Source organism: Enterobacter cloacae complex sp. P24RS (assembly GCF_014982165.1).
GTDB classification, from domain to species: Bacteria; Pseudomonadota; Gammaproteobacteria; order Enterobacterales; family Enterobacteriaceae; genus Enterobacter; species Enterobacter quasihormaechei.
Genome location: NZ_JADCKU010000010.1, coordinates 57672 through 173014 on the forward strand (window position 1 = coordinate 57672; position 115343 = coordinate 173014).

Genomic DNA, 115343 nt, shown 5'->3' on the forward strand with positions numbered 1-115343 from the left:
ATTTTGCCCTGAACGTCGCGTAGCGTCAGGTCAAGCGCAACACCGTAACCCGCAATCGCTTTCTCTACGTGCTCTTCGGTGGCCCGACGCAGCGTGGCGCCGATCAGCACCGCCAGCTCCACTTCATGATGCACCGAGCCCAGTCCCTGCGGCAGAGCCAGCGGCTGGCGAATATCGCACAGTGCAGTTTCTGGCTTAATAAACAGAACCGGCTCTTCCGGCACGGCGCTCCCCATCTCCTGAATGTGTTTTGCATAGTTGCTGCCTACGCAGACCACTTTGCTGACGGGATAATCCAGTAATGCACCTTGCCAGTTATGATGTTGATACATGCTCGACCCCTAATCGGTTGATGGGTTGTTCCCGGCGTGACCCGGGCTTATTTCTTTCCGCTCATCTCAAGATGCTGTTTTAATAAATTCTCCGGCGGTGGCGGAAGCTGTAAATAATAGCCTTGTTCGGTCAACGCCTTTTTGACTTTTTCCAGATCGGCGTTCACCAGCTTCTTGCGGCCGTCCAGCGGCAGCAGCATCGCCAGCTGGGGTCGGCCAAAACTTTTCATTAATTCCTCAGGCACGCGGGAAAAATCGTCTTTCTTTTCGACATAAAGGTAGGTCTGGTCGCGGCTCGTACTTCTGTAGATCACACAAAACATGTTTTTACTCTGAATTAACGGGTGGTTGCTTGCCTCAATATACTCCTGACTATAACATGCCTGATACTCTTCGGAATATCGCGGCGATGTGTTGCGGTTAATAGCAAATTGAGTAAGGCCAGGATGTCAAATACGCCCATCGAGCTTAAAGGCAGTAGCTTCACCTTATCAGTGGTTCATTTGCATGATGCAAAACCCGAGGTTATTCGTCAGGCGTTAGAAGACAAAATCGCGCAGGCTCCCGCTTTTCTTAAGCATGCTCCTGTCGTCGTCAACGTAAGCGACCTTGAGGGTCCGGTTAACTGGAAGCGACTCCAGCAGGCCGTCACCTCTACGGGCTTACGCATCGTGGGTATTAGCGGCTGCAAAGACGCTGAACTGAAAGCCGAAATTGACCGCGCAGGTTTGCCTTTGCTGAACGAAGGCAAAGAAAAGGCCCCACGTGCAGCGCCTGCACCCGTTCCCGCTCCCCCGCCTCCGGCGCAAAATGTAACCCCAGTCACAAAAACGCGATTGATTGATCTGCCGGTTCGTTCCGGTCAGCGCATTTATGCGCCAAACTGTGATCTGATTGTTACAAGCCACGTCAGCGCGGGCGCGGAACTGATTGCGGATGGCAATATTCACGTTTACGGTATGATGCGAGGGCGTGCGCTTGCGGGCGCCAGCGGCGATCGAGAAGCACAAATTTTTTGTACTCACCTGACGGCAGAACTGGTGTCTATCGCAGGTGAATATTGGCTGAGCGACAAAATCCCAGCCGAATTTTATGGCAAAGCGGCCCGTCTGCAACTGGCAGACAACGCTTTGACCGTTCAACCGTTAAATTGATCCCTTTTAACAAGGAATTTCTATGGCACGCATTATTGTTGTGACTTCGGGTAAAGGAGGCGTTGGCAAGACCACCTCCAGCGCGGCCATCGCTACTGGTTTGGCCCAGAAGGGAAAGAAAACCGTCGTAATCGACTTTGATATCGGTCTGCGTAACCTGGACCTGATCATGGGCTGCGAGCGTCGCGTGGTGTATGACTTCGTCAACGTCATTCAGGGCGATGCCACGCTTAACCAGGCGCTGATTAAAGACAAGCGCACCGAGAACCTCTACATCCTCCCGGCGTCCCAGACCCGTGACAAAGACGCGCTGACCCGTGAAGGCGTGGAAAAGGTGCTCGACGAACTGAAAAAGATGGAGTTCGACTTCGTGGTCTGCGACTCCCCTGCCGGTATCGAAACCGGCGCGCTGATGGCGCTCTACTTCGCGGATGAAGCCATCATCACCACCAACCCGGAAGTCTCGTCAGTACGCGACTCCGACCGTATTCTCGGCATTCTGGCGTCGAAATCTCGTCGTGCGGAAAATGGCCAGGAGCCGATCAAAGAGCACCTTCTGCTGACCCGCTACAACCCGGGCCGCGTAAATAAAGGTGACATGCTGAGCATGGAAGACGTGCTGGAGATCCTGCGCATCAAACTGGTTGGCGTGATCCCGGAAGATCAGTCCGTACTGCGCGCCTCTAACCAGGGCGAGCCGGTGATTCTGGATACACAGGCAGACGCGGGTAAAGCGTATGCGGATACCGTTGACCGTCTGCTGGGAGAAGAACGTCCTTTCCGCTTCATTGAAGAAGAGAAGAAAGGTTTCCTCAAACGCCTGTTCGGAGGATAAGTTATGGCATTACTGGACTTTTTTCTCTCGCGGAAAAAAAGCACCGCCAACATCGCAAAAGAACGTCTGCAAATTATCGTTGCGGAGCGTCGTCGTAGCGACGCCGAACCGCACTACCTGCCGCAGCTGCGCAAAGACATTCTGGAAGTGATCTGCAAGTACGTGCAGATTGACCCGGAAATGGTCACCGTTCAGCTGGAGCAAAAAGACGGGGATATTTCGATTCTGGAGCTGAACGTGACGCTTCCGGAAGCGGAAGAGTCGCGTTAAACCGTTTGCGGTTCGTCGTATCGTAGGCCGGGCAAGCATCGCGCCGCCCGGCAATTTCCCCGGTGGCGCTGCGCTTACCGGGGCTACACTTCTTTAGCGCGGATACCCTTCCAGCAAGGTGTTCAGGCGTTCTGCCATCAGTTCCCCCCGCCATCCTGCGACCAGTTCCGGTAAACCATTTTGCGGTTTCAACTTCCAGTGCCAGTTCAGCAGCTGGTTAATCTGACGACGTGAAGCCAGCAGCTCCGCGCTCAGCTTGCTTTCGCTCGCCACCGTCTGCACCAGCGCTTTGATATCTTTGAATGCCTTGCGGTAGCCCGGCATATCCATCAGGTTAAGCAGCGGCTCTGGCAGCGCGTCGTCCGGCACCTGCTGGGCTTTTTCCACCAGCGCCAGCAGCGTTTTACCGTGGAAGCGGATCTCGCTCCCGGAAAGGCCAATGCTGTCCAGCTCGCCAAGGCTGCCCGGCATATAGCGCGCTACCGCCCACAGGTGCTCTTCGCGCACCACAAAGTTAACCGCCAGGTCGCGCTCACGCGCTTTACGCAGGCGCCAGTCCGCCAGCAGTTGCAGGCAGGCCAGCTGACGCGTGCGCAGCTGCCAGGCGTTGGTGATATCACGCCAGGCGTCTTTCGGGTCAACCACTTCCTGGCGACGCTGCTGCGTCATGCGACACTCGTCCAGCGCGGCAGACAGCCAGCCGGACGCCTCTGCCTCTTTCATCAGCTGGCCGGCAATCGGCAGCAGGTAGAAGACGTCCGCCGCGGCATATTCAAGCTGACGCGCGGTCAGCGGACGTGCGAGCCAGTCCGTGCGCGATTCGCTCTTATCCAGCGTCAGGCCGGTGTACTCTTCCACCATCGCGGCGAAACCCCAGGAGAGCGGACGACCGCTGAACGCCGCGAGGATCTGGGTATCAATCAGCGGTTCCGGCATGATGCCAAAGGTATTGAGGAACACTTCCAGATCTTCACTGCCGGCGTGCAGATATTTGGTTACGGCGGTATCGAGCAACAGCGCGCGCATCGGCGCCCAGTCGGTGATGCCAAGGGGGTCAATCAACGACACGTGCTTGCCGTCATACATCTGGATCAGGCCCAGCTGCGGGTAGTACGTGCGGGTGCGGACAAATTCCGTATCCAGGGCGATAGCGGGAAAATCACGCGTCACCTCGCACAGCGAAGCCAGCTCGTCGTTGGTAGTGATCATCTGGTAATTCAAATCGGACTCTCTTTTGTTTGCGCCCATAAAAAACGCCGGCTTAACCGGCGTCTGGGCGATTAACGTGAAGCTCAGGCCTTATTGTCCACTTTGGCACGGGCTTCGTCACGTAATTCTCGTCGTAATATCTTCCCGACGTTGGATTTCGGCAGCTCATCGCGGAATTCCACCAGCTTCGGCACTTTATAGCCCGTCAGCTGCCGGCGACAAAACGTTATCAGCGCTTCCTCGGTAAGAGAAGGATCTTTCCTGACCACAAATATCTTCACCGCTTCCCCGCTGCTGCCGGAGGGAACGCCCACCGCGGCCACTTCCAGCACGCCGCTGTGCTGCATCACCACGTCTTCGATTTCGTTCGGATAGACGTTGAAACCGGAAACGAGGATCATGTCTTTCTTGCGATCGACGATGCGCAGGAAGCCTTCGTCGTCCATCACCGCGATGTCGCCGGTGTACAGCCAGCTGTCTTTGATGATCTCGTCCGTGGCATCCGGGCGCTGCCAGTAGCCCAGCATCACCTGCGGCCCTCTTACGCACAGCTCGCCCGGCTCGCCGTGAGGCACTTCGTTACCCTCATCGTCCACGAGTTTGGCTTCCGTTGACGGCACCGGCAGGCCGATACTGCCGCTGTGGTAGTCGATGTCATGCGGGTTAACGCTGACCAGCGGGGCGCACTCCGTCAGGCCATAGCCTTCCAGCAGATACTGCCCGGTGAGTTTGACCCAACGCTCGGCAACCGCCTGCTGAACCGGCATCCCGCCGCCCGCAGAGAGGTGCAGCGTGGAGAAATCCAGCTGCTGAAACTCTTTATTGTTGAGCAGAGCGTTAAACAGCGTGTTCACGCCGGTCATGGCGGTGAACGGGTATTTCGCCAGCTCTTTGACCAGCCCCGGAATGTCGCGCGGGTTAGTAATCAGAACGTTCTGGCCGCCCAGCTCGATGAACAGCAGGCAGTTCATGGTCAGCGCAAAAATGTGATACAGCGGAAGCGCGGTGATCACCAGTTCTTTGCCCGGGTGCAGCAGCGGCCCGTAAGTGGCGTTAACCTGTTCCAGGTTCGCCAGCATGTTACGATGGGTCAGCATCGCCCCTTTCGCCACGCCGGTGGTGCCGCCCGTGTATTGCAGGAAGGCCAGGTCCTCTGAGACCACTTCAGGCTTGACGTACTGCATGCGATAGCCCGCATGCAGCGCGCGGCGGAAGGAGATGGCATCCGGCAGATGGTATTTCGGCACCAGGCGCTTAACGTATTTAACGACAAAGTTGACCAGCGTACCTTTCGCGGTAGAGAGCTGGTCGCCCATGCGCGTCAGAATGACGTGCTTAACCTGGGTTCTTTCAACGACTTTTTCCAGCGTGTGGGCAAAGTTAGAGACAATCACAATCGCCGCCGCACCGCTGTCATTCAGCTGATGTTCCAGCTCGCGCGGGGTATAAAGCGGGTTGACGTTAACAACGATCATCCCTGCCCTGAGGATCCCGAACAGCGCCACCGGATATTGCAGCAGGTTTGGCATCATCAGCGCGACGCGATCCCCTTTCTGCAACCCCAGCCCCTCCTGTAAATAGGCCGCAAACGCCCGGCTGCGCTCCTCCAGCTTACGGAAGGTCATCACTTCGCCCATATTCACAAATGCGGGCTGGTCGGCGTAGCGCCGTACCGAGTGTTCAAATAATTCAATCAGGGATTGATAACGGTCAGGATTGATCTCCGCAGGAACATCCGCGGGATAACGGTTAAGCCAAACCTTTTTCAATGCATCACCTCTGAAATGAGTATTCGTCGTCATCACAGCCCCGATAATAAACAGTTTGTTAACATTATATTAACTCAGCGTACCAGTTTATTAATTGTTCAGATTACAGGTTGCGAAGCGCGTCACTCTTTTTTTTCGTTTTAAGCGTAAAAAAACAGAGACAGCGGCTGAGCCGCTGTCTCTTTACTATAAATAACAGGAAGTTACTCAGTTACGATGGTTTGTACCTGTGCAGGACCGGGGTTATACCAGCCCCAGCCACCGTAGCCGTAACGGTACGGATGAGGGCCCCACATCCACGGATCGATAGGCTGTGGCGGCATCACCACCTGCTGGGCGATACGCCAGCGCTTGTAGCCGTTGACCTGCATGGTCATAAATTTGTACGGCGTATTGCCGATTTTACCTGCTACCGAACCGGTAATCGGCCCGACGACGGTCACCAGCTGTCCGCGGAAATCAACCGGATCGAGGAAGCCGCTGACGTCAGCGTAGATCCGCCCGCGCGAGGCTTCACCCAGAATCGGCCGCGCGCCGTCGTCCAGCGGAACGGTGGCGATTTCCAGACGGGTTTTACCCTGCTGGTTAACGACCTCAACCACCTTGCCGCCAAATCGTGCTTCCTGCCCGACATAGAGCTCCGGGGCGTTCATCACGCGTACCAGATCCTGCTGTGGCGTCGGGCTGGTGCCCTTGATCGCATCAGGAACGGTGACGCAACCGCTCAGTGCTATGGCAACAACGCCTGCCATAAGAAGGCGTACAACTTTAGTCTGAACCGCCATGATGCGACTCCTTTTTCTCAGTTCCTGTTACTGAGATTCATTCGCGGCCTGGAAGTTTCTTCCACGCGACGGTGTTTCGTAAATAAACGGGTTCAGCGTGCTCAACTGCCACGGTTTTGCCTGCGTCAAGCAGCTGACGGGCAATCGGCAGCATATCTTCTGCGGCGGGCAGGAGCATGTTGCCGTCCACCAGCGTAATACCGGTTTCCTTCGCCATCTCAGGCCATGCCGGCCAGCCGGTTCCCACCGTCGCCCACTCGCCGGAGAGCTGCTTCAGGCGCTCAGTCACGGCTTCGGGCTTGAGCACCGCCTCGGTCTCTTCGCCGTGCCAGACGCCGTTTTCATTACGGGTATATTCCGCCCAGTACACTTCTCCCATACGGGCGTCGATGGCAGCCAGCACGCGGGTAGCGCCGGTCATACGCCAGGCGCCCTGCGCCATCGTGGCAAGCGTGGAGACGCCGATCATCGGCAGGTCAGCGCCCAGCGCCAGCCCCTGCGCAATGCCAATCCCGATACGCACGCCCGTAAAGCTGCCCGGGCCACGGCCATAGGCCAGCGCGTCGAGGTCGGTCAGGGCGGCGTTGCCCTCGGTCAAAATGGTTTTTACCAGGGGAAGAATACGCTGGGTATGCTCCCGGGGGCACTCTTCGAAATGGGCAAAGGTCTTACCGTCGTTCCACAGGGCAACGGAACACGCCTCTGTTGCGGTATCAATAGCCAGAATTCGCATTGGTCGTCGCGCTCTCGCAAGGGTCAGTCACAAAATGGCGCGCATCTTAACACACTCCGGCAAGAATTACTCCGCCGTTGGGTTCGCCAGGAAGCGGACCGCGCGTTTAATATCCCGCGTGCGCGGCGCGGGCGGCAGGCTGGCGAGGAAGGTTGCGCCGTAGGGGCGCATCACCAGGCGATTATCGCAGATCACCAGCACGCCGCGGTCGGTGACGTCGCGGATCAGTCGCCCTACTCCCTGCTTAAGCGTAATGACCGCATCCGGCAGCTGGACGTCGTCGAACGGATCGCCCCCACGCAGACGGCAATCCTCCATGCGCGCTTTCAGGAGCGGATCGTCCGGGGATGTGAACGGCAGCTTATCGATAATCACCAGCGAGAGCGTATCGCCGCGCACGTCCACCCCTTCCCAGAAGCTGCTGGTCGCCACCAGCAGGGCATTACCGGCGCTGACAAACTGCTGGAGCAGCTGGCCTTTACTGGTTTCTCCCTGTAACAGCACCGGCAGCGTCATGGTGGCGCGGAACTGCTCGGCCAAATCGCGCATCATGGCGTGGGATGTACACAGCATGAAACAACGCCCGTTGTTGGCCTCAATCATCGGCTTCAGCATGGCCGCCAGATGGCGCGCGGCCCCCGGCTGGTTAGGCAGCGGCAGATTGCGCGGCACGCACAGCAGCGCCTGTTTTTCGTAGTCAAACGGGCTCGGCAGAAGCAGAGATTCAGCCTGCTCAATGCCGAGGCGCTCGGTAAAGTGATGCAGATCGTCATTCACCGACAGCGTGGCCGAGGTAAAGACCCAGGTGCCGGGCTTTTGCGCCATCACCTCTTTGAATTTATCGGCAACGGTCAGCGGCGTCAGCGCCAGGGTGAAGTGGCGGGAGGTGCATTCGTACCAGTAGCTGTACCCCGGCTGGTTGATCTCTTTCAGCCGTTTCAGCCGCCCGCGATAGAGCGTGGCGCGTTCAAAGGCAGCGTCTAACAGGGCGGAACGGCCCAGTGACAGCTTCGCCACGTCGTAGCAGAGCTCAAGGGCATCGTCGAGCAGCAGCAGCGCGCGCTGGATATTTTTGTCTGCCAGCAGTTCACGCAGGTTGCCGCGATAGCCCGGCTCGCCAAGCTGTAAGCGGAAATCCTGCGCGCATTGTGCCAGGCGGTCCGCGCACTTCTGCAACTGCTGGGTATCTTTGAGTTCGGTGCGATAGGCAATGGTGATATCTTTCGCCAGATCCTGAAGCTGACGGCTGGAGAGCGACTGGCCAAAATACTGGCTGGCGATGTCCGGAAGCTGATGGGCTTCATCGAAGATCATCACCTCTGCCTCCGGGATCAGCTCGCCAAATCCACTGTCCTTGACCACCATATCCGCAAGAAACAGGTGATGGTTCACCACCACCACGTCGGCATCCATCGCCGTTTTACGCGCTTTCACCACAAAACAGTCTTTGTACAGCGGGCAGTCGCTGCCGAGGCAGTTGTCGTTGGTGCTGGTCACCAGCGGCCAGGCCGGGGAGTCTTCCGGCACGCTCGCGCAGGTGCTGATGTCCCCCTCCTCCGTCTGGTTGGCCCAGGCGCGCAGGACGATCACATCACTCAGGGTTTGTACCGGCAGATCTCCGCCGGCCAGCGCCTGCTGTTCAAGACGCTCCAGGCACAGGTAGTTTGAGCGCCCTTTCAGCAGGGCCAGACGCCCTTTGTATTTCAGCGCTTTCGCCACCGTGGGCAAGTCGCGGCTGTAGAGCTGGTCCTGAAGCGCTTTCGACCCCGTAGAGATGATCACCTTCTTTTTCGCCCGCAGCGCAGGGGCGAGGTAAGCGTAGGTTTTCCCCGTACCGGTTCCGGCCTCCACGACCAGCGGCTGCGCCTTGTCGATAGCGTGCGCGACGGCATGCGCCATCTGACGCTGGGGTTCACGCGGTTTAAAACCGGGAATAGCCTGTGCTAACTGACCTTCTGGGGAAAAATCGTCTGCCACGGTGTTCTCTCACTGTATTTTTGCACAGGGATTATGTCAGCCCCTTCTCTCCGGTGCCACCCCAAATAGTGACGACGGCGGAACATTATGGCAGTCTTGCCGCCTGACGACGAAAGATTACGAGGATACGTTTATGACAATTACGCGCATTGATGCCGAAGCCCGCTGGTCTGATGTGGTGATCCATAACCAGACGCTTTACTACACCGGTGTCCCTGCCAATCTGGACGCTGACGCCTTCGAGCAGACGGCGAACACCCTGGCGCAAATTGATGCTGTGCTGGAAAAACAGGGCAGCGATAAATCCCGCATTCTGGATGCGACCATTTTTCTGGCGAATAAAGACGATTTCGCGGCGATGAACAAAGCCTGGGATGCGTGGGTCGTGGCGGGTCACGCGCCTGTACGCTGCACCGTACAGGCCACGCTGATGAAACCGGAATACAAAGTTGAGATCAAGATTATCGCGGCAGTGTAAGCCGGTTATTCTTCATCTTCATCCTCAAAACGCGCCACGATACGCTCACCGGTATGGGTGGCGCGAAGTTCTTCCGCGACCTGGGAAATCGCCTGTCCGCTGCTCATCCCCTGGGACATCAGCTCCTGAATACGTTCAACGGCTTTCTGCTGTTGGTCCTGGCTGAGAGAAGGTAAACCTGCAAACATCGTTAACTCCTGCTAAATTATTCGCGCTAATTATTTCACGCTGCCCGGTAGTATGCCATACATGAACATGCGCTTCCCCACTGTTATTACCTTGCCCTGGCGTACGGACGCCGCCGAGTTCTGGTTTGCCCGTCTGAGCCATCTTCCTTTTGCCATGCTGCTGCACTCAGGCCATGCGGATCACCCTTACAGCCGTTTTGATATTCTGGTGGCCGATCCGGTGAAAACGCTGACGACCGATGAGCTGTCGCCAACGGACGATCCGCTGCTGCGGCTTCAGCAGGAGATTAACGCGCTGGGCTTATCCGCCACGCCGAACCCGGACCTTCCTTTCCAGGGAGGCGCGCTGGGGCTGTTTGGTTACGATCTGGGTCGTCGATTCGAAAAGCTGCCCGAGTTAGCGCAGGCGGATATTGCCCTGCCGGATATGGCGGTGGGGCTGTATGACTGGGCGCTGATCGTGGATCACCGTAAGCAGACGGTCTCCCTGCTGAGCCATCGTGACGTGCAGGCGCGTCGGGCCTGGCTTGAGGCGCAACGGCCCGCCGTAACGGAGCAGTTTATGCTGACCTCCGGCTGGCGCTCAAACATGAGCGCGATGGAATACGCGGAAAAATTCTCCCGCGTGCAGGCGTATCTGCAAAGCGGCGACTGCTATCAGGTGAACCTGGCCCAGCGCTTCCAGGCAGCATACCGGGGGGATGAATGGCAGGCGTTTATCCGCCTCAATGCCAGCAACAAGGCGCCGTTCAGCGCGTTTATACGCCTGGAGCGCGGCGCGATCCTCAGCCTTTCGCCCGAGCGTTTTATCCATCTGGCGGAAGGGACGATTCAGACCCGCCCGATCAAGGGCACCCTGCCGCGCCTTGACGATCCGGATGCAGACCGTCAGCAGGCGCAGAAGCTGGCTGCCTCGCCCAAAGACCGTGCCGAAAACCTGATGATTGTCGATCTGATGCGCAATGACATTGGCCGCGTCGCCGAGCCGGGCAGCTTGCGCGTACCGGAGCTGTTTATCGTGGAGCCTTTCCCGGCGGTGCATCATCTTGTCAGCACCATTACCGCCCGTCTGCCGTCCTCGCGCACCGCCTGCGATCTGCTCCGCGCCGCGTTTCCGGGAGGCTCCATCACCGGCGCGCCAAAGGTGCGCGCGATGGAGATTATCGACGAACTGGAACCCCATCGCCGCAACGCCTGGTGCGGCAGCATCGGCTATGTGAGCCTGTGCGGAACCATGGACACCAGCATCACCATTCGCACGCTCACCGCCTGCGGCGGGAATCTGTACTGCTCCGCAGGCGGTGGCATTGTGGCCGACAGCCAGGCCGGAGCGGAATATCAGGAAACGTTTGATAAAGTGAATCGTATCCTGAAACAACTGGAGAACTCACGGTGAAGAAAGAAAACCTGACGCTGGATGATTTTTTGTCGCGCTTTCAGCTTCTGCGGCCCCAGGTCAACCGCGCCACGTTGAATCAACGTCAGGCGGCGGTGCTGATCCCGGTTGTGCGTCGTGAACAGCCGGGTCTGTTGCTTACCCAGCGCGCACCGCATATGCGAAAACACGCCGGTCAGGTTGCGTTTCCCGGCGGCGCGGTGGACAGCACCGATGCTTCCCTGATTGCCGCCGCGCTGCGCGAGGCGCATGAGGAAGTGGCGATCCCCCCGGAAGCGGTGGAGGTGATCGGCGTGCTGCCGCCGGTCGACAGCGTCACCGGTTTTCAGGTCACGCCGGTGGTCGGCATTATTCCGCCCGATCTTCAATATCACGCCAGCGTCGATGAAGTTTCAGCTGTGTTCGAAATGCCGCTTGAAGAGGCCCTTCGTCTGGGTCGCTATCACCCGCTGGATATTCACCGTCGCGGGCACGATCATCGGGTCTGGCTGTCGTGGTATCAGCATTATTTTGTCTGGGGCATGACGGCAGGCATTATTCGTGAACTGGCGCTGCAAATCGGCCTGAAGCCTTGACTATACTTTACATTCCACCCTTTTCTGGCAGGTTTGCGATCGGCGTCGCGCTATTAGCAAAACCATCGTTAACCATTAGTTTAATTCATGTGAATAGTTAAGCCGAGGTTGGTGTTCCCTCTTACACTATGCGCAGTTATAACATCGTTACTGGAACCCCAGTAACCCTGTCAGGAGTGTGAAAGTGATTAGTATATTCGACATGTTCAAAGTGGGGATTGGCCCGTCCTCTTCCCACACTGTAGGGCCGATGAAGGCCGGTAAACAGTTCGTCGATGATCTGGTCGAAAAAGGATTACTGGAAAGCGTTACCCGTGTTGCCGTAGACGTTTACGGTTCACTGTCATTAACGGGTAAAGGCCACCACACCGATATCGCCATTATTATGGGTCTGGCGGGCAACATGCCGGACACTGTTGATATTGATGCCATTCCGGCATTTATCCGCGACGTGGAAACGCGCGGACGCCTGCTGCTGGCTAACGGTCAGCATGAAGTGGACTTCCCGCAGGATGACGGGATGCGTTTTCGCAGCGACAACCTGCCGCTGCACGAAAACGGCATGACCATCCACGCCTGGAGCGGCGAAAAAGAGATCTACAGCAAAACCTACTACTCCATCGGCGGTGGCTTCATCGTTGACGAAGAACACTTTGGTAAAGAGAGCGCGGGCGACGTCAATGTGCCCTATCCGTTCAAATCCGCCACCGAAATGCTGGGCTACTGCAAAGAGACCGGTCTGTCCCTCTCCGGCATGGTGATGAAGAACGAGCTGGCGCTGCACAGCAAAAAAGAGATCGAAGACTATTTTGCTAACGTATGGCAAACCATGCGCGCCTGTATCGATCGCGGTATGAACACCGAAGGCGTTCTGCCGGGCCCGTTGCGCGTGCCGCGTCGTGCATCCGCGCTGCGCCGTATGCTGGTCACCACGGACAAATTCTCCAACGACCCGATGAACGTGGTTGACTGGGTGAACATGTTTGCTCTGGCGGTGAACGAAGAGAACGCCGCAGGGGGCCGCGTGGTGACCGCGCCGACCAACGGCGCGTGCGGTATCGTTCCGGCGGTGCTGGCCTACTACGATCACTTTATCGAGCCCGTCACGCCGGACATTTACATCCGTTATTTCCTCGCGGCAGGCGCCATCGGCGCACTGTACAAAATGAACGCCTCTATCTCCGGTGCGGAAGTGGGCTGTCAGGGTGAAGTGGGCGTTGCCTGCTCCATGGCGGCAGCGGGACTGGCGGAGCTGCTGGGCGCAAGCCCTGAGCAGGTTTGCGTGGCGGCGGAAATCGGCATGGAGCATAACCTCGGTCTGACCTGTGACCCGGTTGCCGGCCAGGTGCAGGTGCCGTGCATTGAGCGTAACGCCATCGCCTCCGTTAAGGCCATCAACGCCTCGCGCATGGCGATGCGTCGCACCAGCGAGCCACGCGTGTCGCTGGATAAGGTTATCGAAACCATGTACGAAACCGGCAAGGACATGAATGCGAAGTACCGCGAGACCTCCCGCGGTGGTCTGGCCATTAAGGTGCAGTGCGACTAAGCCTTCCTTTCGCCCATCCACAACGGATGGGCGAATTTTCTTCTCTCGTCTCGTCGCTTCACGTAATCCCCACTACACTGTCACTGTTGCGTCTGGCTCTTCCGGCCGGTGCTTAACAGGCGACCGTTCATGCAAACTGCACAAACGATCATTAAAGACTATCGCCGAAAACGCGTTATCGTCTGCGTCACGGTTGCGCTCATGACGCTCGTCCTGACGTTGGGCATTCGCTTTATTTCACAGCGCAACATAAATCAGGATCGGATCCAGGACTTTGCTCAGAGCACCGTCCGCGCGCTGGACAAGGTGCTGATGTCCCTGGAAACCCACCGTGAAACCCTCATCGCGCTGGTGGGTGAACCCTGTTCCGGGGTGAATCTTGTCCTGCGAAAACAGGCGGCGATTCTGCAAACCGTACGCTCAATCGCCCTTGTAAAAGACGGCACGCTGTATTGCTCAAGCGTGTTCGGCATTCGTAATGTGCCCGTCAGCGAATTTCACCCGATCCTGCCGGCGAGCGATCCCAGGCTGCTGTTATTGACCGACCGGTGGCTGTTAAAGGGCAGCCCGGTGCTGATCCAGTGGTCCCCCGTGGCGGGCCGGAGCAAGGATGGGGTGATGGAGGTGGTGAATATCGATCTCATAACCAAAATGATCCTTGAGCCGCAGCGGCCGCTGATTACCGACGTTGTCCTCAAGGTGGGCGATAATTTTCTCCGCGACGGGCAACAGGTCACGAATACGCTGACCTTCGATGAACACGCCTCCCTGCTGGAACAGTCGTCACAGCGGTACCCCTTCAGCGTCACTGTCAGCGGCCCGGGGCCAGGCGAAATGGCGTTGAGGAATCTGCCCACTCAGCTTCCGCTGGCGCTGATGCTCAGCTTACTGATGGGCTATATCGTCTGGCTCGCCACGGCGCGGCGCATCAGTTTCACCTGGGAAATCAATATGGGGATTGCCGCCCGGGAGTTTGAACTCTTCTGCCAGCCGCTGATGAATGCCCGCACGCGGGAGTGCGTCGGCGTCGAGATCCTTCTGCGCTGGAATAACCCGCGTCAGGGATGGATCTCACCCGATGTCTTTATCCCTCTGGCCGAAGAACATAACCTGATTGTTCCGCTTACCCGCTACGTCATCAGCGAAACGGTGCGGCAGATAGGCTATTTCCCGGCCTCGCGCGATTTCCATATCGGCATTAACGTGGCCGCCAGCCATTTTCGCCGCGCTGCGCTGATCCGGGATCTCAACCGCATCTGGTTTAACGCCAATCCGGTTCAGCAGCTGATTGTGGAGTTAACTGAACGCGATGCGTTGCTTGATGTGGATTACCGCATCGTGCGCGAGCTGCACCGTAAAGGGGTGAAACTTGCGATTGATGATTTTGGTACCGGCAATAGCTCACTTTCGTGGCTTGAAAAGCTGCGTCCGGACGTGCTGAAAATTGATAAATCCTTCACCACCGCGATCGGCACCGACGCCGTGAACTCAACGGTCACGGATATCATTATTGCGTTGGGCCAGCGGCTGAATATAGAACTGGTTGCGGAAGGGGTTGAAACCGAGGAGCAGTCGCGCTATTTGCGCCGTCACAGCGTACACATTTTGCAGGGGTTCTTGTATGCGCGACCAATGCCGCTGCGGGAGTTTCCGACATGGCTGGCGGAAAGTGCCTCTCCGCCAGCCCGTCACAATGGACACATCGTGCCGTTATTGCCGTTACGCTAGCAAGCGTTACTCTTCTTCGTCGTGTGCGGACTGCTCTTTAACAATACGCACCATATCAACGCGATAGTCGTTGGCTTCAACGATGGTAATTTGCAGCGGCGGCAGCTCCAGCACATCACCGACACGCGGGATCTGTCCGTTAACGGCAATCACCAGCCCTGCCACGGTGGCGATGTCTTCATCGTCATTGACTACGTTTTCAACGCCCAGCGTGTGCGAGAGCGCGTGCAGATCGGTGGTACCTTTCACCAGCCAGCCGTCACCGTCGGCAACGATTTCCGGCGTTTCATCCGCATCGGGGAATTCACCCGCGATCGCTTCCAGCACGTCAAGCGGCGTGACCAGCCCCTGTACCACACCAAATTCGTTGGTGACGATAACAAAACTGCCGCGGGCACGACGCAGCACGCCCAGCAGGTTAATCGGATCCAGCGTCTCCGGCACCACGATGGCAGGCGACGCGGCTGCAACGGCCTCGACGTTGACGCCCTCTTCCAGCGCCACGAGCATCTCTTTCGCGCGCACCACGCCGATGATCTCATCCAGCTCGCCCCGACAGACCGGGAACAGGCTGTGCGGCGAGGAGAGCAGCTGCTGACGAATTTCGTCGACGCTCAGGTTGGCATCCACCCAGCTGATTTCTCCGCGCGGCGTCATAATGCCGCGCAGAGAGCGGGAGGCCAGCGAAAGCACGCCGTTGATCATATAGCGTTCTTCTTCCACAAACGCGCCTTCCGGCACCGGAACCGGGTTGCGGTTCTCGCTGTCCGCCTGCACGTTCACCTGGCGACGGCCGCCCATCAGGCGCAGGATCGCATCGGCGGTACGGGCGCGCAGCGGCTGATTCGACTGCTGCTTAATAAAGTTACGGCGCGCAATCTGGTTAAACAGCTCGATTAAGATCGAGAAGCCAATCGCGGCGTACAGGTAGCCTTTCGGAATATGGAAGCCAAAACCTTCTGCCACCAGGCTCAGACCAATCATCAGCAGGAAGCTCAGACACAGCACCACTACCGTCGGGTGCTGGTTGACGAAACGCGTCAGCGGCTTCGAGGCCAGCAGCATTACCGCCATCGCAATCACAACCGCCGCCATCATCACCGGCAGATGGTTCACCATGCCGACCGCCGTAATCACCGCATCCAGCGAGAAGACCGCATCAAGCACCACGATCTGAAGAACAACGACCCAGAAGCTGGCATAGCCTTTACCGTGTCCACCGTCGTGCTGCCGGTTTTCCAGCCGTTCATGCAGCTCCGTTGTGGCTTTGAACAGCAGGAAAAGCCCCCCCACCAGCATGATCAAATCGCGACCGGAGAAGGTGAAATCCATCACGGTGAACAGCGGCTTCGTCAGCGTAACCATCCACGAGATCACGGACAGCAGGCCCAGTCGCATGATCAGCGCCAGCGAGAGGCCGATCAGACGGGCTTTGTCACGCTGTTTCGGCGGCAGCTTGTCCGCCAGGATGGCGATAAACACCAGGTTATCAATACCGAGAACGATCTCCAGCACGACCAGCGTAAGCAGTCCTACCCAGATTGACGGGTCCATTAAGAATTCCATGACACGCTCCTGCTAAAGGAATGACAAAACGGTGCCCCGCTGATTTCGGGCAGTTCAAAGGAAATGAGAGTCGATGCGTGGCGAAGATCGCCGGTGAATAAGGCGCGGGATGGCCTGGAAGATGACTGACGTCGGTGACGGTCCATATAGTGGGCTGTAGCCCTATACTCCTGAATAATTAAACGGACGCTAAACATATCAGAGACAATTGGTATTTAGCAAAGATTTACGTTCCTTTGCAAACTTCTGTAACACACGCGGTTTATCTTTTAGAAAAATCTGTAATGCGTAGCTAAATTACGGATCTTCATCACATAAATTATTTTTTCACTATCTAAAATAATTCGCGGAAGTCTTGGTTTTTTAGAACTCTAACCCTTATCTGAATCGATTCGGTTCGCCAATACGATTCTCAGTACGCCTGCCTGGCAGACGTATAAATGATAATAATAGGAGGTAGCAAGTGACCATTGCTATTGTCATAGGCACACATGGTTGGGCTGCGGAGCAGTTACTCAAAACGGCAGAGATGCTGTTGGGCGAGCAGGAAAACGTCGGCTGGATCGATTTCGTTCCCGGTGAAAACGCCGAGACGCTGATTGAAAAATATACTGCTCAGCTTGAGAAGCTGGATACCAGCAAAGGCGTGCTGTTTCTCGTGGATACATGGGGCGGCAGCCCGTTCAACGCTGCCAGCCGCATTGTCGTCGATAAAGAGCATTATGAAGTCGTCGCCGGGGTGAATATCCCGATGCTGGTGGAAACCTTGATGGCGCGTGACGACAACCCAGGCTTTGACGAGCTGGTGGCGCTGGCGGTGGAAACCGGTCGCGAAGGCGTTAAGGCGCTGAAAGCACAGCCGGTTGAAAAAGCCGCCCCTGCCCCTGCTGCACCAAAGGCCGCTGCACCGGCGAAGCCAATGGGTCCGAACGATTACATGGTTATCGGCCTTGCGCGTATTGATGACCGTCTGATCCACGGCCAGGTGGCGACACGCTGGACCAAAGAGACAAACGTACAACGCATTATCGTGGTCAGTGACGAAGTGGCCGCTGACACTGTCCGCAAAACACTTCTTACCCAGGTTGCACCGCCGGGCGTTACCGCGCACGTCGTGGATGTCGCCAAAATGATCCGCGTTTACAACAACCCGAAATATGCGGGCGAACGCGTGATGCTTCTCTTCACCAACCCGACAGACGTCGAACGCCTTGTTGAAGGCGGCGTGAAAATCACCTCCGTTAACATTGGCGGTATGGCATTCCGTCAGGGCAAAACGCAGGTCAATAACGCGATTTCAGTGGATGCGAAAGATATCGAGGCCTTCAATAAGCTGAATGCCCGCGGTATCGAACTGGAAGCCCGTAAGGTTTCCACGGATCAGAAACTGAAAATGATGGATTTGATCGGCAAAGTGGGGAAATAAGCCCGGGCCGGTTTTTCATATAAAGCTTATGTAATAGGAGAAGTGCAATGGAGATTACTACTCTTCAAATTGTACTGGTGTTCATCGTCGCATGTATTGCGGGTATGGAATCCGTACTTGATGAATTTCAGTTCCACCGTCCTCTGGTGGCCTGTACGCTGATTGGCGCCGTTCTCGGTGACATGAAAACCGGTATCATTATCGGTGGTACGCTGGAAATGATCGCCCTCGGCTGGATGAACATCGGTGCAGCCGTTGCGCCAGATGCCGCCCTGGCGTCCATTATCTCAACCGTTCTGGTTATCGCCGGTCACCAGAGTATTGGTGCCGGTATCGCGCTGGCTATTCCACTGGCCGCTGCGGGCCAGGTACTGACCATCATCGTTCGTACTATCACCGTGGCCTTCCAGCACGCGGCGGATAAGGCAGCCGAAAACGGCAACCTTACGGCGCTCTCCTGGATCCACGTTTCCTCCCTGTTCCTGCAAGCGATGCGTATCGCGATCCCGGCGGTTATCGTGGCGATCTCCGTGGGGACCAGCGAAGTTCAGAGCATGCTGAACGCCATCCCTGAAGTGGTCACCAGCGGTCTGAACATCGCCGGCGGCATGATTGTGGTGGTCGGTTATGCGATGGTCATCAACATGATGCGTGCGGGCTACCTGATGCCATTCTTCTACCTCGGCTTCGTTACCGCTGCGTTCACCAACTTCAACCTGGTTGCGCTCGGCGTGATTGGCGCGGTGATGGCAATTCTTTATATCCAGCTCAGCCCGAAATACAACCGCGTCGCGGGTGCCCCTGCGCAGGCCGCTGGTAACAACGATCTCGATAACGAACTGGACTAACAGGTGAGCGAAATGGTTGATATGACAAAAACTACCACTGAGAAAAAACTCACTCCGGGTGATATTCGTGGCGTGTTCATCCGTTCTAACCTGTTTCAGGGTTCATGGAACTTCGAACGTATGCAGGCGCTCGGCTTCTGCTTCTCCATGGTGCCGGCAATCAAACGCCTGTATCCGGAAAACAACGAAGCGCGCCGTCAGGCAATTAAGCGTCACCTGGAATTCTTCAACACCCATCCCTACGTCGCGGCGCCTGTTCTGGGCGTAACGCTGGCGATGGAAGAGCAGCGTGCGAACGGGGCTGAGATTGACGATGGTGCCATCAACGGGATCAAAGTCGGTCTGATGGGGCCGCTGGCAGGCGTGGGCGACCCTATCTTCTGGGGAACCGTGCGTCCGGTGTTTGCGGCGCTGGGTGCCGGTATTGCCATGAGCGGCAGCCTGCTTGGTCCTCTGCTGTTCTTCATCCTGTTTAACGCGGTGCGTCTGCTGACCCGTTACTACGGCGTGGCGTACGGCTACCGTAAAGGGGTGGATATCGTTAAGGATATGGGCGGCGGCTTCCTGCAAAAACTGACTGAGGGGGCGTCAATCCTCGGCCTGTTTGTGATGGGGGCGCTGGTTAACAAGTGGACGCACGTGAACATCCCGCTGGTGGTATCGACCATCACCGGTCAGGATGGTCAGACGCGCGTTACCACCGTGCAGACCATTCTGGACCAGCTGATGCCGGGCCTGGTACCGCTGCTGTTAACCTTCGCCTGCATGTGGCTGCTGCGTAAGAAAGTGAACCCGCTGTGGATCATCGTTGGCTTCTTCGTCATCGGTATCGCGGGCTACGCCGTCGGCCTGCTGGGTCTGTAATAAAATGCGTTACCGACCGGGGGCTTGCCCCCGGTCTTTTTATCTGGAGGATGAATGACTGTCACGGACACCGTACTGGTTTTGTTTATTGTTGCCCTTCTGGCTTACGCGATCTATGACGAGTTCATTATGCCTCGCCGCCACGGCGAGACGCTGCTGACCCTTCCCCTCTTACGCCGTGGACGCATTGATGCATTCATCTTCGCCGGGCTGGTGGTCATTCTGATTTACAATAACGTGACCAGCCACGGTGCAATATTAACCACATGGTTATTATGTGCGCTGGCATTAATGGCGATTTACCTGTTCTGGATCCGCTCGCCAAAACTCATTTTTAAAAAACAGGGATTCTTCTTCGCCAATGTCTGGATAGAATATAACCGTATTAAAGAGATGAATTTATCCGAGGACGGGGTGCTGGTGATGCAATTAGAACAACGCCGCCTGCTCATTCGGGTTAAAAATATTGATGACCTGGAAAAGATCTACAGATTACTCGTTAAAACTCAATGAGTTACTATTATAGCTTCGGCTATATATTGCGTAATTTTCTTGTTCGTAATATAGCCGATGCTATATCCTCCCCGTTAAATAGCTTATATTTCTTAACGATATTTTCACCCATAAATCTAAATGAAAATCGTTATCAACGCAGTCCCTGAATTAAGCCTTTCTGACTGTTGTTTTATATTCTCAAAATATGTTAAGGTTGCGCCCGTCGTTGGGGAGTAGCCGATTTCCTGCCTTCAGGAAATGTACGTGTCAACATACTCGTTGAAAAACGTGGCGCGTACGGATCGCTTTCAGCACTTACTGTGCCAAAGGGATCAGGCGAGACCATAGATACATCAACTGCTGTTTACTGGGGGCAGTGATGTGTCATATGGATATCCCCGGTCTGGACGCGCTTATGAATATCTCCGCTACGATCCTCCTGGCCTTTGGCATGTCAATGGACGCATTTGCCGCCTCTATCGGTAAAGGTGCTACCCTCCATAAACCTAAATTTTCCGAAGCCCTGCGTACCGGTCTTATCTTTGGCGCTATCGAAACGCTGACGCCGCTTATCGGATGGGGTCTGGGGATGCTCGCCAGCCAGTTTGTGCTGGAGTGGAACCACTGGATTGCCTTCGTGCTGCTGGTCTTTCTCGGCGGCCGGATGTTGATTGAAGGTTTGCGGGGCAACAGCGATGAAGATGACGCGCCGCTGCACCGCCACGGCTTCTGGCTTCTGGTGACCACCGCTATCGCAACCAGCCTGGACGCCATGGCCGTCGGTGTCGGTCTGGCGTTTTTGCAGGTCAATATTATCGCCACCGCGCTGGCGATTGGCTGCGCGACGCTTATCATGTCAACGCTGGGGATGATGGTTGGCCGGTTCATTGGCCCGCTGCTGGGTAAACGAGCCGAAATTTTGGGCGGTATCGTGTTGATCGGGATTGGTGCCCAAATCCTCTGGGCACACTTCGCGGGTTAACCTTCGCGCTGCCAGCAATGGATGCTGAAATCCGTCTGGCAGCGAAATTCTGTCTGCGCTGCCAGCGTTTCCCACACCGCGGGTTTTGCCCGCCACGCAAACGGCGTCATTTGCAGTAACGCCACAGCTTCGCTTCCCTGTAACGTCATTTCATACGCCACCGACAGCTCCTGCTTTAACGCAAAGCCCGCCAGCTGTTCTGAGTGAGGCGCATGCAGGTGCACTTCATCATAGATCAGCCCTTTCAGCTCCAGCAGATGACGGGGCCCTGGCGTAACGGTGATAACCCACCCGCCGGGCTTAACCACGCGCGCCAGCTCCTCTGCCTTGCACGGCGCGTAGATACGCACCACGGCGTCCATGCTCGCCTCCTCAAACGGCAGACGGTGGCTGGAGGCCACGCAGAACGTCACCGCGGAATAGCGTTTTGCTGCCGCACGGATTGCCACTTTCGATACGTCCAGGCCGTACGTTTCGGCGCCCTTCTCAGCCGCCACGTCTGCAAACGTTGCGGTGTAGTAGCCTTCGCCACAGCCGATATCCAGCATGGCGGATGCGCCTTCTGTCAGACAGTTACCGAGTAAGTCGACGACAGAATCCCTGAGCGGTTGATAGTGCCCGGCATCGAGAAACGCCCGGCGGGCCTGCATCATCTCCGCGCTGTCACCCGGGTCCCGGGAGCGCTTGTGCTGTACAGGCAGAAGATTCACATAGCCCTCTTTCGCCCTGTCAAACTGATGTCCCTGTGGACAGATAAACGTTTTCTCCGCGCGCGTCAGCGGCGCGTGGCAAAGGGGACAGCAGAAAGACATGACAACTCCAGGGCGTAAACCAAAAGGCGAAGTGTACCGCTATTCGCCAGGGTTATAAACGGCTGGGTAACGCATCACAATCAGATGCTCAGAATCTGCCGGCAGCCCGTCTGGCTTTACGTTTTCCAGACGCAGTACGTTCCCCATAATTTCGCTGAAAACGGGCGCAGAAACCGCCCCGCCGTAGTAGGCGCCGTTTTTCGGGTCGTTGATCACCACCACCAGCGCAAAACGAGGATCGCTGGCGGGCGCAACGCCCGCTGTGTAGGCGACGTATTTATCCACATACTTACCGTGTTCATCGATTTTTTTGGCCGTCCCGGTTTTAATCGCCACGCGATAGTTACGCACCGCTGCTTTGATCCCACCACCGCCGGGTAACGCGACGCTCTCCATCATGTGTTCCACCTCATGAACAATTTCCTCGGGCATCACCCGTTTGCCAATCACCGGCGGATCGATACGGGTAATGGACAGAGGCCGTTCAATACCATAGCTGCCGATGGTGGCATACACATGCGCCAGCTGGAGGGGGGTGACCATCAGGCCATAGCCGAATGCAAAGGTCGCCCGGTCTAACTGGCTCCAGAATTTTCGCTGTGGCAGTAAGCCAGCGCTTTCCCCCGTTAAGCCAAGCCCGGTACTCTCGCCAAAACCAAAGTGCTTATAGGTATCCAGTAACCGTTGCACGGGCATCGCCAGCGAAAGACGGGATACGCCCGTGTCGCTGGACTTTTGCAGGATCCCGGTCATCGTCAGTTCCGGATAGTAGCCCACGTCGCGAATACGATGCCCATCAATAGTGTAGGGATGCGTGTCTATCACGCTGTCAGGCTGAACCAGCCCCTGCTGTAGCGCCGTCATCAACACCAGAGGCTTAACGGTCGAGCCCGGTTCAAAGGTGTCGCTGATCGCGCGATTGCGAAAATCATCCAGCGTTGCCCCTTCCCGATTGTTGGGGTTGAAGTCCGGGAAGCTGGCCATCGCCAGTATTTCGCCCGTCTGGATATTAATCAGTACCGACGCGCCTGACTCGGCTTTGTTCCACGCCACGGCATTATCCAGCGCGTCTTCGGTGATGGTTTGCAGGCGTTCATCAATACTGAGCTGGATATTGTGGGCAGGAACGGGGGCCACCTCAGTGAGGTTCTCCACCACATGTCCATAGCGATCTTTCCTGACCAGCCGCACGCCTGCCTTCCCGGTGAGCTGCGTGTTGAAACTTTTCTCGACGCCCTCAATACCCTGACCATCAATGTTCGTGAAGCCAATCAGGTTAGCCGCCACGTGTCCGGCGGGATAAAAGCGGCGGGACTCATCGCGAAGGTTAATACCGGGAAGACGCAGCTTATCGATCCACTTTGCCTGGGAGGGATCAACCTGACGGGCAAGATAAATGAATCGCCCGTGCGGGTTGCTGTTAATCCGGGATGCGAGCGTGCTCAGAGAAAGATGTAAGGCATTTGCCAGAGCCTGCCAGCGCGAATCAAACCCGACGCCCCCTTTTTCCAGCACGGTTTTGGGATCGGCCCAGACGGCCTGCACGGGTACGCTTACCGCAAGGGGACGCCCTTCACGGTCAACAATCATCCCACGCGGGGCGTCTATCGCCACTTCGCGCAGGGAGCGCATATCCTCCTGCTTCACCAGATTATCCGGTTTGATAATTTGTAGCCACGCCACGCGGCCCAGCAGAAACGCGAGGCTACAAAAGATAGCGAGACACAGAAGTGCAAAACGTGCCGGCGTAAAGTTTCCGGTGGTCGTTATTGTCTTTTTTTTCACCTTAACCCCAGGGCTGTTGATCAACGCCCTGATTTAACGGGAAAAACGGATAATAAGACGGGAAAAGAATGCTAATAACCTCATGGGTTTGCAACAAGATACTAACAGAGGTGGATTACGTAATATTTTGAAAAATAAGCGAATAAAAAAGCCCCGCATCGGCGAGGCTTATGTCTGAGAGCGAAGCGCCTGGCGCTTCAGTCAGCAGTGATTCGATCAGATAGCAGTTACGTTAACCGCAGCTGGGCCTTTCTGGCCGTCCTGAATTTCGAACTCAACGTTCTGGCCTTCAGCCAGAGTTTTGAAGCCGTTACCCTGGATTGCAGAGAAGTGTACGAACACGTCTTTGCTGCCGTCAGCAGGAGTAATGAAACCAAAACCTTTAGATTCGTTGAACCACTTAACTTGACCTTTAATCTTTGCCATTTGCAAAATTCCTTAGAGTGTTTTCTTAGCCCGCAGGCTTTGACATAGATAAAACTGAGACATTACTGCTTGAGGCACTAATATAAGGTTCGGCAGAGAAGCGGTATTCAACGACAACGTGTTTACTCAGGACTTCTTTACTGAAAATGCCACACATAAACAGAACTGTACCTCGTTTGACCCAAAACGTGTTATCACACACAACGTTTAATATGGCAAGCCATTTTTAAACGTGTCTCGATCCGCCGCACAAATTCAGGTGTTACTCCAGAACAATCTGCACGGTTATGCGTATTGTCAAATGAAGCGCCACCTAATCTAACGGCCTACAGAGTGCCTTGACGCGCCCTGTAATCAAAGACTTTTTAAACATAGCTCAATCATTTCAAAGCGTCCATCCCAAACCCTACTTTTCTTTAAAGGAATGACTGAGTTAGAACTTTTTGTGAAAAGTTATGCTGAAAACAATGCAACGCACCAACGTGTGACAGTGAATATAAAAAGTTAATCAGCTATTGCTAACTGTATTAAAATCCACCATTTAATAAGCGTTATTCTGCACCAAAATAATGAAATTTTTATGACTCTGCCTCAAAAGAAGGCAAGCAAAACGTTTCGATAAAAATAAAACACTTTTGGCGAGTTAAAGCACACTATTTATTCGACGAAACGGTATTTGTTAAATAAGGATAAATATTCGCCAGTTTTCAGTGCGCTGAAACAAAAGTTAACTACTGCTTAATTCTTTGCGGGGATGTTGCGGGAAAAACGTGATAAGGGAGGAGATTTACGCCGTACGCTCAGGCCACCTCCCCGATCCGGGCAGACTATCGTTCGGCTACCAGGCGAATGAAGTCTTCCTCGTCTTGTTGCGGAGCAGTAGCGTCCTTCGGTATCGCTTTCGCTTCCGGTTCGTTGGCTTCGCACAAACGACGCAGCAACGCATTCTGCCTTTTCTGCTGATCCAGCAACGCTTCCAGCAGCTCAATTTGTTCGTTTGTGCGGGAACTGGCGCGGTTAACGAAGAACCACAGTACCAGGCCAACAGCCAGCACAACCAACGCCATTACCAGGGATGCAATGCTCAGCAGCCCCGAATTCAGTAACTCACCCATTTCACCACCTCAGTAAAAACCGCTATTTTACCACTGCCGCCACGTAAGAACATCGCTCAGCGTAAAAATGACGTCTACCAGGGGATAAACTTATTGATTGAACAAATGCCGCTAAAGAACTGTACATCCTGATCGCACATCACATTGATAGTCTGCGTCCACAGCACCACGCATGCTATCAACACTATAACCAGAATTACCCAGCGTATTTTTTTCACTCCACACTCCGTCTTATGACCTGATGTAGCCAGGTTATCACGGCTATCTTAAACAGGGGCTAACTGTACCTTCAACTGACTCTTTTCGGAATCGTGCACTTGTTTCACTGCGTAAACCCGTTACGCTTACTCCATGACAACAAAGAAAAAAGAGGCATCGATGCGTTTACTCGTTCGTACGGTAATTGTACTGGCACTTGTGTGGATCGGCCTGCTGTTAAGTGGGTATGGCGTATTAATGGGAAGCAAAGAAAATGCCGCGGGTTTGGGTATTCAGTGTAAATATCTCACCGCCCAGGGGGTAAGCACGGCGCAGTACATCCATTCAGACAGCGGGATCATCGGGCTAAGCAACTGTCCCGTACTGCGTAAGTCCTCTGTCGTGGTTGATAACGGCTAATCAGCGCTGAACTTAATCTGCAAAAACGCCGCAAAAGTGCGGCGTTTTTTACTGGCGGCATCGATCAGAACGGGTAGTCGTTATAGCCCATCTGCTCTGAAATTTTGCGCGCTGCGGTATGCAGAATTGCCACATACTCATGAAGACGCTCTTCGGAAAAACGCAGCGTTGGGAACGAGATGCTCAGGCCCGCAATGACAACGCCGAAGCGGTCAAACACCGGCACACCGATGCAGCGCAGCCCTTCTTCCTGCTCTTCGTTATCTTCCCCGTAGCCCTGCTCGCGTACGCTATCCAGCACGCTCAGCAGTTCATCCGTACTGGTGATAGTGCGGTCGGTGCTACGCTTGTATTCCACGCTGTCAAGGATTTGCTTCACCTCTTCGCGATCGCGCCAGGCCAGCAGCACTTTACCAATTGCGGTACTGTAGAGCGGGTTACGGCGACCGATGCGTGAATACATGCGCAGGTTGTACATGGAATCAATTTTGTGGATGTAAACAATGCTGTCTTCATCCAGTGCGCCGAGGTGAATTGTCTCTTTCGTCAGCCGTGAAAGTTCACGCATCTGAATGTCCGCGCTGCGGATCAGATCCACGTTTTGCAAGGCACGAGCGCCCAGTTCAAACAGCTTCAGGGTCAGAGAATATTTTTCTGATTCTCCTTCCTGCGCGACATAACCCAATGATTTCATCGTCTGCAAAAAGCGATAAACGGTGCTTTTCGACATCATCACACGCTGAGACAACTCTGTAATACCAATTTCACGCTCTTCTCCGAGCGCCTGCAAGATGCCAAACACCTTCAGCACGGAAGAAACAGAATCTGGCTGCTTATCCAAATCTGCGATTGCCATTTATCACCTCATGGAGAGTGTTTTATAAAAATCAGAACCGGTTTTTATTATAAATTCGTGTGATGCGTGCTGCAATCTATCTGGCTTTACTTCGTTACAAATCTGCGACATAAAACCGAAATAACGGTGCTAAAATAGTTAACCTGAAAATAATTTCACGCTGAGTCATTCTTTTCCCATGCAAAAAAACGTTTCTGATGGCCTGCCCTTACCGCAGCGGTACGGGGCAATTGCCACTGTTGTCATCGGCATTTCGATGGCTGTCCTTGACGGTGCGATTGCCAACGTTGCTCTTCCTACCATTGCAAAAGATCTAAATGCGTCTCCCGCAAGCTCCATCTGGATTGTGAACGCGTACCAGATCGCGATTGTGATTTCCCTCCTGTCACTCTCTTTCCTCGGCGATATGTTTGGCTATCGGCGGGTTTACCAGTGCGGGCTGGTGGTCTTTACCCTCACCTCGCTCTTCTGTGCCCTTTCCGATTCACTGCACACCCTCACCCTGGCGCGTATCGCTCAGGGCTTCGGCGGCGCGGCGCTGATGAGCGTGAATACGGCCCTGATTCGGCTTATCTATCCCCATCGCCACCTTGGACGCGGCATGGGCATTAACTCCTTTATTGTGGCCGTGTCGTCTGCCGCCGGGCCGACGATTGCCGCTGCCATTCTGTCTGTCGCCTCGTGGCAGTGGCTGTTTGCCATCAACGTGCCCCTTGGCATCGTGGCTATCTTCTTCGCCCTGCGCTATCTCCCGGAAAATGGGCCGAAAAGCACCACGCCACGCTTCGACCTGCCCAGCGCCGTGATGAACGCGCTGACCTTTGGCCTGCTGATTACCGCGCTGAGCGGATTTGCGCAGGGGCAGTCGCTAATGCTCATTGCCGCAGAAATCGTTGCCATGCTTGTTATCGGCTTTTTCTTTGTACGACGCCAGCTGGCGCTCCCCGTGCCGTTACTTCCGGTAGATTTGCTGCGTATACCGCTGTTCTCGCTCTCCATTTGCACCTCAATTTGCTCGTTTTGCGCCCAGATGCTGGCGCTGGTTGCGCTGCCTTTCTTTTTACAGAGCGTGATTGGTCGTTCGGAAGTGGAAACGGGCTTGCTGCTCACGCCCTGGCCTCTGGCAACCATGGTGATGGCCCCACTGGCCGGCTATCTTATTGAGCGAGTTCACGCCGGACTGCTGGGGGCTATCGGGCTGGTAGTCATGGCAGTGGGACTGTTTGCGCTGGCGCTACTGCCCTCCTCGCCGGGGGATCTGGATATTATCTGGCGCATGATCCTGTGCGGTGCGGGTTTTGGACTGTTCCAGTCACCGAATAACCACACGATTATCACCTCTGCCCCACGCCATCGCAGCGGTGGCGCCAGCGGAATGCTGGGGACGGCAAGACTATTAGGGCAAAGCACCGGGGCCGCACTGGTGGCGTTGATGTTTAACCTTGCCGGGCAAAATGCGACACACGTTGCGCTGATCACCGCTGGGACGCTGGCAACCCTCGCGGCTGTCGTCAGCGGGCTACGTATCACCCAGCCGAAGGCGCAGGCATAAAAAAACCGGGCGGAGATTTCCTGCCCGGTTTTTATTCATGCGGCTGGTATTACTTCAGGTATTCACCGCTACGCAGCGCTTCGATACGTTTATCCAGCGGCGGGTGAGACATAAACAGCTCGCTCAGCGACTTAGATTTACCGTTGATGCAGAAGGCCATCATGCTGTTCGCTTCCTGCGGCTCGTAGCTGGTTTTCAGACGTTGCAGCGCTGCAATCATCTTCTCACGACCCACCAGTTTCGCTGAACCGGCATCTGCATGGAACTCACGGTGACGGGAGAACCACATGGTAATGATGCTTGCCAGGATACCGAACACCAGTTCCAGCACCATCGAAACAGCAAAATAGATCAGCGGGTTGCCGTTGCTCTCTTCACCCTCATCACGGTTGCCGCCCATAAACCCGGCAGCGATTTGCGCCAGAATACGGGAAATAAAGATAACGAAGGTGTTCACCACGCCCTGGATCAGGGTCATGGTGACCATATCGCCGTTGGCGATGTGGCTGATCTCGTGAGCAATAACCGCTTCCGCTTCGTCACGGCTCATGTTTTGCAGCAGACCGGTACTGACGGCCACCAGGGACGCGTCACGACGCGCACCGGTAGCAAATGCGTTAATATCCGGCGCGTGGTAGATCGCCACCTGCGGCATGGCAATGCCCGCCTGCTTTGACTGCTGAGCAACCGTGCTCACCAGCCACTGTTCCATATCGTTACGCGGCTGCTCGATAACTTCACCGCCCACGGATTTCAGTGCCATCCACTTCGACATCAGCAGTGAAATGAAAGAGCCACCGAAACCAAACAGCAGCGCCATAATCAACAGACCCTGAACGCTGCTCGACTGAATTCCCGTCAGGCTTAGCACCAGCCCGAATACCACCATAACCGCAAGGTTGGTGAGCAGGAAGAGCGCGATTCGCATCATAATATTCTTTTAACCTCAGTTTAACAAAACGCACTATGCGATTACCCACATCGTATGGGTATTGCGGGTATTTTCAAGCATCCAGACGGCGTAAGTCACCAGAAAGACACAACTTTACACAATTGGAAATCTGCCTGACGGAAGGATGCAGAACAAAAAGAAACAGGCACAATCTCTTGTGCCTGTTGGGGAGTTATTTTGCCGGAGCGGGTTGCACGGCAGGTTTATCTTTTTCCAGCTTCGCGAGATCAAGCGCGATATGCACCGTCTCGTCCAGGTACGGATCGGGCTCCTGGTAATCCTTAGGCAGATCGTCCAGTTTTTTGAGCAGAGGCTTACCTTCACGCTTGAAGCGATCGTTGATACGCGCCAGACGCGTCGCGTCATCTTCATTGTTCTCTTTCTCACGCTGGGCGTAGTTCAGAGACACAATGTTCCGTTTCGCTTTCAGTGCGTTGAAACGCGCAATGTCCTTCATGATGTACTGGAATTCAGGATCCTTCCCGATGCGATCGTTGTGATTTTTCAACAGTTCCGGTCCGAACTGCTTCATATCACCCGATTTCACGAATGTCGCGGCATCGATGCTATCCCACGGCAGCGCGTTATCTTCAAACTTCTCGCCGGTTTCCGTCTCTTCAGTACCTGTCGGCATCATGATGTCCGGCGTGACGCCCTTACGCTGCGTACTGCCGCCATTGACGCGGTAAAACTTCTGAATGGTGTACTGTACTGAACCCAACGCCGGCCATTCAGGGCGCAGCATCTGGTCATAAATACGGTTCAGAGAGCGGTACTGCTGTACGGTGCCCTTGCCAAACGTCGGTTCGCCGACAATTAACGCCCGGCCATAATCCTGCATGGCGGCAGCAAAGATTTCCGATGCTGAGGCACTGAAGCGATCGACAAGGACCACCAGCGGCCCCTTATAGTAGACCACGCCATCGGTATCGGCATCTTCACGCACTTTACCGTTGTTATCGCGCACCTGCACCACCGGGCCAGACGGGATAAACAGCCCGGACAGCGAGACGGCTTCGGTCAGTGCCCCGCCGCCGTTGCTGCGCAGGTCAATGATCACGCTGCTGACATTCTGCTTCTCAAGCTTCTGTAGCTGCACTTTCACGTCATCGGTCAGGCCAACGTAGAAGCCCGGGATATCCAGTACGCCAACCTTTTCTTTCCCCACGGTTTTCACCGACATTTTCACCGCGCGATCTTCCAGACGGATACGCTCACGGGTCAGGGTAATGATGCGGGTTTTGGTGCCCTTACCGGCTGGCAGGATCTCCAGGCGCACTTTGCTGCCCTTCGGCCCTTTGATCAGCGCAACAACGTCATCAAGACGCCAGCCAATCACGTCCACCATGCTCTTTCCGGTCTGACCAACACCGACAATGCGGTCGCCTACGCTGATCGCTTTGCTTTTAGAAGCAGGGCCGCCGGCCACCATGGAGTTGATAACGGTGTAGTCATCGTCCATCTGAAGCACTGCACCAATACCTTCCAGAGACAGGCTCATTTCGGTATTGAACTGTTCGGTGTTACGTGGAGAGAGATAGTTGGTGTGCGGGTCAATTTCATGCGCAAACGCGGTCATCGCCAGTGAAAAAACGTCTTCACTGTTGGTCTGCGCCAGACGACGAATAGCGAACTTGTAGCGACGGTTTAACGTCTCACGGATCTCTTTCTCGTCTTTGCCGGTGAGCTTGAGGCTCAGTTCATCATATTTGACTTTTCCGTCCCACAGCGCATTCAGCTCAGCCTCGTCTTTCGGCCATGGCGCTTTGCTGCGGTCCAGATTAAAGGTGTCGTTGCCGGTGAAGTCCATTGGACGTTCCAGCACTTTGAGCGCGTATTGATAACGTTCAAAACGGCGCTTTTGCGATAAGTTGTAGAGATCGTAAAACAGATCCAGCTTTCCGGAGCGCAGCTCATCACCCACTTCGGATTTGCGTTTCGCGAACTGTTCGACATCGCTGGCCAGCAGTACGTTATGGCTGTAATCCAGCAAGTTCAGATAACGGTCAAAGATTTTGGCCGAAAAGGCCTGATCGAGATCGAACTGACGATAGTGCGAACGAGTAAAGCGCGACGTCACGCGCTCACTCACCGTCGCGTGCTGAGTCTCTTCCTTGAGAACCGGAATTTGATCGACACGCGTAATATCGTCCACAGCGAAAGCGTGGCCTGTTATAGCAAACAGGCCAGCCAGCGCGGTGAGCTTAAAAAAAGTGTTCATGCCAGGCTCGGCCTCCGTTTCAGAACAACAAGTGTTCTGCGCGTACAATCATTGACATACCAGAAGTCAGCTGTACACGAACGCCATCTTTGGTGATTTCCAGTACGGTGGCGTCCATCGCGTTGTTACCCGCTTTCACCTTCAGAGACTGACCCACGCTCAGCGCATTGATGTCAGAAACCGGGGTGTGGCGCGGCTCTTCGCGCGGCGCACGTGGGGCTTTAGCTGCTGGTTTGTCAGCACGCGGTTTGCGATCGTTATTTTCTGCACGACGCGGTGCCGGGCGCGGTTTACGCTCGCGACGAGGGGCGTCTTCCTGACCGTTTGCCGCTGCGGCTTCGCGTTTTTTCGCCTGCTGTTCCGCACGCTGTGCCTGCACGCGAGCTTTGGCTTCTTCAAGCTGCTTACGCGCATGTTCTACGTGCTGTTCGTCCAGCTCACCGCACGGGTTGCCGTCAAGGTCGACACGGGTCGCACCCGGCTTGATACCGTACAGGTAACGCCAGCTCGAGGTATAAAGGCGTAATGCAGAGCGAAGCTGCGTTTTGCTGAGGTTCATCTCCCCCTCAACGCGCGCGACCAGATCCTGAAAGATACCGACTTTCAGAGGACGCGCTTCACCTTCAGCGCTGAAGCACTGCGGGAAACGCTCGGCCAGAAATGCGATAACTTCTTTACTGCTATTCAACTTAGGTTGATTTTCCATGAAATTTCCTGATTACAACGGACGTTGCCAACAAGCGCAGGCATGAACAGGCGACATTATAATGACGCTATCAGTAAATGCTACGTTATCCGTTGATTATCCTGCGACGCTCGCAAAGAATTTATGATAATCGGTCTCTGCAAGAACATTTTCCAGGTTCGCCGCAAGCGTGCGCAGCCCCTGTTCGTCCTCGGCAGTGAAGCGGCTGAAGACCGTGCTGTCGATATCCAGAACGCCAATAATCTGGTTTTTTACCACCAGCGGCAGTACGATTTCAGCGTTGCTTGCGGCATCACAGGCAATATGGCCGTCAAACGCGTGGACGTCTTCAACGCGCTGAACCTCACGCGTTGCCACGGCGGTACCGCACACGCCGCGCCCTACCGGAATGCGAACGCAGGCCAGCTTGCCCTGAAACGGCCCAAGCACCAGCGTGTCGTCTTCCAGCAGATAAAAGCCGGCCCAGTTCACGTCAGAGAGGCGCTCGAAGAGTAACGCGCTGGTATTTGCCAGAGTGGCTAAGAAACTGGTTTCCCCTGCCATTAATGCTTTAAAATCGCGGTTCAGATCCGCGTAGAATTCTGTTTTGTTCATTCTTCAATCACTTAGTTAACTTACAAATTTACCGCATAGCCTATTAAAATAAGCATTAAATGCGCTCATGCTCAAGATGAATCCGTACATGAGTTATTATAACTTTCAACAATACTAAACCGTGCGCGACTCATGGCCATAAAAACACCCAAAATTACGCCGACAGGAAAGATCGTTATCCATACGGTAAGCGAAGCTTTGCCTCGTGCACATTATCAGCGTTGCCCCCAGTGCGATACGCTTTTTATGTTGCCGAAGATGAAATCGCACCAAAGCGCCTTTTGTCCTCGCTGCGATGCCAAAATTCGCGATGGACGAGACTGGTCGCTAACGCGTCTGGCCGCAATGGCGGTCACCATGCTGCTGCTGATGCCGTTTGCCTGGACCGAACCGCTGCTGAAGCTCTATCTTCTGGGCGTGCGCATCGACGCCAACGTATTTCAGGGGATCTGGCAGATGACGCGCGAGGGCGATCCGCTCACCGGCGCGATGGTGCTCTTCTGCGTGGTCGGCGCGCCGCTGGTGCTGGTCGCGGCGATTGCCTACCTGTGGTTTGGCAATATTCTGGGGATGAACCTGCGCCCGGTGCTGCTGATGCTGGATAAGCTCAAAGAGTGGGTCATGCTGGATATCTATCTGGTGGGCGTCGGCGTGGCCTCCATCAAGGTGCAGGACTACGCGTTTTTACAGCCCGGCATTGGCCTTTTTGCGTTCATATCGCTGGTCCTGCTGAGCATTTTGACCATGATCCATCTGAACGTTGAACAGCTCTGGGAGCGCTTTTACCCTCAGCGCCCCGCGACACGGCCTGATGAAAACCTGCGCGTCTGCCTGGGATGTCATTACACCGGTTTTCCGGATAAACGCGGCAGGTGCCCGCGCTGCCATATTCCGCTAAGATTGCGGCGCAACAATAGCCTGCAAAAATGCTGGGCGGCGCTGATCGCCTCTCTGGTATTTTTGTTCCCGGCCAACATGCTGCCCATCTCGGTGATTTACGTGAACGGCGCCCGCCAGGAAGATACGATCCTCTCCGGAATTATTTCTCTGGCGCACAGTAACGTGGGGGTCGCCGCGATTGTTTTTATCGCCAGTATTCTGGTGCCCTTTACCAAAGTGGTGGTGATGTTTACGCTACTTATCAGCATTCACTTTAAATGCGAACAAGGACTCCGCACCCGCATCCTGCTTCTGCGATTCGTGACCTGGATCGGTCGCTGGTCGATGTTGGATCTGTTCGTGATTTCGCTGATGATGTCGCTCATCAATCGCGATCAGTTGCTTGCTTTTACCATGGGACCCGCAGCTTTTTATTTCGGCTCTGCGGTGATATTGACTATTCTTGCAGTGGAATGGCTGGACAGCCGCTTACTTTGGGACGCACATGAGTCAGGAAACGCCCGCTTCGCCGACTGAAGCGAGAATTAAAACAAAACGTCGTATTTCGCCATTCTGGCTGCTGCCTGTCATCGCGCTGATGATCGCAGGCTGGCTTATCTGGACGAGCTATGAAGATCGCGGAAGTACCATCACGATTGATTTCCAGTCTGCGGACGGCATTGTCGCCGGACGTACCCCCGTTCGCTTCCAGGGGGTGGAAGTGGGTACCGTGCAGGATATCTCCCTCGGCAAAGGGCTGAACAAAATCCAGGTGCGGGCGAGCATTAAGTCCGATATGCAGGACGCGCTGCGCGCCGAAACGCAGTTCTGGCTGGTAACGCCAAAAGCCTCGCTGGCCGGCGTTTCCGGGCTGGATGCGCTTGTGGGCGGTAACTATATCGGCATGATGCCCGGTAAAGGTGAGCCGCAGGATCACTTCGTTGCGCTGGATACGCAGCCGAAATACCGGCTGAATAACGGCGATTTGATGATCCATCTCCGCGCGCCGGATTTAGGATCGCTGAACAGCGGTTCTCTGGTCTATTTCCGCAAAATTCCGGTTGGCCGCGTGTACGATTACGCCATTAACCCGAACAAAGACGGCGTGACCATCGACGTGCTGATCGAACGGCGCTTTACCAACCTGGTGAAAAAAGGCAGCCGCTTCTGGAACGTCTCCGGCGTCGATGCCGATCTGAGCTTAAGCGGTGCGAAAGTGAAGCTTGAGAGCCTGGCGGCGCTGGTGAATGGCGCTATCGCCTTCGATTCCCCGGAAGGCTCAAGCCCTGCCGCCGCTGAAGATACGTTTGGCCTGTATGCTGACCTGGCGCACAGCCAGCGCGGCGTCATCGTCAAGCTGACCCTGCCGGATGCAAAAGGGCTGAAAGCCGGCTCGACCCCGCTGATGTACCAGGGATTAGAGGTCGGTCAGCTGACGAAATTAACCCTCAATGCGGGCGGCTCCGTCACCGGCGAGATGACCGTGGATCCAAGCGTGGTCGATCTCCTGCGGGAGAAGACGCGTATTGAGCTGCGTAATCCGAAGCTGTCGCTCAGCGACGCCAGCATCAGCTCGCTGCTGACCGGCAGTACTTTCGAGCTGATCCCGGGAGAAGGCCAGCCGAATAAAACCTTTGTTATCGCCCCGGCGGATAAAGCGCTGCTGCAAAAGCCGGGCGTGCAGACGATTACCCTGAACGCACCGGAGAGCTATGGCATCGAAGCCGGACAGCCGCTGATCCTGCACGGTGTGCAGGTAGGCCAGGTTCTCGAGCGTAAGCTGACAGAAAAAGGGGTCTCCTTCTCCGCCGCCATCGATCCGCAGTACAGCAATCTGGTGCACGGCGACAGTAAATTTGTGGTCAACAGCCGGGTCGACGTGAAGGTGGGCCTGGACGGCGTTGAGTTCCTCGGCGCCAGCGCCAGCGAGTGGGTCAACGGCGGGATCCGCATTCTGCCGGGCAGCAAAGGTGCGCTGCGCGAGAGCTATCCGTTGTTTGCCAATCTGGACAAAGCCATTGAAAACAGCATGGGCGATCTGCCGACCACCACGCTGACCTTAAGTGCTGAAACGCTGCCGGATGTCCAGGCGGGCTCCGTGGTGCTCTACCGCAAGTTTGAGGTCGGGGAAGTGATCACCGTTCGCCCTCGCGCGGACGCGTTTGATATCGAACTGCACATCAAGCCGGAGTACCGCAAGCTGCTCACGCCAAACAGCGTGTTCTGGGCGGAAGGCGGCGCGAAGGTGCAGCTTAACGGCAGCGGCCTGACCGTACAGGCGTCTCCCCTCTCCCGTGCCCTGCGCGGTGCGATCAGCTTTGACAACCTGAGCGGCGCGGGCGGCAACATGCGTAAAGGTGACAAGCGGATCCTCTTCCCGTCTGAAACCGCAGCGCGCGCCGTCGGGGGGCAGATTACGCTACATACCTTTGATGCCGGTAAACTGGCGGAGGGGATGCCTATCCGCTATCTCGGCATTGATATCGGGCAGGTCCAGAAGCTGAAGCTCATCACCGCGCGCAATGAAGTCCAGGCCACCGCCGTGCTTTATCCGGAATATGTGCAGACGTTTGCCCGCGCTGGCTCGCGCTTCTCGGTGGTTACGCCGCAAATTTCTGCCGCAGGGGTTGAGCACCTCGACACTATACTTCAGCCGTACATTAACGTTGAACCGGGTCGCGGCAACGCACGTCGTGAGTTTGAGTTGCAGGAGGCGACCATCACCGATTCCCGCTATCTGGACGGTCTGAGCATCGTGGTTGAAGTGCCGGAAGCCGGTTCGCTGGGCATCGGCACGCCGGTGCTGTTCCGCGGCATTGAGGTAGGGACGGTAACCAGCCTGACGCTGGGTAATCTGTCCGATCGCGTGATGGTCGGCCTGCGCATCAGCCAGCGTTATCAGCATCTGGTCCGCAATAACTCGGTGTTCTGGCTGGCTTCAGGTTACTCCCTCGACTTCGGCCTGACCGGCGGTGTGGTGAAAACGGGGACCTTTAACCAGTTCATTCGCGGCGGCATTGCCTTCGCAACGCCGCCTGGCACGCCTCTGGCACCTAAAGCGCAGGCAGGTAAACACTTCCTGCTGCTGGAAAGTGAACCGAAAGAGTGGCGCGAATGGGGAACGGCGCTGCCGCGTTAATCTCGCAGGCTCCGGTGTCAACGCGCCGGAGCCTTTATGTTACACTGCGCGCCTGAATGTTTCCCTGTGGTGTGCCCGTGGCTCAAAACTCCGTATTTCTTCCCAAACAATTCCTCGCGCAGATGCGCGAGGCGCTTCCTGCTCATCTCTCATTCGACGATTTCATCGCCGCCTGCCAGCGCCCTTTGCGCCGGAGTATTCGCGTCAATACGCTAAAAATCAGCGTCGGGGCATTCCTGGATCTCGTCTCCCCCTACGGCTGGCAGCTGACGCCGGTGCCGTGGTGTGAAGAAGGGTTCTGGATCGAGCGGGATGACGAGGAAAGCTTGCCCCTCGGCAGCACCGCCGAGCACCTGAGCGGGCTGTTTTATATTCAGGAAGCCAGCTCCATGCTGCCGGTTGCCGCGCTGTTTGCCGATGATAACCAGCCTGAACGGGTGATGGATGTCGCCGCGGCGCCGGGCTCTAAAACCACGCAGATTGCCGCCCGGATGAACAACCGCGGCGCGATCCTCGCCAATGAATTTTCCGCCAGCCGCGTGAAGGTTCTCCACGCCAATATCAGCCGCTGCGGGATCCACAACGTCGCGTTGACGCACTTTGACGGTCGCGTTTTTGGGGCCGCCCTGCCGGAAGCCTTTGATGCCATCCTGCTTGATGCGCCCTGCTCCGGCGAAGGCGTGGTGCGAAAAGATCCTGATGCATTAAAAAACTGGTCCGTTGAAAGCAACCTTGAGATCGCCGCCACGCAGCGTGAACTGATCGACAGCGCGTTCCATGCCCTGCGCCCCGGCGGCACGCTGGTTTACTCCACCTGCACGCTGAACCGCGATGAAAACGAGGATGTCTGCCTGTGGCTGAAGGCGCGCTATCCGGACGCCGTCGAGTTTTTACCGCTGGATACGCTGTTTGACTCGGCCAGTGAAGCCGCCACGCCTGAAGGCTTCCTCCATGTCTTCCCGCAGATTTACGATTGCGAAGGTTTCTTCGTCGCGCGCCTGCGTAAAACCGGCGCCGTAGAGCCCCTGCCCGCGCCGACGTTTAAGGTCGGTAAATTCCCCTTCACGCCGGTTAAAGGCCGTGAAGCGGCACAGGTGGAGGCGGCTGCAAACAAAGTGGGACTGCGCTGGGATGAGAGCCTGCACCTCTGGATGCGTGACAAAGAGCTGTGGCTGTTCCCGACCCATATCGAACCGCTAATGGGTAAAGTGCGTTTCTCCCGCCTTGGTATTCGCCTGGCGGAGATCCACAACAAAGGCTATCGCTGGCAGCATGAAGCGGTCATTGCGCTGGCTGGTCATGAAAACACGTTCGCCCTGACGCATCAGGAAGCGGAGGAGTGGTATCGCGGTCGTGACGTTTATCCGGAAAACGGTCCGGCGCAGGATGAAACGATCGTGACGTATCAGGGTTTTCCGCTGGGTCTGGCGAAAAAAGTCGGCTCGCGGCTGAAAAACAGTTATCCACGTGAACTGGTTCGCGATGGCCGTCTGTTTACCGGTAACAGCCGCACCGCCTGAAAAAAACGCATTTTTTTACTGGCGATTTCGCTCTCCTTGTCTAGGATCAAAAATGGATGACTTCACTGGTCATACCAGATTTTGGGCAACAAACCGGAGAGCATTATGACGAAAACCAGCGTACGCATTGGCGCTTTTGAAATCGACGACGCTGAATTGCGCGGCGAAGCACAAGGCGATCGAACGTTAAGTATTCCCTGCAAATCCGATCCGGATTTGTGCATGCAACTGGACGCCTGGGATGCAGACACCAGCGTCCCGGCGATCCTTGATGGGGAACATTCCGTTCTGTACCGTGAGCATTACGACAGTAAAACCGATGCCTGGGTCCTGCGTCTTGCCTGACCCAAAGAGAACCCGCCCGAAGGCGGGTTATTTATTACTGAAGCTGCACCAGCGTCAGGAAGCCCCCAAACACCGCCCCCGTATCGATATAGTGCAGATTGTTAAAGTCATACCGCTTGTCTACGGGCGTGTGTCCAAACCAGAAGTGATCCGCCCCGCTAACGCCCTGGCCTTTACCCACCATAAAGCCCATTAAACGATCGCGGTCCCACAGCACGCGCCTGACATCAACCGGCTTTTGCCAGACATATTCGGCTGAGGGATAATCCGCATGAGCCACAACGTTCAGGCCATTTATGCAGGTTATTTCAATGACGTGCGGTAAGGTCCGGCAGGCGTTGAGTAACGTCAGCGCCTGTTTTTGTTGTTCACCCTTAAGCGCGCTAAACCAAATACCGCCATTTACCGACCACAGGCTAAAATCATTATTTTCCAGCGCATCTAACGCCATTTGCTCGTGATTGCCGCGCACCGCATAAAACCAGTTTTCCTGCATCAGCTGTAAACATTTTACGCTGTCAGGCCCGCGATCGATAATATCTCCCACGGAGATCAGCAGATCCGTATCAGGATTAAAATGCCGACGTTTCAGCGCATCTAAAAGCTGCTGATAGCAACCATGAATATCGCTGACAACCCAGACATGACGCCAGTCTTTACCCTCTATTTTCTGATACATAAGCCCTCCATTCTGAAGTATAGCCGCAGCAGAAAATGTCCAGTCAGATATTACAAACCCCAACAAACCCTCAACCAGCCGGAAATAAACCCTGCCGCGCTATTAATCCTTTATTACCGGCCCCCTAAAATAGAGCGCAATAAAACGAGGGATTTTTACGTGTCGAACTTACACCTGCAAAATGATGTTTTTTATCCGCATCGCACAAATATTATTTCGGAACTGATTAAGGGAAAACGCGTTCCAGGGCCTATCTGGCAAAAACGTGAATACCGTCTGAAGTTTCTTTTGCGCTCGCTTTTATTCTGGTCTTCCACCCATCGTATGCTGGAGGCGCTATCCGGACGCGATGATTTTGACAGATTACTGGCGGCACAAATTACGCTGCCGAGCAAAACCCACCGTCAGTACCTGATGCGCGGCCTGAACGCCAATGACAGAGCCGACGCCATCGTCAGCCACTACCACTGGATTGACAGCCTGAAAGATCGGATGCTCGCTCAGGCCCTCGCGAGCCCCAATGAGCTGCCCGTGGCGCAGTTTGAGGCGAAAAACGGGGTGATCTATACCGTTACAGCCTCCTCCGCGGGCAAGGCCGAACGCGAGGGCGAAAGTACGCTGTGGCTGCACGACCATGAAGATACCCTTCTCGCCAGCCTGACGTTTTGCGTTGCGCGCAGCAACGGGCGCTCTGTGCTGGTGATTGGCGGCCTTCAGGGCCCGCGCCGCAGCGTCTCGCGGGACGTTATCAAGCAGGCCACACGTGCCTGCCACGGGCTGTTCCCGAAGCGCGTGCTGATGGAGGTGATCTTCCAGCTCGCCTCACACTCGAACATCAGCGCTATCTTTGCCGTCAGCGATGAGGGGCACGTATTTCGCGCCCTGCGCTACCGGCTGAGCAAAGGCCGACATTTCCACGCCAGCTACGACGAGTTCTGGGAAAGCCTGAACGGAAAACAGCTCTCACCTCTTTGCTGGCAGCTGCCGCTGCGGATAGCGCGCAAATCGCTGGATGAGATCGCCAGCAAGAAACGCGCAGAATACCGCCGCCGCTTTGCGCTTCTCGATAATATTGCGGCTTCCGTCAATGCCCGGATTGAGCCCTTGGCGACATCAGGCGAAAAACAAACAAAAATTTAACAAAACAGCCAAAAAGGACTGGACTTACGCCTGCCGGGTTGTGGTATGTTTTAAGCAGGCGCACAGGAAGTGAACCTTCTGCTGAGACGAAAACCGGATTTTATCGTTTACTATGAAGCAGATAAAAAGAGACCGAATACGATTCCTGTATTCGGTCCAGGGAAATGGCTCTTGGGAGAGAGCCGTGCGCTAAAAGTTGGCATTAATGCAGGCTCAATCGCCTTGCCCTTTAAGAATAGATGACGACGTCAGGTTTTCCAGTCCACAGTAAAAGTGGCCTGAAAAAAAGCGTTAAAACATCACTAAATGTGAAAAACCGCAGAGCTTTTACAAGCACCTGCGGTTTTTTTTATTGGAAACCTGACTGCTAGCAGAGTTTTTCAGCGCGCTCAATAAACGGCGCCAGGCTCTTCTTCTGACCGGGGTTTGCCGGATCGTCGACCTGGATCACGCTGACAGGCTGTCCGTTACTTTTGCCGCTGGCAACCTGCTGCTCCGCAACGTCATTTAACGGATACTGCACGAGCGTACTGGGATTAATGACGTACAGCGCGTGGCCGGGACGGCAGGTGAGCATGACCTCTTCACGGTTGAAAGCCCAGTTGTCCTTGCCCACCTCGAACCGGCTGACGGTGATGACCTGCGGCGCGGCCAGCGCACTGCTGGCACAGGTGAGAAGTAAAAGAGAAAGCAGCGTCTTTTTCATATGTTATTTAACCTTGTCAGAAGGGTTCCCAGGTCGCGAACAGGCTGACGGCCGCCAGTACCAGCGCCCCCAGCACCACTTCTGCCTGTGTCATCCTGATAAAAATCTGTTGTTCCCGCCCGGCATCAGGGCGAAAGCGTGGCACAAGAAAATACCGATTCGCCAGCGCAATTGCCACCATCATGATGACCAGCGCACATTTGAACAACAACAGCCGTACATAAGGCGCCTGCCACGGCACGTCTATGCCCACAATAAAGAGCGTGTTGATGATCCCGGTCAGCAGCACGCCGCCAACGGCGTAATGCCCCACGCGGGAGAAGCGCATCATGGTGAAGATAGCGGCTGGCTGCCAGCGGCCTTTCGCCAGACGCATACAGAACAGCAGCGGCAGTAACCCGCCCACCCAGGTCGCGGCGCACAGCAGATGAAGCGCATGGTTCAGACGATGCAACGCTCCCGGTGCGCCGCCGTTCATTGCGGCATGTCCGACGCCCGCCAGCAGCACAAGTTGCCCCATGGCCAGGAGTAACAGCCGCGAGCCTTTCTGCGGAGTTAGCCATGCCGCGCCCGCGGTCACAGCGGCCAAAACCATTTGCCACAGCCAGACGCCACCAAACTGCGTTCCCAGCACGCCGTGCCAGACCGCCGGGCTAATGACATCGCCCCAGCCGTTACCCATTAACCCACTTTGCAGGCCGAACATCAGCAGAGCAGCCATCAGGCTGATTAAAGCCGCGTTTTTCTGCTGGCGCTGGAAACGCTGCGTCATGAGGCGCTGCAACGAAGACGGTGCAAACCAGACGCTGTAAAGCGCGTTGCCGAAGAGCAGCATCAGCGCAGCAAAATGGATAAAGCGTAACGCTACGTAGCTCAGGGCCAGCATACTATTTCACGCTAAAGTGATAGCTGCCCTTGGTTTTGTGGCCGTCCACGGAGACCACGTGCCAGTCCACCGTGTAGGTGCCGGTCGGCAACGGTTTCTCAAGGGGAACAATCAGCTTTGCGTTATCCTTCTCGTCACGCTTCACCGCACCGGTCTGGATCGTGTGCTTCTGCGCGTCCGTCACCACAACGCCGCTAAAGGCTGGCTCAATGCCTTCCGAGAAATTCAGGGTAATGACGTCGGGTGCCGTCGCGACGGTATTTTCCTGCGGGGATTGTTGCTTAAGGTGCGCATGGGCCAGAGCTGAGGGCGCGGTTGCTGAAGAGAGCAGAAAAACCAGCGCGCACGCGACGCGGGAAGGGGTAAAGTGCATCACAATCATTCCTTTTCGTTATGCCTGAATGCTAAAGAATAACTCTGTATAATTAACGAGTCGAGGAACATCCTTTGCTCCCTTGTCATCGTTGAACAATCGCGGTAACGTTGCCGCCGCAGAAAAAGGAGAAGGAAATGAACGTTAACCTGGCCGCCCTTCCTCAGGACGAGATGGACAAAGTGAATGTCGATCTCGCCGCCGCGGGTGTCGCATTCAAAGAGCGTTACAATATGCCCGTCGTGGCTGAAGTGGTAGAGCGTGAACAGCCTGCACATCTGCGCGACTGGTTTCGCGAACGTCTGATCGCGCATCGCCTCGCTTCCGTCAACCTCTCACGCCTGCCGTACGAACCTAAAGTTAAATAAGCTTAACGTCTCGTTACACTTCCTTACGCGTTATGTGGCAGGATAAGAAAACCCTGATAAATTTAGGTGTAATCTTAAAATCCCAGCGACTTAGTGTATAAGGAAGTCACGATGTCACGATGGAATATAGCCGCGGCCCAGTATGCTCCGCGGCACAACTGTGTTGATGAGCACGTAAAACATCACCTGCACTTCATTGACGAGGCGGCCTGCCAGGGGTGCGATTTAGTGGTCTTTCCCGAGCTTTCCCTTACCGGCCCTGGCGGGGCAACTTTACCCCCACCGCCTGACGATTTGCAGCTCGCTCCCCTCCTTCACGCCGCGCAGTCACGTTTCATCACGGTGATTGCCGGTATTACGCTCCAGCAACACGGCCAGCGTCAGAAAGGACTCGCGCTTTTCACGCCCAGCCTGTCGACCATCCGCCGTTATCCGCAGGGCAACGGTGCAGGTGTGATACCCGGCGATAAACGGCTATTCATCGTTGATAACCAGGCTGACGCCCCGGAACTGGACCTGGAGGCAACCCTGTTCACCAGCAGCCTGGCGGTGGGCGAGCACCGCTGGCGGCAGTCCATCGGTTCGTTACAACGCTTCGCGCATAAATACGCCATCGCGGTGTTGATGGCGAACGCGCACAGCGGCAGCGCGTTATGGGATGAAAAAGGTCAGCTTATCGTCCGTGCCGACAAGGGCGAACTGCTGTTAACCGGTTCTTTGGGCCGACAGGGTTGGCAAGGCGATATCATTCCATTAGGCTAAGCCTTTTAGGATCAGGAGCGATCAATGCTACGCGTTATTGATACCGAAACTTGCGATTTGCAGGGCGGAATTGTGGAAGTCGCTTCTGTCGACGTGATTGACGGAAAGATAGTCAACCCAATGAGCCACCTGGTGCGTCCGGATCGTCCCATCAGTGCGCAGGCGATGGCCATTCATCGCATTACGGAATCGATGGTGGCGGACAAGCCGTGGATTGAAGAGATCATCCCCCTCTACCACGGCAGCCAGTGGTACGTCGCGCATAACGCCAGTTTTGACCGCCGTGTGCTGCCGGAGATGCCCGGCGAATGGATTTGCACCATGAAGCTGGCGCGCCGCCTGTGGCCGGGGATCAAATACAGCAATATGGCGCTGTATAAGTCGCGCAAACTCAGCGTGCGGACGCCGGAAGGACTGCATCATCACCGCGCCCTATATGACTGCTACATCACCGCGGCGCTCCTGATTGATATCATGAATACATCCGGCTGGACGCCAGACGATATGGCGACCATTACCGGCCGCCCCGCACTACTGACCACCTTCACGTTCGGTAAATACCGGGGGAAACCGGTAGCGGAGGTGGCGGACAACGATCCGGGCTACCTGCGCTGGCTGTACAACAACCTCGACAGAATGAGCCCGGAACTGCGCCTGACGCTGAAGCATTATTTAGGCGAAGCCTGAGTTCCCGCACGGCCTGGCAGCGTATCCTGCGCCAGGCCAATCAAAAAGGCATACTCCAGCGCCACCCCTTCATAGGATTTAAATCGCCCTGATTTCCCCCCGTGCCCCGAGTCCATATCGGTACACAGCAGCAGCAGATTATCGTCTGTTTTCAGCTCGCGCAGCTTCGCCACCCATTTCGCTGGCTCCCAGTACTGCACCTGGGAATCGTGCAGGCCGGTGGTCACCAGCATATGCGGATAGGCTTTCGCCTCGACGTTATCGTACGGGCTGTACTCTTTCATGTACCGGTAATAGGTTTCATCCTGCGGGTTCCCCCACTCTTCAAACTCACCGGTGGTCAGCGGAATAGACTCGTCCAGCATGGTCGTCACCACGTCCACAAACGGCACCTGGGCGATAACGCCTTTAAAAAGCTCAGGCCGTTGGTTAATCACAGCGCCCATTAACATGCCTCCGGCGCTGCCCCCCATGCCAAAGCAGAGCTGCGGATCGCCATACCCCTGGGCGAGCAGCGCATCGCAGACGTCCAGGTAATCATTAAAGGTATTTTTCTTTTTGAGAAATTTTCCGTCTTCATACCAGTGCTGACCCAGCTCGCCGCCGCCGCGAATATGGGCAATCGCATAAACAAAGCCACGGTCGAGCAGGCTCAGCCTGCTGCTGCTGAAATCGGCGTCCATGCTGGATCCGTAGGAGCCGTAACCGTAGACGAGGATGGGGTTTTTACCTTTGTTGAAGTGGTCCTTATGGTAGACGAGAGACACGGGGACTTCGACGCCGTCGCGCGCGGTCACCCACAGGTGCTCACTGCGATAATTCTCCGACTCAAATCCCCGGACCTCCGCCTGTTTAATCACCTGACGCTGCCCGGTGTCCATATCCAGTTCAAACAACGTGTCCGGTGTGGTCATCGACGAATAGCCATACCGCAGGCGGGACGATTCCGGTTCCGGGTTAAAGCCAATCCACGTGACGTAAGCCGGGTCATCAAACGCGATACCCACCACCTCGCGGGTTTTGCGGTTGATTTGGCGGATACTGGTCAGCCCGCGCTGACGCTCCTCCACCACCAGCCAGTCTGTAAACAGGGTGAACCCCTCCAGCATCACCTGATCGCGGGCGGGAATTAACACTTCCCACTTCCGTTCATCGCGCACTTTGGTTTTATAAAGGCCAAAGTTTTTGCCCTCGCGATTTGAACGCAGGTAAAAGCTGTGCTGGAAGTGATCCAGGCTGTACTCATGATCTTTACGGCGCGGCAGGAAGCACAGCGGCTGCGCATCCGGCAGTTCGGCATCCAGCAGCAGCACCTCAGAGGTGGTGGCGCTGGAAAGGAAGATAATCACGTAGTGGCGAGACGAGGTTTTATGCAGGCTGACGTAGAACGTCTCGTCTTTTTCCTCGTACACCAGCTCGTCGTCGGCGGAATCGGTCCCCACCGTATGGCGCCAGACCTGATAAGGCAGCAGCGTTGAGGCATGCTTTTTAACGTAGTAGACCGTTTCTGAATCGTTGCCCCAGACAAAATCGGGGGAAACATTATCCAGCATTTCGGGATACCAGTTCCCCGTCTCAAGATTGCGGAAGCGCAAACCGTACTGCCGGCGGGAAAGATAATCCTCCGCCAGCGCCATAATGGCGTTATCAGGGGAAATCGACATGCCGCCCAGCGTGTAAAACTCACTGTGGGCCGCACGTTTGTTGGCATCAAGCAGGATATCCCATTCGTCCCACTCGGCACTCAGCACCGACTGGCGCTGATAGATGGGATATTCGTTTCCCGGCTCGTAAATATGGCGATAGCGATAGCCATTTTTGCACCATGGGGCTGAGACATCGCGCTGGGGAATACGCTGCACCATTTCGCTCAGGAGCCTGTCCTGAAGCGCCTGCTGGCTGGCCATGACCTTTCGGCCATAGTCGTTTTCCTCGTGCAGATAGTCGAGCACCTCTGGCCGGGAACGAGAATCGTCCCGCAGCCAGTAGTAGTTATCTATACGCGTATCGCCATGCGTGACGATCGCATAAGGAGTACGTCGGGCTTTTGGAGGCATGGCATTCTTACTTTTTCGTTTTACATCCTATAAGGTTGGCAAAACGCGCGTATGATGCAAGCGAAACATGCCCTTCTAGCCCGCGAGGGTCTGTTTCTGCTGCTGAATATCCTGCTCGATCCCCTCACGAACGTCCTGCGGGATCTTCAGCGCATCGCCGAGGGCGTTCAGGTAGCTGCGCTCCATAAAGTGATCGACATCAATAGCGGCACAGCTCAGAAAATAGAGTTCCAGCGCCTCTTCTTCGTTTTTCACGCTTTGCGCCAGGCGCTGCGGATCGAGCGGCTGTTCAATGGCCTGCGCCACCAGCGCTCTGCCCTGCTCCTCGACGCCCGCTTCCCGCATTTGCTGTTCGATCGCGGCGCGTTCACTGGCATCGATATGCCCGTCGCTTTTGGCCGCGAACACCAGCGCGAGGATCAGACGCTCGGTGCGTACGTCTAGCGACGTCGCCTGCTTCCCGTACTGCGGTTCATCCTGATGCGCGTTGCGCACTTTGTCCTTGTATTTATTCCATAAAACGCTGCCCGCAATGGCTCCTCCGCCCGCCAGCAGCGCGCCGGTGCCATATTTCGTCAGCAGCTTCCGCGATGATTTATTGGCAACCAGCAAACCGGCCAGCCCGCCGAGCGCTCCCGGCACCAGCAGCTTGCTTAGACCCTGCTCGCCGGACGACGAGCCTTTTTGTCCCAACAGGGATTGCAGTTGATTCATCCAGCCTGACATATTTTTCCTCACGTTACGGTGCGTACTTTCACAGCCTAAGCGAGCAGGTGTCAGGAAATGTCTGTCAGTGCTAAAGAAGCGCAAATTTCTCCCCTGCCCTGGCTATCCCCATACAAGACAGACGCAAACGTTTTCGTTTATACTGCCCGCAACTTTTTCAGGGGGATTTTATGACTCGTTTAGGAACCGCGCTGCGCCCTGCCGCGACGCGCGTAATGCTGTTGGGATCGGGTGAACTGGGTAAAGAAGTGGCCATTGAATGCCAGCGTTTGGGCGTGGAGGTGATTGCGGTGGACCGTTACGCGAACGCCCCAGCGATGCACGTCGCGCATCGCTCGCACGTCATCGATATGCTTGACGGCAATGCCCTGCGGGCGTTGATTGCCGAGGAAAAACCGGATTTCGTGGTGCCTGAAATTGAGGCCATTGCCACTGAGGTGTTGGTGGCCCTTGAGCAGGAAGGCCAGCGCGTAGTGCCTTGCGCCACAGCGGCAAAACTGACCATGAACCGGGAAGGCATTCGTCGCCTGGCCGCAGAAGAATTACAGCTCCCGACGTCAAGCTACCGTTTTGCCGGGGATAAAGCTGCGTTTCTCCAGGCCGTCGAAGAGATTGGCTACCCGTGCATCATTAAGCCGGTAATGAGCTCCTCCGGCAAAGGGCAGAGCTTTATCCGCGACAGCAGTACGCTGGACCAGGCCTGGGACTATGCCCAGCAGGGCGGTCGTGCCGGTGCCGGGCGCGTCATCGTGGAAGGCGTGGTGAAGTTTGATTTCGAAATTACCCTGCTTACCGTCAGCGCCGTGGACGGCGTTTATTTCTGCGACCCGATTGGTCATCGTCAGGAAGACGGCGATTATCGCGAATCCTGGCAGCCGCAGCAGATGAGCGCGCTGGCGCTGGCGCGCGCGCAGGAGATCGCCCGCAAGACGGTGCTGGCGCTGGGCGGCTACGGCCTGTTCGGGGTGGAACTGTTTGTTTGCGGCGACGAGGTGATTTTCAGCGAAGTCTCCCCTCGCCCGCACGATACCGGGATGGTCACGCTGATTTCACAGGATCTCTCCGAGTTTGCGCTGCACGTGCGCGCTTTCCTCGGCCTGCCGGTTGGCGGCATTCGTCAGTACGGCCCGGCTGCCTCCGCGGTGATCCTGCCGCAGCTGACCAGCCAGAATGTCACCTTTGATAACGTCGAAGGTGCGGTTGGCGCAGGCTTGCAGGTCCGACTGTTCGGCAAACCGGAGATCGACGGCACCCGTCGTCTGGGCGTGGCGTTAGCAACCGGGGATAACGTGGACGAAGCCGTTGCAAGAGCGAAAAGAGCGGCTGCGAACGTCAGCGTTGCAGGATAAAAAAAACGGGCCACGTGGCCCGTTTTTCTTACTGCGAATCGCTTACTGTTTCGCGCCTTCTACCGCTTCGCGAGCCAGTTTAGTGATGCGATCCCAGTCGCCCGCTTCCAGCGCATCCGCAGGAACCAGCCAGGAGCCGCCGATGCACAGCACGCTTTTCAGCGCCAGGTAGTCGCGGTAGTTGGCCGGAGAGATACCGCCCGTTGGGCAGAAACGCACCTGCGAGAATGGACCCGCAATCGCCTGCAACGCTTTGGTGCCGCCGTTCGCTTCAGCCGGGAAGAATTTAAACTCTTTCAGGCCGTAATCCATGCCCAGCATCAGTTCAGAAACGGTGCTGATACCCGGGATCAGAGGAATAGTGCCTTCGGTTGCGGCTTTCAGCAGCGGCTCGGTCAGACCCGGGCTGATGGCAAACTGTGCGCCCGCTTCGGTCACTTCCGCCAGCTGCTGCGCATTCAGAACCGTACCTGCACCAACGATCGCGTCCGGCACTTCTTTGGCGATAGCGCGGATCGCATCCATCGCACAGGCAGTACGCAGGGTCACTTCCAGAACGCGAACGCCACCCGCAACCAGCGCCTTCGCCATCGGAACAGCGTGCTCCAGTTTATTTACCACAATAACCGGCACGACAGGGCCAGTGGTCAGGATTGCTTCTGCACTTGTTTTCCAGTTTTTCATCAGAGTTTTCTCTCGCCAGATCGTTAAAATCAAGTCGTATTAAAACGTAATACAGGTTGCGCCCTGCTCCGCACCGGAGAGTTTCTCGCGCAACGCACCAAACATTTCACGTCCGGTACCCACGCGCGACGCGCTCAGGTCAGGAATATGTGGCTGACGTGCCGCCAGCTCTGCTTCATCCACCAGCAGGGTTAACTCGCCTGTCTGACCGTTAACGCGGATCATGTCACCATCACGGACTTTCGCCAGCAGACCACCGTCGTAGGCTTCCGGGGTGACGTGGATAGCTGAAGGCACTTTACCGGATGCCCCGGAGAGGCGTCCATCGGTGACCAGCGCAATTTTGAAACGGCGGTCCAATAATACACCAAGCGGCGGCATAAGTTTATGTAATTCTGGCATCCCGTTCGCTTTTGGTCCCTGATGACGCACAACGACCACGCAGTCTTTATCCAGCAGACCCGCGTCAAAGGCAGGTAAAACGTCGTGCTGGCTTTCAAACACCACGGCCGGGGCTTCAATCACCTGATTCTCTTCCGGCACGGCAGAGGTTTTCATCACCGCACGCCCAAGGTTACCGCTCAGCACTTTGGTGCCGCCGTGAGGAGAGAACGGTTTCTCGAAGGTGGCAATGACCTGCGGATCGAGCGAGTCGCTTGCCCCTTCACGCCAGTCCAGCTCACCGTTGTTCAGCCATGGCTCAAGGGTATAGCGATGCAGGCCAAAGCCCGCCACCGTGTTGACATCCTCATGCAGCAGGCCGCCTTTCAGCAGCTCGCGCATCAGCACCGGCACGCCGCCCGCCGCCTGGAAGTGGTTAATGTCCGCCGGACCGTTCGGGTACAGACGCGCCATCAGCGGCACCACGGAGGAGATATCGGAGAAGTCATCCCAGTTGATCAGAATGCCCGCCGCGCGCGCCATTGCGACCAGGTGCATGGTGTGGTTGGTTGAACCGCCGGTTGCCAGCAGGGCAACGATACCGTTGACGATGACTTTTTCATCCACCATTTTGCCCATCGGCATCCATTCGTTGCCGTTACCGGTCAGGCGGGTGACCTGACGGGCTGCGGCTTCGGTCAGCGCCTTACGCAGCGGCGCGTCCGGCTGAATGAACGAGGAGCCCGGCAGCTGCATTCCCATAAACTCCACCACCATCTGGTTGGTGTTGGCCGTACCGTAGAACGTACAGGTGCCCGGCGCGTGGTAAGACGCAGCTTCCGCTTCCAGCAGCGCCTTACGATCCGCTTTTCCTTCGGCATACAGCTGGCGAATACGTACTTTTTCTTTATTCGGCAGACCGCTTGCCATCGGACCTGACGGCACAAAAATCGCTGGCAGATGGCCAAACGACAGCGCGGCCATCACCAGCCCCGGGACGATTTTGTCGCACACGCCCAGATAGAGCGCACCATCAAACATATTGTGCGAGAGGCCAACCGCCGCAGACATGGCGATCACTTCGCGGCTCAGCAGCGACAGCTCCATGCCGTCCTGCCCCTGGGTGACGCCGTCGCACATGGCCGGCACGCCGCCCGCAACCTGGCCCACCGCGTTTACGCTATGCAGTGCGTTGCGAATGATGTTCGGGTAAACCTCGTACGGCTGGTGGGCAGAGAGCATGTCGTTATAGGAGGTAATAATGGCGATGTTGTTACGCAACATGCTTTTCAGCGCCTCTTTATCGCCAGGCTGACAGGCGGCGAAGCCGTGGGCCAGATTCCCGCAGGCCAGCTGCGAGCGGTGGACCGTTTCGCTCTTCGCCTGTTCGATGCGGGCGAGGTAGGCAGAACGGGTCTCTTTCGAGCGCTCAATTATGCGTTGTGTTACGCGTAACAATGTCGGATTCATAAAAGCTCCTCTAATTTATCTGTCCGGGCTCGGGAGTTTACACAGGTTCTGACGGTTGTTAACAACGCTGAAACGCCTGTTATCCGGAGCGCAGGGGCAAAATGTCTAAGAGGAGTGTAATAAAAAAAGCTCCGCGGGTGAATCCACGCGGAGCTTAAAAAGTAAAAATGATGCCACTTGCTGTGTTAGATCATGTTACCGGTAAAATAACACCTATGGGCTAGAGAGCTTTACTCAAACTCGTTCCAGGAGCGGCCATCGCGGGTGATCATCGCAACGGAGGCAACTGGTCCCCATGTTCCCGCCTGATACGGTTTTGGCGCATCCTGATCGGCAGCCCACGCTTCGGTAATGGAGTCGACCCATTTCCACGCCTCTTCCACTTCATCGCGACGGACGAACAGCGCCTGGATACCGCGCATGGTTTCCAGCAGCAGACGCTCGTAAGCATCGGCCAGATGCGTCTGGTTGAAGGTTTCAGAGTAGCTCAGGTCCAGCTTGGTGGTTTGCAGGTTGTGCTTGTGATCAAGACCCGGCACTTTGTTCAGGATCTGAATATCCACACCCTCGTCCGGTTGCAGACGGATGGTCAGTTTGTTCTGCGGCAGCTCCTGCCAGGATTCTTTGAACAGGTTCAGTTCCGGGTTTTTGAAGTAGACCACCACTTCGGAGCATTTTGCCGGCAGTCGCTTACCGGTACGCAGGTAGAACGGCACGCCGGCCCAGCGCCAGTCGTCGATATCCACGCGGATCGCCACAAACGTCTCGGTATTGCTGGACTTGTTCGCGCCCTCTTCTTCCAGATAGCCAGGGACTTTTTTCCCCTGGGCAAAACCTGCGGTGTACTGACCGCGAACGGTTTTCTCACGCACGTTGGAGCGGTCGATACGGCGCAGTGATTTCAGCACTTTCACTTTGGCGTCACGAATGCTGTCGGCCGTCAGATCCGACGGTGGAGACATGGCAATCATGCACAGAATTTGCAGCAGGTGGTTCTGGATCATGTCGCGCATCTGGCCGGCCTGGTCAAAGTAACCCCAGCGGCCTTCGATACCCACCTCTTCCGCCACGGTAATTTCCACATGGTCAATGGTGCGGTTGTCCCAGTTGTTCACAAACAGGGAGTTAGCAAAGCGCAGCGCCAGCAGGTTCAGAACCGTCTCTTTGCCCAGGTAGTGGTCAATACGGTAAACCTGGCACTCCTCAAAGAACTCGCCCACCTGGTCGTTGATTTCACGAGAGGTTGCCAGCGACGTGCCCAGAGGCTTTTCCATCACAACGCGCGCCGGTTTGGCGTTCAGCTTCGCTTCGCCCAGACCTTTGCAGATGGCGCCGAAGGTGCTTGGCGGCATGGCGAAATAGTTAATGGTGACGCGATTTTCCTGGTCCAGCATTTCACCCAGACGGGTAAAGGCACTGACATCATTGACGTCCAGGTTACAAAAATCGAGGCGCCCGCTCAGCTTATCCCACAGGCTTTCATCGATTTTTTCTTTCATGAACGTTTCGAGCGCCTCGCGCACGACTTTGGTATAAGCTTCTTTATCCCAGTCGGCGCGCCCTACCCCAAGGATTCGGGTGTCGGGATGGATCTGGCCCGCTTTTTCCAGCTGATACAGGGAAGGCAGCAATTTTCGGCGTGCAAGATCGCCTTTCGCGCCGAAAATGACCAGGTCACATGCCTGGGCTGTTTGCGTTACCGCCATGTCATTCTCCTCAGTTAGATCGCCTGGTACTCTGCCAGGTATCGTTGTAATTTTATTACAATGCACTGTACTGCTTTTACGCATTTCCTGAAACCATTAGCGCTTAACGTCACGTGCGATACGGCGATTTTTCATCGTCCAGACCTTTCAGCCCGTCTAATGACGCAACAAACGTCGATTCTTTGCGCAACGGAGTCAGGGCAAAACCCGACGTCGATCAAGTAATGAAAAAAAACAACAACATTTCTTGTCGACGGTTACCCTTTCGGAAGTCCCGGGGGTAATATCGGCTAAATCGAATCAGGGTTTCATCTCTGTATGAAATCGTTTATGCCCTCATGAGCGTCTTGTTAACAATGAACATGCTGGAAAAAATCCAGTTTCACCTGGAACACCTTAGCAAATCCGAGCGCAAAGTGGCTGAAGTTATTCTCGCCGCCCCCGCTCAGGCGATTCATTCAAGCATCGCCGCTCTGGCACAGGAATCGGGCGTCAGCGAACCGACGGTTAATCGATTCTGTCGTAGTCTGGACACGCGCGGCTTTCCTGATTTCAAACTGCATCTGGCCCAAAGTCTGGCAAACGGCACCCCGTATGTTAATCGCAATGTGGATGAAGACGACAGCGTTGATGCTTACACCGCGAAAATATTTGAATCGGCAATGGCGACGCTCGACCACGTGCGCCAGTCTCTGGATATGAGTTCGGTGAACCGCGCGGTTGATTTGCTTACGCAGGCCAAACGGATTGCCTTCTTTGGCCTTGGCTCGTCGGCTGCCGTGGCGCATGACGCCATGAATAAATTCTTTCGCTTCAACGTGCCGGTGATTTATTCCGATGACATTGTGCTGCAACGCATGAGCTGTATGAATTGTAGCGAAGATGATGTCGTAGTCCTCATCTCCCACACGGGCCGCACAAAGAGCCAGGTCGAGCTGGCGCAGCTCGCGCGTGACAACGATGCGATGGTCATCGCCCTGACGACGGCGGGTACGCCGCTGGCCCGGGAAGCGACGCTCGCCATTACCCTGGACGTACCGGAGGACACCGACGTCTACATGCCGATGGTCTCCCGCCTGGCGCAGTTGACGGTCATTGACGTGCTGGCGACCGGTTTTACCTTACGCCGGGGCGCAAAATTCCGGGATAACTTGAAGCGGGTCAAGGAAGCCCTGAAAGAATCGCGTTTTGATAAAGAATTGCTTATAAAGAGCGATGTTCCCTAATAACGACGAAGTACGATTTACGGCATTCGGTCCCCTCGCTACTGCCTTGCAATAGATGAAGTCCGATTCAATGTTCACGCAACACCAAAGTTGTTTCAGTCAACGGAGTATTACATGTCCAGAAGGCTTCGCAGAACCAAGATCGTTACCACCTTAGGCCCGGCCACTGACCGCGATAATAACCTCGAGAAGATTATCGCCGCGGGTGCCAACGTGGTGCGTATGAACTTCTCTCACGGTACGCCAGAAGATCATAAATTACGTGCCGATAAAGTACGTGAAATCGCAGCTAAACTGGGCCGCCATGTTGCTATCCTCGGCGATCTTCAAGGTCCAAAAATTCGCGTATCGACCTTCAAAGAAGGCAAAGTTTTCCTCAACATCGGCGACAAATTCCTGCTGGATGCCAACCTGAGCAAAGGTGAAGGCGATAAAGAGAAAGTGGGTATCGACTACAAAGGTCTGCCTGCTGACGTTGTGCCAGGCGACATCCTGCTGCTGGACGACGGTCGCGTACAGCTGAAAGTGCTGGAAGTTCAGGGTATGAAGGTGTTCACGGAAGTGACCGTCGGCGGCCCGCTCTCCAACAACAAAGGCATCAACAAGCTCGGCGGTGGCCTGTCTGCCGAAGCGCTGACCGATAAAGACAAAGCGGATATCGTGACCGCAGCACAGATCGGCGTAGATTATCTGGCCGTCTCCTTCCCGCGCTGCGGCGAAGATCTGAACTATGCTCGCCGTCTGGCGCGCGACGCGGGCTGCGATGCGAAAATCGTTGCGAAAGTTGAACGCGCGGAAGCAGTCTGCGATCAGGACGCGATGGATGACGTGATCCTGGCGTCTGACGTCGTGATGGTTGCCCGTGGTGACCTGGGTGTAGAAATCGGCGATCCTGAGCTGGTCGGCATCCAGAAAGCGCTGATCCGTCGCGCGCGCCAGCTGAACCGTGCGGTGATCACCGCCACCCAGATGATGGAATCCATGATCACCAACCCAATGCCGACCCGTGCGGAAGTGATGGACGTGGCCAACGCCGTGCTGGACGGTACCGATGCGGTGATGCTGTCAGCCGAAACCGCTGCCGGTCAGTACCCGGCGGAAACCGTGGCCGCCATGGCGCGCGTCTGCCTGGGCGCAGAGAAGATCCCAAGCATTAACGTCTCCAAGCACCGCCTGGATATCCAGTTCGATAATGTGGAAGAAGCGATTGCGATGTCCGCGATGTACGCAGCAAACCACCTGAAAGGGGTCACGGCAATCATCACTATGACCGAATCTGGCCGTACCGCGCTGATGACGTCCCGCATCAGTTCCGGGCTGCCGATCTTCGCCATGTCCCGTCACGAGCGTACGCTGAACCTGACGGCGCTGTATCGCGGCGTGACGCCGGTGCACTTCGACAGCACTAACGACGGCGTGGCCGCTGCGCACGATGCGGTAAATCTGCTGCGCGACAAAGGTTACCTGGTGTCCGGCGATATCGTTATCGTGACGCAGGGTGACGTGATGAGCACCATCGGCTCAACCAACACCACCCGCGTACTGACCGTAGAGTAAGACCCGATCCCCTCTCCCCTAAGGGAGAGGGTTTCCTATTTCTTAGGGAACAGCTCTTTACGCTTGTACGGCTCCGTTTCGCCAGGCTTACGCGTTTTGAGCAGCTTAAGGATCCACGTATATTGCTCCTTATGCGGCCCCACCAGCACTTCCACCTCTTCATTCATACGGCGCGCAATGGTGCGATCGTCTGCGGTCAGCAGATCGTCCATCGGCGGACGTACCTCAATGCTCAGGCGATGCGTTTTGCCGTCATACACCGGGAACAGCGGGATCACGCGGGCGCGACAGACTTTCATCAGGCGTCCAATCGCGGGTAGAGTCGCTTTATAGGTCGCGAAGAAATCAACAAACTCGCTGTGCTCAGGGCCGTGGTCCTGATCGGGCAGATAGTAGCCCCAGTAGCCCTGACGCACGGACTGAATGAAGGGCTTGATGCCATCGTTACGCGCGTGTAAACGTCCGCCAAAGCGACGGCGTACGGTATTCCAGACGAAATCGTAGATTTTGTTTCCCTGGTTATGGAACATCGCCGCCATTTTCTGGCCCTGCGAGGCCATCAGCATCGCCGGAATGTCGACTCCCCAGCCGTGCGGCACCAGAAAAATCACCTTTTCATCATTGCGACGCATCTCGTCGATGATCTCCAGCCCTTTCCAGTCAACGCGGTCAACAATCTTCTCCGGCCCTTTCAGCGCCAGTTCCGCCATCATCGCCATCGCCTGTGGCGCGGTGGTATACATGTCATCAATAATTGCTTCGCGTTCGGCGTCGGTTTTATCCGGGAAGCAGTACAGAAGATTGATTTGCGCACGACGGCGCGCGCTTTTGCCTAAGCGGCCAGCCAGTCGCCCGACCTTGCCGAGCACCGGATCGCGGAGGGAAGCAGGTAGCAACGCCATGCCAGCAAACGCGTATACGCCAAGCCAGGCGCCCCAGTTACGCGGGTGGCGAAAAGATTTTTCAAACTCGGGAATGTACTCAATATTGTTTTTTTTGGTTTCCATGCGGGTTCCAGGGTCTGGTGACGCAAAAATATATTCAGATAGTGTAGCGAGGCAGCCGTCCGCGTACAAAAGAAAAAGCCGGCGCACACTGACGCCGGCTTATTTTTGAGGGTGTTAGCTTAGTCGAAGCGCAGCTGTGGCATCACCTCTTTCACCTGCGCCAGGTAATTTTTGCGATCTTTCCCGGTCAGCCCTTCGGTGCGCGGCAGTTTCGCCGTCAGCGGGTTAACCGCCTGCTGGTTGATCCACACTTCGTAGTGCAGGTGCGGGCCCGTCGAACGGCCGGTGTTCCCGGACAGTGCGATGCGGTCGCCGCGTTTCACTTTCTGGCCCGGTTTGACCAGCAGTTTACGCAGGTGCATGTAGCGGGTGGTGTACGTACGACCGTGACGGATAGCCACGTAATAGCCAGCAGCGCCGCTGCGTTTCGCCATCACCACTTCACCATCCCCTACCGCCAGCACTGGCGTACCCTGCGGCATGGCGAAGTCAACGCCACGGTGCGGCGCTACGCGGCCCGTTACCGGGTTCAGACGACGCGGGTTGAAGTTGGAGGAGACGCGGAACTGTTTAGCCGTTGGGAAACGCAGGAAGCCTTTTGCCAGGCCCGTACCGCTGCGGTCATAGAACTTACCGTCTTCCGCGCGAATGGCGTAGTAGTCTTTGCCATCTGAACGCAGACGCACGCCCACCAGCTGGCTCTGCTCGCGCTTGCCGTCCAGCATTTCGCGGGACATCAGGACAGAGAACTGATCGCCTTTTTTCAGTTTGCGGAAATCCATCTGCCACTGCATGGCTTTGATCACCGAGCTGATTTCAGCGCTGGTCAGGCCGGCATCGCGTGCACTGGAAACAAAGCTGCCGCCAACGGTCCCTTTCATGACGCTATTCACCCAGTCGCCCTGCTGCATTTCACTGGTCATTTTGAAACCGTTTGCCGTGCGATCGTAGGTGCGGGTTTCGCGGCGGGACATTTCCCAGGTCAGACGTTGCAGATCGCCATCGGGGGTTAAGGTCCAGGAAAGCTGCTGACCAATTTTCAGGTTACGCAGTTCTTTATCGGAGGCGGCAAGCTGGCTGATGTTGCCCATGTCGATACCGTACTGGTTCAGCACGCTGCTCAGCGTGTCGCCCGTCGAGACCACATATTCATGAATGCCGGCTTCATTCTGGATTTTGTCATCCAGCTCGTCCTGAGGAATCGCTTCATCTTCCTGAGCGGCCTGATCGATAGGCTCGCTGGCCTCGGGCAGCAGAGAGCGGATTTCGCTCTTCTCCAGTTCGATGGTTTTGATGATAGGGGCAGAACTCGGGTGGTAAACATAGGGCCGCCAGACGGCGACCGCTAAGGTGAGAACTGTAAGCGACCCCAGCATAACGCGGTGGGGTCGAGGCAGATTGTTAAATGCCAGGGCGACAGAGCGGGCTATCTGTTGCACGTATTCACTTCCTCGTTAATCTCCTTTCAGGCAGCTCGCATACTGATTCGCCAGTTGGCTGAGGAACTGCGAATAGCTCGCTTTGCTCAACTGGATGTTCGTACCTAGCGGGTCAAGGGTTCCCATGCGCACGGATGTTCCCCTGGCCACGGCTTCTACGACCGCTGGCCTGAACTGTGGCTCAGCAAAAACGCATGTCGCTTTTTGCTCAACCAACTGTGTTCTGATTTCATGTAAACGCTGCGCACCAGGCTGAATTTCAGGGTTGACGGTAAAATGCCCCAGCGGGGTCAGACCGTAATGTTTTTCGTAATAGCCGTAAGCATCATGAAAAACGAAGTACCCTTTTCCTTTAAGCGGTGCGAGCTCGTTCCCTACCTGTTTATCGGTTGCGGCTAACTGAGCCTCAAAATCCTTCAGGTTGGCGTCGAGTTGGACTCGACTTTGCGGCATAAGTTCCACTAATTTGTCGTGGATTGCAACCGCTGAAAGCCGCGCTATCTCTGGGGAAAGCCAGAGATGCATGTTGTACTCGCCGTGATGGTGATGGTCGTCACCTTTTTCGTCGTGAGCATGACCGTGGTCGTGTTCGTCACCGTCGTCCTCAGATCCTTTCATGAGCAACGGTTTCACGCCGGACAGCTCACCAATCGCCACCTGTTTCGCGGCGGGAACCTGTTTCGCCGTTTTCTGCATGAAGGCTTCCATCTCAGGACCGATCCAGACAACTAAGTCCGCGTTCTGTAAGCGTTTTACGTCGGACGGGCGTAAAGAATAATCATGTTCGGAGGCGCCGTCAGGCAGCAGAACCTGGGTCTCCGTGACCCCATCGGCGATGGCAGCGGCGATAAAGCCTAGCGGTTTAAGCGAAGCGACAACGGCAGCGTTAACATCTTGTGCAGTTGTACCCCAAAGTGCAGCGGATAAAGCAGCGAAAAGAAGCGTATTTTTCTGTAACATAATGCGACTAATCATCGTAATGAATGTGTGGAATGTGATATTATAACATTCGATAACTTCTGCAAGCTTAAATTGACATGACGACTTTAGTTTCTCTTGAAAATGTGTCGGTCTCATTCGGCCAGCGCCGCGTCCTTTCTGACGTGTCACTGGTTCTGAAGCCCGGCAAAATACTGACGCTGCTCGGCCCTAACGGGGCGGGTAAATCAACGCTGGTGCGCGTCGTGCTAGGCCTGGTCACGCCTGATGAAGGGCTGATCGCCCGCGAAGAAAAGCTGCGTATCGGCTATGTGCCGCAAAAACTGCATCTTGACGCCACGCTGCCCCTGACGGTGAGCCGCTTCCTGCGCCTGCGCCCCGGTACGCTAAAAGCGGATATCCTCCCTGCCCTGAAGCGCGTTCAGGCGGGTCACCTCGTCGATGCCCCTCTGCAAAAGCTTTCGGGCGGGGAAACCCAGCGCGTATTGCTTGCCCGCGCCCTGCTCAGCAGCCCTCAGCTGCTGGTGCTGGACGAGCCGACGCAGGGCGTTGACGTTAACGGTCAGGTTGCGCTCTACGACCTCATCGACCAGCTTCGCCGTGAACTGAACTGTGCGGTGCTGATGGTTTCCCATGACCTGCATCTGGTAATGGCGAAAACCGACGAAGTGCTGTGCCTGAACCACCACATCTGCTGTTCCGGTACGCCGGAAGTGGTGTCAATGCATCCTGAATTTATCTCCATGTTTGGCCATCGTGGCGCCGAACAGCTGGGCATTTATCGCCATAATCACAATCACCGCCATGATTTACAGGGACGAATTGTCCTGCGTCGGGGAAATGGACACTCATGATTGAACTGTTACTGCCCGGCTGGCTGGCCGGGATTATGCTTGCCTGCGCCGCGGGTCCACTCGGCTCGTTTGTCGTGTGGCGCAGAATGTCCTATTTCGGCGATACGCTGGCCCATGCTTCCCTGCTGGGCGTCGCGTTTGGTTTGCTGCTGGACGTGAACCCGTTCTATGCGGTGATAGTCGTCACGCTGCTGCTGGCCGCCGGTCTGGTCTGGCTGGAAAAACGCCCTCACCTCGCAATTGATACCCTGCTCGGCATTATGGCGCACAGCGCCCTGTCGCTGGGCCTGGTGGTGGTGAGCCTGATGTCAAACATCCGCGTTGACCTGATGGCCTATCTGTTTGGCGATCTGCTTGCCGTTACGCCAGAGGATCTGGTTTCCATTGCCATTGGCGTAGTGGTGGTGCTGGGCATATTGCTGTGGCAGTGGCGAAATTTGCTGGCGATGACCGTCAGTCCGGATCTGGCCTTTGTCGACGGCGTGAAGCTTCAGCGCGTGAAGCTGCTGCTGATGCTGGTCACGGCATTAACCATTGGCGTGGCGATGAAGTTTGTCGGGGCACTGATTATCACGTCGCTGCTGATTATCCCTGCCGCCACGGCGCGCCGTTTTGCACGTACCCCAGAGCAAATGGCCGGTATCGCGGTGGTTATCGGGATGATCGCCGTCACGGGCGGGTTAACCTTCTCGGCGTTTTATGACACGCCGGCAGGACCGTCGGTGGTATTGAGCGCGGCGGTATTGTTTGTTTTCAGTATGATGAAAAAGACCGCGCAGTAGTCAGCATGTCCCCGGTAGCGCTTCGCTTACCGGGGCTACAAAAACGTTCCGCCACCCGGCATGATTTAAGGCATCGCCGGCGGAGTTATCCCGAAATGATTCCACGCTCGCACCGTCGCCATACGACCGCGCGGGGTACGCTGTAAGAAGCCCTGCTGGATCAGATACGGCTCCAGCACGTCCTCAATGGTTTCACGCTCTTCGCCAATGGCCGCCGCCAGGTTATCCAGCCCTACCGGCCCGCCAAAGAACTTATCCAGCACCGCCAGCAGCAGCTTGCGGTCCATATAGTCAAAGCCTTCGGCATCCACGTTCAGCATGTCCAGCGCCTGGGCGGCAATCTCAGCCGATATGGTGCCGTCGTGCTTCACTTCGGCGAAGTCGCGCACGCGACGCAGCAGGCGGTTGGCAATACGCGGCGTACCGCGGGAACGCTTCGCCACTTCAAACGCCCCCTCTTCGCTCATATCCAGCCCCATGTAGCGCGCGCTGCGGCCCACAATGTGCTGAAGATCGGGCACCTGATAAAATTCCAGACGCTGGACGATGCCAAAGCGGTCGCGCAGCGGAGAGGTCAACGACCCGGCGCGCGTCGTGGCGCCAATCAGGGTAAACGGCGGCAGATCGATTTTAATGGAGCGCGCCGCCGGCCCTTCGCCAATCATGATATCCAGCTGGTAATCTTCCATTGCCGGATAGAGCACTTCCTCCACCACCGGCGACAGACGGTGGATTTCATCGATAAACAGCACGTCGTGCGGTTCGAGGTTGGTCAGCATCGCCGCCAGATCGCCCGCTTTTTCCAGCACCGGGCCGGAAGTGGTACGTAAATTTACGCCCATCTCGTTGGCGACGATGTTTGCCAGGGTGGTTTTACCTAAGCCTGGCGGACCAAAAATCAGCAGGTGATCGAGCGCATCGCCGCGCAGCTTTGCCGCCTGGATGAAAATCTCCATCTGGGAACGAACCTGTGGCTGGCCGATGTACTCATCCAGCAGTTTTGGACGGATCGCGCGATCCACCACGTCATCTGGCTGAATGGTGCCTGCCGATACCAGGCGGTCTGCTTCAATCATCCTTTACCTCACAATGCAGCGCGCAGCGCTTCACGAATCAGGGTTTCACTGCTGGCGTCCGGTTTAGCAATTTTACTCACCATCCGGCTGGCCTCCTGAGGTTTATAGCCCAGCGCTACCAGCGCGGCAACCGCTTCCTGCTCGGCATCGTCATCCGTCGCTGGCCCGCCCGGTGAAGTCAGCACCAGATCGGCGGCCGGGGTGAACAGATCGCCATGCAGGCCTTTAAAGCGGTCTTTCATCTCGACGATAAGACGCTCGGCGGTTTTCTTGCCGATGCCCGGAAGTTTAATCAACGCAGCCGGATCTTCGCGCTCAACGGCGTTCACAAACTGCGGGGCTGACATACCGGACAAAATCGCCAGCGCCAGCTTCGGCCCGACGCCGTTGGTTTTGATTAATTCGCGGAACAGGGTGCGTTCCTGTTTGTTATTGAAGCCGTACAGCAGCTGAGCGTCTTCACGCACGACAAACTGGGTAAAAACAATCGCCTCTTTGCCCGCGTCGGGCAGCTCGTAGAAGCAGGTCATCGGCATATGGACTTCATAGCCCACGCCACCCACTTCCAGCAGCACTAACGGGGGTTGTTTTTCAATGATGATGCCTCTGAGTCTGCCTATCACGTGACGCTCCTGCGTTCTGGAAAAGTGTTAACTGGCGACATAATAAAAAAAGGCTGGATAAACATCCAGCCTGATTTCTTATTATCGTAACCTGCCTCGCGCCAGATTGAGCCGCGACTCGCTCATTTGCATCGCGTTCTGGCTGACGTGGCAGTGGGTAATCGCAATCGCCAGCGCATCCGCGGCGTCGGCCTGCGGGTTCGCGGGAAGCTTCAGCAGGGTGCGCACCATATGCTGCACCTGACTTTTCTCCGCGCTACCGATGCCCACTACCGTCTGTTTAACCTGACGGGCCGCGTACTCAAATACCGGCAGATCCTGGTTCACGGCGGCAACAATCGCCACGCCGCGCGCCTGTCCGAGCTTTAACGCCGAATCCGCGTTCTTCGCCATAAAGACCTGCTCAATGGCGAAATAGTCCGGCTGGAACTGGGTGATAATCTCCGACACGCCCGCATAAATGAGCTTCAGGCGCGACGGCAAATCGTCCACTTTAGTGCGAATACAGCCGCTGCCGAGGTAGGTTAGCTGGCGTCCCACCTGACGGATAACGCCATAGCCGGTGACGCGCGAGCCGGGGTCAATCCCAAGGATAATCGACATCACGCGTCTCCCGTAAACGGTTCAGGCTGGCGCATTACAGCGTCGCAGCCACCTCATCAGAGATTTCACCGTTGTGATACACTTCCTGGACGTCGTCGCAGTCTTCGAGCATGTCGATCAGACGCAGCAGCTTAGGCGCGGTTTCCGCATCCATATCCGCTTTGGTGGACGGGATCATGGACACTTCAGCGTTATCCGCCTTCAGGCCAGCCGCTTCCAGCGCATCGCGCACGGCACCCATCTCTTCCCACGCGGTGTAAACGTCAATCGCACCGTCGTCGTAGGTCACCACGTCTTCCGCGCCCGCTTCCAGCGCCGCTTCCATGATGACGTCTTCGTCGCCTTTCTCGAAGGAGATGACGCCTTTTTTGCTGAACAGGTAAGCTACGGAGCCGTCTGTGCCCAGGTTACCGCCGGTTTTGGTGAACGCGTGGCGCACTTCCGCAACGGTACGGTTACGGTTGTCAGACAGGCATTCAACCATTACCGCCGTACCGCCAGGGCCGTAACCTTCATAAATGATGGTTTCCATGTTCGCGTCTTCGTCACCGCCCACGCCACGTGCGATGGCGCGGTTCAGGGTGTCACGCGTCATGTTGTTGGACAGGGCTTTATCCACCGCCGCACGCAGGCGCGGGTTAGAGGCCGGATCGCCGCCGCCCAGACGCGCCGCTGTTACCAGCTCACGAATGATTTTGGTAAAGATTTTACCGCGCTTGGCATCCTGTGCCGCTTTACGGTGTTTGGTGTTGGCCCACTTACTATGACCTGCCATAAAAAGTTCTCCAAAAATCGCGCCTTCTCAGGCAGCGTTAATTACAAATTCTTCAATCGCCTGCCGGTTGCTCCATGACTTGGTCAGTGCGGCGGCATCCGCCGCATCGACCCAGCGGTAGGTCAGATGTTCAGTGAACACGATCTCCCGCTCATGGGGAAGCGCAAGGCAGAACCACGATTCCGTATTGCGCTCAATGCCCGGCGCATAGCGATGACGTAAATGGCTAAAAATTTCAAACTCCACCGTGCGCTGACAGTCCTTCAGGGTCAGTTGCTCGCGAGCAACGTCAATGGCGACCTCTTCCTTTACTTCACGCGCGGCGGCCTGCGGCGCGGTCTCCCCCTCTTCCAGGCTGCCGGTAACCGACTGCCAGAAATCAGGATCGTCGCGCCGCTGCAACATCAGCACCCGCTTCGTGTCCAGGGCATAAATGACAACTAAGACAGAAACGGGAAGCTTGTATGCCATATCAGTTTTTCTCTTCCTTCTTCACCACCTCAATGCCCAGCTCGGCCAGCGCGGCCGGGTTGGCAAAGCTTGGCGCTTCGGTCATCAGACACGCCGCTGCGGTGGTTTTCGGGAAGGCGATAACATCACGGATGTTGTCGGTGCCGGTCAGCAGCATGGTCAGACGGTCAAGACCGAATGCCAGACCCGCGTGCGGAGGCGTACCGTACTTCAGGGCGTCCAGCAGGAAGCCAAACTTCTCGCGCTGCTCCTGCTCGTTAATGCCCAGAATGCCGAACACGGTCTGCTGCATTTCACCGCTGTGAATACGCACGGAACCGCCGCCCACTTCGTAGCCGTTGATAACCATATCGTAGGCATTCGCTACCGCATCTTCCGGTGCTGCCTTCAGCTCCGCCGCCGTCATGTCTTTTGGCGAGGTGAACGGGTGGTGCATCGCGGTCAGGCCGCCTTCACCGTCGTCTTCAAACATCGGGAAGTCGATAACCCACAGCGGCGCCCATTTGCTTTCGTCGGTCAGATTCAGGTCTTTACCGAGCTTCAGACGCAGCGCGCCCATCGCATCCGCAACAACTTTCTTGTTGTCTGCGCCGAAGAAGATCATGTCGCCGTCCTGGGCGGCGGTGCGCTCAAGGATCGCTTCCACGATGTCCGCGTTCAGGAATTTCGCCACCGGGCTGGTGATGCCTTCCAGACCTTTCGCGCGCTCGGTCACTTTAATATAGGCCAGACCTTTCGCGCCGTAGATCTTGATGAAGTTGCCGTAGTCGTCAATTTGCTTACGGCTTAAGGACGCGCCGCCCGGTACGCGCAGGGCAGCCACGCGGCCTTTCGGATCGTTAGCCGGGCCAGCAAAGACCGCGAACTCCACGTCTTTAACCAGGTCAGCCACGTCCACCAGCTCCATCGGGTTACGCAGATCTGGTTTGTCGGAACCGTAGCGACGCTCGGCTTCCGCGAAGGTCATGATCGGGAAATCGCCCAGCTCAACGCCCTTGACGTCGTTCCACAGGCTACGCACCAGCGCTTCCATCACTTCACGCACCTGCTCGGCGGTCATGAAGGAGGTTTCCACATCGATCTGGGTAAATTCTGGCTGACGGTCAGCGCGCAGGTCTTCATCGCGGAAGCATTTTACAATCTGGTAGTAGCGGTCGAAGCCGGACATCATCAGCAGCTGTTTGAACAGCTGCGGAGACTGCGGCAGCGCATAGAATTTGCCTTTATGGACGCGGGATGGCACCAGGTAATCGCGCGCGCCTTCCGGCGTGGCTTTGGTCAGCATCGGGGTTTCAATATCGAGGAAACCATGATCGTCCATAAAGCGACGCACCAGACTGGTGATTTTCGCACGGGTTTTCAGGCGCTGAGCCATCTCCGGACGACGCAGATCCAGGTAGCGGTATTTCAGACGCGCTTCTTCGGTGTTGACGTGGTTGGAGTCCAGCGGCAGCGCTTCCGCGCGGTTGATAATCACCAGATCGGACGCCAGCACTTCGATAGCGCCGGTCGCCATCTCGGCGTTGATGTTTTTTTCGTCACGCGCACGCACGGTGCCCGTCACCTGAATGCAGAACTCATTACGCAGCTCAGAAGCCAGCTTCAACGCATCAGCGCGATCCGGATCGAAGAACACCTGAACGATACCTTCGCGGTCACGCATATCAATAAAGATAAGGCTACCAAGATCGCGACGACGATTGACCCAACCACACAGGGTAACCTGCTGCCCGACGTGGGACTGACGCAGCTGCCCGCAATATTCTGTACGCATGAGATATCCCTTAATTAGCCGCAGGCTGATTGTTGCCTGTCTTGCAGGCTACGATGTCGCAGCTTTCTGTATGTCACAACTGGATGAAAAAAGGCGGCTATTATACTGGAAATTCTGCCGGACGATAAGAGCGAAGCACGGCCTGACGCGCGTTTGCTGTGCTCTTATTGCCTATTCTCACAAAAATTAACAAAATTATCCGACCGATAACAGGCCATACCGTCGTAAGGTGTAGAAAAGCAACTGATTTGACTGGAGTAACAATGTTGACGCTTGATGCCACCAAAACCGCCCTCGTGGTCATTGATTTACAGGAAGGGATCCTGCCTTTTGCCGGGGGTCCGCACACCGCTGACGATGTCGTAAGCCGCGCTGCGCGTCTGGCGGAAAAATGCCGCGTCAGCGGTGCGCCGGTGGTCATGGTGCGCGTCGGCTGGTCCGCTGATTTTGCCGAAGCGTTAAAACAGCCGGTTGATGCTCAGGCCCCGGCGCAGGCGCTGCCGGACAACTGGTGGACGTATCCGGTCTCGCTCGGTAAACGCGACAGCGATATTGAAGTCACCAAACGCCAGTGGGGCGCCTTCTACGGCACCGATCTGGAGCTTCAGCTGCGCCGTCGCGGAATCGACACGATCATTCTGTGCGGGATCTCCACCAACATCGGTGTGGAATCCACCGCCCGTAACGCCTGGGAGCTGGGCTTTAACCTGGTCATCGCGGAAGACGCGTGCAGCGCAGCCTCTGCGGACCAGCATCAGGGCAGCATGACCCATATCTTCCCGCGTATCGGTCGCGTGCGCAGCACGGATGAGATCCTGAGCGCGCTATGATGTACGTGGGCCTGCCCCAGTGGTCGCACCCGAAATGGGTGCGCCTGGGTATTACCAGCCTTGAAGAGTATGCCCGACACTTTAACTGCGTGGAGGGCAACACCACGCTGTACGCCCTGCCCCGCGCGGAGATCGTCGAACGCTGGCGCGAGCAAACCACCGACGACTTTCGCTTTTGCTTTAAATTCCCGGCAACCATTTCCCACAACGCCGCGCTGCGTAACTGCGATGATTTAACCCACGAGTTTTTCACCCGGATGTCGCCTCTGGCCAACCGGATTGGACAGTACTGGCTCCAGCTTCCCGCCACGTTTGGCCCGCGCGACCTGCCTGCTCTCTGGCAGTTTCTCGACGCGTTGCCGCATGACTTTACCTACGGCGTGGAAGTGAGGCATCCGGAATTCTTTGCTAAAGGCGTGGCGGAAAAAGCGTTGAATCGCGGTCTGTTAGATCGCTCTGTCAACCGGGCGATCCTTGACAGCCGGCCCGTGCACAGCGCAATCCCGCACAGCGAAGCCATTGTTGATGCCCAGCGCAAAAAACCGAAAGTGCCCGTCCACGCGATCGTGACGGCCAAAAACCCGATGGTGCGGTTTATCGGCAGCGATAACATGCAGCAAAACCAGGCGATGTTCGCCGTCTGGCTGCAAACGCTCGCGAAATGGGAGCAGACCACCACCCCGTACCTGTTTTTACATACGCCGGATATTGCCCAGGCGCCTGAACTGGTCGATGCTCTCTGGCAGGCCTTGCAGCGTGCGGTTCCGTCGGTTGGCCCCGCCCCCTCCATCCCACAACAATCTTCTCTTTTCTGACATCACCCCCTATCATAGAGACGTGCCATCTGCCAAAAACAGGGAGTTAGTATGGTCAGCGCGCTGTATGCGGTGTTAGGTGCATTACTGCTGATTAAATTTTCATTTGATGTTGTGCGCCTGAGAATGCAGTACCGTGTCTCCTACGGTGACGGGGGCTTTTCTGAGTTGCAAAGCGCAATCCGCATCCACGGCAACGCGGTCGAGTACATCCCCGTCGCGTTAATTTTACTGCTGTTAATGGAAATGGATGGCGCAGAAACCTGGATGGTGCACGTCTGTGGGCTGCTGCTGATTGCCGGACGCTTAATGCATTATTACGGTTTTCACCAACGCCTGATCCGCTGGCGTCGTTCCGGCATGAGCGCGACCTGGTGCTCGCTTTTGCTGATGGTGCTGGCTAACCTTTGGTATATGCCGTGGGAGTTGGTTTTCTCCTTCCGTTAGCGCACAATATGCCCCTTTATTTTTCCCGGATTTTTACGTTATGTCAGATCGCGACACGCTTTTTTCCGCGCCTATCGCCAGCCTGGGCGACTGGACCTTTGATGAACGGGTAGCCGAAGTCTTCCCGGATATGATCCAGCGCTCTGTTCCCGGTTATTCCAATATTATTTCCATGATCGGCATGCTGGCTGAACGCTTCGTTCAACCCGGCACGCAGGTTTATGACCTGGGCTGCTCGCTGGGTGCGGCAACGTTGTCCATCCGCCGTAACGTTCATCAGGAAGGCTGCAAGATCGTAGCCGTCGATAACTCTCCGGCTATGGTTGAACGCTGCCGTCGACACATTGACGCGTATAAAGCCCCTACGCCAGTGGAGGTAATAGAAGGCGATATTCGCGATATCGACATCCAGAACGCCTCGATGGTGGTACTGAATTTTACCTTGCAGTTCCTGGTGCCGGACGACCGTCAGCGGCTGCTGGATAAAATTTATCAAGGCCTCAACCCGGGCGGCGCGCTGGTGCTTTCCGAGAAATTCAGTTTTGAAGACGCCAGCGTGGGCGAGCTGCTGTTTAACATGCACCACGATTTCAAGCGTGCGAACGGCTACAGCGAGCTGGAGATCAGCCAGAAGCGCAGCATGCTGGAGAACGTGATGCTGACGGACTCCGTGGAAACTCACAAAGCGCGCCTGCACAAAGCCGGATTCGAACACAGCGAACTGTGGTTCCAGTGCTTTAACTTTGGCTCTCTGGTAGCGCTGAAGGCCGGAGACGCAGCATGATCGAGTTCGGTAATTTCTATCAGCTGATTGCCAAAAACCACCTCTCCCACTGGCTGGAGACCCTGCCTGCGCAAATTGCCACCTGGCAGCGCGATCAGCAGCATGGCCTGCTGAAGCAGTGGTCAAACGCCGTGGAGTTTCTGCCTGAACTGACGCCTCATCGTCTGGATTTACTGCACAGCGTGACGGCGGAAAGCGAAGCGCCGCTCCCGGCCGGGCAGATTAACCGTATCGAAACGCTGATGCGTAACCTGATGCCGTGGCGCAAAGGGCCGTTCTCGCTGTACGGCGTGAACATCAACACCGAGTGGCGTTCCGACTGGAAGTGGGATCGCGTTCTGCCTCATCTGTCCGACCTGAGCGGGCGCACCATTCTGGACGTGGGCTGCGGCAGCGGCTATCACATGTGGCGCATGATCGGCGCGGGCGCGCATCTGGCGGTGGGTATCGATCCGATGCAGCTGTTCCTGTGCCAGTTTGAAGCCGTGCGAAAGCTGCTCGGCAACGACCAGCGCGCGCACCTGCTGCCGCTGGGCATCGAGCAACTCCCGGCCCTGAAAGCCTTTGATACCGTATTCTCCATGGGCGTGCTATACCATCGTCGTTCCCCGCTGGAGCATCTGTGGCAGCTGAAAGATCAGCTGGTCAGCGGCGGCGAGCTGGTGCTGGAAACGCTGGTTATCGAAGGCGATGAGCATGCGGTTCTGGTGCCGGGCGACCGCTACGCGCAGATGCGCAACGTTTACTTCATCCCTTCCGCGCTGGCGCTGAAGAACTGGCTGGAGAAATGTGGCTTTGTCGATGTACGCATCGCCGATGTGTGCGTGACGTCGATTGAGGAGCAGCGCCGCACAGACTGGATGATCACCGAATCGCTGGAGCAGTTCCTCGACCCGGACGATCACAGTAAAACCATCGAAGGTTATCCGGCCCCGATGCGTGCGGTGCTGATTGCGACCAAGCCGTAATCTTTTAGCCGGGTGGCGGCTACGCCTTACCCGGCCTGCTCTCGCTTTTGTAGGCCCGGTAAGCGCAGCGCCACCGGGCACAGGACAAAAAAAGGCCCCTGTTGAAATTGCAGGGGCCTGGTACAAGCAAGCATCATATTGGGCGACATGATGCGCGGTAAAAATCGGTACGTTGCTACACGTGATGACGTTCAATCAGCGATTTCATTACCGCAACCGACTCTCCATCCACACCGTAGCGCGAGTACTCATCCGCTTCAGCATCCGTCGACATTGACAACCCTGTATTGCGATAACGCATGGGCGAAGGTATCCATTTACCCGCCGAGCTGTGCAGCTCTTCCACCCCTGCGTTTAAAAACAGTTCCAGATTGCTGGCGCGTACTCCCGCGCCCGCCATGATTATTGGAACACCGGAATGTGCTTTTAGTTCCGTAATTAATTTCAGTCCTTTTTCAGCCGAGGACTGCTGGCCTGACGTCAGAACGCGCGCCACGCCCAGTTCTGCCAGCGTATCAAAGGCTTGCATCGGATCTTTACACATATCGAACGCACGATGAAAAGTGACCGCCATTCCCTGGGCAACGCGCATAACCTGGCGCATGCGCGGAAGATCGACGTTGCCGTCTTCATCCAGCACGCCGGTCACCAGCCCCGGGAAACCTGAATCACGGACGAGGGCAATATCCTCAAGCATGGCGCTAAACTCCCCCGCCGTATAACAAAAATCACCCCCGCGCGGGCGAATAATCGGGTGCACGGGAATGGTGACGGCCTCACGCGCTGATTTCAGCACGCCAGAGGACGGGGTTAATCCACCTTCTTTCGGTGCCGCGCAAAGCTCGATGCGATCGGCCCCTTGCCGTTGCGCAGTGACGGCACACTCCACGCTGTAACAACAAATTTCCAGCAGCGCCATATCTCTCTCCTTAAATGTCGCTCAACGCACCATCGTGGCACGTTGCCTGATTCCTGTCTGGATCAACGCTCACGCTTCGCTGGCGACGATCTGCTCGATAGTCCAGGGATGGAATTTCACCGTCACTTTCCCGTCCGTAACGGCAAGCGTAGGGTTTGGTAAACGTTCGCGCTCGCCTTTTGGTGAGCTGCTTTTCACAAAAATACCCGGCTGGCTTAAGCCCTCGTCAGAGAGCAGCGCCAGCGCACGCGCGTTCAGCGTCTCTGGCTCCCCCGGCAGAACAATTTCGATATGCTCCCAGCCTTCGTGTGGATAGCGTTTTTCTCCCGGCCAGGGCAGTTCAACAACGGTGAATTGCCAGTGGGCCACACTTACCGGCTCGTGAAGTTTGAACAGGCAAATCGGGCGGCCGTTAATGATATTCTCTGAGAGCAGCTCGCCGCACTGCTCAAAGCCACGCCGCCAGCGTTCGGCGGTGGCGTTCTGGTGGCAGCGCAAAGCAATGTGATCGGCGTCAAGCGGCGCGATATCCAGCCCGAGACGGGTGGCAAGTTCTGTGAACGCCTGGGTGAAGCGTGGTAAATCTGCGGAAATATCATGCAGTTCGTCAAGGGTGTGCCAGTTCGCCATAGGTCAGTCTCGTCTCGTGTCGCAAAGCCGCTAATTTACTCTGTTGACCCCATTCGACCAACCGCAGAATCACGGTTTTTTCGACTGCATGTTTATGCATACCGTCTTCGCCTGGATTCTGAACAATCTTCGGCCCCGGCAGGGCTGACGCCCGAAGGCATTTGCAGTATACTCCCGCCCTAAATTCTTAAACTGGCGCGGGCGTTTTTACCCGCATCAAAAATGTAAGGTATCCAGGTGAATATTCAGGCTCTTCTCTCAGAAAAAGTCAGTCAGGCACTGATTGCCGCAGGCGCGCCTGCGGATTGCGAACCACAGGTTCGTCAGTCAGCAAAAGTACAGTTTGGCGACTATCAGGCTAATGGCGTGATGGCAGTGGCTAAAAAACTGGGCATGCCGCCGCGACAGCTCGCTGAGCAGGTACTGACGCATCTGGATCTCACCGGCATCGCCAGCAAAACCGAAATCGCCGGTCCGGGCTTTATCAACATTTTCCTTGAGCCAGCGTTCCTGGCAAGCCACGTTGACGCGGCGCTGAAGTCTGACCGTCTGGGCGTGACTCAGCCAGAGCCGCAGACCGTGGTGGTTGACTACTCTGCGCCAAACGTGGCGAAAGAGATGCACGTCGGCCACCTGCGCTCCACCATCATTGGTGATGCCGCCGTACGAACCCTGGAATTCCTGGGGCACAAGGTGATCCGCGCTAACCACGTAGGCGACTGGGGCACTCAGTTCGGCATGCTGATCGCGTATCTGGAAAAACAGCAGCAGGAAAATGCAGGCGAAATGGCGCTGGCGGACCTGGAAGGGTTCTACCGTGAAGCCAAAAAATATTATGACGAAGACGAAGCCTTCGCCGAGCGCGCGCGCAGCTACGTGGTGAAACTCCAGGGGGGCGACCCGTACTTCCTCGAGATGTGGCGCAAGCTGGTGGACATCACTATGTCCCAGAACCAGCTCACCTATAACCGTCTGAACGTGACCCTGACCCGCGACGACGTGATGGGTGAAAGCCTGTATAACCCGATGCTGCCAGGCATTGTGGCGGACCTGAAAGCCAAACATCTGGCGGTAGAAAGCGAAGGCGCAACGGTGGTATTCCTTGATGAGTACAAAAACAAGGAAGGCGAACCGATGGGCGTCATCATCCAGAAAAAGGATGGCGGCTATCTGTACACCACCACCGATATCGCCTGTGCGAAATACCGTTATGAAACCCTGCATGCGGACCGCGTGCTGTATTACATCGACTCCCGTCAGCACCAGCACCTGATGCAGGCGTGGACGATCGTGCGTAAAGCGGGCTACGTACCGGATTGCGTGCCGCTGGAACACCACATGTTCGGCATGATGCTGGGTAAAGACGGTAAGCCGTTCAAAACCCGTGCGGGCGGCACCGTGAAGCTTTCCGATCTGCTGGATGAAGCGCTGGAACGCGCGCGTCGCCTGGTGGCCGAGAAGAATCCGGATATGCCTGCTGACGAGCTGGAAAAACTGGCTAACGCCGTGGGTATCGGTGCGGTGAAATACGCGGATCTCTCCAAGAACCGTACCACCGACTATATCTTCGACTGGGACAACATGCTGGCATTTGAAGGCAACACGGCGCCTTACATGCAGTATGCCTACACCCGCGTGCTCTCCGTCTTCCGTAAAGCGAATATCGACGAAAGCGTGCTGGCGAACGCCCCGGTGACTATTACCGAAGACCGGGAAGCACAGCTGGCCGCACGTCTGCTTCAGTTCGAAGAGACGCTCTCCGTTGTCGCCCGTGACGGTACGCCGCACGTTATGTGTGCTTACCTGTACGATCTGGCCGGTCTGTTCTCTGGCTTCTACGAACACTGCCCTATCCTCTCTGCCGAGAGCGAAGCGGTGCGTAACAGTCGCCTGAAGCTGGCGCAGTTGACGGCGAAAACCCTGAAGCTGGGTCTGGAGACCCTGGGTATCGAAACCGTAGAACGTATGTAAAAAAGAAACCCGGCAAGCGCCGGGTTTTTTTATGGCTGATTGCGGTTAGTCGTGAACGAGCACCTGGAAGGTATCTAATTCATACTCTCTGCCGTTATAGCCGATGCAGCATCCTCTGCTGAGGTGGCTTCCTGCTTTACCAACAAAGAGGCCATTATCGAATTTTGCACGTGCAACGTAGAGCTTAGCACCATTGGCTTCATGCCCCGCCTCAACCACATTCGGTGGGAAATTTTTCCCCTTAACGTCTACCCATTTTAACGCGCCCACGTAAATTTCAAATTCATTACACAGGTGCTCGCTCCCTCCCCATGGGACCCAGGCCGTATTGCCGAACACCCATTTACCCGGATGAATCCCATTATTCAGTTTTGCGCGAATAATAAACAACGGTGAAGGTCCTTTGATACCTGGCACCCCAATTTCATAACCGGCTACAGGCGCGTCCAACGGAATAAATTCATCTCTTTTCGCTGATTTCCACATAATGATTTCCTTTTCAGTTTAAATAATTATCCGTAAATAAAATGATTAGAATTCTGAGATCGAATGAATAGCCAACTCATTGTTCAGGCTTTGAAAAATAATGACCTTAACCAGTGATTTTTCTTGTCCCTTTGCATGCATGAAACGGCGAAGCGCAATAAAGGTATGCAGCTGGCCAGCCACGAGCTGGCTACCAACAAACAGTAGCGGGGTATAGCCCGCGCCGTCGATATCATTGAAAACCGATTCGAACATTTGAAGATGTTCATCCGACATTTTATCGGCATGCATATTTACAGAAGGGTTAATAACAATACTGCCCATTGCATTTTCCATTGCATTACTCCTTAAATGTGTATTGGAAAAATCTTAATGCAATTAAAAAATAGGATAAATACGGCATGCATTTTGTGAAGAAAATCACATTTTAATAATAGCCTGAATTTATTTTAAGTCTATTATTCACGTCGTAAATATAAGCAGAATATCATATTGATGGCGTATTATATTTACCCGCCGTTATTATAAAAAAAGCCCCTTTAAAGAGGGGCTTTGCAGTAATGAAATTATTAAGCAGCCGTCAGAAATATTTGCGTAAATACTCCGTCAGGCACAGAATCGCCATTGCCTGGCCATACGGCATCGACGTCAGCGGTATTTGACGATAAAAATCGAGATCGCTGCCCATTCCCGTCCCGAACGAGGTTTGCAGCAGCTCCCCTTCCGGCGAGATATTTTGCACAATACCGCGAATCGCTTTCTCCGCCACCTCAGCGTACTCTGCGCCGACATAACGCTTGCGCACGGCCTTCAGGATACCGTAGGCAAACCCTGCCGTGGCCGACGCCTCCAGATAAGAATCAGGATCGTCAAGCAGCGTATGCCACAGCCCGCTCTCGTCCTGACATTTTGCCAGCGCGGCGATCTGCGCATTCAGCACCTGCACCAGATAGCGACGAACGGGGTTGTTTTCCGGCAGATCCACCAGCTCAAGGAAGTCCGGGATCACGATGGTCAGCCAGCTGTTGCCGCGCGCCCAGCGGGCCCGGGCGAAGTTGTGGTTGCCGTCGTAATTCCAGCCGTGGAACCACAGCCCCGTCTCCCGGTCCATCAGGTTCTGCACGTGGAGCAGGAACTGATAGATCGCCTCCTCTACGTACTCCGGCTTGTTCAGCAGCCTGCCGATTTTCGCCAGCGGCAGTACCGTCATCATCAGCGTGTCGTCCCACATCTGTTGATGGTTCTCTTCTGCCAGCGTGATGTGCTGCATGCCCCCATGTTCCGTGCGCGGCATCTCGTTCATCGCCCATTCCGCCCAGCTTTCCAGCCACGGTAGCCATGCCGGGTTTTTGGTCTCTTCGTAGCGGTACGCCAGCGTCAGGAACGGCGACATGGTGTTCACGTTTTTGGTGGTTGCGCCTTCTGCGAAACGGTCAGCAAACCAGCTGTCGATAATCTCGCGCATGCCTTCGTCACCGGTCTGGCAGTAATACTGCCAGATACCGTACAAACCGACGCCGTGCGTCCACTCCCATCCGGCCCAGCCTTTGGTGTCGATCACGCGCCCGTCGTCCAGCCGCAGCAAAAACTCACCCGTTTTGTCGTGGATATTGACCAGGTTATGCGTCACCTTCTGAATGAGCGATTTCAGCTCATCCCTGGCGATAAAGCGCTCAGGCTGACGCAGTAGCGGGCTATGTTTGACAGGCCAAACTTTCATCATCTTAACCTCTGTTGTATGTCGAATTCAGTACCGCACGATCCTTCAGCGAAGGGGCCGCCGGCTTATTGCGATTCAGATAACCGATATTGTTGTTGCCCCACAGGGATTCATACGGCATACCGGCCAGCATCTCCACGGTGGCGCGCGCCTGCGGGGTCGCCGCCTCCGGCATCGCATGGCCGGACTCGCGCATTTTCGCGGTCTCTTCACGAAGGGTGCTGTGGGTTTGTAAATTGAGCCTGAAGCGCAGGGAGACCAGGAAGCCGCAGAACAGCACCAGAATGGTGCCAACGCTCAGGATCATCAGAATGGTATGGCTCACTTCCGCAGGCTGTACTTTCTGACCGCTGACAAAGCCGGACATCTGCATCACGATACCCACCAGCATCACCGCGCCGGCCTGAGATGCTTTACGGGTCAACGTCATAATGCCCGCGAAGATCCCTTCGCGACGCTGACCGGTGATCACTTCGTCCACGTCAGCAATGTAGGTGTAGGTATTCCACGGTACATAGTTGATACCGCCGCGGCCAAGACCGGCAATTGCAGAGATCAGCAACAGCAGAGCGTATACGTCGCTCAGGCCCGCGTAGTAAAGCACCGCGTAAGAGAGCGAAGCCAGGCCAAACAGCACGACCACCATGCGGTAAGACGGTGCAGGTCCGAAGCGAATGCACAGCGGGATCATCCCGATCACGGCGAGGAACTGGAAGATGGCCATCGTGCCCAGCAGGTTGGACGCCATCGACGCTTCCTGCATTAGCACAAACACCACGTAATAGGTGAAGACGGCGTTGAACACGTCCTGAGCAATATAGCCGCCGAGGTACATGCCAAGGTGCTGGCGGAAAATCTTAATACGCAGCGTTGAACTTAATTCGACAAAAAGACGGTTCAGGCTCTGGCCCAGGGTCAGCTTTTTCTTCTCTTCTTCGGCGCGCAGGGCCGCTTCAGACCACTCTTCACGCGGACGTTCCCAGGTAAAGAACCAGACAAAAGTGAGCATCAGGGCGCACAGCACGGAGAAGACCAGGCTGGCATAGAAGAAGGAGATCGCGTTGTCTTTGCCAAATTGCGTGAGCAGGATCCCCGGCAGGAAGGAGGCGAGAATGGCAGACATCTGCGCCATGGAGATACGCGCCCCGGAGAATTTGGTTTTCTGTTTGAAATCGTCCGTCATCTCCGGCACCAGCGTTTCGTACGGCACCAGGATCATGGTGTAGACGATATCGAAGATCAGATAAGTCAGCAGGTAATACCAGAAGCTCATGTCCCCTACCCACATCAGCGAATAGCTGAATACGCAGGGAATACCGAGCAGAATAAAGAACTTACGACGGCCAAAACGCTTACCCAGCCAGGTGGTACCAAAGTTATCGGTTAAAAAGCCCATTAACGGGCTGACAACCGCATCCAGCACCCTTGCGGCGGCGAAGATAAAGGTTGCTTCAATCGGTGTGAGTCCACAGAAGGTGGTATAAAAATACAAAAGCCAGGCGGCCGTCAGGGCGGTAGTCCCCGCCCCGAGGAAGTCCCCTGACCCGTAAGCAAGATAATTTGCGAGTCCAATTTTTCGTGTTTTCATTGCCGTCAACCCTAATCAGTTTTGGGAGACTCCCTGTAAGCAAACCTCGTCCGGGAGTTTTTACACGGCTACAGTAAAAGTATCGACCTGGTGAAACCTTTCTGTTTCTGCCATCACCGGGTGGCAAATGGCAAAAATGCAAAGAGTGTCGTTACGCGTGTCACTGATTTATAAAACAGCGTTTCTTTTGTATCAAAAGGGAAGGTCAATTTTGCGAGCCAGCCTTCAGAAATGCCTGAAGACTGGCGAAAAGGCGGGCAGTTAGCGGTAGTTGACGAGCACCTCGTTGCGCTGAATTTTAAGCGCTGGGATCAGGCGGCCACCGCCCGGCACTTCCCATATAAAGCGTAAAGGTTCCTGAGCAGACACCCCGTTTAAGGCCTGGGTTGTGCCATTTTGCCCCTCGATTTCCGCGCAGCGGGTCAGCGAGCACAGCCGCACCCGTAATCCGGCCGGCGTAGGCCCCGTCAATGTGTAATTCCAGGCCACCAGCGTCATCTGCCCGGAAACGGGCTCAGAGGCCGACAGCGGACGGGAGGAGATCGCCTCCCCCCGATGGTTGAGCGTTAAGCCGATACTGCTGGCCTGCCATGCCCCCTCGCCTGCGGCCTGCGCCGCCAGCGGAAAAAGTAAGATCCACAGCCACTTACGCATTATTTTCCTCCGATGGTCGCCGTCATGCGGATGTTGCGGTTATCGGACAGCTCCATGTTCGACAGTACCACCAGCTGGTTCAGGCTCCGGCGCAGGAAGCGCGACAGCAGCGGACGCAGCGCATGATTCACCAGCAGCACCGGCGGCGCGCCCAGCATCTCCTGACGCGCCAGCGCCTCCTGAGTTTGCGCCAGTAATCTGTCCGCCAGGCCTGGCTCCAGTCCGCCACCGCCCTGTAGGGCCTGAAGCAGCAGACGTTCAAGCGGCGTATCGAGGCCAATTACCTGCACTTCGCCGGTTCCCGGGAACCACTGCTGGGTAATGGCGCGTCCGAGCGCTACGCGCACTACCGCCGTCAGCTCGTGCGGATCGCTTTGCAGCGGCGCATGCTCGGCCAGCGTTTCGAGGATGGTACGCATATCGCGGATAGGCACTTTCTCGTCGAGCAGGTTTTGCAGCACTTTATGCAGCGTGGTTAAGGTCAGCACGCCCGGGACTAAATCTTCGGTCAGCTTCGGCATCTCCTGCGTTACGCGGTCGAGCAGCTGCTGCGCCTCCTGACGTCCGAACAGCTCCGCAGAGAACTGACCAATCAGGTGGTTAAGGTGCGTCGCCACCACGGTACTGGCCTCAACGACCGTGTAACCCTGGATCTGCGCCTGCTCTTTCAGCGCGCTTTCGATCCAGATAGCGGCCAGACCAAAGGCCGGATCGGTCGTCGGCTCGCCCGGCAGCGTGCCTGCGGCGGTGCCGGGGTTAATCGCCAGCCAGCGGCCGGGGTACGCGTCGCCGCTGCCGATTTCCACCCCTTTCATCAGGATGCGGTAGCGTGCGGGGGGCAGATCCATGTTGTCACGGATATGAACCACCGGCGGCAGGAAGCCCATGTCCTGGGCGAATTTTTTACGAATGCTGCGGATACGGCCCAGCAGTTCACCATCCTGCTGGAAATCCACCATTGGGATCAGGCGGTAGCCCACCTCCATCCCCAGAGAATCCTCAAGCTGAACGTCGTTCCAGGTCGCTTCCACCGCCTGGGTGTTCTCAGGCATTTTGACCGGCGCCGGCTCTGCCGCTGGCTGGGTTTCACGGCCACGCATCCACCAGGCAAGCCCCAGCAGTCCAGCGGTAAACAGCAGGAACACCAGGTTTGGCATGCCCGGTACCAGCCCGAGCAGGCCCAGCACCGCCGCGGAGAGCAGCATAACGCGCGGGTTGCTGAACAGCTGTCCCACCATCTGCTCGCCTACGTCCTGGTCGGTGCTGACGCGAGTCACGATCACACCCGCCGCGGTGGAGATCACCAGCGCCGGGATCTGCGCGACCAGACCGTCACCGATGGTCAGCAGCGTATAGCTTTCCGCCGCGTGGCCCATGTCCATTCCGTGTTGCAGCACGCCGACGAGCAGGCCGCCGACGACGTTAATCACCATAATCAGAATGCCCGCGATAGCATCACCGCGCACAAACTTACTCGCACCGTCCATCGAGCCGTAGAAATCAGCCTCCTGGGTCACTTCGGCACGGCGTTTTTTCGCTTCATCTTCCGCGATCAGCCCGGCATTGAGGTCGGCGTCGATGGCCATCTGCTTGCCCGGCATCCCGTCGAGCACGAAGCGCGCGCCCACTTCTGCGATACGCCCTGCACCTTTAGTGATAACCATAAAGTTGATAATCACCAAAATGACGAACACCACGATACCGATGGCGAAGTTGCCGCCCACCAGGAAGTGACCGAAGGCTTCTACCACCTTGCCCGCCGCCGCCGCGCCGGTGTGCCCTTCCATCAGGATGATACGCGTGGAGGCAACGTTCAGCGCGAGGCGCAGCAGCGTAGTGAACAGCAGGATCGTTGGAAACGCGGCGAACTCCAGCGTGCGCTGGGTAAACATCGCCACCAGCAGCACCATGATGGACAACGCAATGTTGAAGGTGAAAAGCAGGTCGAGTATAAATGCCGGTAACGGCAGCACCATCATCGACAAAATTAGCAGGATCAGAATCGGTCCGGCAAGGATCTGCCATTGCGTTGTTTTCAGGTTGCCGGGCAGGCGCAACATTGCCACCAGATTAGCCATCAGTGTCCTTCTCGTTCAAAAAATCCAGTGCTTCAGGCACCGGAAGGTTCTCAGGTTTTACAGGTCGTTGACCGCCAGCTAAACGCCAGCGTTTCAGTTGCCACACCCAGGCCAGCACCTCTGCGACAGCGGCATAGAGCTGGCCCGGGATCTGTTGTCCAATTTCCGCGTGGCGGTACAGCGCACGGGCCAGCGGCGGTGCTTCAAGGATCGGCACGCGGTTTTCCGTGGCGATTTCACGAATGCGCAGCGCAATCAGCCCGGCCCCTTTCGCCACCACTTTCGGCGCGCTCATTTTGTTTTCGTCGTACTGTAGCGCGACGGAGTAGTGGGTCGGGTTAGTGACGATCACATCGGCTTTCGGCACATCTTCCATCATGCGACGACGCGCGGCAGCACGCTGCATCTGCCGGATACGGCCCTTGACGTGCGGGTCGCCTTCCATCTGTTTATATTCATCGCGGATGTCCTGACGCGACATTCGCAGCTTCTTGATATGGGAAAAGATCTGGAAGATAACGTCGAACGCCACCATCGGAATAATGCTGAGCACCACCAGCAGCGAGCATAATCCGACCAGATTCAGGGCATTTTTCATCGCCGTCATGGGGGATTCGCTGATCAGGCGCATCATTTCCGGCCAGTAGTGCCACAGAAAAAAACCGGCTGTCCCGCCCATAAGAAGCGATTTCAGGATGGCTTTGAGCAACTCAGCGCCCGTTTGCGCGGAGAACATTTTTGCAATACCGGGGAGCGGGTTGAGCTTAGAGAATTTCGGTTGCAGCGATTTACCGCTGAACACCAGGCCACCGAGCATGACCGGGGATACAAGCGCCACGATGACCACGCCCACGATCAGCGGCAGCAAGGCGATCATCGCGCTTTTCACTAGATTGATGATTTGAATAAGGATCAGATTGGGGTCATTGACCATGCTGTGATCGAAACGTAAGCCAGCAGAGAGCATGCCCGCCAGTCTGCGGGCGAGCATCTCCCCGCCCCACCAGATGATGCACACGCCGACCACCAGGATCAGCAGGGACGTCAGCTCTCTGGATCGGGGGATCTGCCCATCCTCACGGGCTTTTTCAAGTCGGTGGGGTGTGGGGGCTTCTGTTTTGTCGTCGTTCTCTTCTGCCACTTTCGGTCTCGCAGCCCAATGATTCAGGGGTATCATGCCATCATGTCAATGCGCCAATGGGCTGATAAAACCGCATTAGCGGGGCTTTTTATTCTCTTTGAGAGATAACAGACTGTAAGGGGGATGAAAAAATGGGCTAAAGATTGCTCACTGACATGAAGTCAATCATTTTATGAGATGATTAATAATTGAAAATATTTTAAGTAAAAATAAATTAATAAGTCTAACTGGCTAACTCTCTCTCAAACATCTTCACTTTTTGCTTTTTTTTAGACTTATTTGTTTGCAGAAATGATAACTGTATGTAAATTCAATAAACAATGAATATTGAATAACCGGCTTCCATTAATTTACAAATTAGTAAAAGGGTTTTACTCTTTATAATATTCATCTTGACCAACGCTTACCTGCGAAAAATTACCCGTTATACTTCTGCGCGGCGTCATTTGAATCACAACGTCAGATGAACAGCCCGACATACATTTTAAACTCAGGAAATTTAGCAGATGGACTTCAAAAAGAATATTATCGCAGGCCTGGCGCTTGCCACCCTTTCGATGAGCAGTTTTGCTGCCGAAATGAATGCCGGTACCATTCACTTTACGGGTGAAATTATTGAACCAAGTTGCACCATTCAGGGCGATAACGGTACGGATAGCACCATTCCGCTGGGCACCTATCCAACGTCTTACTTCACCGAAGTCGGCAAGGAAACCTCTCTCACGCCGTTTTCTATTACCCTTGCAAATTGTCCGTTAAGAAGCGACGGTCTGCCAGCTGTGCAGCTCACGTTTGTTGGCCCAACGGATCTTACGGGCACTACAACGCTACTTAATGTCAGCAAAATCACCACCTCAGGCGATACTGCGGCCGCAGGTATTGGTATTGCCGTCAGCCCGGCTGGGCGGAATGAACAACTCATCACCATGGATGGTGCTGAAGAACAGGTTTATATCGAGCTGGCGACAAAATCCTCCGACACTATTAAAGCTGATTTCAACGCTCGCTATAAATCTTTTGCAGCTAACGTTACAGCCGGGCCGGCCGATGCGGATATGACCGTAAATATTCTATATCGCTAATATTCGGCTCTCTGGTATTCAGCAAATAGATATTTACGCCTCATGACGTTTAAGGAGTCATGCTCAGAAAATAGTTCGGATCCTATTCCGGACTATTGTCATTTTATCAACCTCCTTTATTAAAGGTTTGACCATGCGCACATCTATAAAATTTTTATTATGCCTTCCCGTTATTACGAGCATGTATTGTCACGCTACAGGCGTACAAATCAGCCGTACACGCATAATTTACGATGCCGCAAAAAAGGAAGTTGCCCTGCCCTTACAGAATAATGATAAAGCGCTCCCCTGGTTAATTCAGTCATGGACAGACACGGGTGATGGTAAAACGCGCGGGCCGTTTATTGTGACGCCTCCCCTTTTTCGCCTTGATCCGCAAAAAGAGCAAAGTCTGCGTATCGCGTGGAACGGCAAATCTCTGCCCGGCGACAAAGAGACGCTTTTCTATATGAATGTGCGTACCGTTCCTGCCACTGCCGCGGATGAAGAAGATAAAAATGTACTCCGACTAATCTATAAAACTCGCCTGAAACTCTTCTGGCGCCCCACCGGGCTTGCGGGAACATCCACCGAAACGTGTAAAAATCTGCGCTTCGTTCGTCATGGTCAGCAACTCACCGTCATTAACGACGGCGCGTTTTATAGCATCTTCGACTCACTTTCACTTGGATCGCAGAAGCTGAAAGACGCGGACATGGTGGGGCCAAAATCACGCGTCGATATTACGCTTCCCGCCAACGTATCAGGTACGAGTGTTAGCTGGCGTTGTATCACCGATTACGGCAACGCCTCTGAAAAACATATTTCTACCCTGGCGCAGGATTAAAAACTCACAATGATGACAGGACCTAATTCCTTGCGATGCGAAGGTATCTTTCGACTGAATCCACTTCTTCGTTGCCTGGGTGGCCTCTTGATTATGGCGAGCTGCTCCGGACATGCCCGCGAATACCGCTTCTCCCCCTCTTCGCTGGAAGGGGACATGCTGATTCAGCAGGATATCGATCTTTCGCTATTTTCGAAATCCAACGCTCAGCTACCCGGAACCTACTCTTCAAGAGTGATGGTCAACGATCGTCGCCTTGATGACGCTGATATCACGTATGTGAGCACGCCCGACGGCGCATTAGCGCCACAAATGACGCCTGATATGCTGCGAATGTGGGGCATTAATGTCGATCGTTTTCCGAAACTATTGGAACTTCCCGCTGGCGAAACGTTGCCAAAACCCCTGGGAAACTACATTCCCATGGCATCAGCCGCGCTTGATTTCTCGACGATGACCCTAAAGCTGAGTATCCCTCAGGCAGCGATCGGCGGGACCGGCCGGGATTACATCGACCCATCACGCTGGGATGACGGAGTTCCTGTCGTGTTCAGCGACTATGCCTTTTCCGGGTCGCAAAACAAAGACAGCGACGATAATGAAACGTCCAGCCAGTACCTGAATTTGCGCACCGGCGCAAACCTTGAGGGATGGCGCGTGCGAAACTACTCCACGTGGAGCAAATCAGATACTGATAATCACTGGGAAAACATAAATACCTATCTGCAACATGACGTTGATGCGCTTAAGGCTCAGTTTACTGCTGGGGAAAGTAACACCCGCGGTGAGGTGTTTGACAGTCTCCAGTATCGTGGGGTGAACCTCGCCTCAGACGAAGAGATGCTGCCTTACAGCCAGCGCGGTTATGCGCCTGTCATTAGAGGGATAGCCAGCTCAAACGCGGAAGTCTCGGTTCGCCAGAATGGCTACCTCATCTATCAGCAGAACGTCGCGCCGGGCGCGTTTGAGATCAACGATCTTTACTCCACCACAAACAGCGGCGATCTGGAGGTAACGGTAAAAGAAGCCGACGGTACCGAGCATCACTTTACGCAACCCTACTCCAGTATCGCCGTTATGCAACGTCCGGGGCACATGAAGTATGAATTCACGGCGGGACGTTATCGCGCCGATAGCGGCAGCGATCAAAATGAACCCGACTTCGTGCAGGGAAGTTTTATCTACGGATTCAACAATATTCTCACCTGGTTTGGCGGCTTAACGCTTTCAAAAGACTATAACGCCGCCAATACGGGGGCGGGTATAGCGTTAGGCCCGCTGGGCTCACTTTCAGCAGACGTCACCGTAGCCGATACCCGGCTCGACGACGACAGCGAGCACAAAGGCCAGTCCTGGCGTTTGCTGTATACCGGTAAAATTGACAGTACCAATACGAATTTCACCCTCGGCAGCTATCGCTATTCCAGCCGGGGTTATTACAGTTTTGCAGACGCCAACCAAAAGCTTGACGGGCACGAAGATGACCTGCTGTTCCGCTATAACAAACGCAACCGTATTCAGGCCAGCATTAGCCAGACTATTTCCGGCGTGAGTCTGTACCTTAACGGCTATCAGCAGGACTACTGGGGAACCTCGAAAAAAGAACGCAGCCTCTCTGTCGGGTTTAATACCGTTCTCGCAGGCGTTAGCTATCATCTGGCGTATACCTACAGCAAAACGAATGGCGAAGAGTCAGACCGGATGGTGTCTTTTGGCTTTAGCGTTCCACTCGCCAGATGGCTACCGCGTGCGTGGAGCAGCTATAACATTAGCAACACCAAACACGGATACACCCGGCAAAACCTCGGTTTCAACGGCACCCTGCTGGATGATCAGCGTCTGAGCTACTCGCTACAGCAAAGCCATTCTAACCACGATGGAGAAGACACCAGCAGCATATATGGCAGTTACCGTTCGCAATATGCCAACCTGAATGCCGGGTACTACGCCTCTTCCGATCATTCTCAACAGCTTAATTATGGGATCAGCGGCGGTATTGTGGCACACCCGCACGGTGTCACCCTTGCTCAACCGTTGGGCAATCAGTTTGCCATTATTAATGCCAACAACGCAGCGGGTGTTCGTTTCCAGAACCAGCGTGGCATTCAGACTGACTGGCAAGGGAATGCCATCATCCCGTCGCTGACTCCGTATCAGGAGAACCGAATTCGAATCGATACCTCCAGCCTGCCGGAAAACGTAGACAGCAGCGATACCTCGGCCACGGTTATTCCGTCCCGTAATGCTGCGGTAGTGGCCAATTTTGATGCTCACGTTGGCTACCGAATGTTAATCACTCTGACGCGTCCGAACGGGCAGCGCGTTCCGTTTGGTGCCATCGCGACCAGTGCATCTCCCGTCATCAGCGGGATCGTGGATGATACCGGCACCGTTTATCTGGCAGGCATCGGGGATACCGCGCAGCTGACGGTAAAGTGGGGTAACGGCCCCGATCAGCAGTGCAGCACCTCTCTTTCACAGCAGACAGATCGTCAAAATGAAAGCCCTAACGGCATTCGCTCAGTTAGCGTGCTTTGTCAGCAGGAGCACCCGCATGTTGAATAAACTACAGAGACTTACGACAACAGCCTCACTCACAACGGTGCTGGTTATGGCCTATTATCCTTCCAGCAGCGCTGCTGGCGTAACCCTACTCCAGAACTGTTTCGGCGCACCGCAAACCTACAATGTGTCGTACGACCATGAATTTGATTCCAGTGAAAACGTGGCCAATCGCGACTACGATATTCCCGATCACCTGGTGGGTGCCGGCGTAGAGATGGAGGCTAACTGCACCTGTCCAAACAATTTATTTTCCTCCAGCATGGTGTATGAAAAAACGCTGGTGGGCAGCCCGCTCAGCCCAGGCGTAAATGGTTATGGCTATCTGACCGACAAGATTGATGCGGATATTACCGGCTACGCCGATGCAATTAACTCCCCAGACGGCACTTATCTCACGCCGGTGCCAATAAATGAATACCCCACGTCGCGGGGAAATATGCAGAGTGTCCTTGAAAATTCGCTGGCGAAACCCGAGTCCGAAGCCAGCGTTTGCAGCAGCGATACCCAACCCTCAGGAGCCGCAGCAATAAAACGTAAATTTCGCTGGAATGTTGTGGCGGTCATGCTCCACGTTAAAAAGCCGATTCTGGGTGAAGAGGTGATTCCACCCACGCTCATTGCTCAGAACTATGCCTGCCTTTATATCGGCTCCGGTACTACCTGCGACGGTACTCAGGCAGAACAGGTCTCGGATATCTGGTTTGGGGGGACCCTTTCAGCGCCGCTGAGCTGTACGATCAACGCAGGCAGCACCATTGAGGTGGAATTTGGTAGCATTGTCAGCAAGCAGTTCACCCAAAAAGGGCAGCCGCCGCAGGGCTACGCCCTTAAGGGCGTCGATATAGCTTATCACTGTGACGATAACGCCGTTGGTAACACGGATCGAATTAAGCTTACGCTGTCAGCGGACCAGGGCGTGGCGGACAGCCGTACGCCGTACATTGCAAAACTGCTTGAGCGAGATGACCTGGGTGTACGCGTCTATGACGAAAACAGCCAAAACGTTGCGCTGGACGGTACTTATGAATTTCCCGTAGCAATGGACGAACAGGGAAATGGTGTCATTAAAATTCAGGCTGTGCCGGTCAGCCTTAAGGATGCCTCTCCTGCCCCCGGCAGCTTCGAAGGTAACGTGACGGTAAAAATGGATCTACGCTAGCCAGAACACCCTCAGGCTGCTCAAACAACCTGAGGGGAAACGCATTTATCAGAAGCCCAGGCTGTCCAGCAGATCGTCCACCTGATCCTGGCTTGCCACCACGCCCGCCTTGCTGGCGTCGAGCTGTGGCCCATTGAGCAGGCTTTCGTTCTCGCGTTTCGGACGGGCAGCCGGTTCCGGAATGTTCTCCAGCAGCACCATCAGCAACTGACGCTCAATCTCCTGAATCACATCCATCATGCGCTTGATCACCTGGCCGGTAAGATCCTGGAAATCCTGCGCCATCATAATGTCGAGCAGCTGTGCGTTAGTGAAGCTGGTGTGTCCCGGCACGTCCCCCAGGAACTGGCGGGTATCGGTGACCAGCTCGCGCGCGTCGGCCAGCTCGATTGGGTTTTCAAACCACGCGTCCCAGCGTTGGGTCAAGGCTTTTGCGCCCTTCTCCATCGCGTCCTGGTGCGGCTGCGAAGCTTCAACACTGTTCAGCGCGCGCTCGGCTGCCTGCGCGGTCATCTGCACCACGTAGTCCAGACGGTCACGGGCGTCAGGGATGGCTTCCGCCGCTTCGGCGATCGCCTGGTCCAGCCCCAGTTCACGCAGGCTGTCGCGCAGCATGCGCGTCAGGCTACCAATGCGGGCAATAATGTCGCTCGGCGAATGTTCTTCAACGGGTTTCATAGCAGGTTGCATCATCACCACCACCTCACATGCCGAGTTTCTCGAAGATCTTGCCGAGCTTCTCTTCCAGAGTCGCCGCGGTGAAAGGCTTCACCACGTAGCCGCTTGCGCCCGCCTGTGCGGCAGCAATAATGTTCTCTTTTTTCGCTTCTGCGGTCACCATCAGCACCGGCAGAGAGGCCATGCCTGCATCCGCGCGGATGGTTTTCAGCAGTTCGAGACCGTCCATGTTTGGCATGTTCCAGTCGGAAATCACAAAGCCAAACCCGCCAGCCTGAAGTTTGTTCAGCGCATCCACACCGTCTTCTGCTTCTTCAACATTGTTGAATCCCAATTCTTTCAGCAGGTTGCGCACAATGCGACGCATGGTGGAAAAGTCATCCACAACCAAAAACTTAAGCTCTTTATCCGCCATAAAATAATACTCCTGAGTCAAATACGTATTGCCTGTCCGGCACTGATTTTCGCCAGCATCTGCTGGCTTACCTGGCTAAGATCGACCACTTCGCTCACGCCACCCATATTGATGGCCTCGCGCGGCATGCCGAACACCACACAACTTGCTTCATTCTGCGCGATGGTCCAGGCGCCAGCCTGGTGCATCGCAAGCATTCCGGCGGCGCCGTCGTTGCCCATCCCCGTCAGGATCACCCCTACGGCGTTGCGCCCCGCATGTTTCGCCACCGAATGAAACAGCACATCCACCGACGGACGGTGCCGGTTAACCGGCGGCCCGTCATGAATTTTGATTTGATAGTTCGCCCCGCTTCGCGCCAGCTCCATGTGCTTGTCACCCGGAGCGATATACGCGTGTCCCGGCAGCACGCGCTCGCCGTCTTCCGCCTCTTTCACACTAATCTGGCACAGCTTATTCAGGCGCTCCGCGAACGAGCGGGTAAAGCCTGGCGGCATATGTTGCGTAATCAGGATACCCGGGCTTGAGAGCGGCAATGGCTGGAGTACATGGCGAATTGCCTCTGTTCCTCCGGTTGACGCGCCAATCACCATCAGTTTTTCCGAGCTGAGTAATGGCCCCGCCTTCAGCGTTGACGGGGCCGCCGTCGGCTTGTGCGCGGCGAGCTTCGCCCGGGATGCGGTGCGGATCTTCTCGGCGATCATCTCGCTGTACGCCAGCATCCCCTCGCGAATGCCGAGCTGCGGCTTGGTGACAAAATCCACCGCCCCCAGCTCCAGCGCGCGCAGGGTAATCTCCGAGCCTTTCCCGGTCAGGGAGGAGACCATCACCACCGGCATCGGTCGCAGGCGCATTAATTTTTCCAGAAAATCGATGCCATCCATGCGCGGCATTTCGACATCGAGCGTCAGCACGTCGGGGTTATATTTTTTGATTAAATCCCGCGCGACCAGCGGATCGGGCGCTGTCGCCACCATCTCCATATCGCTGTGGCTATTGATGATTTCAGTCATGATCTGACGCATCAGCGCCGAATCATCGACAGACAATACCCTGATTTTACTCATGCTTTTTCCTTACTCAGCGCATATACCGTTTGCCCACGCAGGCTAAACTCACGCACGAGGTTGCTAAAGTTTTCCGAGTGCCCGGCAAACAGTAAACCGTCAGACTTGAGCAACGGAACAAAGCGACGCAGAATGTCCTGTTGCGTCGTTTTATCAAAATAGATCATCACGTTACGGCAAAAAATGGCGTCGAATGGCCCCGGCACGTTGTACTGCTTGTCCAGTAAATTAACGGGGGCAAATTCCACGCAGTTCGCCAGCTCCTGGCGTACGCGCACCAGTCCTTCGTGCGGGCCAGTTCCGCGCATGAAGTAACGCTGTAGCTGCTGAGGCGACAGCGTTTTCAGCTCATCCTGGCGATAAACGCCGTTGCGGGCTTTTTCCAGCACTTCGGTGTCGATGTCGCTGGCGTACACTTTCCAGCGACCCGGCGCCATGCCCAGGGTGTCCGCCAGGGTGATGGCCAGCGAGTACGGCTCCTCACCGGTGGAGGCCGCCGCGCTCCAGACGCGATACTCTCCGCTACGGCGACGGGCGTGTTCCGCCAGCACCGGGAAGTGATGCGCCTCGCGGAAAAACGCGGTCAGGTTGGTGGTTAATGAGTTGATAAATGCCTGCCATTCGGCGCTGTTCTGGTTCGCTTCGAGCATGCTCAGATAGCGGCCAAAATCGTCCAGCCCCAGCGTGCGCAGGCGCCGCACCAGCCGGTTGTAGACCATGTCTCGCTTATGGTCAGCAAGCACGATCCCCGCACGCTGGTAGATTAACTGACATATCCGACGAAAATGCGCGTCGGACAGCGCGAGGCGCTGTGTCATCTGCAACAATAATGACGTTTGCCCTGAGGGCATGGGTGATGTCATAGCGCCTTCTTAATCACATTCAGGATACAACGGGCACGGCCTGTGACCGTCCGACTTCTGTTACTGCTTCAACGTGCTCTTTCACATTAAATACGGCGACTAACCCGGTAAGGTGATCCGCCTGGTTCGCCAGCTGATCGGCAGCCGACGCCGCCTCTTCCACCAGCGAGGCGTTCTGCTGCGTAACCTGATCCATCTGCGTGACGGCCTGCGCCACCTGCTCAATGCCGCGGCGCTGTTCATCCGACGCCGAGGCAATCTCGCCCATAATGTCGTTCACCCGCGTCACGGAGGTGACAATCTCGTGCATGGTCTGCGCGGCGGTATCCACCAGCGCGGATCCCTGCTGGACGCGGGAGACCGATTCTTCAATCAGCCCTTTGATCTCTTTCGCCGCGTTGGCGCTGCGGCTGGCGAGGTTACGGACTTCACCGGCAACCACCGCAAACCCGCGTCCCTGCTCCCCGGCACGCGCCGCTTCCACCGCAGCGTTCAGCGCCAGAATATTGGTCTGGAACGCGATACCGTCGATGACGCTAATAATGTCGCCAATTTTCTGCGAACTGGTGGCAATCTCCTGCATTGTGCTGGCGACGTGCGAGGCCTGGTCACCCCCACGTTTCGCCGTCATCGCCGCCTGTCTGGACAAGTCGGACGCCTGACGCGCGTTATCGGCGTTCTGGCTTACCGTCGCGGTCAGTTGCTCCATACTGGCCGCCGTCTGCGCCAGCGATGCCGCCTGCTGTTCGGTGCGGGACGACAGATCGTTATTGCCCGCCGCAATCTCTGAGATCCCGGTGTGCATGGCGTAACTGCCCTGACGAACGTTGCTTACCGTTTCCCGCAGCGATCCCTGCATCGCCTTCAGGCTGGCAAAAATCGCCGATATTTCATTCTTGCCATACACGGCAACCGGACGCGCCAGATCGCCTTTTGCGATACTGTCGAAGTGGCTGCTGATGATGGCCAGCGGCTGCACGATCGTTTTGCGCGACCACCACAGCGAGCCGCCGGTCAGCAGGGCCGCCAGGATCACCATGGTCAGAAAAATCATCCCTGACATGCGGTAGCTGGTACGGCTGTCCGCGCCGGCACGCGCCACAAACTGGTTAATATCCTGCTGCCACGCGTTAAAGCTGCCGTCGAACGCCGCCTGAGATGCCTGCACCGGCGCGGTCAGGAAGTCAGAAAGCTGGTTGTTCTCCAGCCACGTCGCCTGATGCTCGAGATCGCCGTACCACGCATCAAAGTTCTTCTTCATGGCGACCTTCAGCGCTTTCTCTTTCTCACTCACCGCCTCCTGCGCCGCAAACGCCTTAAACTGCGCGTCTGCCTGCTTCAGGCTGCTGCGGGCCACGACCATCAGCGTCTTAATATCATCCGGCGGATAGCTCAGCGCGGTTAAGGTCCCTGCTTTGTTCAGCGCAGTGCTTGCCTGCAACAGCACGGCACGCGTTTGTGCCAGTGCGGAGCGCTGCTGATTACTCGTCTCAACTTCCTGCAAATTCTGATAGCCATCGCGAAACGCCCAGAAAGACAACCCGTTACTGCCAACCTGCAAAACCCCACACAGGATCAGAATCAAAAACAGTGTGGTCGAGATACGAATACGATTTAACATCCACGCTCCCATCAAGCGGCAAGCAGCCGCGGTTTAATTGTCAGTCAAAATGTTTCCCAGTTTTCATCTTGTCCGGTCACCGCTGCGCGCGTACGTGCTGTCACGGGCGCCGGGGCTGCTTCGCCGTACACCTGCCGCGAGCTGACCGTATTTGTTGTTTTTGAAGTAAGACGGAACGCCGAGACGGCCATTTTCAGGCGGCTCGCCTGGTCCTCCAGCGCAGCGGCCGCCGCAGCGGACTCCTGCACCAGGGCGGCGTTTTGCTGCGTCACACGATCCATTTCCGATACCGCCAGGGCGACCTGGTCAATACCACGACTCTGCTCGTCCGATGCAGAGGCGATTTCACCCATGATGTCCGTCACGCGCGTCACGGCATTCACGATGTCATTCATGGTTTCACCCGCGCTTTCTACCAGCACCGAGCCGGTATCCACGCGTGAAACAGAGTCTTCAATCAGGGCTTTGATCTCTTTCGCCGCGTTGGCACTGCGGCTGGCAAGGTTGCGCACTTCGCCGGCGACCACGGCAAATCCGCGTCCCTGCTCGCCCGCTCGCGCCGCTTCAACGGCCGCGTTCAGCGCCAGAATGTTGGTCTGGAAGGCGATGCCGTCGATAACGCTGATGATGTCGGCGATTTTCTTCGAGCTGTCGGCAATGTCGTGCATGGTTTTCACCACGCCGTCGACCACGCGACCACCGCGCTGGGCGGTATCGGACGCGCTTTCTGCAAGCTGAGACGCCTGGCGGGCGTTGTCGGCGTTCTGCTTCACGGTTGCGGTGAGCTGCTCCATGCTGGCCGCCGTCTCTTCCAGGGCAGACGCCTGCTGTTCGGTACGGGACGAGAGATCGTTGTTACCCATCGCGATTTCACTCGTGCCGGTGTAGATGGCATCCGCCCCCTCACGCACGTTGGCGACGGTATCAATCAGCGAACGCTGCATATGGTCGACGCTGGTCGCCAGCTCGGTGATCTCGTTGCGGCCAGAAACGGTCAGCGTTTTAGTGAGATCGCCCCGGCCAATGTCACGGATATGCGCAATGACGCGGCCCAGCGGGTTCAGCAGAATATGGCGAATGCCGTACCAGACGGCCATCAGTACGATGACCAGCGCGAGGGCAAGAACCGCCATCTGCCATTTTGCAAAACGGTAGTCGCTCTGGCTTTGCGTAAACGCCGAGTGATAAAGCTCGCCGCTGGCTTTGGCGTACTCGCCGAGCGCCGCGCCGAGGGCGTTCTGCATGCCCTGGGTCGGCTGGGCGAAATAGGCTTCCATATTACCCTTCTCCAGGAACTGCACCAGCTCCGTCAGGCTGGCAAAGTAGGCCTGATATTTTTCATCTATATTCGCGCTCGCCTGCGCCATTGCGGGCTGAGGGGCGATTTTTTTGAAGGCGTCATAGTGTTTCGCCGCGTCTGCCAGCGTGGCGCGCGCGTTCTTCAGCAGTTCTGTTTTGGCGCTGCTCTGCTGGTTGTTCGGGTCCATCATCATGCGGGCGGACGAGCGGCTCAGGTTGATACGCGTCTGCAACATCAGATCCCAGGTCGTGGTCAGTTCACTTTGCTGCATCCGCAAATCGTTCGAGGCCGCGAAGCTGTCCTGGTTCTGTTTTAAAGACGAGAAAAAGAGGCCGCCAGAAATAAGCTGAAGAAGTGCGAAAATGACCAGCACCATCATTAGCATTGTGACAACGCGGATACGGTTCAACATACAACACCTTCTCATCGATTGATTAACAGTGTTATCGGCACGGGCCACGGGAACTTTACATTTGCGAAAGGGAAAAGCGCTGAGGATCAGAACGCGACGTCAACAATCAGCGTGTCGCTGTAGGTTCCGGCAGGCGGCGTGGCCTGGCTGGTCAGGACTTTAGCGGTGTAGTTGTAGGTGCGTAAAAGCCCGTCGGTACTGACCTGGGACGAGCTGGCGCTGGCCCAGCGCTCGCTGCCGCTGCCGCCCCAGCGGTTGCTGGTCGCCTCTTTATAGATGTCGTAACTCATAAAGTTGCTGCCGCTAACCATACGACGAACGTTGTTCAGGGCGTTTGCGCCATTATTAATCCCTATGGTGTAGGTGCTGCCTTTGGTACAGGTGACGGCGATCGACTGCGAAACGGTGGGGAAATTTTGCACCAGCGGCGCGCTGTTGAAGTTCACGTCAGGCGTGGTCATGGTGCTGCAATCGTTGGTGACGGTCATATTGAGGAGGATAGAGGTGGTTGCCGTGCCGGTTTGCGGGGTCAGGCACAGCCCGGCTGCGCCAACGGCGCACACGTTGTAGTTGATGCTGAACGTTAGCAATACCTGGTATGGCCCGGCCGTGACGTTCTGCCCCGGCACGGTACGGAAATAAAGGGGAATGTTGTAGCGCCTTGACCCCAGCAGCCCGAGCAGGGTGTTGCCGCTCCAGGTATAGGATTTACTGATTTGCACTTCACTGTTTCCGCCACAGCCAGTGGCACCGCACAGGCGCGTGGGGATAACGTCCGCGATAGCCGCGTTATCGGTTCGTTTCATGTTGGCGCGGCTGTTGGCGGCTATCGACGCCGAGGTGTAGGTCAGCGTCACCGAGTCGTTGGTGAGGAGGTTAAGAACCGTATCGCAGGAGACCACCAGCGTGCCGGTGGTTTGTACCTCCCCCGTACTGCTCAGGGCGAACGAGGTGACGCTGCCAAACGAGGCGTTCACCGTACTGACGGTGCAGGCCGCCCAGCCGCTGCCCGAGAACAGCAGCAGTATGGCTATTATCAGGCGTTTCATGGCGCCTCCCGGCAGGTCAGCGGACCGTAGGTTTGCAGCTTATGCTCGGGGTTTGCGCCCACGGTCAGCGTTGCGGTACAGCGTTTACCGTCCGGGGTGATGACCTCCAGTGGATTCACATCGTTGAGGTTTTCCAGCCAGGCGAGGCCGTCATAGCCGACAACCGCGCTGCTGCGGGACGCGCGTTTGACCTGGCTTCCCACCGGGATCGCATAGCCCTGCGCGTCGTGGAGGATCACGCTCGCAACCCGTTCCTGCTCCATCGGGAAATCCACCAGATAGCCGTTATGCCGACGAATCGCCACCCGACGCTCGGTCTCCTTCAGCCGGGTATCTGCCGGAAGGTTCAGGGTATCAATGCGGTAGCTTGCCGGATAGTAGGCGGAAACGCCGCTCACCAGCAGGTAGCCTTTGTTATTGGTTTTACCCACCGGCTGGTTCTCGTAGCTGACGGGTACGTCCGGGTGTCCGTCGGTGCTGATCACCACAAACGCGTCGTTGATTTTGTTCGCCGCGAACAGTTCACCGTCCATCAGCACGATGGATCCCATCGCCTCGCCCCACCAGGTCATCATGCCCTTCTCGCCGTAGCCGCCGCCCTGAAGCTCAACGTTGTTATTGCGCCAGCCGAGGGTGGCCTGCTGATAGTTACTCGACCGCGACTGGTTGGCCCAGGCCATATTCCAGCTAAAGCCGCCGTCAGACGGCATCGAATGGTTGTAGTTAATGCGTTGCGTGCTGCCTGCGTCAGGCGTGTTTTCAAAGGTGACGGCGGCGCTGTCACGTTCGCCGAGGGGAACCTGCAACGACAGCGCCACCGTCCAGTCGCCTCGCTGCTGGTCACGACTGGCAGCCAGATAAATACTGCTTGAGCCCCACAGATTGCGGCTCCAGGAGAGGTTAAGCAGCTCGGTTTTGCGGCTGTCAAAACTCTCAACGCCGATCCACGCCGCGCCGATATTGCCGTAATCACCGAGGTTAAAGGTTAAGGAGTATTGGTCGGTATTGCGGCTCAGGCTGGCAATGGGGTTATCATATTCATCATAAACGGTGGGTTGATCGTACAGGGCGAGGTTGCCGAAGCCGCGATCGCGTCGGGTATGTTGGGTCGCTACGCTAAACTCGCTGGTGCTGTACTGATAGCCCCAGTTCATCTGTCCCCCTTCGTCGCCGCGCATCCGGCTTTGGGTATAAGCGGTATTGACCACGCCAAAACGCCCGAGCTTCACCACCGTGCCCGCGCCGCCGAGCGCCAGCGACTCCGCCCCTTCCGCGTGCCCTTCCAGCGTGAGCCAGTCGGTCAACCCGTAGCGATACGATCCGCTGCCCACCGCCGGGCCATAGTCGAAATTGTCTATACCGTAGTTGCGCCGCAGGCTGCCCAGCGTCACGGCGCCGTCGCTTAACCCCTGCTTCAGCACATCGCTGCTGACGTAAAACGGCAGCGTGGTGCTCACCTGACGCCCCAGCGCGTCGGTGGTAACCAGTACCGCATCCCCCGCGCCGTTGATATACGGCAGATTAGTGAGGGTAAACGGCCCCGGCTGAAGACGGGTGGAGCCGGAACGGTAGCCGTTGATAAACAGATCGACCGAGGTCGGCACCGCCGCCTCACCGGAAAACTCCGGCAGCGGCCAGGTCACCAGATCCGGACGCAGGGAGAAGTCGCGCCCGTAGCTGATCCCGCCCATGCGCACGCTGGTGCTCCAGCTCAGCGCATCGCTGATAACGTCCCCGACGGTCCAGGTGGTGGCATCCTCTTCGTTGGTGATCAGCAGGGTCGAGTCATAACGCACGTACCCTTCCTGCTGCCCGCTGCTTCCGGCGAAATTCTGTCGGGCGTACCCTGTTGAAGAAAACGAATAGTCTTCGTTGAAATAGCGGAACTCATGCCACAGCGATGCCTGGCCGCCCGTGTGCTCGGTATGGTTGGTATAAACGTCGTAGTTGAGCAGCGCACCCCGGCCATAATGCGTTTTGCTTTGCGCGCTCTGACCGTTAAACGAGGTGATCCGCGCCGCAACCCAATCCCGGGGGACCGTCAGCATTAGCCGCTGGGCGCTGCTGTCATACTCCACGCGTACCGATGAAAGCGTTGAAAGGTTCACCTCTCCGGCAGGCACATGCTCCGGCGGCAGCCCGGCGCGAAGCAAATCTGCCCCTGAAATATACCAGGCGCCCTCGCGCTGCGTCACCGGCACCACCAGACCCGTGTCATAGTGGTTTAGCACCAGGGCGAGCTGGAATACTGCTTCACCGTTCATCGTCTGCGCGTCCGGCGGCGGCGGTAAACTGTCGTCGCCGGTTTCGCCAAAGGCGCTGGTACTGACGCAAAGCAGGATCATCATCGCCGGTTTCAGCTGTCGGGCGTCGATTGCCATTGCGTATCCCTGGCATTAATTTGCGCGCTCATCCGATTCGGCTGATAAATCCCTGCCGGAAGCGGCCAGCTTCGGGTGCTGCCTGGCAGCACGTAACCCAGTAGCCCCTCGGCAACCGTGCGTTTTTGCCCACCCTGCTCAACCGCAACCTGGCTGAGCCTGACGTGAACGTTCCCCTGATTGCGGACCTGAAGCGCGGGTTTTCCCTCCTCCTGAATGACCCGCCAGCTGAGTTGCTGGGTGTTCGCCAGCGCGTGATGCGCTCCTTCATTGAGAGTGGGGATCCCCTGGCCGTAGACGAATAAAGGAATGGAGTAGCGCATTTGCAGTTTCAGGCCCAGGGACGGTTCCGCTTTAGCATCCGGCTGGGGAATTTCATCCACGATAATGCGGTAGGCTTGCTCGACGCCCGACGGGATCGTCCCCTGCTTGATCAGGCGAATAAGCTGTTTACTGCCGTTTGCGATGGTCACAATCGGCGGGCTGGCGACCACATCCTGCTGGGCAGTGTAACGCTCATAACCGCCCTCCTGTTTCCAGCGCACAATACGTATCTGCATTGTCGTGGCGCTGTTGCCCTGGTTCTGGATCCACAATTCAGTGGCTTTGGCCTCTGCCGAAAGCCACGGATCGATGGGCCACAGAAGAATGGTTGCCGCTGCTTGCGCCTTTACCGCCGCGAGGGCCGTTACCCCCAACAGACTTATCAGGCCTGACCGCCTGAATAATGGCTTCATCGATGCTCTCCCTTTCCTACCATGACAAGGTCACGGTGAGTTGATCTGAATAAGTTCCTGACGGGCTAAACCCGGTCAGAAGCGCGACGCCAAAAAGAGGCAGCGCGATGTTATTGCTGTTGGTATAGGTAATCGGTATGGCCTGGTTAACCCCAATTTCACTGTTTGCGGCCAGAGAGCTGCTGCTGTACAGGCGGTATCCAATCACCTCCGTCCCGCCTGAACGGGTCATCCGCCGCACGGAGCTGTAGTTCTGCCCGCCGTTAATGCTCATGCTTAGCGCCACGCCCGGCGTACAGGCGATGGACAACGCGCCGTCGGCGACAAAGCTGGTGCTGACCGGCGCGCTTTCCACACCGCTGCGGGTCCCGAAATTTAGCGTACCGAAACGCCCGCCGGTGCCGGTGCTTACCGAGCATCCGGGTACCACCGTCGCGCTCACCCTGAATGACTGGGACGTCACCGCCCTGGCGTCGGGGAGCAGCACCAGCCCGACGAACAGGGCCAAAAAAGGGTGCACTAGGCCCTCTGCGCTGACGCGCAGACATAAACACAGTGCCTTCATGGCTGTATCAGTAGGTGACGCTGACGTTAATCGTGTCGGTATAGGTTCCCGGTACGACCGTCACGCTATTGCCGCCGCCCGTGATGCGTGCGTAAAGGGTGTAGCTGTCCACCCCACCCGCCGTAGAGGCAACCGGCAGCGCGGCATTGTTCGCAACCACGTTGTTGTAACCGCTATCGCTGAACAGACTGTAGGCAACGCCCTGCGCCGCATTGGCGGTGTTCACCAAATAGCGGCCCGGCGTACCTGGGGTGCCGACGACGGTTCCAGGTGCGGTAGCGTTGGTGTTGCCGGTGATCGCCACCGTATAGCTGGCGGTGGTACATTGAATGGTAAAGGTGTTTCCTCCGCTGGCACCGGTTAACTGGGTTGTCAGCGTGGAAAACGTAGCAGGATGGGTGCCGAAATCGAGCGTACCGAAGTTAATGCCGTTTTGCGTTGGCGAGCCGTTGATCAAGCAGCCGTTGGTCAGCGTCAGCGTCGCGCCGATAGTGCCGCTACTGGTGACCGCGAGAGCCTGACCGACCGTTGTCGCCGTCAGCAGCGTGCCCGCGCAGATAAAAAGAAGTTTTCTTTTCATTTACAACTCTCCAGAAGATTATAGGTTCGCTTGCTATATTTTATTCATACTGTTCAATATGTTAGCCCCGCTAAAACATTCCCCGGCGCGGTTACTGAGAATTTAGTTTATGGTTAGCACTTCAACCACTTTCATCAAAAAGCGGTCAACTTCGCCCGAATTAACAGACTATTAACAAACATTACAAAGAGTTAGCAAAAAAAAAGAGGCATTATTCTTGCTTAGCTTGAGGATATATCGCCTGTAGTGTGATCTGCGTCACAATATATCGTGACCTGCAAAACAACGAATTTCATAAAAATTAAAAACAAGTTGTAACTCACCCCGCTTTACTTCAATTTATGCCCCGAATATTTTCCTGCGCTTAAATAAAAATTTTGTATGCATTGACGCAGGAAACTCTTTTAGCGCATCGAGGATCTTTTTGTGGCAAGTGCAAACAAACTCACGCTCTTCATCGTGATTTTCATGTTGGCGGGTATTCTTTCAGGTGCGGCGATCCATGAATATGCATCGCCCGACGCGATACAGGCCTGGTCGGAGAACATTACGCTGCTGACCGATATCTTCCTGCGGCTGATTAAAATGGTGATTGCCCCGCTGGTGTTCAGCACCCTGACGGTGGGCATTATGAGGCTGGGTGAAACGTCGACGATTGGACGCGTCGGTGGTAAAGCGATGGTATGGTTTATCAGCTCGGCCGTGCTTTCCATTCTGGTGGGGCTGTTTATCGTTACCCTTGAACAACCCGGCAGCGGTCTGAACCTGAGCATTCCTACTGAGACGGTTGATACCGGCCTGGCCGTGAGCGGGATGTCGCTGAAAGCCTTCCTGTCACACACCATTCCAACCAGCATTGCCGGCGCGATGGCCAACAATGAGATCCTGCAAATTGTGGTCTTCTCGATGTTCTTCGGCATTGGCGGCGCGTCGCTGGGCCAAAAATTCAACGCCCCGCTGGTTGCGGCGCTGGATGTGGTGTCCCACATTATGCTTAAAGTGACGGGCTACGTGATGTACGTTGCGCCGCTCGCCATTTTTGCAGCGATCTCGTCGGTGATTGCCACGCAGGGGCTGGGCATTTTGCTGAACTATGCCTCGTTTATTGGTGGTTACTATGTGGCGATCCTCCTGACCTGTCTGGTATTGCTGGCGGTCGGTTACATGGTGCTGAAAAAAGAGGTTTTCCGTCTGGTGGCGATGCTGAAGGATCCGGTGCTGGTGGCGTTTACCACCAGCAGTTCAGAAGCGGCATACCCTAAAACGCTGGAGCAGCTAGCGCGCTTCGGCTGTTCACGTAATATCGCCTCTTTCGTTCTGCCGATCGGCTATTCGTTTAACCTGGTCGGCTCCATGGTGTACTGCTCGTTCGCCTCGATGTTTATCGCCCAGGCGTACAATATTCACCTGAGTTTCACCGAGGTGACGGTGCTGATGCTCACGCTGATGCTGGCCTCGAAGGGTATTGCGGGCGTACCGCGCTCGTCGCTGGTGGTGCTGGCGGCAACCATTCCGAGCTTTAACATTCCGGTCGCCGGGATCCTGCTGCTGATGGGAATTGACCATTTCCTGGATATGGGGCGATCGGCTATCAACGTGCTGGGGAACGGGATTGCGACGGCGATGCTGTCGCAAAATGAAGGGGCGCGGGAAGCGGAGGCAGAGCTGGTGGAGCAGGAGGCGTAAGGTTACAAAAGAGCCGGGTGGCGGCTTCGCCTTACCCGGCCTACAAATGGCTCGAACACGTAGGCCGGGTAGGCGTCAGCGCCACCCGGCTTTGTTTTATGCCACGTGATTCGCCGCGATATCCAGCAGCGCCATCTCTTCACTGTTCAGCAGCTTTTCAATATTGACCAGAATCAGCATACGCTCGCCGAGCGCACCCAGACCCGTCAGGTATTCTGTCGACAGCGTGACCGCAAACTCCGGCGCAGGACGGATTTGATCGGCGGTCAGCGACAGCACGTCAGACACGCCGTCCACGACGATCCCTACCACGCGCTGCCCCAGATTCAGGACAATCACCACCGTGTTGTCGTTGTACTCCACGTCGCCCTGGCTGAACTTCACGCGCAGATCCACGATAGGCACAATCACACCGCGCAGGTTGGTCACACCCTTGATAAACGCTGGCGTGTTCGCAATGCGCGTTACCTGATCGTAACCGCGAATTTCCTGCACTTTCAGAATGTCGATCCCGTACTCTTCATCCCCTAAAGTGAAAACCAGGAATTCCTGCCCAGATGGCTCGCCCGCCAGTTTCGTTACGTTACTCATACCGGTCATGTTATTACCTTTTACTTAATCAGGCGGCTGTGTTCGCCACACGTTGTTCACGATTTAATCCCTGAAGTGCCGATACATCGACGATCAGCGCGACGCTACCATCACCCAGGATGGTGGCAGCAGAGATCCCCGGCACTTTGCGGTAGTTACTTTCCAGGTTCTTAACCACCACCTGATGCTGACCAATCAGTTGATCGACCAGCAGCGCGTAGCGGCGTCCGGCGCTTTGCAGGATCACAACGATACCCTGCGTCGCCTCGGTTTTTGCCCCGTCCACTTCGAACACTTTCCACAGTTCCACCAGCGGCAGGTATTCGCCGCGCACTTCAAGCACGCGCTCGCCGCCCGCCAGCGGATGGAGATCTTCTTCACGCGGCTGGAGGGATTCCATCACCGCGTTCAGCGGCAGAATAAAGACTTCGTCCGCCACTTTAACGGACATACCGTCAAGAATGGCCAGCGTCAGCGGCAGCAGGATACGAATCGTGGTGCCCGCGCCCTGCTTAGACTGGATCTCAACGTGACCACCCATCTCCTGAATGTTACGTTTCACCACGTCCATGCCCACGCCACGGCCGGAAACATCGGTGACCTGCTCTGCGGTTGAGAAGCCCGGGGCAAAAATCAGCATGCCCACTTCTTCATCGGTCATGTTTTCGTTGACCGCCATCCCCTGCGAAATCGCCTTCGCCAGGATACGCTCGCGGTTCAGGCCCGCGCCGTCATCGGTCACTTCGATGCAGATGTTGCCGCCCTGATGTTCAGCAGACAAGATCAGGTTGCCAACCGGCGATTTTCCGGCGGCCACGCGGTTTTCCGGCAACTCGATGCCGTGGTCGAGGCTGTTACGCACCAGGTGCGTTAACGGGTCGATAATGCGTTCGATCAGGCTTTTGTCCAGCTCGGTAGAGCTGCCCATCAGCGTGAGTTCGATTTGCTTGTTGAGCTTGCCGGCCAGGTCGCGCACCAGGCGCGGGAAGCGGCTGAAGACATATTCCATCGGCATCATGCGGATGGACATCACCGATTCCTGCAAATCGCGGGCGTTACGTTGTAACTGACCCATGCTGGTGATGAGATCCCCGTGGGTCACCGGGTCCAGCTCGTTGGAGCGCTGGGCCAGCATCGACTGGGTGATCACCAGTTCACCGACCAGGTTGATCAGCTGATCCACTTTTTCTACCGCCACGCGGATGCTCGTGGACTCGCTGGAACGCGCCGCCGGTTTTTCACCGCGCGCCGGCGATGCCGTCTCTTTAGGCACGGCCTTCAGCGCAGGGGCAGCAGGGACCACCGCAGGGGCCTTTTCTTCCGCAGCGGGCGCTTCAACCGCCGCAGCGTCGGTTTCGAAAGCAATCTGATCCGCTTCAATAACGAAGCACAGCACCGCCACGATGTCGTCCTGGCCGATACCGTCGTCGAGGGTCGCGGCCAGGCTGTCTTTGCCCTTCACCACGTTGCTGAGCGTCGCCAGGTTACCCAGCTCCTCTTCCAGCAGGTTGACCTCGCTCTCTTTCAGGCGTGACAGTACCACACGCAGTTTCCCTGCGGGCGCTTCAGGAGCCGTATCTGGCTCAGCAACGGCGTCAACAACGCTCAGTTTTGCCGCAGGGACAACGGGCGCAGACGCCTCACCTTTGGCTTCCAGCGCGAGCTGACGCAGCGCGTTGCAGATGTATTCAAAGCTGGCGGCATCAGGCTCTGCCGAACTTTTATAGGCGTCGAGCTGTTCCTGCATAATATCTTTCGTTTCCAAAAACAGGTTGATAATGTCGGTATTGAGCTGCATCTCACCGCGTCGTGCTTCATCCAGCAGGTTTTCCATTAAATGGGTCGTTTCCTGCAAAATGGTAAATCCAAACGTGCCGGCTCCGCCTTTAATGGAGTGCGCCGCACGGAAGATGGCGTTGAGCTGTTCTGAGTCCGGTGCTTCAGGCACCAGATCCAGCAAATGTTGCTCCATATCGGCCAACAGTTCGTCGGCTTCATCAAAAAATGTCTGGTAAAAATCGGTAATATCCATGCTCACGCTATCACCTCGGATTGGCTGGTGGCGATGTTGGAACGGCAGCCGAAGGGACGGCCCCAGGCTGTTTTAAATCGTCCAGTGACTCATTCTGACTTTCGGCGTTTTCGTGCAGGATGGCCTGCTCCGCCTGCTGGTTCAGCACTAAAAGACTGATACGACGGTTGATGGCGTCATCCGGTCCGCGGTCGGTAAGGCGCATGGTTGCAGCCATGCCGACCACGCGCAGGACCTTGCCATCATCAAGCCCACCCGCCACCAGCTCGCGTCGCGAGGCGTTGGCGCGATCGGCAGAAAGCTCCCAGTTGCTGTATCCCTTCTCGCCCGTGGCGTACGGGAAATCATCCGTGTGACCGGACAGGCTAACGCGGTTAGGAATGCCGTTCAGCACCGGTGCAATCGCGCGCAAAATATCGCGCATATAGGGCTCCACGTCGGCGCTGCCGGTTTTGAACATCGGCCGGTTCTGGCTATCGATGATCTGAATGCGCAGCCCTTCCTGTACCAGGTCGATCTTCAGATGCGGACGCAGCGCGCGCAGTTTGGGGTCCGCTTCAATCAGCTGATCCAGGTCGCCGCGCAGTTTTTTCAGGCGCGCCTGCTCCATCCGTTTTTTTAGTTCGTCGATGTTAGGCTGTTTTTTGACTTCGCCCTGCTGCTGGGTGTAATCGTCACCGCCGCCGGGGATCGGGCTGTCGCTGTTCGAAATACGCGGTCCGCCGGTGACCGCCGTCGCCAGCGGCGTTCTGAAATATTCCGCAATCTGGATAAGCTCTTTCGGGCTGGAGATGGAGATCAGCCACATCACCAGGAAGAAGGCCATCATGGCGGTCATAAAGTCGGCGTAGGCGATTTTCCAGGAGCCGTGAGAACCGTGCCCGTGCCCCTTATGCTTGCGCTTTTTTACGATGACGATCGGGTGGGACTGGTTTTTCATGCGTCCTCGGTGGTCGTCTGTTGGTTAGGGTTTTTCACCGCACGCACGTGCTCTTCCAGTTCGATAAACGACGGACGTTCGCTGGAGTAGAGCGTTTTACGACCAAATTCGACGGCGATCGGTGGTGCATAGCCGTTGAGGTTTGAGAGCAGCGTAATTTTCACGCACTGCATCATTTTGGTGGTTTCGGCGCTCTTCTGGCGCAGCACGCTCGCCAGCGGGGAGATAAAGCCGTAGGCCAGCAAAATACCGAGGAAGGTTCCCACCATCGCGTGGGCAATCAGCGCCCCCAACTCTGCCGCCGGGCGATCCGCCGAGGCCAGGGCATGAACAACGCCCATAACCGCCGCCACGATCCCGAAGGCCGGAAGCGAGTCGCCCACCAGCGCCAGGCTGTTGGCCGGCACTTCAGATTCGCTCTCGTGGGTTTCGATCTCTTCGTCCATCAGGGCTTCAATTTCGAAGGTGTTCATGTTGCCGCTGATGATCAGGCGCAGGTAATCGACGATAAAATCGAGCATCATCGCATCGGCCAGAATACGCGGGTAGCTGGCGAAAATTTCGCTCTCTTTCGGGTTTTCGATGTCCCGCTCCAGCGAGAACATCCCCTGCTGACGTGACTTCGCCATCAGACGATAGAGCAGCGCCAGCAGATCCATATACATGCTTTTGGTGTATTTCGAACGACGAAACAGCAGCGGAATCGCCTTCAGCGTGCCCTTGATCGATTTACCGTTGTTCCCAACGATAAAAGCCCCTACCCCTGCACCGCCGATGATGACAAGTTCAGCCGGTTGATAGAGTGCTCCAAGGTGCCCGCCGGTCATCATGTAACCGCCGAAAACTGTACCGAGAACTACCAGGTAACCTAATAAGATAAGCACGACATCATCCTTCCGCTAGTGACTATGGCAGGACGTTCATTTCGAGCGCATGACCGGAACGCAGGGTAAAAAAAAGCAGCGGTAATGGCTTACCGCTGCTGGAATCTTGCCCACAGGTTCGGGTTAAACAGCGTGTTCGATCTGTTCATCCAGCAGTTGTGGAATAATATCGGCAGCATCCCGGGAAAGTTTACGTCTTTTTACGGCTCGGGATGGAGGCTGGCACAAACTACAGGCGAAGCTGCCCGCAGGCTGGTGCGCGTGGGTAATAAAATTGCCGTCACAGCAGTTGCAGCGCGACAATTCAAGCATTCCGCTTTCAACAAAACGCACCAGCGTCCAGGCGCGCGTCAGCGCCAGCAGAGGACCCTCTTCCTGCTGCGGGCATTGCTCAAGGTAAAGTTTGTAGGCTTTGATCACGGCGTCAACGCCGCTGCATAAGCCCGTTTTAAGCAGGTACTGCCAGGCGTTGCAGAACATGGAAGCGTGGATATTCTGTTCCCAGGTCATGAACCAGTCCGTTGAAAACGGCAGCATGCCTTTCGGCGGCGGGCTTCCACGTAACTCTTTGTACAGCTTGATCAAACGTCCACGGCTCAGCTGCGTCTCGCTTTCCAGCATCTGTAAACGCGCGCCCAGCGTGATCAGCTCCATCGCCAGCTGTATGTCACGGGCTTCCTGAACAATGCTTTTTTCGCTCATTGTTAAGCCCTTTTCTTCCGGGCTACGTCATCAGGCTGGCTGATTTCGTTGAGCAGGCGGGTGGAGAGAAGAATACCGGTGTGGATCTGTTGCAGATCGTCCACGCGGGATTCCTGAGTCAGACGCGTAATGGTCTGGGGGTTATCAAAACGGAACTGGCAGACAAGTTGGTTAGTTTCCGCCAGCTTGACCATCTGCGGAAGCGTTAATCCACCCAGCATGGTTGCCATCTCTTCGTTAACACCCAGACGAAACATCGCTGAAGGTTTGTCCTGACTAATCAAACGCTGCGCGAGCAATAAATACGACAAATTGATGTCGTAAATATGTTTTAGCAACTCGGATGTATGCATTTTTCCCATCCCGAATAACCAACTATTATTTTTATGCGGAAAGACCGCACCCCGTGATGTCGCCGGGAAATCACCCGGTATAAAAAAGAAAAGGCCAAATGCATAGTTGAATTTAGGTTTGTACGTCGTAAAGCGCGTGACCGGCTAACATGGCCAAAATGTCGGTTACACATTTTATCTTTTCTTACAAATAACTAAGATTTTTCCTAATTCGACGCAAACTCTACTCGTCAGTTTTGACACATACAATGCAGCCCCCCCTGGAATTTAAAAAAAATGTGATCTACGTCACATAATTTACGCGAATGTAACCCATAAATCCATCAGCGGGACTTGTAATTTGGGTGTTTTTCACCCAACCGAAGCTTGTTTATATTCTTAAGCAACGAATACTCATGCATCAGGACGGGAAAATTGGGCCTGGGATAGGCGAGAACAGGGCAAATTCGCGATAACCTGCTATGGGGAAAACGTCACGCTGAAACGACATTTAATTAATAAAGTAAAAACAGCAGGTTAACGTTGGCAACCAAAAAAACAGTTTCGTTGCGTAACGATCTTCGTCGGATTGACGTTGCGTTAAGCCGGGTGAACCGCCCGGAAGCTTAAATGTGTGATTTACGTTAAGTTGTTAATTATTTTCATTTAGCCCAACTTTTCAGTTATTCTTCTTATAAGAATAATTAATGAATAATTATGATAAGCTTCACACTAATGACGCATTCACCTCTTGCAGTAACGTCAGTTTCGCGGTAAAGCTGGGGAAACTTGTCATTCTGACATCAAAGGAGTGCGTGATGAGTTACTCCCATCTGCTTGTTTCCGTTGCTGTTTCTCCCGAAAGCCATCAGCTTGTCGCCCGAGCCGTGTCCATCGCCCGCCCCGCAAACGCCCGCATCAGCCTGATCACGCTGGCCGCCGAACCCGAAATGTATAATCAGCTGGCTGCGCCGATGCTGGAGGATATTCGTGAGGTGTTGCAGGAGGAAACGCAGCAATTTTTGCGAGAACTGGCACAGAGGGCAGATTATCCGATTCATCAGACCGTCATCGCAACGGGTGAATTAAGCGCGCATATTCTCGACATGTGCCAGAAAGAGAATATTGACCTGGTTATTTGCGGGAATCATAACCAGAGCTTTTTTTCTCGTGCGGCTTGCTCGGCAAAATCCATTGTTTCATCAAGCCATATTGATGTACTGCTGGTGCCTCTCGGGGGCAATTAATGCCCCCGGAGAAAATCAGGCGAGTTTAGGGAATGTCGCGATCTTTTTTTGCAGGTCACCTTCCTGACTCTGCGGCTGGATCGCGCGCAAATCGTCAATAAAACGCGCCTGCCAGCGGTCGATATCATTCTTAACGATGGTCTCCATCATTTCCGAATGACGTGAAATACGTTCCGCAAGCGGCATGGTTAACGCGCGGTTCAGGGCATTGGCCACGTCATCGCGATCGTAAGGGTTCACAATCAGCGCTGAGGTTAACTCGTTTGCCGCACCGGCAAATTGTGACAGCACCAGCACGCCAGGGTCAGCAGGATCTTGTGCTGCAACATACTCTTTTGCCACCAGATTCATCCCGTCGCGCAGCGGTGTGACCAGGCCGACGTCAGCATAGCGGAACACCTTCATCAGGATTTTGCGCTCAAAGTGCTGATTCAGATAGAAAAGCGGTGTCCAGCCGAGCTGGCCGTAACGTCCGTTGATGCGCCCTGCTTCGGTCTCCAGCTGGTGACGAATATCCTGATAGGCCTGAACCTCACCGCGCGAGGTTGGCGCTATCTGTGTATAGCGGATCTTGCCGTGATGCTGCGGGAATTTATCCAGCAGGGTTTCGTAAGCAAGGAATCGTTCCGGCAACCCTTTGGAGTAATCCAGGCGCTCGACCGAGAAGATGTTCTTAACGTGCTTAAGTTCGTTCTTAAGCTGCGCAAGCTTCGGCGGCAGCGGGCCGGAGGCCTGTTCGGCGATTTCGTCAGGCTCAATACCAATCGGGTAGACTTCGGTATGGAAATTTCGCCCCCACGCGGTGTGAGATTTTCCGCCGTGAGTGACAAGCCGCGTTTTACCCGACACGCTGTCGAGGAAAGCCAGCCTGTCGTTTTCCGTCTGGAACCCGAGCAGGTCGTAATCGGACAGCGCCTCCAGGATCTCTTCATGTTGCGGCAGCGCCGTAAAAATCTCCGGAGTCGGGAAAGGAATATGCAGGAAGAAGCCGATGCGGTTCTTCACGCCACGTTTACGCAGCTCCCTGGCGAAGGGCAGCAGGTGATAATCGTGGATCCATAAAATATCGTCTTCTTCGATGAGCGGCAGCAGTTTATCTGCCAGCAGCGCGTTGACGCGCATATAGCCTTCATAGGATTCACGCTGGAACTTCACCAGATCCAGACGATAGTGGAACGCAGGCCACAGCACGGCGTTCGAGAACTCGGAATAATATTCATCGTAGTCCTTTTCGCTGAGGGCGAAAGAGGCCCACGTGATATTGCCCCGCGACACCTTGTTTAGCGGTTTTTCATCATTACTGATTTCACCGCTCCAGCCAAACCAGAGACCACCCGCGGCTTTGAGGGCACCTAATACCCCGACCGCCAGTCCACCGGCACTGGCTTTTTTATCATCCGGCGGTGCGATGCGATTAGAGACGACGACTAAGCGACCCATAATGATTTCTCCCGTTGTTTTGCGCTATTTGTTGTTGTTGCTGGTTAGCGACGTCAGATATCCACTGCCAGACGCTGGCGACATTTTCCAGACGCCATCCGGCAATGGTTTCACCAGGCCCGACCTTGACAGACATGCCCTCGGCCTGGTTTACCACGCTGAACCCGGCCTCATCGGTCAGGTCATCCCCAAAAAATACAGGCGTACGCCCTTTGAACGGTGCTTCCGCCATAAACGCTGCAATGGCAGCGCCTTTATTAATGCCTGCCGGTTTAATCTCAACCACACATTTACCCGGCTGTAAGGCCAGCTCCGGATGGGCTTCCGCCACGCTTCTTGCCAGCGCAAAGATCGCCGACTCATGGTGGGGTGCCTGACGGTAGTGCAGCGCAAAGGCCATGCCTTTGGCTTCCAGTTCCGTACCAGGAAGCAGTTCCAGTGCCGAAGAGAGTTGCGCATGCAGCGCCTGAATCAGCGTATCGGGGAGTGAAACTATGTGCAGTTGATCATGGATGTCGCGGCGCTCCGCTCCGTGTACACCGGCCAGCGGAAAGTGATAAGGACTGGCGAGCACGTCCAGCTCAGCCATTGAGCGCCCTGAAATCAATGCCAGTGCCCCCTCGTTCTGTCGTGAGAGCTGCTGCAAATTCTCTAACACCGTATCCGGTACAACGACGTCATCAGGATGCGGCTCAATCCCGGCGAGCGTCCCGTCGAGGTCAAAAAAGAAAGCAAATTTTCCGGGCAGTACAGGCGGTGCGGTTAACAAGTCAGCCACCCTAATCCTCCTTACGGTTAGCAAAACAGCCATGTAAGTATAGACAGTGTGACGCTGCTCGCCATTTAGCAACCGGCCCGTCAGCAAAACTGGCGGGCCGGTCAGGGGGTCAACTATGGTTAATAGTTGAGCATATTGGTGACTAAAAATAAATCAGACGGTGCGCTTCGCTTTTTGCTTGTAACGGTCGAATATCACCGCTGCCAGCAGGATCAGGCCGCGCACGACGTACTGAGAGAACGGAGAAATATTAAGCAGGTTCATGGCGTTCTCCACGGTCCCCAGAATCAGGATCCCCGCCACCACATATGAGATTTTTCCGATGCCGCCCTTGAGGGAAACGCCCCCCAAAACGCAGGCTGAAATGACAATCAGCTCATAGCCGATAGAGGTCATTGGCTGGCCGCTGGTCATGCGCGACGCCAGAATAATCCCCGCCGCCGCCGATACCAGCCCGGAAAGCACGAAGATAATGATCTTGGTGCGCACAACCGGCACCCCCGCCAGGCGCGCCGCTTCCTCGTTACCGCCAATTGCCAGGGTATTACGGCCAAAGGTGGTGCGGTTAAGCAGGAAACCGAACAGGATCAGACAGGCGACCGTCAGCCAGATAGGCGCGGGCAGGCCCAGCCAGTTAGCATAGCCCAGCGTGAAGAAGCGCTCGTCTTCAATCCCCACCGCCTTACCGTCAGAGATGATATAGGCCAGACCGCGCACGATTTGCATGGTCGCCAGCGTCGTGATCAGGGCGTTAATCTTCAGGCGCGCAATCACGAAGCCGTTCACCAGGCCGCTCAGCACGCCGAGCATCAGCCCGGCAAATACGCCGATCCACAGGCTTTCGGTCATGTTGATGACCACGGCGGTGGTGACGCCGGCACAGGCAATCACCGAGGCGACCGACAGGTCAAAATCGCCGGAGGCCAGACAGAACAGCATTCCGCAGGCCACCATGCCGGACATGGAGATCGCCAGCCCCAGCCCCTTCATGTTGATGAAGGTCGCGAAGTTTGGCACAAAAATCGCGCACGCAACGAACAGGGCGGCAAAAACCACCAGCATGCCGTACTGGTCCCAGATGCGGCCAACGCTGAAGGCCGACTTCGGCGCTCCGGATGTAGTAACAGAGGACATCATTGACTCCTTACTCAGGCGACAGCCTGGCTAACTTTAGGCATGGCGAGACTCAACGCCTGTTGTTCATTCGCCTGTTCATGCAACAATTCACCGGCAATTTCGCCTTCGCGCATCACAACGATACGGTCGGCAACGCCGAGCACTTCAGGCAGATCGCTGGAGGCGAACAGCACCGCCACGCCGCGTTTTGCCAGCTCATAGATGACGTTATAAATTTCGTGTTTCGCCCCGACGTCGATGCCGCGCGTCGGCTCGTCGAGCAAAATGACCTTCATGTCTTCCGACAGCCAGCGACCCAGAATCGCTTTCTGCTGGTTGCCGCCGGACAGGTTCATGATCAGCTGTTCAGCGCCGGGGGTTTTGATGTTCAGCGAACGGATATGGTGATCCGCGTTGCTCGCCTCCCAGCCGTCGTTAATCAGGCATCCCGCACGGATGAACTTGCGCCGGGCAGAGATGTTGATGTTGTCGCGCACCGAGTGTACAGGAATGATGCCTTCGGCCTTTCGATCCTCCGGGCAGAGCATGATGCCCGCATTAATCGCCTGGGCAGGCTTCTGAATATCCACCTTTTTCCCGTCGACGAAGACCTGGCCCTGGGTGATGCGCGTACCGCCAAACAGCCCTTTCATCAGCTCGCTACGCCCTGCTCCCACCAGGCCAAACAGCCCGACGATTTCGCCGCTGCGCACCGAGAGTGAGATAGGCGTGCGAACGCCGGGCGCTTTAACGTTATCCAGACGCAGACGCTCCGGGCCGTATTCGCGCGGTTTCCAGTGGTAGATATCACCCAGATCGCGTCCGACCATCGCCTGCACCAGCTGGTCATGATTGACCTGCTCCATATCGGTAAAGGTGTGCACGTAGCGGCCATCCTTAAACACCGTGATGGCATCGCTTAAGGCGAAAATCTCTTCCATACGGTGAGAAACGTACAGAATGATGCGGCCCTCTTTGCGCAGCTCGCGGATCACGCGAAAGAGGTTTTCTATTTCGCGCGCGGAGAGCGAGCTGGTTGGCTCATCGAAAGCGATGATTTTGGCGTTACGCGCCAGCGCTTTGGCAATTTCCACCATCTGCCACTGGCCGATGGAGAGATACTTAAGGGGCGTTTGCGGATCGACATCCAGCCCAAGGTGCTTCAGCTGCAAGCCCGCTTCATAGTTGAGCAGCGAGCGGTTGACCACGCCGCTTTTATGCGGAAGCTGGCCCAGATAGATGTTCTCCGCCACGGTCATCTCAGGAATAAGGTGCAGCTCCTGATAGATGATGGCGACACCCGCGTTTAGCGCGGCCGTGGTGTCGGCAAAGGCCACCTCTTCGCCGCGAATGGCCAGCGTACCGGTGGTGGGCGTGTAGTTGCCGCTGAGGATTTTTAGCAGCGTGGATTTTCCCGCGCCGTTCTCCCCCATCAGGGCGTGAACCTGGCCGGCATAGCAGTCGAAGCTGATATCGGTCAGCGCGTTTACGCCGGGGAACGTTTTCCCGATGCCGCGGAAAGAGAGATACGGATCAGACTGTTGCATAACGACTCCGTGATTCCTGTAGTGTGTACGTCTGGCCCCTCACGGCGAGTGAGGGGCGCAATCACAGCGTATTACTTACCGCCCAGTCCTTTTTTCGCCAGCTCCTCTTTGAAGTTATCGCGGGTGATCAGCACCACGTCGGTCACTTCGGTGAATTTCGGCGGCTCAACCCCTTTGGTCACCCAGTTGTAGAGCATTTCACTGGATTTGTAGCCGTGGACATCCGGGCTTGGCAGCAGGGAGCCGTAGAAGCCGGTTGCCTGCGCTTTAGACAGTTCGCTCACGGCGTCAACGCCGTTAATGCCGATCCCAATCACGTCCGGTGCCTTAAAGCCCTGACCTTCCGTTGCACGCACGCCGCCCAGCACGGTGTTGTCGTTCATGCCCACCACCAGCCAGTGTTTCACCTCCGGATGCTGGACGAGCATGGAGTTCGCCGCATCAAAGGCGCCCGGGATATCGTTGGACTTGGTCGGCACTTTGTAGATCTGTTTTTCCGGGAAGCCGGCCGCCTTCAGCGCGTCCATGGAGCCCGTGGTACGACGACGGGCGGTATCCAGCTCGTCAGCGGTAATGGCCATTACGGCGGTCTCTTTCACATCCCAGCCGCGTTTTTGCATCTCTTTATAGAGCTCCTGACCCTGACGCTCACCGATTTTGGTGGCCGCCATCATCACCAGCGGAACGGTATCCATCGGTTTGCCTTTGGCATTCACGAACTGGTCGTCAACGGCAATGACTTTCATATCGTAACCGCGCGCTTTCGCGGCTATAGCCGAACCCAGTTTTGGATCCGGGGTACAGATAACGAAACCTTTTGCGCCGCTGGCCGCCAGGCTATCGATGGCGTTCAGCGTTTTCTCGCCGTCAGGCACGGCGATTTTAATCACCTCAAATCCCAAATCTTTCCCGGCTTTATCAGCAAATTTCCATTCGGTCTGGAACCACGGTTCTTCAGGCTGTTTGACCAGAAAACCGAGCTTTAAATTTTCAGCGATAGCGGATTGTGACATAACGGCAGCCAGGCCGATGGCCGCCAGCGCTTTAGTAAATTTGTGCATGGTAAACTCCAGCTTAAGTATTCTTATCTGTAGGGAATAATGGCGAACAGCTTATTTAATCGGACTTAAAACAAGGCATTAGCGCTTACCTCGTCATAAGCGTTATTGCTGGAGATAGTTTTAGCGGGAAATTAATCATCCATAAGAGAGCGCCATCACACCGCAGAATTACAGTAATTGCGTACATAAATTCAGCGAAAAATGACATAAAAAAGGCCGTAATTGTCCTACAAATGGGAAGGGATTAAGCAGAATTATCCATAAGGTCAGCTAAGACGTCCCTGTCATCCGGACGCCTGAGCGCCCGGCAGGAAATTACCAGGAGTAATAGATGTGTTCCGCATGATCGCGAACGGGGGCGTCGTCGCCCAACAGACGAGCAGAGAGCGTCAGCGCAAAGTCAAAAGCGTGTCCCAGGCCCTTACCGCTGATAAGGTTGTTATCCTCTACGACCGGCGCATCCACATAAACCCCGTCATTAACGGTTTCCCACAGATCGCCGGAACAGACGTAGCGGCGCCCCTTGAGCAACCCGTTGCCGCCGAGAACCCGCGCTGCCGCAGAGCAGATGGGACAGATGAGCTTGCCGCGCTCGTCGTGCGCGGAAATAAAGCGTATCACCTCGCGGTTAGCCGCGAGGCTGACGCTTCCCTGCGGCCCGCCGGGTAACACCACCGCGTCATAAAGCGTCTCACTGCGCTCCGTTAGCGTACTGTCGGCCACCATGGGAATATTGTGGTAACTCACTACCGCACGGGACTCCGTGCAGGCCAGCGTTTCCACCTCAATCTGCAAGCGGCGCAGAATATCAATAGTGATAATCGCTTCTGCTTCTTCAAAACCTGGTGCCAACAGCACCGCAACTTTAGTCATCATAAACCTCAACGGATGAAACGATATAAAACATTGTTTCATTTTTACACCATGTCAGATGACAATCTTGCGACGCGATCACAGAACCGTATATTGCGGTAAAATTGATTTAGCTCAAATTTCCTACAGCAGGATATATTTGCAGATATTATTTCTCATTTAACACTTTCGCAGAATTTCCCGCCAAAGAAGGTTTCCTGAAACGATAAAAATGAGCGTTATTCTTTTTTAAATCAATAAAATCATATAATTAAAAAACAATCCGACTTGTCGCCTGTTTTCTATTCTGCGCTATATTTAAATTTGTAATGTATGGTAAACACAGCCCAATTAAGAGTTTTCTTAATTCGAAGAGAAGCGTATGCTTATTTAAATCGAACACAGGAAGTGAATTTTCGAGTTTCTTTACCTTGCAGAAATCTTTTTCTGCCATTCAATCGTCAATACCTGCCAGGTCAGGTTAAGTAGCGGACATCAAGTCCCACAGTCAATAAGGATATGAGTATGACTACCCAAACGATGATGCAAAAACTGAATGCCCAGATGAACCTGGAGTTTTACGCTTCAAATCTGCATCTGCATTTGAGCGCGTGGTGTTCCAGAAAAAGCCTCAACGGCACTGCCACCTTCTTTCGTACTCAGGCGCAAAGTAACGTCACGCACATGATGCGTGTCTTTAACTTTTTAAAAGCCGTCGGGGCAAACCCCACCGTAAAAGAGCTTGAAACGATTGAAGATAATTACTCTTCTCTGGAAGAACTGTTTCAGAAAACGCTCGAAGAGTATGAGCAGCGCTGTGCGACACTGAGCAAGCTGGCTGATGAAGCCAAAGCGCAACAGGACATCACGACCTTCAGGTTTTTAAGAGATATGGACAGAGAGCAGCAGCAGGATGGCATGCTGCTGAAAACACTCGCAGATGAAATCCGCAACGCGAAGCGCGCGGGTATTTGCCTGGAGCAGACGGACCGCCATCTTCTGGACCTTGCCACCGTTCAGCACCACTAATCCCTTTCACCCGCTCCCGTCAGGGAGTGGGTACCAACTCCCTGCTTTTACTGACATTTAACAAATCAGATCTCGCTCCCAATGAATAACCACACATCGTGTAATGATTTGTTTAATTACATTCATTGACGAGGGAGCATCATGATCACCATTGAGTTTATTGTCATTATCCTCTGCCTGCTGATAGGCACACGCTTCGGCGGTATGGGACTGGGACTGATAAGCGGCATCGGCCTGTTTATTTTGAGTTTTGTCTTTGGTCTGCAACCCGGTAAACCCCCGGTTGACGTGATGCTCACGATCCTTGCGGTCATCGGCTGCGCGGCCACGCTACAGACTGCGGGAGGCCTGAACGTGATGATGCAGTTCGCGGAGCGTCTGCTGCGTAAACATCCCCAGCACATCACCCTTCTCGCGCCATTTACCACCTGGACGCTGACCTTTCTCTGCGGGACCGGCCACGTCGTTTACACCATGTTTCCCATTATCGCGGATATTGCCCTGAAAAAAGGCATACGTCCGGAACGACCAATGGCGGTGGCCTCGGTGGCATCTCAGATGGCGATCACCGCCTCCCCCGTTTCCGTGGCCGTCGTGTCGCTAGTGTCCATTCTGGGTGCGCAGCACGGTATCGGCCACGCGTGGGGGATCCTCGAAATCCTGGCCGTCTCCGTACCGGCCTCGCTGTGTGGCGTCGCTATCGCCGCGCTGTGGAGCTTACGCCGCGGGAAGAACCTGGCAGACGATCCTGAGTTTCAGGAAAAGCTGAGAGATCCGAAACAGCGGGAGTTTATCTACGGGGGAACGGAGACGCTAATGGATCAGCGCTTCCCGAAACAGGCCTATTGGTCAACGTGGATTTTCTTCGCCGGTATTGCCGTCGTGGTGCTGCTGGGGGCAGTGCCAGCGCTACGCCCAGCCTTTGAGATCAAAGGTAAAATGACGGCTCTGTCGATGAATCTTGTCATTCAAATGATGATGTTGATTGCCGGGGCC

Annotated in this window: 111 protein-coding genes, 1 pseudogene and 1 riboswitch (2 of these 113 cut by a window edge); of the genes and pseudogenes, 42 read left to right on the forward strand and 70 right to left on the reverse strand. The window is 55.8% G+C overall.

The window, feature by feature from the left end:
- Positions 1–332, reverse strand: partial view of a fumarylacetoacetate hydrolase family protein gene (locus INF58_RS12325; protein WP_193527779.1) — the 5' portion only. Its footprint begins 328 nt before the window's first position; 332 of the gene's 660 nt are visible here — the first part of the coding sequence; its start codon is at positions 330–332; its stop codon lies off the left edge, out of view.
- Positions 333–379: 47 nt separating this feature from the next.
- Positions 380–655, reverse strand: a complete 276-nt coding sequence (locus tag INF58_RS12330; protein ID WP_063449606.1) for a YcgL domain-containing protein — start codon at positions 653–655, stop codon at positions 380–382.
- Positions 656–778: 123 nt separating this feature from the next.
- Here INF58_RS12330 and minC point away from each other — a divergent pair, with 123 nt between their 5' ends.
- Genes minC through minE form a run of 3 tightly spaced genes read left to right on the forward strand, consistent with a single transcriptional unit; the run spans position 779 to position 2591 of the window.
- Complete coding sequence (minC, locus tag INF58_RS12335; RefSeq protein ID WP_063868495.1) at positions 779–1486, forward strand: septum site-determining protein MinC; 708 nt, start codon at positions 779–781, stop codon at positions 1484–1486.
- Between the two features lie 22 nt (positions 1487–1508).
- Positions 1509–2321, forward strand: coding sequence for a septum site-determining protein MinD (gene minD / locus INF58_RS12340; RefSeq protein ID WP_063449608.1), 813 nt, complete (start codon positions 1509–1511; stop codon positions 2319–2321).
- 3 nt (positions 2322–2324) lie between these two features.
- Positions 2325–2591 (forward strand): cell division topological specificity factor MinE, encoded by a 267-nt coding sequence (gene minE, locus INF58_RS12345; protein WP_003859937.1) that lies wholly within the window; start codon positions 2325–2327, stop codon positions 2589–2591.
- A 93-nt stretch (positions 2592–2684) separates the two neighbouring features.
- Here the strand turns inward: minE and rnd are convergent, their stop codons facing one another.
- The 5 genes from rnd to INF58_RS12370 form a co-directional block, all read right to left on the reverse strand.
- Positions 2685–3800, reverse strand: coding sequence for a ribonuclease D (rnd, locus tag INF58_RS12350; RefSeq protein ID WP_146748973.1), 1116 nt, complete (start codon positions 3798–3800; stop codon positions 2685–2687).
- Positions 3801–3883: 83 nt separating this feature from the next.
- Entirely contained in the window at positions 3884–5569 is a 1686-nt protein-coding gene (fadD, locus tag INF58_RS12355) for a long-chain-fatty-acid--CoA ligase FadD (RefSeq protein WP_193527780.1), read from the reverse strand.
- 203 nt (positions 5570–5772) lie between these two features.
- A complete protein-coding gene (locus INF58_RS12360; protein ID WP_063449611.1) occupies positions 5773–6354 on the reverse strand; it encodes a Slp family lipoprotein in 582 nt (193 codons plus the stop codon).
- A 37-nt stretch (positions 6355–6391) separates the two neighbouring features.
- Positions 6392–7087, reverse strand: a complete 696-nt coding sequence (tsaB, locus tag INF58_RS12365; RefSeq protein WP_193037053.1) for a tRNA (adenosine(37)-N6)-threonylcarbamoyltransferase complex dimerization subunit type 1 TsaB — start codon at positions 7085–7087, stop codon at positions 6392–6394.
- A gap of 66 nt (positions 7088–7153) precedes the next feature.
- Complete coding sequence (locus INF58_RS12370; protein WP_023303884.1) at positions 7154–9064, reverse strand: ATP-dependent DNA helicase; 1911 nt, start codon at positions 9062–9064, stop codon at positions 7154–7156.
- A 133-nt stretch (positions 9065–9197) separates the two neighbouring features.
- Between INF58_RS12370 and INF58_RS12375 the strand changes: the two genes are divergently transcribed.
- Entirely contained in the window at positions 9198–9542 is a 345-nt protein-coding gene (locus tag INF58_RS12375) for a RidA family protein (RefSeq protein ID WP_003859927.1), read from the forward strand.
- A gap of 5 nt (positions 9543–9547) precedes the next feature.
- Here the strand turns inward: INF58_RS12375 and INF58_RS12380 are convergent, their stop codons facing one another.
- A complete protein-coding gene (locus tag INF58_RS12380) occupies positions 9548–9730 on the reverse strand; it encodes a YoaH family protein (protein ID WP_193527781.1) in 183 nt (60 codons plus the stop codon).
- 61 nt (positions 9731–9791) lie between these two features.
- On the opposite strand from INF58_RS12380, the gene pabB reads away from it, so the two are divergent.
- The 4 genes from pabB to INF58_RS12400 all read left to right on the forward strand — a co-directional run bounded on the left by pabB (position 9792) and on the right by INF58_RS12400 (position 14978).
- Positions 9792–11126: an aminodeoxychorismate synthase component 1 gene (pabB, locus tag INF58_RS12385; protein ID WP_193527820.1), complete on the forward strand. Its 1335-nt coding sequence runs from the start codon at positions 9792–9794 to the stop codon at positions 11124–11126.
- Entirely contained in the window at positions 11123–11701 is a 579-nt protein-coding gene (locus tag INF58_RS12390; protein WP_063868489.1) for a CoA pyrophosphatase, read from the forward strand. Before pabB ends, INF58_RS12390 begins: the two co-directional genes overlap by 4 nt.
- A gap of 184 nt (positions 11702–11885) precedes the next feature.
- Positions 11886–13250 carry an L-serine ammonia-lyase gene (gene sdaA, locus INF58_RS12395; protein WP_047354210.1) on the forward strand — a complete coding sequence of 455 codons (1365 nt, stop codon included), beginning with the start codon at positions 11886–11888 and terminating at the stop codon, positions 13248–13250.
- A gap of 129 nt (positions 13251–13379) precedes the next feature.
- Positions 13380–14978: an EAL domain-containing protein gene (locus INF58_RS12400; RefSeq protein WP_193527782.1), complete on the forward strand. Its 1599-nt coding sequence runs from the start codon at positions 13380–13382 to the stop codon at positions 14976–14978.
- A 6-nt stretch (positions 14979–14984) separates the two neighbouring features.
- Here the strand turns inward: INF58_RS12400 and yoaE are convergent, their stop codons facing one another.
- Positions 14985–16544, reverse strand: a complete 1560-nt coding sequence (gene yoaE, locus INF58_RS12405) for a CNNM family cation transport protein YoaE (protein ID WP_063449617.1) — start codon at positions 16542–16544, stop codon at positions 14985–14987.
- 463 nt (positions 16545–17007) lie between these two features.
- Between yoaE and manX the strand changes: the two genes are divergently transcribed.
- The 5 genes from manX (at position 17008) to mntP (ending at position 21159) form a co-directional block, all read left to right on the forward strand.
- Positions 17008–17970 carry a PTS mannose transporter subunit IIAB gene (manX, locus tag INF58_RS12410; RefSeq protein WP_193527783.1) on the forward strand — a complete coding sequence of 321 codons (963 nt, stop codon included), beginning with the start codon at positions 17008–17010 and terminating at the stop codon, positions 17968–17970.
- Positions 17971–18017: 47 nt separating this feature from the next.
- Entirely contained in the window at positions 18018–18818 is an 801-nt protein-coding gene (gene manY, locus INF58_RS12415) for a PTS mannose transporter subunit IIC (RefSeq protein ID WP_063868486.1), read from the forward strand.
- Between the two features lie 12 nt (positions 18819–18830).
- Positions 18831–19682, forward strand: coding sequence for a PTS mannose transporter subunit IID (locus tag INF58_RS12420; RefSeq protein WP_006810994.1), 852 nt, complete (start codon positions 18831–18833; stop codon positions 19680–19682).
- Positions 19683–19736: 54 nt separating this feature from the next.
- On the forward strand, positions 19737–20195 hold the full coding sequence (locus INF58_RS12425) for a DUF986 family protein (RefSeq protein WP_063449620.1): 459 nt from the start codon (positions 19737–19739) through the stop codon (positions 20193–20195).
- A gap of 198 nt (positions 20196–20393) precedes the next feature.
- A riboswitch (yybP-ykoY riboswitch) is annotated at positions 20394–20582 on the forward strand.
- Positions 20583–20592: 10 nt separating this feature from the next.
- A complete protein-coding gene (gene mntP, locus INF58_RS12430; RefSeq protein WP_193527784.1) occupies positions 20593–21159 on the forward strand; it encodes a manganese efflux pump MntP in 567 nt (188 codons plus the stop codon).
- On the opposite strand, the gene rlmA is transcribed toward mntP, so the two are convergent.
- The 6 genes and pseudogenes from rlmA to mgrB all read right to left on the reverse strand — a co-directional run bounded on the left by rlmA (position 21156) and on the right by mgrB (position 25515).
- Positions 21156–21971 (reverse strand): 23S rRNA (guanine(745)-N(1))-methyltransferase, encoded by an 816-nt coding sequence (rlmA, locus tag INF58_RS12435; protein ID WP_193527785.1) that lies wholly within the window; start codon positions 21969–21971, stop codon positions 21156–21158. The two genes, mntP and rlmA, sit on opposite strands and share 4 nt — an antisense overlap.
- 39 nt (positions 21972–22010) lie before the next feature.
- Positions 22011–23756, reverse strand: a complete 1746-nt coding sequence (ftsI, locus tag INF58_RS12440; RefSeq protein ID WP_193527786.1) for a peptidoglycan glycosyltransferase FtsI — start codon at positions 23754–23756, stop codon at positions 22011–22013.
- 216 nt (positions 23757–23972) lie between these two features.
- Complete coding sequence (gene cspE / locus INF58_RS12445; protein WP_001062678.1) at positions 23973–24182, reverse strand: transcription antiterminator/RNA stability regulator CspE; 210 nt, start codon at positions 24180–24182, stop codon at positions 23973–23975.
- 12 nt (positions 24183–24194) lie between these two features.
- A pseudogene (locus tag INF58_RS12450) lies at positions 24195–24339 on the reverse strand (DUF2627 domain-containing protein).
- 670 nt (positions 24340–25009) lie between these two features.
- A complete protein-coding gene (locus tag INF58_RS12455) occupies positions 25010–25297 on the reverse strand; it encodes a YebO family protein (RefSeq protein WP_107535549.1) in 288 nt (95 codons plus the stop codon).
- A 74-nt stretch (positions 25298–25371) separates the two neighbouring features.
- Positions 25372–25515 carry a PhoP/PhoQ regulator MgrB gene (mgrB, locus tag INF58_RS12460; protein ID WP_063868482.1) on the reverse strand — a complete coding sequence of 48 codons (144 nt, stop codon included), beginning with the start codon at positions 25513–25515 and terminating at the stop codon, positions 25372–25374.
- Between the two features lie 160 nt (positions 25516–25675).
- Here mgrB and INF58_RS12465 point away from each other — a divergent pair, with 160 nt between their 5' ends.
- A complete protein-coding gene (locus INF58_RS12465; protein ID WP_063449624.1) occupies positions 25676–25915 on the forward strand; it encodes a YobH family protein in 240 nt (79 codons plus the stop codon).
- A 64-nt stretch (positions 25916–25979) separates the two neighbouring features.
- On the opposite strand, the gene kdgR is transcribed toward INF58_RS12465, so the two are convergent.
- Entirely contained in the window at positions 25980–26771 is a 792-nt protein-coding gene (kdgR, locus tag INF58_RS12470; protein WP_193527787.1) for a DNA-binding transcriptional regulator KdgR, read from the reverse strand.
- Between the two features lie 178 nt (positions 26772–26949).
- Here kdgR and INF58_RS12475 point away from each other — a divergent pair, with 178 nt between their 5' ends.
- Positions 26950–28323, forward strand: coding sequence for an MFS transporter (locus tag INF58_RS12475; protein ID WP_193527788.1), 1374 nt, complete (start codon positions 26950–26952; stop codon positions 28321–28323).
- Between the two features lie 49 nt (positions 28324–28372).
- On the opposite strand, the gene htpX is transcribed toward INF58_RS12475, so the two are convergent.
- From htpX to INF58_RS12495, 4 genes are all read right to left on the reverse strand, one after another.
- Positions 28373–29254: a protease HtpX gene (gene htpX, locus INF58_RS12480; protein ID WP_063868480.1), complete on the reverse strand. Its 882-nt coding sequence runs from the start codon at positions 29252–29254 to the stop codon at positions 28373–28375.
- 193 nt (positions 29255–29447) lie between these two features.
- A complete protein-coding gene (gene prc, locus INF58_RS12485; protein WP_107535551.1) occupies positions 29448–31496 on the reverse strand; it encodes a carboxy terminal-processing peptidase in 2049 nt (682 codons plus the stop codon).
- A gap of 19 nt (positions 31497–31515) precedes the next feature.
- Complete coding sequence (proQ, locus tag INF58_RS12490) at positions 31516–32202, reverse strand: RNA chaperone ProQ (RefSeq protein ID WP_006811005.1); 687 nt, start codon at positions 32200–32202, stop codon at positions 31516–31518.
- A gap of 96 nt (positions 32203–32298) precedes the next feature.
- Positions 32299–32796, reverse strand: coding sequence for a GAF domain-containing protein (locus tag INF58_RS12495; RefSeq protein WP_063868478.1), 498 nt, complete (start codon positions 32794–32796; stop codon positions 32299–32301).
- Between the two features lie 132 nt (positions 32797–32928).
- On the opposite strand from INF58_RS12495, the gene yebS reads away from it, so the two are divergent.
- The 4 genes from yebS to INF58_RS12515 all read left to right on the forward strand — a co-directional run bounded on the left by yebS (position 32929) and on the right by INF58_RS12515 (position 38679).
- Positions 32929–34212 carry a membrane integrity lipid transport subunit YebS gene (yebS, locus tag INF58_RS12500; protein ID WP_063449630.1) on the forward strand — a complete coding sequence of 428 codons (1284 nt, stop codon included), beginning with the start codon at positions 32929–32931 and terminating at the stop codon, positions 34210–34212.
- On the forward strand, positions 34181–36814 hold the full coding sequence (locus INF58_RS12505; protein ID WP_063449631.1) for a PqiB family protein: 2634 nt from the start codon (positions 34181–34183) through the stop codon (positions 36812–36814). The genes yebS and INF58_RS12505 overlap by 32 nt, the downstream gene beginning before the upstream one ends.
- Positions 36815–36891: 77 nt before the next feature.
- Positions 36892–38334, forward strand: coding sequence for a 16S rRNA (cytosine(1407)-C(5))-methyltransferase RsmF (rsmF, locus tag INF58_RS12510; protein ID WP_370552661.1), 1443 nt, complete (start codon positions 36892–36894; stop codon positions 38332–38334).
- A gap of 105 nt (positions 38335–38439) precedes the next feature.
- Positions 38440–38679 (forward strand): YebV family protein, encoded by a 240-nt coding sequence (locus INF58_RS12515; RefSeq protein ID WP_006176013.1) that lies wholly within the window; start codon positions 38440–38442, stop codon positions 38677–38679.
- 34 nt (positions 38680–38713) lie between these two features.
- Here the strand turns inward: INF58_RS12515 and pphA are convergent, their stop codons facing one another.
- Entirely contained in the window at positions 38714–39358 is a 645-nt protein-coding gene (gene pphA / locus INF58_RS12520) for a protein-serine/threonine phosphatase (RefSeq protein ID WP_193527790.1), read from the reverse strand.
- A 159-nt stretch (positions 39359–39517) separates the two neighbouring features.
- On the opposite strand from pphA, the gene INF58_RS12525 reads away from it, so the two are divergent.
- A complete protein-coding gene (locus INF58_RS12525) occupies positions 39518–40498 on the forward strand; it encodes a VirK/YbjX family protein (protein ID WP_193527791.1) in 981 nt (326 codons plus the stop codon).
- A 367-nt stretch (positions 40499–40865) separates the two neighbouring features.
- Here the strand turns inward: INF58_RS12525 and INF58_RS12530 are convergent, their stop codons facing one another.
- From INF58_RS12530 to yobA, 3 genes are read right to left on the reverse strand one after another with little or no spacing between them, the layout of a single operon-like run.
- A complete protein-coding gene (locus INF58_RS12530) occupies positions 40866–41204 on the reverse strand; it encodes a YebY family protein (RefSeq protein ID WP_063868473.1) in 339 nt (112 codons plus the stop codon).
- A 16-nt stretch (positions 41205–41220) separates the two neighbouring features.
- Positions 41221–42090 carry a copper homeostasis membrane protein CopD gene (gene copD / locus INF58_RS12535; protein ID WP_193527792.1) on the reverse strand — a complete coding sequence of 290 codons (870 nt, stop codon included), beginning with the start codon at positions 42088–42090 and terminating at the stop codon, positions 41221–41223.
- Between the two features lies 1 nt (position 42091).
- Positions 42092–42463 (reverse strand): CopC domain-containing protein YobA, encoded by a 372-nt coding sequence (yobA, locus tag INF58_RS12540; protein WP_107535597.1) that lies wholly within the window; start codon positions 42461–42463, stop codon positions 42092–42094.
- Between the two features lie 137 nt (positions 42464–42600).
- On the opposite strand from yobA, the gene INF58_RS12545 reads away from it, so the two are divergent.
- The 3 genes from INF58_RS12545 to exoX all read left to right on the forward strand — a co-directional run bounded on the left by INF58_RS12545 (position 42601) and on the right by exoX (position 44280).
- On the forward strand, positions 42601–42831 hold the full coding sequence (locus INF58_RS12545; protein WP_003859784.1) for a DNA polymerase III subunit theta: 231 nt from the start codon (positions 42601–42603) through the stop codon (positions 42829–42831).
- Between the two features lie 111 nt (positions 42832–42942).
- Positions 42943–43593: a carbon-nitrogen hydrolase family protein gene (locus INF58_RS12550; RefSeq protein WP_193527793.1), complete on the forward strand. Its 651-nt coding sequence runs from the start codon at positions 42943–42945 to the stop codon at positions 43591–43593.
- A 24-nt stretch (positions 43594–43617) separates the two neighbouring features.
- Positions 43618–44280, forward strand: coding sequence for an exodeoxyribonuclease X (gene exoX / locus INF58_RS12555; RefSeq protein WP_063450101.1), 663 nt, complete (start codon positions 43618–43620; stop codon positions 44278–44280).
- Here the strand turns inward: exoX and ptrB are convergent.
- Entirely contained in the window at positions 44262–46337 is a 2076-nt protein-coding gene (ptrB, locus tag INF58_RS12560) for an oligopeptidase B (RefSeq protein WP_193527794.1), read from the reverse strand. The genes exoX and ptrB overlap by 19 nt on opposite strands.
- 75 nt (positions 46338–46412) lie before the next feature.
- Positions 46413–47063 carry a tellurite resistance TerB family protein gene (locus INF58_RS12565; RefSeq protein ID WP_063450103.1) on the reverse strand — a complete coding sequence of 217 codons (651 nt, stop codon included), beginning with the start codon at positions 47061–47063 and terminating at the stop codon, positions 46413–46415.
- A 170-nt stretch (positions 47064–47233) separates the two neighbouring features.
- On the opposite strand from INF58_RS12565, the gene purT reads away from it, so the two are divergent.
- A complete protein-coding gene (gene purT, locus INF58_RS12570) occupies positions 47234–48412 on the forward strand; it encodes a formate-dependent phosphoribosylglycinamide formyltransferase (protein ID WP_193527795.1) in 1179 nt (392 codons plus the stop codon).
- A 42-nt stretch (positions 48413–48454) separates the two neighbouring features.
- Here purT and kdgA read toward each other — a convergent pair whose 3' ends face one another.
- The 3 genes from kdgA to zwf all read right to left on the reverse strand — a co-directional run bounded on the left by kdgA (position 48455) and on the right by zwf (position 52653).
- The gene (gene kdgA, locus INF58_RS12575; RefSeq protein WP_063450105.1) at positions 48455–49096 is read right to left on the reverse strand and encodes a bifunctional 4-hydroxy-2-oxoglutarate aldolase/2-dehydro-3-deoxy-phosphogluconate aldolase; all 642 of its coding nucleotides are present in this window, start codon (positions 49094–49096) and stop codon (positions 48455–48457) included.
- A 39-nt stretch (positions 49097–49135) separates the two neighbouring features.
- Positions 49136–50947, reverse strand: coding sequence for a phosphogluconate dehydratase (gene edd, locus INF58_RS12580; protein WP_193527796.1), 1812 nt, complete (start codon positions 50945–50947; stop codon positions 49136–49138).
- Positions 50948–51177: 230 nt separating this feature from the next.
- Positions 51178–52653 carry a glucose-6-phosphate dehydrogenase gene (gene zwf / locus INF58_RS12585; protein ID WP_022648481.1) on the reverse strand — a complete coding sequence of 492 codons (1476 nt, stop codon included), beginning with the start codon at positions 52651–52653 and terminating at the stop codon, positions 51178–51180.
- A 356-nt stretch (positions 52654–53009) separates the two neighbouring features.
- On the opposite strand from zwf, the gene INF58_RS12590 reads away from it, so the two are divergent.
- Positions 53010–53879, forward strand: coding sequence for a MurR/RpiR family transcriptional regulator (locus INF58_RS12590; protein WP_193527821.1), 870 nt, complete (start codon positions 53010–53012; stop codon positions 53877–53879).
- 114 nt (positions 53880–53993) lie between these two features.
- Positions 53994–55436: a pyruvate kinase gene (gene pyk, locus INF58_RS12595; RefSeq protein WP_010432595.1), complete on the forward strand. Its 1443-nt coding sequence runs from the start codon at positions 53994–53996 to the stop codon at positions 55434–55436.
- Between the two features lie 35 nt (positions 55437–55471).
- On the opposite strand, the gene lpxM is transcribed toward pyk, so the two are convergent.
- From lpxM to znuA, 3 genes are all read right to left on the reverse strand, one after another.
- Positions 55472–56443: a lauroyl-Kdo(2)-lipid IV(A) myristoyltransferase gene (gene lpxM / locus INF58_RS12600; protein ID WP_063868466.1), complete on the reverse strand. Its 972-nt coding sequence runs from the start codon at positions 56441–56443 to the stop codon at positions 55472–55474.
- 119 nt (positions 56444–56562) lie between these two features.
- Positions 56563–57882: a murein DD-endopeptidase MepM gene (gene mepM, locus INF58_RS12605; protein ID WP_193527797.1), complete on the reverse strand. Its 1320-nt coding sequence runs from the start codon at positions 57880–57882 to the stop codon at positions 56563–56565.
- A gap of 15 nt (positions 57883–57897) precedes the next feature.
- A complete protein-coding gene (gene znuA, locus INF58_RS12610) occupies positions 57898–58842 on the reverse strand; it encodes a zinc ABC transporter substrate-binding protein ZnuA (RefSeq protein WP_129741652.1) in 945 nt (314 codons plus the stop codon).
- 77 nt (positions 58843–58919) lie between these two features.
- On the opposite strand from znuA, the gene znuC reads away from it, so the two are divergent.
- Positions 58920–59675, forward strand: a complete 756-nt coding sequence (gene znuC / locus INF58_RS12615; protein ID WP_193527798.1) for a zinc ABC transporter ATP-binding protein ZnuC — start codon at positions 58920–58922, stop codon at positions 59673–59675.
- Positions 59672–60457: a zinc ABC transporter permease subunit ZnuB gene (znuB, locus tag INF58_RS12620; RefSeq protein WP_063450110.1), complete on the forward strand. Its 786-nt coding sequence runs from the start codon at positions 59672–59674 to the stop codon at positions 60455–60457. The genes znuC and znuB overlap by 4 nt, the downstream gene beginning before the upstream one ends.
- Before the next feature lie 65 nt (positions 60458–60522).
- Here znuB and ruvB read toward each other — a convergent pair whose 3' ends face one another.
- The 6 genes from ruvB to aspS form a co-directional block, all read right to left on the reverse strand.
- Positions 60523–61533 carry a Holliday junction branch migration DNA helicase RuvB gene (ruvB, locus tag INF58_RS12625; RefSeq protein ID WP_003859753.1) on the reverse strand — a complete coding sequence of 337 codons (1011 nt, stop codon included), beginning with the start codon at positions 61531–61533 and terminating at the stop codon, positions 60523–60525.
- An 8-nt stretch (positions 61534–61541) separates the two neighbouring features.
- Positions 61542–62156 (reverse strand): Holliday junction branch migration protein RuvA, encoded by a 615-nt coding sequence (ruvA, locus tag INF58_RS12630; RefSeq protein WP_023312236.1) that lies wholly within the window; start codon positions 62154–62156, stop codon positions 61542–61544.
- An 81-nt stretch (positions 62157–62237) separates the two neighbouring features.
- On the reverse strand, positions 62238–62759 hold the full coding sequence (gene ruvC, locus INF58_RS12635) for a crossover junction endodeoxyribonuclease RuvC (RefSeq protein ID WP_003859749.1): 522 nt from the start codon (positions 62757–62759) through the stop codon (positions 62238–62240).
- A 34-nt stretch (positions 62760–62793) separates the two neighbouring features.
- On the reverse strand, positions 62794–63534 hold the full coding sequence (locus INF58_RS12640) for a YebC/PmpR family DNA-binding transcriptional regulator (protein WP_006176049.1): 741 nt from the start codon (positions 63532–63534) through the stop codon (positions 62794–62796).
- Between the two features lie 27 nt (positions 63535–63561).
- Entirely contained in the window at positions 63562–64005 is a 444-nt protein-coding gene (gene nudB, locus INF58_RS12645; protein ID WP_063450111.1) for a dihydroneopterin triphosphate diphosphatase, read from the reverse strand.
- Between the two features lies 1 nt (position 64006).
- The gene (aspS, locus tag INF58_RS12650) at positions 64007–65779 is read right to left on the reverse strand and encodes an aspartate--tRNA ligase (protein ID WP_063868464.1); all 1773 of its coding nucleotides are present in this window, start codon (positions 65777–65779) and stop codon (positions 64007–64009) included.
- Positions 65780–66042: 263 nt separating this feature from the next.
- On the opposite strand from aspS, the gene INF58_RS12655 reads away from it, so the two are divergent.
- From INF58_RS12655 to cmoB, 5 genes are read left to right on the forward strand one after another with little or no spacing between them, the layout of a single operon-like run.
- On the forward strand, positions 66043–66609 hold the full coding sequence (locus INF58_RS12655) for a hydrolase (RefSeq protein ID WP_193527799.1): 567 nt from the start codon (positions 66043–66045) through the stop codon (positions 66607–66609).
- Positions 66606–67424: a DUF72 domain-containing protein gene (locus tag INF58_RS12660; RefSeq protein WP_193527800.1), complete on the forward strand. Its 819-nt coding sequence runs from the start codon at positions 66606–66608 to the stop codon at positions 67422–67424. Before INF58_RS12655 ends, INF58_RS12660 begins: the two co-directional genes overlap by 4 nt.
- 51 nt (positions 67425–67475) lie before the next feature.
- Positions 67476–67871, forward strand: coding sequence for an MAPEG family protein (locus INF58_RS12665; protein WP_063450115.1), 396 nt, complete (start codon positions 67476–67478; stop codon positions 67869–67871).
- A gap of 40 nt (positions 67872–67911) precedes the next feature.
- Entirely contained in the window at positions 67912–68655 is a 744-nt protein-coding gene (gene cmoA / locus INF58_RS12670) for a carboxy-S-adenosyl-L-methionine synthase CmoA (RefSeq protein WP_063868461.1), read from the forward strand.
- A complete protein-coding gene (gene cmoB, locus INF58_RS12675) occupies positions 68652–69623 on the forward strand; it encodes a tRNA 5-methoxyuridine(34)/uridine 5-oxyacetic acid(34) synthase CmoB (RefSeq protein ID WP_193527801.1) in 972 nt (323 codons plus the stop codon). The genes cmoA and cmoB overlap by 4 nt, the downstream gene beginning before the upstream one ends.
- 175 nt (positions 69624–69798) lie before the next feature.
- Here cmoB and cutC read toward each other — a convergent pair whose 3' ends face one another.
- Entirely contained in the window at positions 69799–70542 is a 744-nt protein-coding gene (gene cutC, locus INF58_RS12680; protein WP_193527802.1) for a copper homeostasis protein CutC, read from the reverse strand.
- 69 nt (positions 70543–70611) lie between these two features.
- Positions 70612–71172 (reverse strand): VOC family protein, encoded by a 561-nt coding sequence (locus INF58_RS12685; protein ID WP_063450119.1) that lies wholly within the window; start codon positions 71170–71172, stop codon positions 70612–70614.
- A 237-nt stretch (positions 71173–71409) separates the two neighbouring features.
- On the opposite strand from INF58_RS12685, the gene argS reads away from it, so the two are divergent.
- A complete protein-coding gene (gene argS, locus INF58_RS12690) occupies positions 71410–73143 on the forward strand; it encodes an arginine--tRNA ligase (protein WP_193527803.1) in 1734 nt (577 codons plus the stop codon).
- A 45-nt stretch (positions 73144–73188) separates the two neighbouring features.
- Here the strand turns inward: argS and INF58_RS12695 are convergent, their stop codons facing one another.
- The 7 genes from INF58_RS12695 to flhB form a co-directional block, all read right to left on the reverse strand.
- Positions 73189–73629: a DUF3421 domain-containing protein gene (locus INF58_RS12695; RefSeq protein WP_193037091.1), complete on the reverse strand. Its 441-nt coding sequence runs from the start codon at positions 73627–73629 to the stop codon at positions 73189–73191.
- A 45-nt stretch (positions 73630–73674) separates the two neighbouring features.
- On the reverse strand, positions 73675–73965 hold the full coding sequence (locus INF58_RS12700; RefSeq protein WP_028013637.1) for a hypothetical protein: 291 nt from the start codon (positions 73963–73965) through the stop codon (positions 73675–73677).
- Positions 73966–74209: 244 nt separating this feature from the next.
- Positions 74210–75349, reverse strand: coding sequence for a glycoside hydrolase family 105 protein (locus INF58_RS12705; protein ID WP_193527822.1), 1140 nt, complete (start codon positions 75347–75349; stop codon positions 74210–74212).
- Between the two features lie 4 nt (positions 75350–75353).
- Positions 75354–76937, reverse strand: coding sequence for an MFS transporter (locus INF58_RS12710; RefSeq protein WP_063868457.1), 1584 nt, complete (start codon positions 76935–76937; stop codon positions 75354–75356).
- Between the two features lie 261 nt (positions 76938–77198).
- Positions 77199–77591 carry a flagellar protein FlhE gene (locus INF58_RS12715; protein WP_107533272.1) on the reverse strand — a complete coding sequence of 131 codons (393 nt, stop codon included), beginning with the start codon at positions 77589–77591 and terminating at the stop codon, positions 77199–77201.
- On the reverse strand, positions 77591–79669 hold the full coding sequence (gene flhA / locus INF58_RS12720; RefSeq protein WP_193527804.1) for a flagellar biosynthesis protein FlhA: 2079 nt from the start codon (positions 79667–79669) through the stop codon (positions 77591–77593). The genes INF58_RS12715 and flhA overlap by 1 nt, the downstream gene beginning before the upstream one ends.
- Complete coding sequence (gene flhB, locus INF58_RS12725; protein WP_064910429.1) at positions 79662–80810, reverse strand: flagellar biosynthesis protein FlhB; 1149 nt, start codon at positions 80808–80810, stop codon at positions 79662–79664. The genes flhA and flhB overlap by 8 nt, the downstream gene beginning before the upstream one ends.
- Before the next feature lie 506 nt (positions 80811–81316).
- Between flhB and INF58_RS12730 the strand changes: the two genes are divergently transcribed.
- The 4 genes from INF58_RS12730 (at position 81317) to INF58_RS12745 (ending at position 86442) form a co-directional block, all read left to right on the forward strand.
- Entirely contained in the window at positions 81317–81892 is a 576-nt protein-coding gene (locus INF58_RS12730) for a fimbrial protein (protein WP_193033455.1), read from the forward strand.
- A gap of 133 nt (positions 81893–82025) precedes the next feature.
- Positions 82026–82718: a molecular chaperone gene (locus INF58_RS12735; RefSeq protein WP_193033456.1), complete on the forward strand. Its 693-nt coding sequence runs from the start codon at positions 82026–82028 to the stop codon at positions 82716–82718.
- A gap of 93 nt (positions 82719–82811) precedes the next feature.
- Entirely contained in the window at positions 82812–85283 is a 2472-nt protein-coding gene (locus INF58_RS12740; RefSeq protein ID WP_227415086.1) for a fimbria/pilus outer membrane usher protein, read from the forward strand.
- Positions 85273–86442 (forward strand): fimbrial protein, encoded by a 1170-nt coding sequence (locus INF58_RS12745; RefSeq protein ID WP_193527806.1) that lies wholly within the window; start codon positions 85273–85275, stop codon positions 86440–86442. Before INF58_RS12740 ends, INF58_RS12745 begins: the two co-directional genes overlap by 11 nt.
- Positions 86443–86490: 48 nt before the next feature.
- On the opposite strand, the gene cheZ is transcribed toward INF58_RS12745, so the two are convergent.
- The 11 genes from cheZ to INF58_RS12800 all read right to left on the reverse strand — a co-directional run bounded on the left by cheZ (position 86491) and on the right by INF58_RS12800 (position 98110).
- On the reverse strand, positions 86491–87135 hold the full coding sequence (gene cheZ / locus INF58_RS12750; protein WP_063450128.1) for a protein phosphatase CheZ: 645 nt from the start codon (positions 87133–87135) through the stop codon (positions 86491–86493).
- Positions 87136–87145: 10 nt separating this feature from the next.
- Positions 87146–87535 carry a chemotaxis response regulator CheY gene (cheY, locus tag INF58_RS12755; protein ID WP_000763862.1) on the reverse strand — a complete coding sequence of 130 codons (390 nt, stop codon included), beginning with the start codon at positions 87533–87535 and terminating at the stop codon, positions 87146–87148.
- Between the two features lie 17 nt (positions 87536–87552).
- Entirely contained in the window at positions 87553–88602 is a 1050-nt protein-coding gene (locus INF58_RS12760) for a chemotaxis response regulator protein-glutamate methylesterase (RefSeq protein WP_193527807.1), read from the reverse strand.
- Entirely contained in the window at positions 88599–89465 is an 867-nt protein-coding gene (cheR, locus tag INF58_RS12765) for a protein-glutamate O-methyltransferase CheR (protein WP_063868450.1), read from the reverse strand. Before cheR ends, INF58_RS12760 begins: the two co-directional genes overlap by 4 nt.
- A 19-nt stretch (positions 89466–89484) precedes the next feature.
- On the reverse strand, positions 89485–91086 hold the full coding sequence (tap, locus tag INF58_RS12770; RefSeq protein ID WP_193527808.1) for a methyl-accepting chemotaxis protein IV: 1602 nt from the start codon (positions 91084–91086) through the stop codon (positions 89485–89487).
- A 44-nt stretch (positions 91087–91130) separates the two neighbouring features.
- Positions 91131–92798, reverse strand: coding sequence for a methyl-accepting chemotaxis protein II (gene tar, locus INF58_RS12775; RefSeq protein ID WP_193527809.1), 1668 nt, complete (start codon positions 92796–92798; stop codon positions 91131–91133).
- Between the two features lie 86 nt (positions 92799–92884).
- Positions 92885–93847: a spore coat U domain-containing protein gene (locus INF58_RS12780; protein ID WP_193527810.1), complete on the reverse strand. Its 963-nt coding sequence runs from the start codon at positions 93845–93847 to the stop codon at positions 92885–92887.
- On the reverse strand, positions 93844–96228 hold the full coding sequence (locus INF58_RS12785; RefSeq protein ID WP_193527811.1) for a fimbria/pilus outer membrane usher protein: 2385 nt from the start codon (positions 96226–96228) through the stop codon (positions 93844–93846). The genes INF58_RS12780 and INF58_RS12785 overlap by 4 nt, the downstream gene beginning before the upstream one ends.
- A complete protein-coding gene (locus INF58_RS12790; RefSeq protein ID WP_193527812.1) occupies positions 96204–96965 on the reverse strand; it encodes a molecular chaperone in 762 nt (253 codons plus the stop codon). Before INF58_RS12790 ends, INF58_RS12785 begins: the two co-directional genes overlap by 25 nt.
- 16 nt (positions 96966–96981) lie before the next feature.
- Positions 96982–97530, reverse strand: a complete 549-nt coding sequence (locus INF58_RS12795; protein ID WP_193527813.1) for a spore coat U domain-containing protein — start codon at positions 97528–97530, stop codon at positions 96982–96984.
- A 7-nt stretch (positions 97531–97537) separates the two neighbouring features.
- Positions 97538–98110: a spore coat protein U domain-containing protein gene (locus tag INF58_RS12800; protein WP_063450136.1), complete on the reverse strand. Its 573-nt coding sequence runs from the start codon at positions 98108–98110 to the stop codon at positions 97538–97540.
- Between the two features lie 426 nt (positions 98111–98536).
- On the opposite strand from INF58_RS12800, the gene INF58_RS12805 reads away from it, so the two are divergent.
- Complete coding sequence (locus INF58_RS12805; RefSeq protein WP_193527814.1) at positions 98537–99796, forward strand: dicarboxylate/amino acid:cation symporter; 1260 nt, start codon at positions 98537–98539, stop codon at positions 99794–99796.
- Positions 99797–99892: 96 nt separating this feature from the next.
- On the opposite strand, the gene cheW is transcribed toward INF58_RS12805, so the two are convergent.
- The 6 genes from cheW to flhD all read right to left on the reverse strand — a co-directional run bounded on the left by cheW (position 99893) and on the right by flhD (position 105298).
- Positions 99893–100396, reverse strand: coding sequence for a chemotaxis protein CheW (gene cheW, locus INF58_RS12810; RefSeq protein WP_003859699.1), 504 nt, complete (start codon positions 100394–100396; stop codon positions 99893–99895).
- A 19-nt stretch (positions 100397–100415) separates the two neighbouring features.
- Positions 100416–102425, reverse strand: a complete 2010-nt coding sequence (cheA, locus tag INF58_RS12815; protein ID WP_063450138.1) for a chemotaxis protein CheA — start codon at positions 102423–102425, stop codon at positions 100416–100418.
- Between the two features lie 4 nt (positions 102426–102429).
- Positions 102430–103359 carry a flagellar motor protein MotB gene (motB, locus tag INF58_RS12820; protein ID WP_022648511.1) on the reverse strand — a complete coding sequence of 310 codons (930 nt, stop codon included), beginning with the start codon at positions 103357–103359 and terminating at the stop codon, positions 102430–102432.
- Complete coding sequence (gene motA / locus INF58_RS12825) at positions 103356–104243, reverse strand: flagellar motor stator protein MotA (RefSeq protein WP_003859696.1); 888 nt, start codon at positions 104241–104243, stop codon at positions 103356–103358. Before motA ends, motB begins: the two co-directional genes overlap by 4 nt.
- 123 nt (positions 104244–104366) lie before the next feature.
- Positions 104367–104945 (reverse strand): flagellar transcriptional regulator FlhC, encoded by a 579-nt coding sequence (gene flhC, locus INF58_RS12830; protein ID WP_003859695.1) that lies wholly within the window; start codon positions 104943–104945, stop codon positions 104367–104369.
- Between the two features lie 2 nt (positions 104946–104947).
- Positions 104948–105298: a flagellar transcriptional regulator FlhD gene (gene flhD, locus INF58_RS12835; RefSeq protein WP_003859693.1), complete on the reverse strand. Its 351-nt coding sequence runs from the start codon at positions 105296–105298 to the stop codon at positions 104948–104950.
- A 797-nt stretch (positions 105299–106095) separates the two neighbouring features.
- Here flhD and uspC point away from each other — a divergent pair.
- Positions 106096–106524, forward strand: coding sequence for a universal stress protein UspC (gene uspC, locus INF58_RS12840; protein WP_193527823.1), 429 nt, complete (start codon positions 106096–106098; stop codon positions 106522–106524).
- Between the two features lie 15 nt (positions 106525–106539).
- On the opposite strand, the gene otsA is transcribed toward uspC, so the two are convergent.
- From otsA to INF58_RS12870, 6 genes are all read right to left on the reverse strand, one after another.
- On the reverse strand, positions 106540–107964 hold the full coding sequence (gene otsA, locus INF58_RS12845; RefSeq protein ID WP_063868442.1) for an alpha,alpha-trehalose-phosphate synthase: 1425 nt from the start codon (positions 107962–107964) through the stop codon (positions 106540–106542).
- Positions 107939–108742, reverse strand: coding sequence for a trehalose-phosphatase (gene otsB, locus INF58_RS12850; protein WP_193033465.1), 804 nt, complete (start codon positions 108740–108742; stop codon positions 107939–107941). Before otsB ends, otsA begins: the two co-directional genes overlap by 26 nt.
- A gap of 153 nt (positions 108743–108895) precedes the next feature.
- Entirely contained in the window at positions 108896–109876 is a 981-nt protein-coding gene (gene araH, locus INF58_RS12855) for an L-arabinose ABC transporter permease AraH (RefSeq protein WP_063450143.1), read from the reverse strand.
- Between the two features lie 14 nt (positions 109877–109890).
- Positions 109891–111405: an L-arabinose ABC transporter ATP-binding protein AraG gene (araG, locus tag INF58_RS12860; RefSeq protein ID WP_193527815.1), complete on the reverse strand. Its 1515-nt coding sequence runs from the start codon at positions 111403–111405 to the stop codon at positions 109891–109893.
- Positions 111406–111476: 71 nt separating this feature from the next.
- On the reverse strand, positions 111477–112466 hold the full coding sequence (gene araF / locus INF58_RS12865; protein WP_017384422.1) for an arabinose ABC transporter substrate-binding protein AraF: 990 nt from the start codon (positions 112464–112466) through the stop codon (positions 111477–111479).
- Positions 112467–112781: 315 nt separating this feature from the next.
- Positions 112782–113339 (reverse strand): DJ-1/PfpI family protein, encoded by a 558-nt coding sequence (locus INF58_RS12870; RefSeq protein ID WP_193527824.1) that lies wholly within the window; start codon positions 113337–113339, stop codon positions 112782–112784.
- Between the two features lie 504 nt (positions 113340–113843).
- Here INF58_RS12870 and INF58_RS12875 point away from each other — a divergent pair.
- A complete protein-coding gene (locus tag INF58_RS12875; RefSeq protein WP_102751027.1) occupies positions 113844–114347 on the forward strand; it encodes a non-heme ferritin-like protein in 504 nt (167 codons plus the stop codon).
- 141 nt (positions 114348–114488) lie between these two features.
- Positions 114489–115343, forward strand: the 5' portion of a protein-coding gene (locus INF58_RS12880) for an anaerobic C4-dicarboxylate transporter (protein WP_112793130.1). Its footprint extends 489 nt past the window's final position; only the first 855 of its 1344 coding nucleotides appear in the window; its start codon is at positions 114489–114491; the stop codon falls past the right edge of the window.

Excerpts from the sequence above, each read along its gene's own strand:
- INF58_RS12330 (WP_063449606.1), bottom strand. The coding sequence starts at position 655 with ATGTTTTGTGTGATCTACAGAAGTACGAGCCGCGACCAGACCTACCTT.
- minC (WP_063868495.1), top strand. The coding sequence starts at position 779 with ATGTCAAATACGCCCATCGAGCTTAAAGGCAGTAGCTTCACCTTATCA.
- minD (WP_063449608.1), top strand. The coding sequence starts at position 1,509 with ATGGCACGCATTATTGTTGTGACTTCGGGTAAAGGAGGCGTTGGCAAG.
- minE (WP_003859937.1), top strand. The coding sequence starts at position 2,325 with ATGGCATTACTGGACTTTTTTCTCTCGCGGAAAAAAAGCACCGCCAAC.
- rnd (WP_146748973.1), bottom strand. The coding sequence starts at position 3,800 with ATGATCACTACCAACGACGAGCTGGCTTCGCTGTGCGAGGTGACGCGT.
- INF58_RS12360 (WP_063449611.1), bottom strand. The coding sequence starts at position 6,354 with ATGGCGGTTCAGACTAAAGTTGTACGCCTTCTTATGGCAGGCGTTGTT.
- tsaB (WP_193037053.1), bottom strand. The coding sequence starts at position 7,087 with ATGCGAATTCTGGCTATTGATACCGCAACAGAGGCGTGTTCCGTTGCC.
- INF58_RS12375 (WP_003859927.1), top strand. The coding sequence starts at position 9,198 with ATGACAATTACGCGCATTGATGCCGAAGCCCGCTGGTCTGATGTGGTG.
- INF58_RS12380 (WP_193527781.1), bottom strand. The coding sequence starts at position 9,730 with ATGTTTGCAGGTTTACCTTCTCTCAGCCAGGACCAACAGCAGAAAGCC.
- pabB (WP_193527820.1), top strand. The coding sequence starts at position 9,792 with ATGAACATGCGCTTCCCCACTGTTATTACCTTGCCCTGGCGTACGGAC.
- INF58_RS12400 (WP_193527782.1), top strand. The coding sequence starts at position 13,380 with ATGCAAACTGCACAAACGATCATTAAAGACTATCGCCGAAAACGCGTT.
- yoaE (WP_063449617.1), bottom strand. The coding sequence starts at position 16,544 with ATGGAATTCTTAATGGACCCGTCAATCTGGGTAGGACTGCTTACGCTG.
- manY (WP_063868486.1), top strand. The coding sequence starts at position 18,018 with ATGGAGATTACTACTCTTCAAATTGTACTGGTGTTCATCGTCGCATGT.
- INF58_RS12420 (WP_006810994.1), top strand. The coding sequence starts at position 18,831 with ATGGTTGATATGACAAAAACTACCACTGAGAAAAAACTCACTCCGGGT.
- INF58_RS12425 (WP_063449620.1), top strand. The coding sequence starts at position 19,737 with ATGACTGTCACGGACACCGTACTGGTTTTGTTTATTGTTGCCCTTCTG.
- mntP (WP_193527784.1), top strand. The coding sequence starts at position 20,593 with ATGAATATCTCCGCTACGATCCTCCTGGCCTTTGGCATGTCAATGGAC.
- rlmA (WP_193527785.1), bottom strand. The coding sequence starts at position 21,971 with ATGTCTTTCTGCTGTCCCCTTTGCCACGCGCCGCTGACGCGCGCGGAG.
- cspE (WP_001062678.1), bottom strand. The coding sequence starts at position 24,182 with ATGGCAAAGATTAAAGGTCAAGTTAAGTGGTTCAACGAATCTAAAGGT.
- INF58_RS12455 (WP_107535549.1), bottom strand. The coding sequence starts at position 25,297 with ATGGGTGAGTTACTGAATTCGGGGCTGCTGAGCATTGCATCCCTGGTA.
- INF58_RS12465 (WP_063449624.1), top strand. The coding sequence starts at position 25,676 with ATGCGTTTACTCGTTCGTACGGTAATTGTACTGGCACTTGTGTGGATC.
- kdgR (WP_193527787.1), bottom strand. The coding sequence starts at position 26,771 with ATGGCAATCGCAGATTTGGATAAGCAGCCAGATTCTGTTTCTTCCGTG.
- INF58_RS12475 (WP_193527788.1), top strand. The coding sequence starts at position 26,950 with ATGCAAAAAAACGTTTCTGATGGCCTGCCCTTACCGCAGCGGTACGGG.
- htpX (WP_063868480.1), bottom strand. The coding sequence starts at position 29,254 with ATGATGCGAATCGCGCTCTTCCTGCTCACCAACCTTGCGGTTATGGTG.
- prc (WP_107535551.1), bottom strand. The coding sequence starts at position 31,496 with ATGAACACTTTTTTTAAGCTCACCGCGCTGGCTGGCCTGTTTGCTATA.
- proQ (WP_006811005.1), bottom strand. The coding sequence starts at position 32,202 with ATGGAAAATCAACCTAAGTTGAATAGCAGTAAAGAAGTTATCGCATTT.
- INF58_RS12495 (WP_063868478.1), bottom strand. The coding sequence starts at position 32,796 with ATGAACAAAACAGAATTCTACGCGGATCTGAACCGCGATTTTAAAGCA.
- yebS (WP_063449630.1), top strand. The coding sequence starts at position 32,929 with ATGGCCATAAAAACACCCAAAATTACGCCGACAGGAAAGATCGTTATC.
- INF58_RS12505 (WP_063449631.1), top strand. The coding sequence starts at position 34,181 with ATGAGTCAGGAAACGCCCGCTTCGCCGACTGAAGCGAGAATTAAAACA.
- INF58_RS12515 (WP_006176013.1), top strand. The coding sequence starts at position 38,440 with ATGACGAAAACCAGCGTACGCATTGGCGCTTTTGAAATCGACGACGCT.
- pphA (WP_193527790.1), bottom strand. The coding sequence starts at position 39,358 with ATGTATCAGAAAATAGAGGGTAAAGACTGGCGTCATGTCTGGGTTGTC.
- INF58_RS12530 (WP_063868473.1), bottom strand. The coding sequence starts at position 41,204 with ATGAAAAAGACGCTGCTTTCTCTTTTACTTCTCACCTGTGCCAGCAGT.
- copD (WP_193527792.1), bottom strand. The coding sequence starts at position 42,090 with ATGCTGGCCCTGAGCTACGTAGCGTTACGCTTTATCCATTTTGCTGCG.
- yobA (WP_107535597.1), bottom strand. The coding sequence starts at position 42,463 with ATGCACTTTACCCCTTCCCGCGTCGCGTGCGCGCTGGTTTTTCTGCTC.
- INF58_RS12545 (WP_003859784.1), top strand. The coding sequence starts at position 42,601 with ATGAACGTTAACCTGGCCGCCCTTCCTCAGGACGAGATGGACAAAGTG.
- INF58_RS12550 (WP_193527793.1), top strand. The coding sequence starts at position 42,943 with ATGTCACGATGGAATATAGCCGCGGCCCAGTATGCTCCGCGGCACAAC.
- exoX (WP_063450101.1), top strand. The coding sequence starts at position 43,618 with ATGCTACGCGTTATTGATACCGAAACTTGCGATTTGCAGGGCGGAATT.
- ptrB (WP_193527794.1), bottom strand. The coding sequence starts at position 46,337 with ATGCCTCCAAAAGCCCGACGTACTCCTTATGCGATCGTCACGCATGGC.
- INF58_RS12565 (WP_063450103.1), bottom strand. The coding sequence starts at position 47,063 with ATGTCAGGCTGGATGAATCAACTGCAATCCCTGTTGGGACAAAAAGGC.
- purT (WP_193527795.1), top strand. The coding sequence starts at position 47,234 with ATGACTCGTTTAGGAACCGCGCTGCGCCCTGCCGCGACGCGCGTAATG.
- kdgA (WP_063450105.1), bottom strand. The coding sequence starts at position 49,096 with ATGAAAAACTGGAAAACAAGTGCAGAAGCAATCCTGACCACTGGCCCT.
- edd (WP_193527796.1), bottom strand. The coding sequence starts at position 50,947 with ATGAATCCGACATTGTTACGCGTAACACAACGCATAATTGAGCGCTCG.
- zwf (WP_022648481.1), bottom strand. The coding sequence starts at position 52,653 with ATGGCGGTAACGCAAACAGCCCAGGCATGTGACCTGGTCATTTTCGGC.
- INF58_RS12590 (WP_193527821.1), top strand. The coding sequence starts at position 53,010 with ATGAACATGCTGGAAAAAATCCAGTTTCACCTGGAACACCTTAGCAAA.
- pyk (WP_010432595.1), top strand. The coding sequence starts at position 53,994 with ATGTCCAGAAGGCTTCGCAGAACCAAGATCGTTACCACCTTAGGCCCG.
- lpxM (WP_063868466.1), bottom strand. The coding sequence starts at position 56,443 with ATGGAAACCAAAAAAAACAATATTGAGTACATTCCCGAGTTTGAAAAA.
- znuA (WP_129741652.1), bottom strand. The coding sequence starts at position 58,842 with ATGTTACAGAAAAATACGCTTCTTTTCGCTGCTTTATCCGCTGCACTT.
- znuC (WP_193527798.1), top strand. The coding sequence starts at position 58,920 with ATGACGACTTTAGTTTCTCTTGAAAATGTGTCGGTCTCATTCGGCCAG.
- znuB (WP_063450110.1), top strand. The coding sequence starts at position 59,672 with ATGATTGAACTGTTACTGCCCGGCTGGCTGGCCGGGATTATGCTTGCC.
- ruvB (WP_003859753.1), bottom strand. The coding sequence starts at position 61,533 with ATGATTGAAGCAGACCGCCTGGTATCGGCAGGCACCATTCAGCCAGAT.
- ruvC (WP_003859749.1), bottom strand. The coding sequence starts at position 62,759 with ATGTCGATTATCCTTGGGATTGACCCCGGCTCGCGCGTCACCGGCTAT.
- INF58_RS12640 (WP_006176049.1), bottom strand. The coding sequence starts at position 63,534 with ATGGCAGGTCATAGTAAGTGGGCCAACACCAAACACCGTAAAGCGGCA.
- nudB (WP_063450111.1), bottom strand. The coding sequence starts at position 64,005 with ATGGCATACAAGCTTCCCGTTTCTGTCTTAGTTGTCATTTATGCCCTG.
- aspS (WP_063868464.1), bottom strand. The coding sequence starts at position 65,779 with ATGCGTACAGAATATTGCGGGCAGCTGCGTCAGTCCCACGTCGGGCAG.
- INF58_RS12655 (WP_193527799.1), top strand. The coding sequence starts at position 66,043 with ATGTTGACGCTTGATGCCACCAAAACCGCCCTCGTGGTCATTGATTTA.
- INF58_RS12660 (WP_193527800.1), top strand. The coding sequence starts at position 66,606 with ATGATGTACGTGGGCCTGCCCCAGTGGTCGCACCCGAAATGGGTGCGC.
- INF58_RS12665 (WP_063450115.1), top strand. The coding sequence starts at position 67,476 with ATGGTCAGCGCGCTGTATGCGGTGTTAGGTGCATTACTGCTGATTAAA.
- cmoA (WP_063868461.1), top strand. The coding sequence starts at position 67,912 with ATGTCAGATCGCGACACGCTTTTTTCCGCGCCTATCGCCAGCCTGGGC.
- cmoB (WP_193527801.1), top strand. The coding sequence starts at position 68,652 with ATGATCGAGTTCGGTAATTTCTATCAGCTGATTGCCAAAAACCACCTC.
- cutC (WP_193527802.1), bottom strand. The coding sequence starts at position 70,542 with ATGGCGCTGCTGGAAATTTGTTGTTACAGCGTGGAGTGTGCCGTCACT.
- INF58_RS12685 (WP_063450119.1), bottom strand. The coding sequence starts at position 71,172 with ATGGCGAACTGGCACACCCTTGACGAACTGCATGATATTTCCGCAGAT.
- INF58_RS12695 (WP_193037091.1), bottom strand. The coding sequence starts at position 73,629 with ATGTGGAAATCAGCGAAAAGAGATGAATTTATTCCGTTGGACGCGCCT.
- INF58_RS12700 (WP_028013637.1), bottom strand. The coding sequence starts at position 73,965 with ATGGAAAATGCAATGGGCAGTATTGTTATTAACCCTTCTGTAAATATG.
- INF58_RS12705 (WP_193527822.1), bottom strand. The coding sequence starts at position 75,349 with ATGAAAGTTTGGCCTGTCAAACATAGCCCGCTACTGCGTCAGCCTGAG.
- INF58_RS12710 (WP_063868457.1), bottom strand. The coding sequence starts at position 76,937 with ATGAAAACACGAAAAATTGGACTCGCAAATTATCTTGCTTACGGGTCA.
- INF58_RS12715 (WP_107533272.1), bottom strand. The coding sequence starts at position 77,591 with ATGCGTAAGTGGCTGTGGATCTTACTTTTTCCGCTGGCGGCGCAGGCC.
- flhA (WP_193527804.1), bottom strand. The coding sequence starts at position 79,669 with ATGGCTAATCTGGTGGCAATGTTGCGCCTGCCCGGCAACCTGAAAACA.
- INF58_RS12730 (WP_193033455.1), top strand. The coding sequence starts at position 81,317 with ATGGACTTCAAAAAGAATATTATCGCAGGCCTGGCGCTTGCCACCCTT.
- INF58_RS12735 (WP_193033456.1), top strand. The coding sequence starts at position 82,026 with ATGCGCACATCTATAAAATTTTTATTATGCCTTCCCGTTATTACGAGC.
- INF58_RS12740 (WP_227415086.1), top strand. The coding sequence starts at position 82,812 with ATGGCGAGCTGCTCCGGACATGCCCGCGAATACCGCTTCTCCCCCTCT.
- INF58_RS12745 (WP_193527806.1), top strand. The coding sequence starts at position 85,273 with ATGTTGAATAAACTACAGAGACTTACGACAACAGCCTCACTCACAACG.
- cheZ (WP_063450128.1), bottom strand. The coding sequence starts at position 87,135 with ATGATGCAACCTGCTATGAAACCCGTTGAAGAACATTCGCCGAGCGAC.
- cheY (WP_000763862.1), bottom strand. The coding sequence starts at position 87,535 with ATGGCGGATAAAGAGCTTAAGTTTTTGGTTGTGGATGACTTTTCCACC.
- INF58_RS12760 (WP_193527807.1), bottom strand. The coding sequence starts at position 88,602 with ATGAGTAAAATCAGGGTATTGTCTGTCGATGATTCGGCGCTGATGCGT.
- cheR (WP_063868450.1), bottom strand. The coding sequence starts at position 89,465 with ATGACATCACCCATGCCCTCAGGGCAAACGTCATTATTGTTGCAGATG.
- tap (WP_193527808.1), bottom strand. The coding sequence starts at position 91,086 with ATGTTAAATCGTATTCGTATCTCGACCACACTGTTTTTGATTCTGATC.
- tar (WP_193527809.1), bottom strand. The coding sequence starts at position 92,798 with ATGTTGAACCGTATCCGCGTTGTCACAATGCTAATGATGGTGCTGGTC.
- INF58_RS12780 (WP_193527810.1), bottom strand. The coding sequence starts at position 93,847 with ATGAAACGCCTGATAATAGCCATACTGCTGCTGTTCTCGGGCAGCGGC.
- INF58_RS12785 (WP_193527811.1), bottom strand. The coding sequence starts at position 96,228 with ATGGCAATCGACGCCCGACAGCTGAAACCGGCGATGATGATCCTGCTT.
- INF58_RS12790 (WP_193527812.1), bottom strand. The coding sequence starts at position 96,965 with ATGAAGCCATTATTCAGGCGGTCAGGCCTGATAAGTCTGTTGGGGGTA.
- INF58_RS12795 (WP_193527813.1), bottom strand. The coding sequence starts at position 97,530 with ATGAAGGCACTGTGTTTATGTCTGCGCGTCAGCGCAGAGGGCCTAGTG.
- INF58_RS12800 (WP_063450136.1), bottom strand. The coding sequence starts at position 98,110 with ATGAAAAGAAAACTTCTTTTTATCTGCGCGGGCACGCTGCTGACGGCG.
- cheW (WP_003859699.1), bottom strand. The coding sequence starts at position 100,396 with ATGACCGGTATGAGTAACGTAACGAAACTGGCGGGCGAGCCATCTGGG.
- motB (WP_022648511.1), bottom strand. The coding sequence starts at position 103,359 with ATGAAAAACCAGTCCCACCCGATCGTCATCGTAAAAAAGCGCAAGCAT.
- flhC (WP_003859695.1), bottom strand. The coding sequence starts at position 104,945 with ATGAGCGAAAAAAGCATTGTTCAGGAAGCCCGTGACATACAGCTGGCG.
- flhD (WP_003859693.1), bottom strand. The coding sequence starts at position 105,298 with ATGCATACATCCGAGTTGCTAAAACATATTTACGACATCAATTTGTCG.
- uspC (WP_193527823.1), top strand. The coding sequence starts at position 106,096 with ATGAGTTACTCCCATCTGCTTGTTTCCGTTGCTGTTTCTCCCGAAAGC.
- otsA (WP_063868442.1), bottom strand. The coding sequence starts at position 107,964 with ATGGGTCGCTTAGTCGTCGTCTCTAATCGCATCGCACCGCCGGATGAT.
- araH (WP_063450143.1), bottom strand. The coding sequence starts at position 109,876 with ATGTCCTCTGTTACTACATCCGGAGCGCCGAAGTCGGCCTTCAGCGTT.
- araG (WP_193527815.1), bottom strand. The coding sequence starts at position 111,405 with ATGCAACAGTCTGATCCGTATCTCTCTTTCCGCGGCATCGGGAAAACG.
- araF (WP_017384422.1), bottom strand. The coding sequence starts at position 112,466 with ATGCACAAATTTACTAAAGCGCTGGCGGCCATCGGCCTGGCTGCCGTT.
- INF58_RS12870 (WP_193527824.1), bottom strand. The coding sequence starts at position 113,339 with ATGACTAAAGTTGCGGTGCTGTTGGCACCAGGTTTTGAAGAAGCAGAA.
- INF58_RS12875 (WP_102751027.1), top strand. The coding sequence starts at position 113,844 with ATGACTACCCAAACGATGATGCAAAAACTGAATGCCCAGATGAACCTG.